We start from the raw sequence: 115,343 nt of genomic DNA on the forward strand, positions 1-115,343 counted from the left end.
GGGTATCAACATATTTGGCGTTGACTTTTAGCACGCTGTTGAGTTCTCAAGGAACGATCGCTTCCTTTGAAACCGTATCACCGGTTTCTCCGGGCTTTCCCTCCGGGCCTTTCGGCCTTTCGTGTTTCCAACCTTACCAGATCCGTTTTCCGTTCCGTTTCCGGTCCGAATTCCGCCTCCGGTGGCCGTTGGAGGGCCTTCCCTTTCGGTGTCTCCGACTTTATCAGAATTCTCTGAGCCGGATTTCCACCCCCGCCTCCGGGATCCTCCGAAGCGGTGTGACTGCTCCGGGTTCCCCCTCTGGCGGAGCCGTAAACGTACTGGAGCGGGGCTCCCCGATGCAAATCGGGGAGCCCCGCCCGGGGTTCAGCGCCTCCTGGAGCTGAGGCCGCGTCAGACCTCGACCACCACGGGGAGGATCATCGGGCGCCGGCGGTAGCTGTCGGACACCCACTTGCCCACGGCTCGGCGCACGAGCTGCTGGATCTGGTGCGGCTCCGCGACGCCGTCGGAAGCCGACTTGGCCAGGGCGTCCTCGATCTTCGGGAGGACCGCGGAGAAGGCACCGTCCTCGATACCGGAGCCTCTGGCCTGGATGTGCGGACCACCCACGATCTTGCCGGTCGTGCTGTCCACGACCACGAAGACCGAGATGATGCCCTCTTCGCCCAGGATCCGGCGGTCCTTGAGCGAGCTTTCGGTGACGTCGCCGACCGAGAGGCCGTCCACGTACACATAGCCCGCCTGCACCTTGCCGGTGATCTTCGCGATCCCGTTGACGAGGTCGACCACCACGCCGTCCTCGGCGATGACACAACGGTTCTTCGGGACGCCGGTCAGGGCGCCCAGTTCGGCGTTGGCGCGCAGATGGCGCCATTCGCCGTGGACCGGCATCAGGTTCTTGGGCTTGCAGATGTTGTAGAAGTACAGCAGCTCACCGGCCGAGGCATGGCCGGAGACGTGCACCTTGGCGTTGCCCTTGTGGACGACGTGCGCGCCCCAGCGGGTGAGTCCGTTGATGACGCGGTAGACCGCGTTCTCGTTGCCCGGGATGAGCGACGACGCCAGGATCACCGTGTCGCCCGGGACGATGCGGATCTGGTGATCGCGGTTGGCCATCCGGGACAGCGCGGCCATCGGCTCGCCCTGGGAGCCGGTGCAGACGAGCACCACCTCGTCGTCCGGGAGGTCGTCGAGGGTCTTCACGTCCACCACGAGACCCGCCGGGACCCGCAGATAGCCGAGGTCGCGGGCGATGCCCATGTTGCGGACCATCGAGCGGCCGACGAAGGCCACCCGGCGCCCGTACTCATGGGCCGCGTCGAGGATCTGCTGGATGCGGTGCACATGGCTGGCGAAGCTCGCCACGATGATGCGCTTCTGGGCGCTCGCGAAGACCTGGCCCAGGACGTTGGAGATCTCCCGCTCCGGCGGGACGAAGCCGGGGACCTCGGCGTTGGTGGAGTCCGACAGCAGCAGGTCGATGCCCTCCTCGCCGAGCTTGGCGAAGGCGGGCAGGTCGGTGAGGCGGCCGTCCAGCGGCAGCTGGTCCATCTTGAAGTCGCCGGTGTGCACGGCGAGACCCGCCGGGGTGCGGATGGCGACCGCGAGGGCGTCCGGGATGGAGTGGTTGACCGCCACGAACTCGCACTCGAAGGGGCCGATCCGCTCGAGGTTCCCCTCCTCCACCTCCAGCGTGTACGGGCGGATCCGGTGCTCCTGGAGCTTCGCCTCGATCAGAGCGAGCGTGAGCTTGGAGCCGATCAGCGGGATGTCCGGCTTCTCGCGGAGCAGGAACGGCACGCCGCCGATGTGGTCCTCGTGCCCATGGGTGAGCACGATGCCGTCGATGTCGTCGAGGCGGTCCCGGATGGACGTGAAGTCCGGCAGGATCAAGTCGACTCCGGGCTGCTCCTCCTCGGGGAAGAGCACCCCGCAGTCGACGATCAGCAGCCGGCCACCGTATTCGAAGACCGTCATGTTGCGGCCGATTTCGCCGAGGCCGCCGAGCGGGGTGACACGCAGGCCACCCTCGGGAAGCTTCGGCGGCGGGCCGAGTTCAGGGTGCGGATGACTCAAAAGACTCTCCTCACCACGCGCGCCACATGCCCCCTGGGGCACATGGCGCGCGTGACATTCGTGCACTTGCTGATGTGTCTGTATGTAGTTGTGAAGTATGAAGGTGCGACTATCGCGTCTTTGACTAGAGCTGTACCCCGCCAGCGGCAAGATCGCGCTTGAGCTGTTCCGTTTCCTCCGGGGACAGCTCGACGAGCGGCAGCCGCAGCGGTCCGGCGGGCAGGCCCTGGAGGGCGAGCGCGGCCTTCGACGTGATGACGCCCTGGGTGCGGAACATCCCGGTGAAGACCGGGAGCAGCTGCTGGTGGATCTCCGTCGCCTTCGCGACGTCGCCCTGGAGGTGGGCTTCGAGCATCGCGCGCAGTTCGGGGCTGACGAGGTGGCCCACCACGGAGACGAAGCCCACGGCGCCGACCGACAGCAGCGGCAGGTTCAGCATGTCGTCGCCGGAGTACCAGGCGAGGCGGCTGCGGGCGATGGCCCAGCTGGCGCGCCCGAGGTCGCCCTTGGCGTCCTTGTTGGCGACGATGCGCGGGTGCTCGGCGAGCCGGACCATGGTCTCGGTGCCGATCGGGACACCACTGCGGCCGGGGATGTCGTAGAGCATGACCGGCAGGCCGGTGGCGTCCGCGATGGCGGTGAAGTGGCGCAGGAGGCCTTCCTGCGGGGGCTTGCTGTAGTACGGGGTGACGGCGAGCAGGCCATCGGCACCCGCCTGCTCCGCCGCGCGGGCTAGCTCCACGCTGTGCCTGGTGTCGTTGGTGCCGGCTCCGGCTACGACGTGGGCGCGGTCGCCGACCGCCTCCACCACGGCTCGTACGAGCTCGGCTTTCTCCGCATCGCTGGTGGTCGGGGACTCGCCGGTGGTGCCGTTGACGATCAGGCCGTCATTGCCGGCGTCCACCAGATGAGTGGCGAGCCGCTGGGCGCCGTCGAGGTCGAGCGCTCCGTCAGCGGTGAATGGCGTGACCATGGCGGTCAGCACCCGCCCGAAAGGGGTCTGCGATGTGGATGTCGGTGCCATGGGCACCACGCTACTCGTAGCGCGCCCCGCAGCGCTCCCTCGGGGCGGCGGAACAGCACCACCGGAGAGGACCCGGCACTGCCTGCTCGGGGGTTCAAGCAGTGCCGGGCCCCTTTGTTCAGCCTAGATGAACTTCTCGAAACGCCGCAATACGGACACTTCGCTCGCGCTACGGAGCCACCCGGCCATTGGCGTTGAACGCGGCGTGGGTGAGCGGCATCAGCCCGGCCCACGCCTCCTCCATCTTCTCCCCCACCATCTCGATCTCCCGCTGCGGGAAGGACGGCACGGCGGCCTGCTCATGCTGGGTGCGCAGGCCCAGGAAGTGCATCAGCGAGCGCGCGTTGCACGTCGCGTACATCGAGGAGTACAGGCCGACCGGGAGCACCGCGCGGGCCACCTCGCGGGCGACCCCGGCGGCCAGCATCTCCTGGTACGCCTCGTACGCGTGGCGGTAGGCGTCCTCCATCGCGCGGCCGGTCAGCGCGTGCTGCTCGGGGGTGCCGTCGACGAACTCGTACTTCCCCGGGCGGCCCTGCTGGACCAGCTTGCGGTCCTCGCCGGGCACGTAGAAGACCGGCTCCAGACGGCGGTAGCGGCCGGACTCCTCGTTGTACGACCAGCCCACGCGGTGCCGCATGAACTCGCGGAAGACGAAGATCGGGGCGCTGATGAAGAAGGTCATCGAGTTGTGCTCGAACGGGCTGCCGTGCCGGTCGCGCATCAGGAAGTTGATCAGTCCCTTGGAGCGCTCCGGGTCCTTCGTCAGCTCGTCGAGGGACTGCTCACCCGCGGTGGACACCCGCGCGGCCCACAGGACGTCGGAGTCGGCGGCGCTGTGCTTCACCAGCTCGACGGTCACATCGCTGCGGAAACTGGCCTTCTCGGTCTCGGCCGGGCGCTCGGCCGGGCTCTCCGCCGGGCGCTCGGCGGGGGTCTCGGCGGGGGTCTCGCTCACCGACGGGTCCTTCCATATCTGCATCGCTCAGGGCGCGCCCAGCTTACGGGCCACCACCGACAGGTCCGCTCCGCCCGGCCCCCGTACGCCCTCGCAGAAAATTTTGACTGAAGTTCGTGAAACAGGGCACCAGGAAGGTCGTTCACACGTCCTACACACTGAAGTGCCCGCGCTCGAGGTTCCAAGGAGAGCCCGCTCATGTTCCGCCGGCGAGAGCCCGTACCGTTCGCCTTCGTCGCCGAAGCCGATCGTTTCCGCAGTAATGTCACCCCGCCTCCCCACCCCAGGGCGTCCCGGTCCGAGATAACCGGCCGGACGCTGATGGGGCTGACGATCGTCGCCGGTTTCGTCGGCGCTCTGATGTTCGGGATGCCCGCGCTCGACAGTCAGTCGCACCCCACTCAGCAGGTGCAGGAGGCATCACACGGGCGCTGAGCTGTGCTGAGATAGCCTCACTCAGCACAGACCAACGGACGTGTTGTGTGAGTGAGGACATCCTGTGCCCCTGCCCTTCCTGACAGCCGAACGCGCACATGACGACGACCGAGCGGGGCCGGAAGCGGCCCCGCTCTCGCATGTCGACGTCACGTATGCCGAGGGCGCCTACGAGGACCCGGAGCGCCGGCGCCGCCCGTACCGGCCGGGTCCCTGGCGGGTCGGCGGGGCGGCGGTGCTGCTCCTGCTGGCCTCCTATCTCCTCTTCTCGGCGCTGATCATCATCCTGGCGGGCTCCGGGTCCACGGCGGGAGTGTGTGTCGCCGCGGCGGCGCTGGCGATCGCCTTCGCGTTCCGGATGGTGGGGGCGGGCGTCCGGGCGAGTGCGCGGGGGCTGCGGCGGACCGGTCTGTTCTCGTCGACGACGCTCGCCTGGCAGGACGTCGCGTCGATACACACGGTCCAGGGGCCGGTGCGCGTGCTGGGCCTTCCGCGCACCGCGCAGGGTCAGGCGGTGCTCGCCGAGCGGACGTCGGGCGGCGCCCCGCTGACCCTGTTCACCAGCCACGACACCGATTTCCTGAAGCGCCCCGAGGCCTTCCGCGCGGCCGTCGACACCCTGGACGGGTGGGCTGACCGGTACCGCCGCTAGCCGCCTGCCGCCGCTAGCCGGAGAGGTCTGCTAGCCGGAGAGGTCCGCGGCCCGGACCGGCTTGCCGTCGTGGAGGGCGATGGCGCGCTGCATCGCCTTGCGGGCGCGGGCGGTGTCGCGGGCGTCGTGGTACGCGACGGCGAGCCGGAACCAGGAGCGCCAGTCCTCCGGTGCCGCCTCCGTCTCGGCTTGCCGCTTGGCGAAGACCGCGTCCGCCGAGTCCCGGTCGATGCGCCCGCTCGGCGTCCGCACCAGCTCGTCGACCGGAAGGCCGCCCTCGGCGTCCAGTTCGCGCGCGAGCCGGTCGGCACTGCGCGCGAACTGGGTGGTCTTCCACAGGAACCAGCCGCCGATGAGCGGCAGCACCAGCACGGCCGCGCCGTAGGCGATGGTCACCGGGGTGCCCTGCCGGATGAGCAGCACCCCACGGTCGCCGACCAGCACGAAGTAGACGACCAGGACGGCCGCGAGGACGAAATATGTGAGTTTTGCGCGCACCGGTGTGCCCTCAGTCCAGATCGAGGAAGTGTTCCAGGCCGAAGGTCAGGCCGGGGGTGGTGACCACGCGCCGCGCGCCGAGCAGGATGCCCGGCATGAAGCTGCTGTGGTGGATCGAGTCATGGCGAATGGTGAGGGTCTCGCCCTCGCCGCCGAGCAGGACCTCCTGGTGGGCGAGGAGTCCGCGCAGCCGTACGGAGTGCACCGGCACCCCGTCCACCGAGGCGCCCCGGGCGCCTTCGAGACCCGTCGCCGTCGCGTCCGGCTGCGGGGCGCGGTCGGCCTCGCGGCGGGCCTCGGCGATCAGCTGGGCGGTGCGGGCCGCGGTGCCCGAGGGGGCGTCCACCTTGTTGGGGTGGTGCAGCTCGATGACCTCGACCGATTCGAAGAAGCGGGCGGCCTGGCGGGCGAAGCGCATGGTCAGCACGGCGCCGATGGAGAAGTTGGGGGCGATGAGCACGCCGGTGCGGGGCGACGCGTCGAGCCAGCCGCGCAGCTGCGCGAGGCGCTCGTCGGTCCAGCCGGTGGTGCCGACGACGCCGTGGATGCCGTGCCGTACGCAGAAGTCGAGGTTGCCCATCACCGAGCCCGGGTCGGTCAGCTCGACCGCGACCTCGGCGCCCGCCTCGACCATGGTCTCCAGCTTGTCGCCCCGGCCGAGGGTGGCGACCAGCTCCATGTCCTCGGCGGCCTCGACAGCCCGTACGGCCTCGGAGCCGATCCGGCCCTTGGCACCCAGGACGGCCACGCGCAGCTTGCTCATCGTTCCACTTCCCTCTTCGTCTCTCCGGCCAGGCGGCCTCTCCGGCTAGGCGACGGCCTCGTCCAGCCGGGCCGCCTGCTTGTCCTTCAGCGGGCCGATGACCGACAGCGAAGGACGCTGCCCCAGTACATCGCGGGCCACCTCGCGCACCTCGTCCGGGGTGACCGACTGGATCCGGGCGAGCATGTCGTCCACCGACATCTGGTCGGCCCAGCACAGCTCGCTCTTGCCGATGCGGTTCATCAGCGCGCCGGTGTCCTCCAGGCCGAGCACCGTGGAGCCGGAGAGCTGGCCGATGGCGCGCCGCAGCTCCTCGTCGGTGAGGCCGTCGCTCGCGACCTGGTCCAGCTCGTCGCGGCAGATCTTGAGAACGTCGTGCACCTGGCTCGGGCGGCAGCCCGCGTAGACGCCGAAGAGGCCGCAGTCGGCGAAGCCGGAGTTGTACGAGTAGACGCTGTAGGCGAGGCCACGCTTCTCCCGGACCTCCTGGAAGAGCCGGGAACTCATGCCGCCGCCGAGCGCCGTGTTGAGCACGCCGAGCGCCCAGCGCCGGTCGTCGGTGCGCGGGATGCCGGGCATGCCGAGGATGACGTGCGCCTGCTCGGTCTTGCGGTTCAGCAGCTCGACCCGGCCCGCGGTGCGGATCGTACGGGAGCCCGCGCGCGGGGCGATCGGGTCCGCGCCTGTGCGAGTGAGGGCGCCCGCCTGCTCGAAGGCGTCGCTCACCTGCCGGACGACCGTGTCGTGGTCGACGTTGCCCGCGGCGGCGACGACCAGGTGGGTGGGGTCGTAGTGCTTCTTGTAGAAGCGGGCGATCTGGTCGCGGCCGAGCCCGTTGACGGTGTCGACGGTGCCCAGGACCGGGCGGCCGAGCGGGGTGTCGCCGAGCATGGTGTGCGAGAACAGATCGTGGACGCAGTCGCCCGGGTCGTCCTCGGTCATCGCGATCTCTTCGAGGATGACACCGCGCTCGGCGTCCACGTCCGCCGTGTCGATCACCGAGCCGGTCAGCATGTCGCAGACGACGTCGATGGCCAGCGGCAGATCGGTGTCGAGCACCCGCGCGTAGTAGCAGGTGTACTCCTTTGCGGTGAACGCGTTCATCTCGCCGCCGACCGCGTCGATGGCGGCCGAGATGTCGAGCGCGCTGCGCCGCCGGGTGCCCTTGAAGAGCAGGTGCTCCAGGTAGTGGGTGGCGCCGTTCAGCGTCGGGGTCTCGTCGCGGGAGCCCACGTGCGCCCAGATGCCGAAGGTGGCGGAGCGCACGGACGGCAGGGTTTCGGTGAGGATGCGCAGGCCGCTCGGGAGCGTGGTCCTGCGGACCGTACCGATGCCCCTCTCGCCCGCGAGAAGCGTTTGGGTACGGGCGACGGCCCGCCCCTCCGAAGAGGTGCGGGCCGTCGTCACGTCGTCGCGGGACGTCACTTGGCGGCTTCGTCCTTCGCCTCGTCGTCCGCGTCGTTCTTGTCGTCTTCACCCTCGATGACCGGGTGCAGCGACAGCTTGCCGCGCTGGTCGATCTCGGCGATCTCGACCTGCACCTTGGAGCCCACCGCGAGCACGTCCTCGACGTTCTCCACGCGCTTGCCACCGGCGAGCTTGCGGATCTGCGAGATGTGCAGCAGCCCGTCCTTGCCCGGGAGCAGGGAGACGAAGGCGCCGAAGGTGGTGGTCTTCACGACCGTGCCCAGGTAGCGCTCGCCGACCTCGGGCATCGTCGGGTTGGCGATGCCGTTGATCGTCGCGCGGGCGGCCTCGGCGGCCGGGCCGTCGGCGGCACCGATGTAGATCGTGCCGTCGTCCTCGATGGTGATCTCGGCGCCGGTGTCCTCCTGGATCTGGTTGATCATCTTGCCCTTCGGGCCGATGACCTCACCGATCTTGTCCACCGGGATCTTGACGGTGATGATCCGCGGGGCGTTCGGGGACATCTCGTCCGGCGTGTCGATGGCTTCCATCATCACGTCGAGGATGTGCAGCCGGGCATCGCGGGCCTGCTTGAGGGCCGCGGCCAGGACGGAGGCCGGGATGCCGTCCAGCTTGGTGTCCAGCTGGAGGGCGGTCACGAACTGCTTGGTGCCGGCGACCTTGAAGTCCATGTCACCGAACGCGTCCTCCGCACCGAGGATGTCGGTGAGGGTGACGTAGTGGGTCTCGCCGTCGATCTCCTGGGAGATCAGGCCCATCGCGATGCCCGCGACCGGGGCCTTCAGCGGCACACCGGCGTTCAGCAGCGACATCGTGGAGGCGCAGACCGAGCCCATGGAGGTCGAGCCGTTGGAGCCGAGCGCCTCGGAGACCTGACGGATGGCGTACGGGAACTCCTCGCGGGTCGGCAGCACGGGCAGCAGCGCCCGCTCGGCCAGCGCGCCGTGGCCGATCTCGCGGCGCTTCGGGGAGCCGACGCGGCCGGTCTCACCGGTGGAGTACGGCGGGAAGTTGTAGTTGTGCATGTAGCGACGGCGCGTCTCGGGCGAGAGCGTGTCGAGCTGCTGCTCCATGCGGAGCATGTTCAGCGTGGTGACGCCCAGGATCTGGGTCTCGCCGCGCTCGAACAGCGCCGAGCCGTGGACCCGCGGGATCGCCTCGACCTCGGCGGCGAGCGTACGGATGTCCGTGACGCCGCGGCCGTCGATGCGCTTCTTCTCCTTGATGACGCGCTCGCGCACCAGGGACTTGGTCAGCGAGCGGTACGCGGCGGAGATCTCCTTCTCGCGTCCCTCGAACTGCGGCAGCAGCTTCTCGGCGGCCAGCGCCTTGACGCGGTCCAGCTCGGTCTCGCGCTCCTGCTTGCCCGCGATGGTGAGCGCCTGGGACAGCTCGTCGCGGACGGCGGCGGTCAGCGCCTCCAGGATGTCGTCCTGGTAGTCCAGGAAGATCGGGAACTCGCCGGTGGGCTTGGCGGCCTTGGCGGCGAGGTCCGACTGGGCCTTGCACAGGACCTTGATGTACGGCTTGGCGGCCTCGAGGCCGGCCGCGACGATCTCCTCGGTCGGCGCCTCGGCGCCGTCCTTGACCAGCTGGATGGTCTGCGTGGTGGCCTCGGCCTCGACCATCATGATCGCGACGTCGCCGTCCTCCAGGACGCGACCGGCGACGACCATGTCGAAGACGGCGTCCTCCAGCTCGCTGTGGGTCGGGAAGGCGACCCACTGGCCCTTGATCAGGGCGACGCGGGTGCCGCCGATCGGGCCGGAGAAGGGCAGGCCCGCGAGCTGGGTGGAGCAGGAGGCGGCGTTGATCGCGACCACGTCGTAGAGGTGGTCGGGGTTGAGCGCCATGATCGTCTCGACGACCTGGATCTCGTTGCGCAGGCCCTTCTTGAAGGACGGGCGCAGCGGGCGGTCGATCAGGCGGCAGGTGAGGATCGCGTCCTCGGAGGGGCGGCCCTCGCGCCGGAAGAACGAGCCGGGGATGCGCCCGGCGGCGTACATGCGCTCCTCGACGTCGACCGTCAGCGGGAAGAAGTCGAGCTGGTCCTTCGGGTTCTTCGAAGCGGTGGTGGCCGACAGCACCATGGTGTCGTCGTCCAGGTAGGCCACGGCGGAGCCGGCGGCCTGACGGGCCAGGCGGCCCGTCTCGAAACGGATGGTGCGGGTGCCGAAGGTCCCGTTGTCGATAACGGCCTCGGCGTAGTGGGTCTCGTTCTCCACCAGGGAAATCTCCTCGTCTGCGTCCCCGTCCGTATGACGGTGGACGGTGGTGGAGCAGCGCCTCCGTGCCGTGCTGTCCGGCGGCCGGGCCGGTCTTCGATCGAAGCCACCGGAATTGCCAGTTCCGGGAGCCACTACCGAGGACCGGCTCCTATGGCGCCGGTGCGGCGGGAATGAGGCGCTCCTCCTCGTGCGTTATGGCGTTGTTGGGACCAGACTACAAAGCTTCGGCCATCATCACGATGGCTGTGTGGTCTGGCGCGTACGGGACGTAGTGGACAAACCGCGCTCCGTACCGGACCGTACGGCGCGGCACGTGGCCCCGCGTACGGCAAAGGGAGCGGCCCCCGACGCGGGAACCGCTCCCTTCACGACGACTTACTTGGCGCCCGCCGCACCGCGACGGATGCCGAGGCGCTCGACCAGCGCGCGGAAGCGCGTGATGTCCTTCTTCGCCAGGTACTGCAGCAGCCGGCGGCGCTGGCCGACCAGCAGCAGCAGACCACGGCGGGAGTGGTGGTCGTGCTTGTGGGTCTTGAGGTGCTCGGTCAGGTCGGAGATGCGACGCGACAGCAGCGCGACCTGGACCTCCGGGGAGCCCGTGTCGCCTTCCTTCGTGGCGAACTCGGTCATGATCTGCTTCTTCGTAGCGGCGTCGAGCGACACGCGTACTCCTTGGTTTCTCAGTTTCAGCCGCCGAGTGCCCCTGGTCTTTGTCTCAGGGGATCTTCCGTGACTCGGAAGGCGGGGTCCGCTGGGCGCTGTCTCCAGGACCTTCGGGAAGGCTCCGGGGGCGCGTACGCAAACGGCCAGCCCACAGAGTACCAGTGTCCGGCCCCGGCGCCGGAGGCAACCGCTACACACTCGCTTACGCACGCGCCTACGCGCTCGCCGCGGCCTCCGCTACGCACTCGTCGCGGCGGCCTCCACGGCGTTCAGCAGCGGGCGGACGACCCGCTTGACGGGCTCCAGGACCGGGTCCGCCGGGCGCCGCCGGTGCCAGTCGGTGACCGCCTGATAGGCGGCGACCACCTCCAGCAGGCGGTCCTCCTCGTACGGGGCGCCGCCGAGGATCGCGCCGGTCGGCATACCGGCCGTGAAGCCGATGGGGAAGCCGATCTCCGGAAGGCCCAGGATGTCGAACGGTACCGGGCTGGTCTGCAGCAGTACGTCGCACTGGTCGAACGGACCGTCGAGCACCGCGCGCAGCAGATGGTGCTTGGCGCGCTGCGCGGTGATCCACTCGTCGCCGGAGATCATCAGCCCCTGGAGCCAGCCCAGCACCGAGACGCCGAACTTCGTCAGGTCCTCGCGCAGCCAGTGCCGGAACGGCTCGGTGCGCTCGCTCAGGCGTGCGGCGTTGAACGCGCTGCCGGTCAGCAGCGACCAGTCGGAGGGGTAACGGATCTCCACGAGGGTGACGCCGGACAGATCCGCCAGGGTGTCCAGGAGCGCCGAGCGCCGGGCGATGCCGTCGGTGAAGCCCGGCGGCACGCCGATCCGGGTGGGTCGGCGGAGCCGTACCTTCCCCTTGGGCGAGATCACGGGGGTGGCGGCGCGCACCAGGTTGGGCAGGCGCGGCAGCCCCTGGGTCCGCGGATCCTCGGCGTCCGGTCCGGCCATGACGGTCAGCATGATCGCCGCGTCCATCGCGTCGCGGGCGATCGGACCGCAGTGGTCGCGGGTGTACGAGAGCGGGATGACGCCGTTCAGGGAGACGCGGCCCAGCGTGGGCTTCAGTCCGGTGAGGTTCTGCCGGTTGGCCGGGTTGACGATGGAACCGCCGGTCTGGGTGCCGATGGAGGACGACGCCATCCGCCCGGCGACCGCGCAGGCCGGTCCGGTGGACGAACCGCCGGGGTCGATGAGCGGGTTGTCGGGGGTCCAGGCGTTGACGGTGGTGATCAGACCGGCGGGCGTGGTGGCGCGGGTGGTGGCCAGCGGTCCCATCTGCCCCTTACCGAGCAGGATGCCGCCCGCCGTCTTGAGCCGGGCGACTGCGGTGGCGTCGGTGACCGGCACGAAGTCTTCGAAGATGAAGGAGTTGGCGCGGGTGGGCACGCCCTTGGTGAAGTAGTTGTCCTTGACGCACAGCGGAACCCCGGCCAGCGGCCCGCGGTCCTTGTGCGACCGGTCGGCGGTATAGGCCGCGAGCAGCGCCTGCTTCCCGGTCACCTCGGCGTACGCCTGGTACGTCTTGTCGTACTTCTCGACGCGGTCCAGATACGCCTGCACGAGGTCCGCGGAGGTGAGCCGCCCAGTGCGGATCAGGACGACGGCCTCGGCGAGCGTGGCCTCCGTGGGATCGTGCCGCGCCGCCTGACGCACCGGCAGGTCGGGGACGGTGAGGGCGGGAGTGGTGGGCGCGGGCTTCTTACGGGACGGAGCTGCGGTCGCCGGTGCGGCGGACGCGGCCAGGGCGCCACCGGCCCCGGCGGCGGCCGAAGCGGCGAGGAACGTCCGGCGGTTGAGGTCCCGGCCCATCAGCGGTCCACCTCCCCGGTCCAGGCGGTGGTGATCGACGGGTACGCGAGCGGTGCGGCCTCCTGCTGCGCGTACGCCGCCCCCAGCGCGCCGCCCACGCCGCCCGTCGGCGGCGTCCAGTCGGCCAGCGCGCCGGGCGTCGTGGCGACGAACTCGCGCAGCGCCACCATGATCACGGCCCGGGTGGGCGTGCCGGTCTCGGGGTCGGCCACGTCCGGGAGCTGGTCGATGTCGACTCCGGCCAGTGCCAGCCGGGCCCGTATGTACGCGTCCAGTGCGTCGCTGTCCAAGGGTGTCTCCGAATGATCGCGTCGAGCGGTTGTCGTGGAACGGCTGTCCTAGAACACCGGCATGGCCGTCAGCTTCTCGTTGTGCAGCAGGAAGACGCGGTTTCCGGATCCCATCAGCCGCCAGTCGCCCGCGCCGCCCTGGGCGTACGGCCAGGCGACGCTTCCTCTCCGGGCGTCCACGGCCACGACACCCCGCTGGCCGAAGTCGTCGATCATCACCCAGACGCTGTTGCCCTGCACCACCGGCGGCGCGAGGGGATGGTCTTCGGACGCGATAACGGTCACCGTCCAGGTGTCCGAACCGTCCGACGCCCGGCGGGCGGTCAGGTCGGTGCCGTCCACGGCGTGGACGACACCGTCGCGCACGGCCGGTGCGTTCCAGCCGAGTTCGCCGGTGGCGGTGCGCGCCCACTTCTCCTTGCCGTCCGCGAGCGAGAGCGCGGCCAGGGTGCGCCCGCCCAGGTAGACCGTGTCGTCGGCGGCGGCCGGGGTGAGGGGGGTGGTGCCCTGCCCGTCGCGACGCCAGACGGGCTCGCCGCTGGAGGTGTCGTGCCCGGTCACCTTGGAGTCGGCGCCGTGGACCACCAGCCGGTCGCCCGCCACCAGCGCGGCGGGGGTGGTCCGGCCTTCCGGGCCCGCCGCCGTCCACAGGGTCGTGCGGGAGGCGAGCGATACGGCGCGGATCTGGCCGTCCCGGGTGGTGAGGTAGACGGCCCGGTCGTCGGCGGCGAGCAGGGCCCGCGCGTTCGCCCGCGCGGCCTTCCACCGTTCCTTGCCGTCCGCTGCGCGCAACGCCCGTACCCCGCCTTCGGTGTCGGCGGCGAGAACGGTGCCTTCCGTGTGTTCGGTGTCGCCGGAGACCGCGAGGGCGCGTCCGGTCAGACCGGTGACCTTCGAGGTCCAGCGCGGCTTTCCGTCGCGTACGCCATAGGCGCTCAGTCGGCCGCCCTTGGCCGGGACGACCACCAGGTCATGGACGGGGAGCGGCGCGGGCACGTCCTCATCGGCGCGGTCCAGGGGGCCGATGTCGACGGGGCCCCACAGGGGCGAGGGCGCGACGCCCTCTTCGTACTTCGCCAGCGGCTTCGCGTCCCACGGATGCGTACCGTCCGCCGCGTCCCCGTCGTCGCGCAGCAGCCACCACGCCCCGGCTCCGCCGCCCGCCGCGAGCACCGTGCCGCCCGCGGCGAGGGCGGTGATCAGCCTGCGCCGGGTGGGGCGGGCGGGCTCGTCGCCGGGCATGGTGGCCATCCGGCGGGCGTCCGCCTCGCGCCGCGCGATGTCCTCCGCGAGCGGCCCGGTCCGCCAGATCCGCCCGGCGCCGCGAGACGGCGCGAACTGCCCGGCGAGCGCGTCGAGGGCGGGCCGGTCCGTGGCTTCTTTGGCGAGGCAGGGTGCGACCAGGGTCCGCAGGCCCTCCGGTACCGCGTCCAGTTCCGGCTCGCCGTGCACCACTTGGTACTGCACGGCGGCCACGTGCCCGCCTTCGTAGACCGGCCGCCCGCCCGCCGCGTACGCCAGGACCACGCCGAGGGAGAACACGTCCCCCGCTGGCCCGGTCCGCCGTCCCAGGACCTGTTCGGGCGCGGCGTAGCCGGGGGTGGCGGGCGACTGTCCGGTGGTGGTGAGGGTGAGTCCGTGCTCGGGGCGGGCGATGCCGAAGTCGATGATCCTGGGGCCGCGCGAGGTGAGCACGATGTTCGACGGCTTGAGGTCGCGGTGCACAAGACCGGCGCCGTGGATCTCCCGCAGTGTCGTCACGAGCGCCGCGCCCAGCGCCCTGACGGCGGGTTCGCCGAGCGCCCCGTACCGCTCGACGGCCTGGTCGAGCGTGGGCCCCACCAGGAACTCCGTGGCGATCCACGGCCGTCCGCCCTCGGTCTGCGCCGCCAGCACCCGCGCCACCCCGGTGCTGCGCACGGCCTGTGCCGCGTACGCCTCGCGCAGGAAGCGGCGGGCCATCTCCGGATCGTGCGCCAGCTCGGGCCGCAGCACCTTGACGGCCGCGGTCCGGCCCTGCGCGTCCCGCCCGAGGTACACCTGCCCCATCCCGCCCGCCCCGAGCACGCCGGTGAGGCGGTACGGGCCGAGGCGGAGGGGATCGCCGGTGCCGAGGGGGTTCATGAAGCTCCTGAACGGGGGTGGGGATGGTCGATGAGCCGGTGTCCCGCCGCTACTCGTCGAGCGGAAGGGCGCATACGGCGGGGCCGCGCACGACGATGAGCCGTTTGGCCTTGGGGAGGGCCGTGATCACCGGGATGACACCGCCCGTGTCACCGAAGGGGCTCTGGAAGGTCCAGGCGACCCGGCGCGTCCGCAGATTGATCGCCGCGATCCACTGGGCGTCGTTCTCCGGCGAGGCGTAGAGGTACCCGCCGTTCACGGTGGAGGTGGCGGAGAAGGAGAGGGGCGTCGCGGTGGACTTGTCCTCCTCCCACAGCAGATGGCCGTTCCGCGCGTCCAGGGCGATGAGGCGGTTGTCGCGCTCCGTCGTATAGACGACGTCGTCCTTGAAGACCGGCGGGCCGTAATGCTGGGCCTGCGGGTCGTAGTGGTCGCCGAACTTCCGGCCCTTGCCGAAGCTCCACGTGGTCTTGCCGTCGGAGAGCCGCAGCGCGAGCAGTTCCCGGCTGCCGAGGAACAGGTGGTCCGAGGCGACGGTATGGGTCGTCCCCAGCTCCGAGTGCTTCTGGGGGACCCGCACCGACCAGCGGGTCGCCCCGGTGCGGGCGTCGATCAGGGAGACCGACTCCCCCTGCGTACGGACGTACGACGACCCCACGGGGGTCGCGACCGGATCGAGATAGGTGTCGGCCGGGGTGGGCATCGGACGCCGCCATCTCCGCTCACCGGTACGGGAGTCGATGGCGATCCGTACCCAGCCCTTGCGGGTCTCCCCTTCCAGGACCAGGGAGCGGCCGACCATGACCACCAGGCGCGTCTGCAGCGGGTCGAGACCGTCCAACTCGGCGAGCGGCGCCCGGAAGCTGCCCGTGGCGGGGTCGACGGGGGCCAGACGAAGCTGGCTGAGGCCACCGTCCAGCGCGAACAGCCGCTCACCGTCCGACAGTACGGTCTTCGCTCCCCCGATCAGCTGACTCTCCGCACGCCGCTTGCCGGTCCGCGCGTCGATGTGGAGCAGCGCGCTGTCCGAGGCCAGGGCCAGGTCGTCCCCGACCGGGAGCGCGACGGCGTCGCCGGTCACCTCCCCCGCCGTGGCCTTCCACGCCATGCGCGGCGCTCCTCCCGGAGTGCTCCGGGAGCGCTTCTCGCGCGCGGTGCCCGCCGTATCGTCATCGGGGGCGAGCAGGCCCCAGGCGCCCGCCGCGCCGCCCGCGGCGAGCACGCCGCCGCCGATGGTGAGGAGCCTGCGACGGGTGACGCGGGGCCGCCTGGACGCGGACGTCAGGGTGGTGAATTGCTCCTCATCCGGTACGGGAAGCCGGGAGGGCTGGATCTCCCATACGGCCGCACTGCGCTGGGCGATGTCGGCGAGCACGGCGTCCGGGAGGTGGTCCACGATGTCGCCGGTCGCGTCGTGGAGGAGCGCTCCGAGGTCCGCCGTGCCCGGGCGTTGCGCCGGGTCCTTGGCGAGGCACCGCTCCAGTGCCGGGCGCAGCTCGTCCGGCACACCGCTCAGGTCCGGCTCCTCGTACCGGACCCGGTAGAGCAGGTCCGCGGGCTGTCCGCTGCCGAAGGGCGGGCGGCCGGTCGCCGCGAAGACCAGCACCCCGGCGAGGGCGAAGATGTCGCCCGCCGGGGTGTGTTCGCCGCCGACTGCCTGCTCGGGCGACATATAGGCGGGCGTTCCGGCCGTCGTGCCCGTACGGGTCAGCCGGTCGTCGCCCGCCGCCCGGGCGATGCCGAAGTCGATGACCTTGGGGCCGCGGGCGGTCAGCAGGATGTTGGACGGCTTCAGGTCGCGGTGTACGACGTCGGACCGGTGCAGCTGGGCGAGCGCGTCGCACAGGGCGGCGCCGAGCGCCCGTACGGCCGGTTCGGGCAGCGCGCCGCAGAGGGCCACCGCGTCGTCGAGCGGCGGGCCGAGGACGTATTCGGTGGCGAGCCAGGGCGTCGGGGCGAGCGGATCGGCGTCGACGACCTGGGCGCCGTACTGTCCACCGATGACGCGGGCCGCGTCGATCTCCAGCCGGAAGCGGGTGCGGAACACCGTCTGCGCGGCGAACTGCCGGTGCATGGTCTTCAGCGCGACCGTACGCCCGCCGGGCGAGCGGCCGAGATACACGGTGCCCATGCCGCCGCTGCCGAGGCGGGCGACGAGGGCGTACGCGCCGAGCTGCCGCGGGTCGTCGTGGGTGAGGGGTTGGGCCATGGGCGAATCAGTCCACCGGCAGTGCGTAGAGGGAACGTCCGTTCATGACCAGGACCATGCCGGGCACACTGCCCGCGAAGCCGTCGAAGCCACCGGCACCCTGGCCACGGCCGACGGGGGCGAAGCGCCAGCGCCTCGATCCGTCGGCAGCGTTCAGCGCCTCGATCTCGGAGGCGTTGACCTGGAGCACGGTCCGGCCCGCGTCACTGATCACGTTATAGCTGTAGGGCATCCCGACGCCCGGCTCGAAGGCGGCTTCGCGCCGCCACCGCGGACGACCGGTGCGGGTGTCGACGGCGTAGGTGACGCTGTGTTCGTCGGTGACGTACAGCATGCGGCCCCGGACGGCGGGCTCGGTGTACAGGTATCCCTTGGCCGTGAACCGCCAGCGCTGTGTGCCGCTGGTGAGGTCGTGGGCGTGCGCGGTTCTGCCGTCACAGGCGATCAGCAGGCCTCCGGGGGCGATACCCCGGTAGGCCTGTGAACTGGTGGGCACAACGCCCTTGTAGGCGCGCGTCCACAGTTTCCGGCCGTCCCGCTGCCGGAGTGCCACGTACGACCAGGTCTTGGTCCAGGACGGGCCGTCGGACGACGCGCCGTTGTTCTCGATGATGAGGGCCCCGTCGCGCAGCACCCCAGGGTGTTGGTCCACACCGCCCGAGCCCGCGTCAGGAAGCGGGGTGCGCCACAGTTCCTCACGCTTCCTGGCGTCGTAGGCGATCACCATCGGCTTCTCGTGGTCCGCGTCCCCTCCCCCGGCCTCCGTCGCCATGAACCAGATGGTGTTGCCGCGGGTAGCCAAGGGGCCCTGGAACGCGGGGCGTTTGCGCCCGTCGTAGGCGCGCTCGGTCCACACGACCTTTCCGGTGCGCAGCGAGATGGCGGCGAACTCGGGCTCGCCGAGTGAGGATTGACTGGCTTTCAGGAAGAGCCCTCCACCGAGCGGCCTGAGCGCCTGCGCGTACCACATGTTCTCGCGGGTCCAGAGCTTCTTGCCGTCGCGCAGCCGCACCGCTGTTATCGCGGACGCGCTCGCGCTGGCGAACAGCATGTATCGCCCGCCCAAGATCACGGGCGGACTCTGCTCCTCGATGTCGATGTCGATATCGCGCCGCCACAGCGGGGCGGGGGCGGCTCCGCGCACGGACAGCGGTGCCGGTCGGGCGGGCCCGTCGTCCGCCGCCGCGCGGAACGTGGCCACCGCACCTGTTCCCACGACGAGTCCGGCCACCCCGGCCAGGCCGCCGAGGGTCAGCGAACGCCGGGACGGTCCGTTGTCGTGGTCACGGCCGACGGGCTCCGTCGCGTCCGGCACCGCCTCCGCCGGGTGCCGGGCGGCCTGTTCGGCGAGGGCTGTCGCGATGGGTTGGGGCAGGCCGCCGCCGAAGCCCGCAGGCGTACGGAGCGCCTGGAGCAGGGCGGCGGGCCGGGGCCGGTGTGCGGGGTCGGGGGACAGGCAGGCGGTGACCACCTCCCGGAGCCCTTCCGGGAGCGCATCGGCCCGGCCCGGTGTCCGGCCCGTCGCGGCGTAGGCCAGCACCGCGCCGAGCGCGTAGACGTCACCGTGGGGCTGCGGCCGCTCGCCCGCCCGCTGCTCCGGCGGCAGGGCGGCGGTGTCCACGCCGCGCAGTCCCGTGCGCTCGATCCGGTCCAGGGCCGCGGCCCGGACCAGCCCGTAGCCGGTCAGCCGGGGGCCGTCGGCGGTGAGCAGCACCGCGCCCGGCGATATCCCGGCGAACACCAGGCCGTTGGCGTGCGCGCCGGCCAGCGTCTCCGCGAGGGCCGCGCCCAGCGCGCGGACGACCGGTTCCGGGAGCGGGCCGCCGTGTGCGGCCAGCGCGGCGGGCAGGGTGAGGGCGGGGAAGCAGTCGTGGGCCACCCAGGGGAGCCGGGCGTCGGCCGGAGCGATATCGGCGACGGGCGCCGCCCACCGCCCGGTCATACGGCGCGAGTTCTCGGCTTCCGCCCGGAACCGCACCCGGTAGGCCGGGTCGTCGGCCAGCGCCGGGTGCGGCAGCGTCAGGACGACGGCGCGGCCCGAGCGGTCGTCGCGCGCGAGGCAGCGGCGCGCGTCCTCGGACGCCCCGTCCCCGTCCCATGGGGCGAGGACGCGGTACGGGCCGATCCGCGCCGTACCGTCGTCATCGGTCGCACCGGCCCAGCCGTCCACGTGCGGCACGTACGGCGGTTCCATAGGTCCTTCCCTAATCCAGCGGCAGCGCGTACACGCTCTTGCGGCCGATCACGACGACCCGGTCATCCGTGACCGCCACCTTGCGGCGCGCCGATTCCGTCCCCTTGCCCGCGTCGTCGCCGGTATCGGCGAAGCGCCACAGCAACGCGCCGTCCTCGGCGTCGAACGCGTCCACTTCCGTATCCCCGGCGGTCAACACCCGGTGTCCCGCCGGGCTGACGACGGTGTCAGGGGTGCGCGGCGCGGAGACGTCCTTCATGACGAATCCGTAGGCGCGCTGCCAGCGGATCCGGCCGGTGGCCGCGTCGATCGCGTGGAGGGCGTAGCCGCCGTCCGCGGCGTACGCGGTCTTCCCGTACACATGAGGCAGGCCGAAGTCGGAGCGATGGCCTTTGCCGTCCTTTCCGAGGGCCTCGATGGACCACAGCCCCTTGCCGCCCCGGGCAGCGTCGAACCCCCGCAGGGTGCTGTCGACGGCGGCGATCAGCGTGCGGTCGGCGTCGGTGGTGACCATCCCTTCTGCGCTCACGCCCGGATAAACCCGTTGCCAGAGTTTCTTTCCGGCGTCTCGGCTGAAGGCCACGGCCTGCTTGGTCTTCGCCCCCTGGCCGCCCCGATTCATCACCACGAGCGCGCCCTTGAGGAGACGCCCGTCGGTGAAACCGTCCGGCAGGGGGCCGCGCCACATCTCGTCGCGTTGGCCGACGTCGTAGGCGACTACGACGCGCCCGCTCCCCTCCCGCGTCGCGGCCGTGAACCACACCGTGGCCCCGTCGACCGCGAGCAGCGTCGCGAAGGATGTGGACGCGCCCCGCCGGAACTCCTTGGACCGCCACTGGATACGACCGGTGCGCGGGTCCAACGCCGCGATGCCGTCCCCCGGCACGAACAGCGCGTCCTCGCCGCCCGCCCAGGGCTGCCCCTTCGGCCGGAGCCCGTCGTGCGTCCAGAGCCGTTTACCGGTCCGCAGATCGATTCCCGCGACGGACCGCTCCCCGGTGATGACCGCGACCGCGTCACGCCAGATGAGCGGCGCGTACGCCGGGGCCGCGCCCTCGATGCCGTGACGCCACACGGGCGTGGGCGGCGCGCCCTCCACACGCCGCCGCGAAGGGCGGGCAGCGGCGAGGCGCTGGGCCGGGGTCGGCGGCGCGGGCCGGTCCGACTCCGTCGCCACCCAGGTGACGCCGCCGCCCAGCGCCAGCCCCGCCGCGCCCCCGGCGGCGCCCACGATCAGAGCGCGCCGGGAGGGGCGGGTGGTCTTCTGGGCGGCAGTGGTCCCGCCGGGGCCCGGGGGCGCTTGCGCGGTCTCGTCCCGCGTCGCGGTGTCGGTCGCGGTCTCGGGCACCGTGGCGGCCTCGGGCACCGCGTCGATCTCCGCCGCCAGTACCGCCGACGACTGCTCGGACAGCGCGATGATCAACCGTCCGGGCAGCCAGCCCGGGCCCAGCAGACCCGCGGCCCGGCTGATCCCGGCGTCCAGGGCGGTCGATCCCGGGCCGCCGCCGCGCGGGGCGGGCGGGCCGCCGGAGGCGCCGTCGACGACCATGGGCAGCGGCCCCGCAGGCGCCCCTGGGGGAGCGCTCGCGGCGGGCAGCGGGGCGCGTACGCCGCGCAGCAGCTCGTCCAGCAGCGTCCGCGCCGTCGGCCGGTCCGCCGGGTCCGGGGCGAGGCACGAGCGGAGCGTGTCCCGCAACTCCTCCGGGAGCGCGTCGGCTTCGGGCCGCGGGAGCCCCGTCACGGCGTACGCCAGCACCGAGCCCAGCGCGAAGACGTCCCCCAGGGGGCGCGGCCGTCCGCCCGTGAGCTGCTCCGGGGGCAGGGCGTCGGCGTCCAGCCCCGGCATCCCGGCCCGCGCGGCACCGTCAGGACCGGCGGCCCGTACCGCGCCGAACCCGGCCAGCCGGGGGCCGTCGCCCGCCAGGAACACCGTGCCCGGCGCGATCCCGGCATGCGTGAACCCCGCCGTGTGCACCTCGTCCAGCGCTTCGGCCAGCGCCGCGCCGACCGCTCGTACGGTACGCACCGGCAGCGGTCCTCCGTACGACTCCAGCGCGGCGGGCAGCGGCAGCATCGGCAGGTACGGGGACGCGCTCCACGGCGGCTCCGTACCGCCGCCGGAAGGCGAGCCGTCGCGCGGGGGCGTACTGCCGACGGAATGGCTGCTGACGCCCGGAGGCGTACCGACGGCCGAGATCTCCACGACGGGGACGGTCCACCGGCTTCGCGAGGCACCGGCCAGCAGCCGCGCGTTCTCCGCCTCCGCCCGGAACCGCTCCCGGTACCCGGCGTCGTCCGCCGACGCCACCGGTGGCGCGCTGATGAGGACCGTACGATCGCCACCGGCACCGCGTGCGATGAAGCACCGCGCCATCGCGGCGGCGTCCCCCGTACCAGGATCCAGCCGCGCGATGAGGTGATACGGACCGATCCGCCGCGGGTCGTCCCGGCTCAGCGGCTCCATGCGCGCCTCCCGCCGCCAGCGGGAATGTGCACCACGTCAGCCACCGCTCAGGCTCCGCCTGCGCGGCTTCCGGGAAGGGCGACGGTGACTCCGCCGTACCGGGTCGTGGCGAACGTACTCACGTGCAAGGCCCCCTCGTCGTACAGCTTTCCGCTCGTGTCATGCGCGCGGCAGTCACCCTACCCGGCGGCTTGCGGCGGCCTCCTTCCGGTATGGACCGACCGTGTTCGATTGCCGCCGTGCGCGCCGGTGGATGAGACTGTCCGTCAAGGGCCGTGCGGGTTTGTTCCCGCGGTAATGCGAAGGGATTCTCCACCGATGGCTGACGCCAAGGAAAAGGCCGAGCTGTACGCCCTCGACATCTCCGGTGTCGAGTGGCTCAGCGCGCCGGGCAGCACCACCGAAGAACGCGTGGAGATCGCCTATCTGCCGAACGGGGCCGTGGCCATGCGCAACTCGGCCGACCCCGAGACGGTGCTGCGCTACACGGAAGCGGAGTGGCGCGCCTTTGTGCTCGGCGCGCGGGACGGGGAATTCGACGTGAACTGAGGAGACGCAGCGCGATGCGTGCCGAGGGGGCGTACACCGGCCGGTGTACGCCCCCTCGGCACGTGCGGCGCCCCCTCGGACGCGGTGACGGGGCGTATCGATAGGCTCACAGGATTCGGGGGACGACGTCACGTGCTATCGACGTGACGTGGAACGAATCTCGCTCTGTCCAGGGAAGCTGAAATAGGGGGACTGACCGCCCGGTGAGCCAGATTGTCGTCAAGCGTCCGCCCCGGGCGCTGCCGCCCGACGTGCCCACGGACGAACTCCGGCTCACCGCGCCGCCGGAGCTATCGCGCGAGGAGCAAGGCGGTCTGCTGACGCAGTTTCTGCCCCTGCTCGGCATGGGCGGGTCGGTGGTCTACTTCTTCAACTCGGGCGCGGGCCCCTTCATGCGCGTCATGGGCTGGATGATGCTGGCGTCGACCCTCGCCACCGTCGCCGCCCAGATCGTGCGCTTCCGGCGCGGCACCGAGGGCCGGACGGCGGGGGCGCGCCGGGACTACCTGACGTACCTCGCGCACACCCGGCGCGGGGTGCGCCGTACCGCCCGTACCCAGCTCGAAGTGCTGCTGTATCTGCACCCCGCGCCCGATCAGCTCTGGGCGATGGTCGCCGACGGCGGCAGGGTGTGGGAACGCAGGCTCGGCGACGAGGACTTCGGCCAGGTCAGGGTCGGCGTCGGCCCGCAGCAGCTGTCGACGCCGCTGGTAGCCCCGGAGACGGCGCCGGTCGACGAGCTGGAGCCGCTCGCGGCGGGTGCGATGCAGTCGTTCCTGATGCGGCACGGGGCGGTGGAGGGGCTGCCGGTGGCGGTGTCGCTGCGCCGCTTCTACCACCTCACGGTGGCCGGGGACGCGGACACCGCGCAGGGCACGGCGCGCGCCCTAGTGGGCCAGCTCGCCACGTTCCACTCCCCGGAGGACCTGGCCGTGGCCGTCCTGGCGGGCGGCCAGGACGCCGTCGCGCGCTGGGACTGGACGAAGTGGCTGCCGCACACCCAGGTCCCCGGCGCGCTGGACGGGGCGGGCACACGGCGGCTGTTCTGCCGGGACGCGGACGAGCTGGAGGCGCTGCTGTCCGGGAACGGTCCGGACGGCGCCGGGGACTCAGATGGTGCGCACGGCCCGGACGGCCCGCTCGCCAGGCGGCCCCGGTTCAACCCCGACGGCCCACCGGTCCTCGGTGCGCGCCATGTGGTCGTCGTCCTGGACGGCGGCACGGTCTCGTCCGACGCGCTGCTGGCGCACGCGGAGGGCATACAGGGCGTCACGGTCATCGAGGTGGTGCCGGGCGAGCTGGACGAGCCGCGCGGCAGCCTGTCGATCGACGTACGCCCCGGACGGCTCCTGCTCCACTCCGCCGCCGGGCTCGTCTACGAGGGCGAGCCGGACACGCTCCCGCTGGAGGCGGCGGAGGCGCTGGCCCGCCAGCTCGCCCCGCTGCGCGTCGGCGCGGGCGACCAGGACGAACCGCTGCTGTCCGAGCTGGACTTCACCGATCTGCTGGACCTCGGCGACGCGGACTCCGTGGACGTCACCCGGACCTGGCGGCCCCGTACGACGGCCGAGCGGCTGCGGGTACCCATCGGAGCCGGGGAGGACGGCGAGCCGGTGATGCTCGACCTCAAGGAGGCCGCGCAGGGTGGCATGGGCCCGCACGGGCTGTGTGTGGGCGCCACCGGTTCGGGCAAGTCGGAGCTGCTGCGCACGCTGGTCCTGGCGCTCACGGTCACCCACTCCTCCGAACACCTCAACCTCGTCCTGGCGGACTTCAAGGGCGGCGCGACCTTCACGGGCATGGCGGAGCTGCCGCACGTCTCGGCGGTCATCACCAATCTCGCGGACGACCTGACGCTCGTGGACCGCATGGAGGACTCCATCCGCGGCGAACTGCGACGCCGCCAGGAGCTGCTGCGCGGCGCGGGCAACTACGCCAACGTCCACGACTACGAGCGCGCGCGGGCCGCGGGCGCCCCGCTGGAGCCGCTGCCCACCCTCCTCCTGATCATCGACGAGTTCAGCGAACTGCTCAGCGCCAAACCGGACTTCATCGAGATGTTTATCCAGATCGGGCGCATCGGCCGCTCGCTCGGGGTCCATCTGCTGCTGTCCTCCCAGCGCCTGGAGGAGGGGCGGCTGCGCGGCCTGGACACGTACCTGTCGTACCGCATCGGCCTGCGCACCTTCTCCGCCACGGAGTCGCGGGCCGCGCTGGGCGTGCCGGACGCCTACCACCTGCCGACGCTGCCCGGCTCCGGCTATCTGAAGTTCGGTACGGACGAGATGACGCGCTTCAAGGCGGCGTACGTCTCCGGTGCGTACCGCACGTACGACCCGGCGGCGGACGGCCGCGACGGCGCGCCCCCGCTCGACCGGCGGCCCGCGCTGTTCACCGCGACGTCCGTTCCGGCCGCGTACGCCTCTCCCGCGCCTTCCCGGGCCGCGGCCCCGCCGGACGCCCCGTCGGACGCCCTGTCGGACACGGTGCTGGACGTCATCGTGCGGCGGTTGGAGGGGCAGGGCCCGGCCGCGCACGAGGTGTGGCAGCCACCGCTCGACGTATCCCCCGCGCTCGACGAACTGCTCCCGCCGCTGGCGACATCCCCGGACCGTGGTCTGCACGCGCCGGACTACGCGCGCCCGGGCGACCTGATCGCCCCGGTCGGGCTGGTCGACAAGCCCTTCGAGCAGCGGCGCGAGGTCCTCTACCGCGACTTCTCGGACGCGGCGGGCAACCTGCTGGTGGTGGGCGGCCCCCAGTCCGGCAAGTCCACCCTGCTGCGTACGCTCATCGCGTCCTTCGCCCTCACCCACACCCCGCGCGAGGCCCAGTTCTACGGCCTGGACTTCGGCGGCGGCGGACTGTCCGCGGTCGCGGGCCTGCCGCACGTGGGCACGGTCGCCTCACGGCTGGACCCGGAGCGGGTACGCCGTACGGTCGCCGAGGTCACCGGTGTGCTGACCGACCGCGAGGAGCTGTTCCGCACGCGCGGCATCGACTCCATCGCCACGTACCGGAAGCGGCGGGCGGTGGGCGAGCTTCCCGAGGAGCGCTGGGGCGACGTCTTCCTGGTCATCGACGGCTGGGGAACCTTCAAGCAGGAGCACGAGGCGCTCGAAGGCCCGGTCATGGACCTCGCGACCCGCGGGCTCGGCTACGGCGTCCACGTCATCCTGACCGCCACCCGCTCCATGGAGGTGCGGGCGGCGCTCAAGGACCAGTTCATGAACCGCCTGGAACTGCGCCTGGGCGACCCCCTGGACTCCGACTTCAACCGCAGGACGGCCGCCAACGTCCCGGTCGGCGCCCCGGGCCGCGGCCAGACCGCGGAAGGCCTCCACTTCCTGTCGGCGCGGCCGCGGCTCGCGGCCGCCGAAGCGGCCGCCGCCGATCCGGCCGCCGCCGGGGAATCGGTCTCTGCCGGAGGAGCGACGTCCGCCGGAGAAGCGGCCGCCGCGACCTCTACCCTGGTCCGAACGGTCAACGCCCACTGGCCCGGCCCCCACGCCCCCGAGGTCCGCATCCTCCCCCGCGATCTCCCCGCCGATCAGCTCCCGAAGCCCCTCGACCACCCGCACCTCGGTGTGCCGATCGGCATCGACGAGGACGGCCTCGCCCCGGTCTTCATCGACTTCGACACCGCCCCGTTCTTCCTGATCTTCGGCGAGAACGAGTCGGGCAAGACCTCCCTGCTGCGCCTCCTGGCCCGGCAGATCAGCGAGCGCTACACCCCCGACGAGGCGAGGATCATCGTCGGCGACTACCGTCGCGCCCTCCTGGAGGCCGTCCCGGAATCCCACCTCCTGGAGTACGCCCCGGCCGCCCCCGCCCTCGAGATGCACATGGACGCGCTGAGCGCCCTGATGCGACACCGGGCCCCCGGGCCCGACGTCACCCCGCGGCAGCTCCGCGCCCGCGACTGGTGGAGCGGGCCGCGGTTCTTCGTCATCATCGACGACTACGAGCTGGTCGCCACGAGCGCCGGAAACCCCCTGGAGCACCTGCTGAGCGCTCTCCCCTTCGCCCGCGACGTCGGCGTCCACCTCATCATCGCCCGCAGCACGGCCGGCGCCTCGCGCACCTCGTACGAGCCCTTCCTGCAGCGCGTCAAGGAACTGGGCGCCCAGGGCGTCATCCTCTCGGGCGACCCCGGCGAAGGCGACCTCCTCGGCAACACCCGCCCCCGCCGCCTCCCCCCGGGCCGCGCCACCCTCATCACCCGCAAGGGCGACACCCCCCTCATCCAACTCGGCTGGCTGCCCTACCAGTTGGGAAACGAGTAGACGTGTCAAGGTGTGTCACGAACTGTCGGTGGGCCAGTCTGAACCAGTCGGCGGAAAACGTCACAGGCCATCAGGTCGGCGGACGGCACAGGGTTGTGCCACACACGCTGAGCGCTCGCACATGGCTCGGCTGACGGCATGAGGGCAGCCCCGCATCCACTGAGCCCCACAACACCTGAGTAGGAGTACTCATACCCAAACAGAGTGTTACACCCATACGCTTGACCACTGACCTTACGCTAACCACATAAGTCGAAATGGGGGGAATTGATTGATGGTCGCCTTTGAGGAAGAATGGGCAAACTTCAAACAACAGGCATCAGCTAACGCCGGCATGAACCTGGCAAGCGCTGACGGGCCTGCGGGATGGAACACGAGCGGGAAAGGCCGCCTCAAGTCCAAGAAGTCTGCCTGGAAAATGGCAGGGAGTTCAGTCGGCTCACTTAAGAGCGACGTCAAGAAGGCACTGGCTAAGCTGGAACTTGAGCAAAAGGGCTTGGAAGCGGGCACTAACACCGGCGGTGGAGTACACAGTGCAGCAGCCGAGCGAGAGCTGTACCGCTCCTGGAAGCGCTACCTGGATGACGTGAGCGGGCGATGCACCACTCTCCAAGACTTGCTCGAGAAGGCCGGTGACTCCTTCTACAAGAATGACGAGGCCATCCGAGGTGCCTTTAGTGGACTGACGGAACGCTACAAGGACACAGACCCCGTCGGCGGCGAGAACCGGGGCCGGTGATTTGACGTGGACTACGCAACCCTCAAATCCCTCAAGCCTTCCGAATTCGAGGACGCCGCTTCCGGATATCTGACGGTCAGCAACATGGCCGGCCAGGCCAAGGATGATATTGAGAACCGCATAGCCGCCAAACTGCAGAGCGCGCTAGAGGGGAATGCCGCAGAGGAGGCCGTGAAACAGCTTCAGAAGCTGGCAGCGAACTTTCAGTACACCCAGGTCGAGTGCGGAGTGGTGAGCACAGGCCTCAACGCCCTCGCCTCCGAACTCCAGGCCGCCAAGAACAAGCTCGACAACGCCATCGAGGACGCGAAGGCCGAAAAGTTCACAGTGGAGGCCGATGGATCCGTGACCTACCCAGCAGCAGGTGACAAGGTCGACGGAAAAACCCCAGATGGCGGCACAGTAACCGGAAGCGCCCACGGAGAAGACTCCAACAAGCCAATCGATCCGGCTGGCGACGCGAGCGATACAGCGGACACGTTGGCACGCCAGGCGAAGAATATTCACCCCAATCCGAATTACGGCAAGGCGGTGGCCTACGCGAACCGCATTGCCCAGGCTGTCTACGAAGCAACAGAAGCCGACAACGAGTGGGCCCCGAAGCTGCGAAGACTGAAAGCCGACGACGATCTCCACGTATCTCGATACGACTGGGTCGATGCCCAGAAAGACGCAAGCGGGGTCCACAAAAGCGCGAAAGGCTATTTGGACGGCATAAAGAGTCCACCCAAGGATGGCACTCCGAAGGAAAACGCCAAGTGGTGGAAAGGCCTCTCCGACCGAGAGCAGGCCGACTACACTGCCATGCACCCCGCCAGACTCGGAAATCTTGACGGAATTCCTTCAGATATTCGCGACGACGCCAACCGAACGGTACTCGCAGAGAAAGTATCCGAATACCGGATTCGACTATCGCAAATCCCTGAGGAACCTACCAAATTCAAAGATCTCGGCCCGAATGCCACAGCCTACACGCAAGAATGGCTTAATTGGCACCACAAGCACGAGGCAGATAAAAATTACTTGCAATCTTCCTTGAACGGAATGGATAAGATCCAGGAACGCATCAACGAAACCGGGCGAGGGGATCTCCCCAGGGCTTATGTTCTAGGCTTTAGCGCGAAAGATGACGGACGGGCTATTATCGCCAACGGAAATCCAGATACGGCCGATCACACTGCAGTGTACGTACCGGGCACCACAGCAAGCCTTAGTAAAGTCGACGGCGACTTGAACCGCATGACTGAACTTTGGCGGGCGGCAGATCCGATGGCAGGCGGAAAAAGCGTCTCGACCATCACCTGGCTCGGCTACGACGCACCGAATAGCATCACAAAGGACGCCCCCTTCAGCCATTACGCAAACGACGGAGCTCCGGCATTCAATAAATTCATCGATGGACTGAACACCACACATTCGGGGTCAGGCAGTCATATCACCGCGATCGGACATTCTTACGGCACCACGCTCATCGGCTCCGCAGCCCGTCAAGGCGATGCAAATGTGGGCGATGTGATATTTGCGGGCAGTCCGGGCGTCCAAGTCGGCCACGCTGATCAGATGGACGTCCCCAAGGGACACGTCTGGAACGAGGGAGCCGACGACGACTTCGTCCCGGCACTCGGGCAGATCGGGCACGGCCATCGCGAGTTCCACGCCGATACAGGCTTCGACTGGACCGTCCCAAATGACAGAAACTTTGGAGCCACCCAGATGGACGTCGACACATCAGGGCATAGTGGCTACTGGGATAGGGATTCCCAAAGTTTGAAGAATCAAGCAAAGGTTGTGACCCAAAATTACGATGCCGTACAGCGCGAAAAGTACTAACCGTGCAACGCAGCCAGTGAACCCAAAATATTTCACGGTGACCCTGATTGCTGTGGCTGCCACACTGACAGGATGTTCCAGCATGAACAGCGGAGATGAATTGGGGTACACCCCAAAAAAGCGCAGCGTCCCCCAAGCGCGAGAACAGGCACGAACCCTTTCAAGTGAGATTTTCGACGTCATTGGCCTCAATGGGGAAACGAGTAAGCCCGGGCCAGGAGTGTCCCAGTGCACAGACAAAGACTCGGATAAGTTTTACAAAATTCACCATCCATGGTCTTTGTCAGGCATACCGATCGAAGACTTGAAAAAGGGGATGACTCGCCTCAAAGAAGACCTCCCCAAGAAAGGATGGAAGGTCGTCAAGTACGGACCCAATAACAGCAAGGCCAAGAATATTGACCTGACGGCAGATTCCAAAAAACAGCCCTTCTCTGTCAATATTGAACTCTTCGACAAGAGCGATAAGCCGGGGGAAGGAAGGAATAATTCATTGATTTACGTAGACCTGGTCTCTGCCTGTTTCCAAGTCCCGGAGGGGGAGAAAATGGACGAGTACTGATGCCGCACGCGGAAGCACTTCAAGCCCACAACCAGGTAAGCGCTCGCTGCCAGCACAGCCCCGATTAACCGGCGATGAGAGCATTCAGGTCGTCCCGGACCGCCCAAACGGGCGGCGAAAGCGCCTCCCGTAGCGAGGGGTACCTGGTCCGTCAGTAGCCTCGTTGGGAGCTGAATCGCGCCGACAGCGCCCGGAATACCTACAGCCGCACGTGCCTCATAGCCCCAGAAGCACATGACGCGCCTTGCTCCGCTTCCGGGCCGTCACGGAATAGGAAGCCACGGCATGGATGCTTCGAGGAGGCGCCATAGCGAGTTGTAGCGAGGCCCACCAAGACAAGCTCGGGTCACGGCTGCCTATACCCGCCGCCGCTGGCGCACAAGCGCATAGCCGCCGCATCCAAGGAGCAGAGCTACGGCAACGCCGACTCCGATGTAAACGAAAGTGGCATTATTGCCGTCATCGCCTGTTGTGGCGGCAGCAGGAGTCTTGTCTCGTGTATCTGTGGTGTCCGAGGACCCGTCAGCCTTCGAGGGCGAAGACGGCGATACGGACGGGCCCTTGCCTGGATGGTATTTAGGGAACAGCGGATTGACGTCCGCCGGCCCCGGGTCTCCCTTTCCGTCGAGCAGGACCTGGGCGGGGCGGATGATGCCATAGCCGATGTACTCGCTGGGGACCTTGCCCTTGGGCTTGCTTGCCGTGTGCATCATCACGCGCAGGACCTGGTTCGCGGTCCACTTGGGGTGGGCGGACCAGATGAGGGCGGCCGAGGCAGAGGTGAGGGCCGTGGCGTGGCTGGTGCCCATTTCCTCACACCGGCCTCTCTTGCCTGGGCAATGTCCAGGAATCTTTTCACCAGGGGCAGCAAGGGCCACCTGTGGGCCATGTGTAGAAAACCTGGAAACAGTGCCGCTCTGATTGACAGAAGCTACTGCGACGGCTCCAGGAAGACTCGATGGGTAGCCCGCAAAATTGTCGGAATCGCCGTCATTTCCCGCTCCGGCAAATATGAGCACATCGTTATTGTTAATTTCATCCAAGCCAGCCTGAAGTCGCTTTACGGCCTCCTCATCCAGGGGGCTATTGATGGTCCTAGAGAGATTGATGATGCGAGCCCCGCGCTTTATGGCATACCGAATCGCCTTAAGGTAATTCGACGTCGAATCACCTACACCCTTTTCGCCCGAGCCGGTCTTCACAGGAAGCACCTTCGCACCGGGCGCCAGCCCCTGAATTCCACCCGAAAGTCCCGTTCCAGCAATAACGGCGGCCATCTCCGTGCCGTGGCCATCCGTATCAACATTCACCCCCTTCGGCTTGTATGAAAAGTCCTTCCCGTCCAGGACTTGACCACGCAGTTCAGGGAGCGTGTTATCAACTCCGGCGTCAAGTACAGCGACGGTGACACCCTCACCTTTGCTGGTCTGCCAGATCTGGTCAGCCTTCATTGCATCGAGGTACCACCCCCGCGAACGCATGTCCTCGGCGGTCGCGGGGGGCGCAAGACTCCCCATGGATGTGATAAAGGCGGCAAGTAGCGTCAGACCACGTGCCGAACGCCGCACGCTTCCATCGGACAAGGCTGACATTCCTGCTCGTTCTCCTGAAACTTCAAGTGCGGGCTATTCAATGACAGGAGGCAACGTATCCCGGCGCCCCGGCTCCCAGGGTTCCTGGGCTTCGAGCCCCTGACCTGATTCATTGTCAGGGCAGCGATGACTGGTACGGGAGGTCACCGTTCTAGGGAAGGCTTGCTCGTCGGCCTGATCGGAGCGGACAAGTCCGGTGCCCCCACGAGTGAATGCAGCTCCTCGTCTGGATGACGGCCGTGGTTCCGCGATGGAGCCCCCTGACTCGGACGCAAATCTCCGTCTCCTGCCTGACTCGCCAGAAGGCATGCTTACCATGCCTGACGTACCAGGAGTTGCGAGGCGTGGCACCGGCCCTCGCGCGGTGGTCCCGCTTTCGTCTCCAATAGCCACAGCACCCTGACGTGCACCCGTGGTACCGGGACTCGACGTACGTGGGCCACTGACCTGCCCTCCCGATTCTGAACCAACCCGCCGCCCAGCAGGACTGCCTTCTGCTGGTGGCCCGGTTGGCCTCGCCGTGAGGTTCCCGCTCCCTCCCATAGGGCCACGGGACATGGGCGTGCTCTCCTCCCCCGCAACCAGCCCACGGGGAAGACGGGGCGAAGAGCCGAGACGGCGTTGCTGGTCCCCCACGACATCACGCTCTGCGGGTCCGCGCGGGGTGAGCGGACGACGTGAAGTCTCGTCTCCAACTCTTGTTCCACGTTCATTCAAAGGGAGACGCGGTGCGCTCCTCCCACCCTCAGGCGTTGCGGTCCGAGGAAACCCTGGTCCAGGCCCGACCGTTGGCGATGGCATCGGGCTAGGGCCGGTCTGTCGAGACTGATCCGCAAGCGGGGTCGGCCCACCGGGCGGCGACTTTGCCTCGGACTTGGGGAGCGTTTCAGTCGAGTTGATGTGGGTCCTCGGCGCCTCGCGGTGGCTTGACTCCATCTCCGCGGGGACGGCCGCCGTTGACACGCCTGCTTGCTCCCGCTGCGAATGACTTATGCCGGTTCCTGGACCTGGCGATGTTGCACCCGCGTCGCCGTCGTCGTACCCCCGGCCCTCCTCCACACCATCGTCACTGAGCGGCAGCACCTTGAACTGCGGTTCTGGCTCCGCCTCCATCGTCTGCTGGGCCGCCCGGTAGGCCGAGGAGAGGCGTTCCAGTTGGTGGCGGGCCTCTTCGGCTTCCTGGGTGGCGGCCTTCTGGGTGGCCGGGTCCTCGTGGGCCGCTCGGGGGTCTCTGGAGGCGGGGAGGGCGGACTTGGTTTCGGAGAGGGTCTGGCCGGCTTGGGCCACGTGTTTGCCGACCGTGGTGGTGAGCTGGCCGAAGCGCATGACTTCGAGGGCGAAGTCGTGGGCCCATTCGCGGAAGGCGTCGCCGCCCTCGCCGGTCCATTCGACGCGGGAGACGTGGTGGCGCAGGTCGGAACCGATGTCGAGGATTTTGGGGCCCGCGTCGCCCAGGGCCGTGCCGGCGGCGGTCAGTTTGTCGGCGTCGGAGGCGGCCAGCATCGCCCGCAGGTTGTCCACCGACAGGCCGTCGAACTCTCCGTTCGCCATGCTTCCCCCTAGCTGAAGTCAGAGTCGGCGGTGCCGGACTTGCCCGTGCCGGTCTTCGGTGTGTCCTTGCCGTGGCCTGTGCCGGGCCGGTCGTCCGCGGTCGGGCCGTAGTACTCGGCGGTGCGCTTCTGGATGGCGCGGAGGCGGGCGGCCTGGTCGGCGTCGACGCTGTCGTAGCCGCGGTCCGAGATCTGGACGGCGATGCCCAGCGCTTCAAGTTGGTCGCCCAGGGTCCTGGAGAACTTCTCCAGGCGGGCGTGCATCTTCTCGTACGCGCCGGCCAGGTCGGCGGCAGCGGTGAACTCCGCGCCGAAGGCGGCGTGCCCGACCGTCTGGTCGCTGATCTTGCCGCGGGCCGCCGGTGATTCCTCGAGGTCCAGCAGGATCTTGTCGATCCTGCTCTTGAAGCTCGCCAGGGTCTCGGCCTCGACCTTGAGGTCCGAGCGTTTGCCGCTGCGGCCGCTTCCGCCGCCTTCTCCGCTTCCCGTGCGTACTCGGCTCGCGCTCGCATCGGTCGCCGAGACCTGTCGCCCCTCGCTCATTGTCATCCCCCCACGGCGTATACGGCGATCGGCACCACCTTAGTCGCGGAGCGTGCAGCTCCCAACTACGTTGTGGTGAGCACCCGGCTGGCGATTTCCGGGCATAGGCCGGCATGCTGGACGCGGTGCTCCGGATTGTTATGCCCCTGCCCAGGCGCCCCTGTGGTACCCCCGGCGCAGGGCCAGCAGGGCGGCGGCCACGCGCGGATCGAATCATTCCGCTGCCATGTGAAGCCACGAAGTGAAGCGAGTCTGAGGGTGGCGGCATGAAGTGTCGCCAGATCTGGTCCGGCGGAGCCGGGCAGGACTCACACCGACCGGTTTTGCTGCTCGGTGTACTGCCTGACCGCGGAGAGCGGGGGCGCCGCCGACAGTCCCGGCAAAGGAGAAGCTCAACCACAAATTGTTGGCCCGCCAGCAACGGCATACAGGTCCGGGAACTCCTGACAGAGGCGACCTGAGGAGATGCCCTTGGCTCAAATGATCACCCGGGAACACGTTGTGCCAGCACTTGTCACGAAGGCGACGTGCACCTGCATCACGAAAGCGCAGTGCCGACCAGTTCTGATCTCCTGCATCTCGCCCGCAGCCCACGTCCGTACGGTGGCTTTCATGCGGCTTCGGTACAGTTTTCGCCTGTACCCCGATCATGCCCAACGCGGCGCGTTGGCGAGGGCATTCGGGTGCGCCCGTGTGGTGTTCAACGATGCCGTGCGCGCCCGCGAGGACGCCAGAGCGGCGGGAGGCCCGTTCCCGAAGGCAGGGGAGCTGTCCGCGCGGCTGATCACTCAGGCCAAGCAGACCGAGGCCCGCTCGTGGCTGGGCGAGGTCTCCGCGGTCGTGCTCCAGCAGTCCCTGCGTGATGCCGAGGCGGCTTACAGGAACTTCTTCGCCTCCCTCAAGGGCGAGCGCAAGGGGCCCAGGCTGGGGGCGCCGAGGTTGAAGTCCCGCAAGGATGCGCGGCAGTCGATCCGGTTCACCGCCAACGCCCGCTGGTCGGTCACCGACAGCGGACGGCTGAGCCTGCCGAAGATCGGGACCGTCAAGGTGAAGTGGTCGCGAACCCTGCCCACTGCTCCCACCTCCGTCACCGTGATCAAGGACGCGGCCGAGAGGTACTTCGCCTCCTTCGTCATCGACACCGACCCGGCTGCCGACGCCGCCCGGATGCCCGAGGGCGACCAGACCGTCGGCATCGACCTGGGGCTGACGCACTTCGCGATCCTCGACGACGGCACGAAGATCAACTCTCCGCAGTTCTTGCGCCGCGCGGAGAAGAAGCTGAAGAAGGCCCAGCGGGAGCTGTCCCGCAAACAGAAGGGATCCAAGAACCGGGAGAAGGCCCGCCTGAAGGTCGCCCGAACGCATGCTCACATCGTCGACGCGCGCCGTGAATTTCACCACCAGCTCTCCACACAGCTGATCCGCGAGAACCAAGCCATCGCAGTGGAGGACCTGGCGGTGAACGCACTGGCACGCACAAGATTGGCCAAGAGTGTGCACGATGCGGGCTGGTCACAGTTCGTGGCCATGCTCGTCTACAAGGCCGACCGGTACGGACGCACCCTGATCAAGATCGGCCGCTTCGTGCCGACCAGTCGGACCTGCTCCTACTGCGGCCACGTGGATGGCCACAAACCTCTCCACATCCGGGAATGGACCTGCCCCGCTTGCGGAGCCCTCCTCGACCGGGACATCAACTCAGCACGCAACGTGAAAAAGGCCGCCGGACTGGCGGTATCAGCCTGTGGAGCGCCGATAAGACCAGAACCCGTCCTGGCACAGCGCAATGAAGCAGGAAGCCGCGGATTCCCTCTCGAAGGCCGTGCCGCGTAGCGGTACGGGCTTCGAGAGAGAAGGCCAGAATCCTCGGGCTTCACCCCAAGGAGCAAGTCACTTGCTGACCAGGCCGCGCGCCGTGGCGTAGACGTCCAGGACGGCCAGTGCGAGCGGCGTGATCGCCAGCAGCATGGCGCCTTCCACCAGGTCGCCGAAGCGCCCCCAGAAGGGCGTCACGCTCTTCTTCGGCACGATCAGCGCGATGGCGATGAGCAGCAGGGAGCCGAAGGCGACGGAGGCGGTCAGCCAGACCGTACGGATGTCGAGCGGGCCGCTGTCGCCGCTGAGCAGCTCCGTTACGGCGCTCGCCGGGGGGTTGAGCGCGAGGCCCAGGACGAGCAGGGCGAGCGAGACGATGCCGGACACCAGGACGCACGCGACCTGCCAGGTGTACCGGAAGAGGCGGGCGCGCAGCAGCATGGCGACACCGGCGGCGAGCGCGAGGACCTGGGCCCAGGCGTTGTCGGAGAAGCCGAGCACCGCGGCGGAGCCGACGACGACCGCCGCGCAGCCGCCGACGAGGCCGAGCAGGAGTTCGTGGCCACGCCTGACCTGGGTCGCGATGCGCTCGCTGTCGATCGGGGTGGAGGCGGCGGTGGAGTTGTCCGGGTCGGCGCCGCCGAAGTCGTTGCGCGCGGAGTCGCGGGGGGCCACATAACCGATGGGCAGACGGGCGGCGCGCGCGGACAGGCCGGGCAGGAAGGCGATGGCGGCGATGGCGACGGCCGCGCAGACAGCCGCGGTGCCCGAGGCGTCGGTCTCGGCGAGGATCTGGCAGAAGGTGGCCACCGTGCCGAAGCCCGAGAGCACGACGGCGGCGACGAAGGGCGCGTCACCGGACGGCATGGCGGCGACCAGCGCGACCGAGACGACCAGTACGGCGACGCAGCCGAGCAGGAATTGCAGCCGCCCGATGCCCTCGCCGCGGTCGAGGGCGAGCACCCCGGATCCGCCGATCATGACGTGCGGGAGTGCGGCGAGGCCGAGGGCGATGGCGGAGCCCCGGTCGTCGTACACCCGGGCCCGTACGCCCGCGTAGACCGCGAGCAGCAGGCCGACGGCACCGGCGATGATGCCGGGCAGGCTGTGCATGTCGTGCCGGAGCGGGTCGGCGAACCAGAGCACGAAGCCCATGAAGACCAGCAGCAGCGCCCCGCCGAAGAGGCCGCTGACGCGCAGGTAGGCGGCGTTCCACAGGGTGCGGTCGCCGGAGACCGCGGAGGCGATGGCGTCGGAGACGTCGTCGCGCACCACGGGCGGGAGGGACTGGGCGAAGGGGCGCATGGACAGCACGTCGCCGTCGAGTACGCGCTGGGCCGCGAGGGAGCGGGCGCCGTCCAGGACAGTGCCGTCGCGGCGTACGAAGTGATAGCCGACCGGTGCGCCGGAGGGCTGTGTCTGGCCGGTCAGTCGGAGTATTTCCGGATACAGGTCGGCAAGGGCGATGTCGTCAGGCAAAGCGACATCTATGCGGCTGTCGGGTGCGACGACCGTCACTCGGCAGAAACCGGTCGCTGTGGTCGAACTCACCTGCGGAACCCTCTCATTCCCCGTGTCTCCGCTTCTTTCGCGGACGCGTTCGCGAACGCGATTGTGGCTGCGCGTGCGGAACGTCACCCTACCCGGCGCCGTTTGTCGTTCGTACACGTAGGATCAGCACATTGCCGGGCAGGCGCCGCCATGACGCGCCCTGAAGCGTGGGTGCCGGCCTCGACCGGCCGTCAATCGTTCAGCCCGCACCGGGGGATAGATAGGCCGATGAGCCACATCATCGTGAAACGCCCGCCTCGGGTGACACCGCCCGAGATGTCCGCGGATGAGCTCCGGCTCGAATCCCCTCCTGAATTGCCTCGCGGCGAGCAGGAGGGGATGGCGATGCAATTGCTGCCGATGCTGGGCATGGGCTCGTCGGTGGTCTTCTTCTTCATGCCGAATTCCGCACCGTTCATGAAGATCATGGGCGTGATGATGCTGCTGTCGACGGTCGCGATGGCCATCGCCCAGCTGATCCGGTACCGGAAGGGGGCGCAGGGCGAGGCCATCGAGGGCCGCCGCGACTACCTCAAGTACCTCACCAAGACCCGGCGCCAGGTGCAGCGCACCGCGCGCAAGCAGCGGGACGCGCAGTTCTATCTGCACCCCTCCCCCGAGCAGCTGTGGTCGCTGGTCGCCGAGGGCAGCCGGCTGTGGGAGCGGCGCATCACCGACGACGACTTCGTACAGGTGCGGATCGGGCTCGGCCCGCAGGAGCTGTGGACACCGCTGGTGGCGCCGGAGACTGCCCCGGTGGAGGAGCTGGAGCCGCTCTCTGCGGGCGCCATGCAGCAGTTCCTGTCGGCCCACCGGACGCTCGAGGGCATGCCGATGGCGGTCAGCCTGCGCGCCTTCTACCACATGACGGTCTCCGGGGAGCCCGGGACGACGCTGGGCACCGCGCGGTCGCTGGTGGCGAGCCTGGCCGCGCTGCACTCGCCGGAGGACCTGGTGATCGCGGTGGTGGCCGCGCCGGGCACCACGGAGGAGTGGGACTGGGTCAAGTGGCTGCCGCATACGCAGGCGCCGGGAACGGTGGACGGAGCCGGTACCAAGCGGCTGTTCGGCGACAGCCTGGCCGAGGTCGAGGAGCTGCTGAAGAGCCATCTGGAGGGCCGCTCGCGGTTCAACCGGGAGGGGCAGCCGCTGCTGGACCAGCCGCATGTGGTGGTCATCCTGGACGGCGGTTTCGTACCGCCCGACTCGCTGCTGGCCGCCCAGGAGGGCCTGCAGGGCGTGACGGTGCTGGAGGTCATCCGCGGTGAACTGGACGAGCTGCGCGGCGGGCTGTCGCTCATCGTGCGGCCGGGTCTGCTGCAGGTCGAGTCGGCGTCGGCGGTGTACGAGGGCGTGCCGGACGCGCTGCCGCTGCCCGCGGCCGAGGCGCTGAGCCGGCAGCTCTCCCCGATGCGGGTGTCCAGCGGCGGAGGCGACGACGAGCCGCTGATGACCAACCTGGAGTTCACCGATCTGCTCGGGCTCGGCGACGCGGCGGCCATCGACACCGCGGTCACCTGGCGGACCCGCTCGACGGCGGAGCGGCTCCGGGTGCCGATCGGGGTCGGCGAGAGCGGCGCCCCGGTCATGCTCGACCTCAAGGAGGCGGCTCAGGAGGGCATGGGCCCGCACGGGCTGTGCGTCGGAGCCACCGGTTCCGGCAAGTCGGAACTGCTGCGGACGCTGGTGCTGGGCCTGGCGGTCACGCATTCGTCCGAGACGCTCAACTTCGTGCTCGCCGACTTCAAGGGCGGCGCGACCTTCTCCGGTATGGCCGAGATGCCGCACGTCGCGGCGGTCATCACCAACCTCGCGGACGATCTGACGCTGGTCGACCGCATGCGCGACTCGATCTCCGGTGAGCTGCAGCGCCGCCAGGAGCTGCTGCGCTCCGCGGGCAACTACGCCAACATGCACGACTACGAGAAGGCACGCGCGGCCGGCAGTCCGCTGGAGCCGCTGGCCTCCCTCGTGCTGGTCATCGACGAGTTCAGCGAGCTGCTGACGGCCAAGCCCGACTTCATCGACATGTTCATCCAGATCGGCCGCATCGGCCGGTCCCTGGGTGTGCACCTGCTGCTGGCCTCGCAGCGGCTGGAGGAGGGCCGGCTGCGCGGTCTGGACACGTATCTGTCGTACCGCGTCGGCCTGCGGACGTTCTCCGCGGCGGAGTCCCGTACGGCCCTGGGCGTGCCGGACGCGTACCACCTGCCGTCCGTGCCCGGTTCGGGCTATCTCAAGTTCGGCACCGAGGAGATGGTCCGCTTCAAGGCGGCGTACGTCTCCGGGGTCTACCGGTCCACGACGACGACCATCGCGGGCAGCGGACCGCTGCCGACCGACCGCCGGCCGGTGCTGTTCACCGCCTCCCCGGTGCCGGTCCGGTTCGCCGAGCCGGACCCGGAATACACGTACGCCCCGGAGGGCGACCGCACCGACGACGCGCTCGCGGACACGGTGCTGGACGTCATCGTGCGCGGTCTGGAGGGACGCGGCCCGGCGGCGCACCAGGTGTGGCTGCCGCCGCTCACCGACGCCTCTCCGCTGGACCAGCTGGTGCCGCAGCTGGCCGTCTCCTCCGAACGCGGGCTGCACGCGAGCGGCTACGCCCGCAGCGGCGGTCTGTGCGTGCCGCTCGGCATGGTCGACAAGCCGATCGAGCAGCGCCGGGAGATCTTGTACCACGACTTCTCGGGCGCGCAGGGCCACATGCTGGTCATCGGCGGTCCGCGCTCCGGAAAGTCGACCCTGCTGCGCACCCTGATGGGTGCCTTCGCCCTCACCCACACGCCACACGAAGTGCAGATCTACGGCCTGGACTTCGGCGGCGGCGGCATGGTCGCCGTGCAGGGGCTGCCGCACGTCGGCGGCGTCGCCTCGCGGCTGGACCCGGAGAAGATCCGCCGGACGATCGCCGAGGTGACCGGCGTGCTGAACCGGCGCGAGGAGTTCTTCCGGGACAACAGCATCGACTCGATCGGCACCTACCGGCAGATGCGCGCCGCCGGGCAGCTGCCGGGCGAGGCCTGGGGCGACATCTTCCTGGTCATCGACGGCTGGCAGTCCTTCAAGACGGACTACGAGATGCTCGAACCGGTCGTCGCCGACATCGCCACCCGCGGCCTCGGTCTCGGTGTGCACCTGGTCGTCTCCGTCACCCGCTACATGGAGATGCGAGCGGCGCTCAAGGACCAGCTGCTCGCCCGGCTGGAGCTGCGGCTCGGCGACCCGATGGACTCCGAGCTGAACCGCAAGATCGCCGCCAATGTGCCGGTGGGCAACCCCGGCCGCGGTCTCACCCCCGACAAGCTGCACTTCCTCAGCAGCCTGCCGCGCATCGACGGAATCACCGGCAGCGCCGAAGACCTGTCGGAGGCGACGTCCGAGTTCGTCAAGGCGTCGGTGGACAACTGGCCGGGCCCGCACGCACCGCAGGTGCGCATGCTGCCCCGGACACTGTCGGTACGGGAGATCCCGGGCGGGCACGAACAGCCGCAGCGGGGCGTCGCGATCGGCATCGACGAGATCAACCTCGCGCCGGTCTTCGTCGACTTCGACAGCGACCCCTTCTTCGCCATCTACGGTGAGACGGAGTCCGGGAAGACGGCGCTGCTGCGCCTGCTCATCAAGCAGATCACCGAGCGGTACACCCCGGAAGAGGCGCTCATCGTCGTCGGCGACTACCGGCGCAGCCTGCTGGAGGTCGCGCCGCAGTCCCATCTGGTCGGCTACGGCACGACGCAGGACGCGTTCGAGAAGTACATCGCCGACATGAGCACCCTCATCGGCCAGCGCATCCCGGGGACGGACGTCACCCCGCAGCAGCTGCGCAACCGCAGCTGGTGGTCGGGGCCGCGGGCCTTCATCGTGGTGGACGACTACGACCTGGTCGCCACGTCGTCCGGGAACCCGATGTCCGAGCTGGTGGACAACCTCCCCTACGCGCGGGACGCGGGCGTCAACATCATCGTCGCGCGGACGACGGCGGGTGCCGGGCGCTCCTCGTACGAGCCGTTCATGCAGCGGTTCAAGGAGCTGGGCGCGCAGGGCATCGTGCTGTCGGGTGCGCCCGGTGAGGGCGAGCTGCTGGGGCAGGTCAAGGCGCGGCCGCTGCCGCCGGGACGGGGCGTGTTCGTCTCGCGGCGCGGCGGGGCGTCGCTGATCCAGACGGCGTGGCTGCCGGAGGCGGACGGCTGAGGTCAATACAGCGGTAGGGGCTCGTCGATGATTCGACGAGCCCCTACCGCTGTGCGCTGGTGGTCAGCGGCTGTCGCGCTGCTGCCGCCGTTTCGTGAACACCTCGCCGATCGCCGGGCACGCCACGACCAGCACGCAGAGGATCACCCCCACCGGCTTGGACGGTACGACCGTCCAGTCGGTGAGGACCGGCATCAGCAGCCACAGCAACGCCAGTACGGCGATGCTCACTCCGGCGATACGAGGTCCGTACACAGGTTTCACCTCAAAAGTGGTCCGGTCAGGCGGTGCCGATGGGCCAGTGGCCGTTCGGGAACGCGCTGTTGTCGCCGGCCTGACCCTTCATCTCGGCGAGGGTCTTGGCCTGGTCGCCGAGCACGGTCACCAGAGCGACCGAGGCGGTGGTGAGAAGCACCCACCCGGCGGTTCCTTCCCCGATGGCGGCGATCGCGGCGGGGATCAGACCGACGCCGGTCGCACCGGCGGCGGCCGCGGCGCCCAGGGCGGGGATGAACTGCACCAGGAAGAGGCCGATGGCTCCGTAGAACGCGAGTCCCGCGGCGGCGGCGACGAGGAGGCTGGAGGCGACCGAGTCGGCGCTGGTGCTCACCTGGCCGGCGGCGGTGGACTGGGTCCAGATGGCCCCCGTATAGGCGTCGGCCCCTTCGCCCTTCCACTCCTTCGGGGCCTGGAGGTTGCCCTTCGCCGTGGTGGAGGAGGCGGTGCTCGCCTTGCCGCGGACACTCGTGCCCTGCCAGTCGAGGGAGTCCAGGAAGAGCATCACGGGCGCTATGACGCCCTTGAGGAATTCACCGATCTTCTCAAGCACCCAGTTGACGAATTCGACGAGCTTGTTCGCCGCGGCGATGACCGGCTTCGCCACCGCATCGGGTATATACCATTTATCCGCGAAGCCGTTGACTCCGTCGACCATCTTGTCCAGCAGCTCACCGGCCTTCTTCAACTTCTCATTGATCTTGTCGATGAGGTCGTCGAATGCCGATTGACTGAATGCCATTGCTCTCCCCGTTCCCCGAGCACCGTTCGGTACTAGTAGGCTTCTTCCACAGACTTCTTGGTGTCGGCTTCGTGGTTGTCGTACGCCTTCGCGTTCTTGACCAAGGCGTCGGCGATGTCCGTCATCCGCGTATCTCCCTCGGCGCAACGGGCCGAGAGGTGATCGATGACGTCCTGATAGGCGCCGACGAATATCTGATACATGCCGTACTCGAGTCGGCTGGGCCGCATACCCTTGATCGTGGTGCCCACGTCGCCGATCGCCTTGGCCTGCTTGTCCCACATACCGGCCTCGGACCGAATGGCGTCCGTGATGACCTTGAGACGGTCCTTCGCCATAGCGCCTCAGTTCCTTTCCGAACCAGTGAGCACAGCGGAGCGTCAGCGCAGCCGCTGCGGGTCGTTGAGTATGGCCAGGAACTCGTTCATGAGGCCCTGTGGGTTCAGGTCCGCGATCTGGGCCGCGGCGGGGCTCTGGACGTCCTCCAGCTTGGCCCGGGCATGGCTCAGCGCCTCGTTGAGCGCCTGGCTCAACCGGATGGACGACTGCTGGGCGGCCCACTGCGGATCCACGTCGCAGGAGACCAGGGAGTGTGCGGTGAGGCCGATGACGACCCGGCGGGCGGCCGCCTCTCCCGTGACCTCGGGGGCCCGGAAGGAGTCCGCGTCCAGCCCGTCCAGGGCGTCGAGCCCGGACAGGGTGTCCTCGACCACGTCCTCCATGGGCCTCGGACGGACCGGGTCCCGGTCCTGCCGGGGTACCACCGGAGGCGCGGCGGACCCGGCTCCCGAGCCGGGGACCTGGAGCATGCCGTCGAGTTCCGCGGCGCGCTCCTCCCAGCCCGACTGCTCGAGGGTGCGCGACCAGCCGTCCATCTGCTCGCTCATGGCGGAGCCGTACGCGTCGACGACGGCCGGGCCGAGGTTCTCGGCAGGCTGCCGACGCTGCCAGTCGGACGCGACCCTGATGGACTCGGGCAGCCGGTCGGGCCCCAGCGTCACGCTGACGGCGCCTTGGGCGTCCTCGCCCGTGGCGTGCTGCGGAACCTTATCCTGCATATCCGTCATGAGCTGCTGGAGTTTCTCCGCATATTGCTGGAACTCCTGCATTCCTCGAAAGATCTCGTCAGTCACGCTTCCCCCTATCTGACCGTTTACGAGGCGTTCGCAGAGCGCGTGGCTCAAACGTGTCGTGCACGCTAGCACGCCTACGGTTCAGGGCCTACCGAAAGCGATCTCAGTGACGGGCAGGTGAACGCGCGCATGACGAATTCAGCCCGTCACCGGACATTTTTGAGGAACAGTCAGAATCGCTGAGCGCCACGGCGGCGGAGGATGACGAAGATCCCACCACCGACGACGACCAGGGCACCCGCCGCCCCCAGGATCCAGGGCATCGCGCTGCCGCCGTCCTTGGTGTCTTCGGCAGCGTTGGAGGCCTCGGCGCCGCCGCCCTTCGGGGCGGTGGAGGGGGCGTCTCCGTCCTTGTCCTTGGACGGGGCGGGGGAATCGGGCTTCTTGGCGTCCACGAGGGGATTGACGTCGGCCGGACCCGGGTCGCCCTTGTTCTCCAGGACGTTGTAGCGCGGGCGGATCGTGCCGTAGCCGAGGTAGCGGCTGGGGACCTTGCCCTCAGCGGGCTTGCCCGCGGTTTCCATCATGACCCGGAGCACCTGGTTTCCGGTCCACTTGGGGTGTTTGGCCCAGATGAGGGCGGCGGCGCCGGAGGTGATGCCTGTCGCTTGGCTGGTGCCCCAGGTTTTGCAATACCCGGATTTCCCGATACAGCTGGTCGGGATGTCCTCACCCGGTGCCGCGAGAGCCACGAAGGAGCCGTGGTTCGAGAACTTGGTCGCCGCCAAAGACTTGTCGATGGCGCTGACTCCGGCCACGCCGTCACTGGCCGCGGGGTAGGTGACGTCGTTCGACGTGTTTCCGTCGTTGCCCGAACCGGCCAGCAACAGTTTGCCGCGTCCGATCGCGTAGTCGACCGCCTTCTGGAGCTGTTCTCTCTCGCCCTTTTCAAGCGAGTAGTCCTGGAAGGCCAGAGACATGTTGATGATCTGGGCATCGCTGTCGGCCGCGTATCGAATGGCCTTGGTGAGGCCCGGAACAGTGGTATTCCCGGACTCCTTGGTCGAGCCGGTCACCGTGAGCGGCAGAATGCGCGCATCGGGGGCGACGCCCTTGACGCCCTGACCACCGGCTCCACTCCCGGCGATGAGTAGCGAGATGGCCGTGCCGTGCCCTTTCGGATCGGTACGAGCGTCAGCACCGGGCTCGACGAAGTTCTTCCCCGGCAGAACCTTCCCTCGAAGCTCCGGCACAGAGGCATCGACACCGCTGTCGAGCATGGCAACGGTCACACCTTTGCCGGAGCTGACCTTCCACATGCTTTCCGCCTGCATGGCGTCCAGGTACCACTGGCGTTCCCGCATGTTCTCCGCCAGCGCGGAGGGCGCCACGAGCCCCATGATGACGAGCAAGGACGCCAGCAGCGCGAGGACTGCCGATGCCCGGCTCCGGACCTGAGTGAGCGTTTCTTTCATCGTGCCTGTACGTCCTGTGCTCGTCATCAGAGGCTTGTGTGGCTGGCCGGTCTTACTCGATCACGGGAGGCACGTTCCGGCGTTCTCCGCCGGTCCATGTCTCCTCGTCCTCGGTCAGGTAGTCGGGGCTCTCTCCACCGTCCCGCTTCTTGGACCGGCGCGGATCGTTCGTCGATGGCACACCGGACACTCCGGCGGCGCCTCGGACGAGACCGCTACCTCCCTGAGTGAACTCCCCGTTGACCCTGAGTTCGCTCGCGGAACGCGCCACCCTGCCCGGGCGGGACGAGGACACCGAGCCACGGGACGGGACGCCCGTGACGGGCCGTCCGCCCACGACACCCTGCCCCGTCGTCGTTGGCATTCCTGTGCGGCCGGTGGCGGTGGTGCGGGCCTGCTCGCCGCCGATGACCGGGCCGCGGGCGGTCCGGGCATCGCCGCTCGCCGGTGTCTGCCGGGGAGGCATACCGCCGACGACGTCCCTGCCGGTGCGCACGGGGTCGGTAGACCGGGGGGTGATGGACTCGAGCCCCTTGCCGCCTCCCAGCCTGGGTCCGCCCGTCCGCCCGACCGGACTCACGGGCGGACCGGACCTGCCCGTCCCCGGGGAAGGGGAGACAGGCGGAGTGACCGGCAGGCCCGTGACCTCGCGGCCGGGGCCCTGCTGGCCGGTGGGCGTGGGCGCGGTGGGAGCCGGTGAGGGATCCGTACGCGGCAGTTCCTTCACACCGTCGATGTTGGTGTGAGTCGCGTCCGGAACGGTGACGTGGCCTCCGCCTCCCGGAGCGTTGGCATGCCCTGGGGAGAACGTCGAGTCCTGAACGGCATGCTGGGCACTCGGCGCCCCGCCCGCTGCCGAGGACACAGTTCCTGCGGAGCCGCCGGAGGAGCCGTACGACTCCTGCCCGCCTTCAATGAAGCTGTCAGGTATGGCCGCATTCGGCAGCGGCTTGAAGACCGGCTCGTCCTTCGCGGAGAGCTCTATGGCCCCCGCCATCGTCCCGTAGCTGCCCGCCAGCCTCAGCAGCTGGTCGCGGGTATCGGGCTCCAGCTCCTTCAGAGACGCGAGGCGTTCCTTCTCCTTGTCCGCGTCCGCATAGCGCACGCCCAAGCCTTCCGGAGGCTTCGGTATCGCCTTCTTGACTTGGGTCAGCGCCTCGCCTGCACGCTCCATGGCCTCACCGACAGAACTGACGTATTTCGCCAGCTTCAGCGCCTGCTTGGCGAAGTCGTCGCCCCACTCACGGAAGGCATCACCACCCTCGCCGTCCCAGGTAACCCTGCCGACACGCCTCTTGAGCTCATCGCCGATCTTGTCCAGCTCAGCCCCCGCGCCCGCGAGAGTGTTGCCCTTACCGATGATCTCTTCTTCGTCCGTACCAGCGAGCAGCTTCAGCATCTCCTCGAAGGACATTCCATCGAAAGCCGTGCTGACTTTGCACACATTCGGGTCAGCCATGCCCTGATCCCCCGTTCCCGATCACATGCCGCCCTTTTCGGCCTGCTTACCGTCGCCGGTCTCCACACCGTCGTCGGGCTTCTCGGCGCCCTTATGACCGTGCTCCTTCTGATACTGCTTGTAGTACTTGCTGGTTCGCGCCTGGATCGCCTTGAGGCGCCGCGCGTGCTCCTGGTCCATCTCCTGGTAGTCGCCGTCGGCCGCGCCCACCGTGATGCCCATCGCCTCCAGCTGCTCACCCAGCGTGCGGGAGAGCAGTTGCAGCTGAGTGTGCGCCTTGTCGTACGCGTCGGCCAGCGTCGTCGCCTGTTCGATTGAGCCGTAGGCGGTAGCGGCCACCTTTTGTTCGCCCAGCTTGCCGTGCGCGGCGGTCGACTTGTCCAGTTCTGTCAGAAGTCTGTCGACGCGCTTCTTGAACTCCTGCAGGGATTCGCTGGGCGCGTCGAGTTTCGGCGACGAAGGAGACTTAGCAGAGCTCCCCCCGTCCGGTGCCGACTCAGCCATGAAACACCTCCTCCGGGTACCGGTACCGAAATGCGGCAGTCGTAGGTGCGGGACACGTGGCCGTGGCCACAATGTCCCGCACCCACGACGCGACCGCGGTGTGTGTGCCGCGTCTCTTAGCCCTGGGCGAAGCGCTGGCCCTGACGGTGGTCATTGGCCTTGTAGCCCTCCGTCGCCTCCAGCAGCTTCTTCGAGATGGTGAGAAGCGTGGTGTGCAGGTGGTCGACGCGCGTGTTCCACTCGTGCTGACGCTCGTTGAACGCACGCTGCGCCTCACCGCTCCACGACTCGGAGACGGTCTTGCACTGCCGCATGATGGTGTCGAGGTCGGTCTTGAGCTTGTCGGCCTCGCTCCTGACCGTGTTCGAGGCTCCTACGACAACTTCGTACGTGATTTCCATCGAGATCTAACTCCTGATGCGAAGCGGATGGGTCGAGAAGGATCAAGAAGCGTGGAAGGAGCCCAGGATGCCGCTCTGGCCACCGGCGCCGCCGCCACCAACGCTGTTGATGTTCTTGAGCTGATCCATCTCTTCCTGGTCGAAGCCGTCCCGGCTCGCCTTCACCAGCTCACGAGTGAAGCTCAGCAGCTGGTTGACCCGGCGGACGTCGTTGTTGACCTCCGTCTGGAGGTTGTTGTACGCGCCGGCCGCGATGCCCTTCCAGTGCCCTTCGATGTTGTCGATAACACCGTTGAGCTTGCCGATCCGCTCGGTCAGCTGGCCCTCCATCCAGTCGATGGCGCTTTCCAGCGTCTTGAAATCATGGCCTTCTACGCGGAGCTTTTCCGCCATGGCACACCTTCCCCCATGAATCGGATGTCACGGGGCGTCCCTTCGACTGCCGCCCCGCGTACATCGGATCGAAGTTGTCAAGGCACCACTCTAGCCACCGTCCCCGTGTGCATGACCATCGCCCGCCGGGTTGTTACAGGGATGGAACGAGTGGAACGGATGGGGAACGTGGGGCTCACGTTTCGCGTCGGCGCCGCCAATCGCGGAGGACGATCGCGCCGCCCGCCGTGATGGCCACGACGACCACGCCCGCGCCCAGGGCGTAGGTGGCCAGGCGCACGCTGCGCTCGTGCGGGGTCTCGCCCAGGATGAGCTTGCCCGGCTCGGGTTTCGGGATGTTCTTGGCCGCGCTGTTGTCGACGGTGGGCCGCTGGATCTTCTGGTCGTCGTCCGTGAGGGCCTTGACCGGGTCGATCACACCCCAGCCGACGTAGCGGTCACGGCCGTTGACCCCGCGCTCGGCGGTCTGCTCGATCTGGGCGACGACTTCCTGCTGCGTCCAGTCCGGGTGCTTGGCGCGCACGAGGGCCGCGACACCGGCCACGTACGGGGCGGCGAAGCTGGTGCCGTTGTCGACGCACTGGCCGCCCTTGGGGACGGTGGAGACCATTTCCACGCCCGGCGCCGCGACCCCGACGAAGTCGCCGCTCTGCGAGAAGTACGCGCGTTCGTTGTTGCGGTCGGAGGCGGCGACGGCGAGGACTCCCGGGTAGGAGGCCGGGTAGGTGCGCTTGGACTTGCCGTCCGCGCCGTCGTTCCCGGCGGAGGCGACCACGACCACGTCCCTCCTGATCGCGTCGGCGACGGCCAGCTGCAGGTCGGTCTGCGAGCGGGCGCCCTTGGTGTCCTGGGAGATGTTGATGACGCGCGCGCCCTCGTCCACCGCCTTGCGGATGGCCCGCGCCATCATCTGCGGCGTGCCCTTGCCCTCGGCGTTGTTCTGCTTGAGCGGGATGATCTTCGCGTCCGGGGCCAGGCCGACGAAACCGGTGCCCGTACGGGGCCGCGCCGCGATGATGCCCGCGACCTTGGTGCCGTGCCCGACCTCGTCGTACGTGGGGCTCTCCGCCCGCTTGCGGTCGGCGCCGGTGACATCCTTCGGCACGGCCAGGTAGTTCGCGCCGCTCGACGCGTCGACCGCCGTCTTCAGCTGGATGTTGGTGTTGTCCACGCCGGTGTCGATGACGGCGACCTTGACCGGCTCGCCGTCCTTGTCCTTGCCCTTGGTCTCCTCCCACAGGCGGTCCATCACCAACCGCTGCAGCGACCAGGGTGTTCCCTTGATCTGCTCCTTCATCGGGAACGTGCACTGACCGTTGCCGTCGAGGGACGTGGCCGCGGCGGCGACGGGCTGCGCCGCGCCCGTCGCCCCGGTGAGGCACGCCAGTACGGTCGCGGACGACAGCGCGGCCGCCCGCCTCAGGTGTCGGTTTCCCATGGTCACGAACCCTGCGGCTGGCGGGCGCTGTTGAGGTCGAGCCGGGGTCCGATCGGCAGGAACTGCGACCAGTTCTGCGGCACCGGCACCGGCTTGGCGTCCGCGTAACCCAGCCGGGTCTGCGCCTCGTTGGCCGCAGGCTGCCCGCCGGTCACGGCCTTCTGCCCGTCGGCGGCGCCGCCGCCGATCTTGGACTTGCCCGCGGTGCTGTCGCTGTTGGACTGCACCTGGTAGCGCAGACCGGTGTCGGTGACGAGGAAGGTCTGACCGGTGTTCGTCGCCTCCCCCTGGTACTGCCGGTAGAGCAGCCCGGTGCCGGGAGTGACGTACGCGCTGGAGCCACCGTCCACGACGGGCGCGGGGTAGTCCGTGCCCGCCCAGGTCTCCAGCGTGGGCGTGCCGTTGCCGCCGACCTTGGTGAGCACGTTGCAGACGGTGTCCCTGGCCGCGGAACCGGCCGTTGCTTCGGCGGAGTTGACCTGGCGCGGGGCCGCGGAGGGCCAGGCGGTGTCGCCCGCGAAGTAGTTCTCGGAGTCGGACACAAAGTCCTGCGCGTTGACCTTCATCGGCTTGCCGAGCTGGTTGAGGCTGGACAGCTGCTCGCTGTTGAGCAGCAGGTTGGCGGCGAAGCCGGAGACCGGCTGCACCTTGCCCCGCAGCACCACGTAGTGCTGGACGCCGCCGCCCGTCTGGGCCTGCAGCACGGTCCCCACGCGGTTGGCGTCATCCGGCAGGGAGTCGACCCCGGCCGAGGCGCCCGGCTGTCCCGGCACGGTGGGGAACTCCACGGGGGCGCCGTCCTTCAGCGTGTCCAGCCAGTCGTCCGTCACCTTCTGCGGCTTGGCGCCCTGCTTGAAGAGGGTCCGCAGCAGCAGGTCGTACTGGGGCGCGGACATGCTCTGCTCGCCCTTCGGACCGCCCAGGAGGTACTTCCTGCCGGACGGGTCCACCAGGTAGCGGCCCTTGCTCCCCTCGACGTACATCGCCTGGCTGCCGCGCAGCCGCTGTGCGCCCTGGACCTTCGACGCCTCGCGGTCGGCGAAGAGGAAGACCGCCTTCTGCGTGGACTTGTCCTGGCCGCCGCCGGGCTGCTCGCAGACCACCCAGCGCTTCTGCTTGGCGGCCTCGTCGCCCGTCGGCATGCGGTCCGGGGCGTACGGAATTCCGATCGTCGGGCCCCGCGGTATGTCCCCGTTGTCGAGCTGCGAGTCCTTCACCCGGACGATCCCCGACTTGCCGGATTCGAGGAGGAGTTTCGCGGAGGCCAGGTTGAGGACGGGGTGCAGCTGCTTCTTTCCGCCCGTCGACAGAATGACATAGCGCGACGTGGATTCATTGCCGACGATGATGTGGGCCGCGGTGTCGTCCCAGCCCTGGGGCGCCGTCGGCTTGATCATCCCCCAGGCCCCGAACCCCGCCAGGATCAGCGCCCCCACGATGACTCCGGGCAGAATGGCGCGCACCGGACGCGGAGCGCCGTCGTCCATGACGGTGGGCGATGGCTGCACAAATGAGGCAACCATTCGTTTCTTCGCAAAGGTGTAGGCGCTGAGCTCATCCCGCCGCGATGCCATGTCTTAGCCCGCTTCTCCCCGTGTTGTTCTTGCGCAGTGTTGTTCTCGCGCACGTGCCTGCGCTTGGTAGCCACAGGGGAGATTACTCACCCGCTCGGCCCAACTGATACCCGCGCCACCCTCACGCGGCCTTTCCGATACCGTAATCACACAATCGACCAGGACGAGACCAGGACAAGGGGCGGCCTCCCTGATGAGCTCTGCCACCCACGCGCGCACCGCCGCACCGCGCCAGCCCTCACGCACTGGGAGCTTCGGCCCCGTACGGCTGCACCAACTCGTGCTGGTGGAGGTGGCCGCAGCGGTCCTCGTCGTCGCCTGGACCGTCGACTCACTGCTGCTCGTGCCCGCCGGGGTGATCGCCCTGGTACTCGTGCTGATCGCGGTGCTGCGGCGCCGGCAGCAGCCGTTCACCGACTGGCTCGTCTCCATCAGCGCGCTGCGGGCCCGCCAGCGGCTCGCCAAGGAGCCCGTCCCGGCCGGTGTCGACCCGTCGCTCGCCCCCGCCGTCGAATGCGATCCCGCGCTGCGGACGTACGCGTACCTCTCCCGGGACCGGCGCGAGATCGGCATGATCGGCGACGGCACGTTCCTCACGGCGATCCTCCAGGTGCAGTCGCACGACACCCCGTTGCGGCCGATGCGGGACAAGCGGCCGCTTCCGCTCGCGCTGCTGCACGACGCGCTGGAGGTGGACGGCATCCGGCTGGAGTCCGTCCAGGTCGTCCAGCACGCTCAGCCCGCGCCCGCGCCGCATCTGCCGGAGCAGGCGGCCGCGGCGCGCAGTTACGCACCGCTCCAGGAGCAGGCCGGGGCACCCGCCGTCCGGCTGACCTGGGTGGCGCTCAAGCTCCACCCCGAACTGTGCCCGGAGGCCATCGAGGCGCGCGGCGGCGGTCTGGAGGGCGCTCAGCGCTGTCTGCTGCGCTCCGTCGACCAGCTGGCCAGCCGCCTCACCGGGGCCGGTTTCACCGCCAGGCCGCTGGCCGAGGGCGAACTGGCGACGGCCGTCGCCACCTCGGCATGCGTCAACCCGAACGCCACGACCCAGGCGGGGCGCGCGAACACACCGGCGCGCCGGACCGCGGAGACCTCGCGCGCCTGGCGCTGTGACGACCGCTGGCACACCACCTACTGGGTGGGCCGGTGGCCGCAGGTGGGCACGGGAGCCGTGCCGCTGCCCCAGCTGGTGGCGCTGCTGACCTCCATGCCCGCCCTCGCGAGCACCTTCAGCCTGACGCTCACCCAGGGCGAGGGCGGCCGGAACACCTCGACGGTCAACGGACATATCCGCGTCACGGGCCGCAATGACACCGATCTGGTCACCGCCCGCAAGGCGCTGGAGCGCGCGGCGCGCGGGGTGCGGGTCGGGCTCGTACGTCTCGATCGCGAGCAGTTGCCCGGCGTGCTCGCCACGCTTCCGCTGGGAGGTACTCGCTGATGGCCATGGCCACTTCCAACCCGACCACCCCTTCCCCCGACGCCCCCGCCGCGCCGGGCGCACCGCGCAGGACGCGCCCCGGCTTCGGGCTCATCGGGCCCCGCCGCGGACGCCAGACGCTCACCGCGGACCAGCTCGACGCGCTCGCCCTGCCGGTCGGTGACGATGGCGTCATCATCGGCGTGGACGGCCAGAACCAGCCCGCCGTGCTCGGCTTCAACCGGCCCGAGCCGTTCGACGTGGTGCTCGTCGGGGGGCTGTGGACCGCGCAGGTGCTGGCCTTCCGGGCGGCGGCCACCGGCGCCCGGGTCGCCATCGAGACCGGACGGCCGCATCTGTGGGCCAACCTGGTGCAGGTCGCGGGCGGCGGGCAGCAGTGCATGACCGTTTTCGACGTGGGCCGGGTCCCGCCCCAGGGGCCCTCGGTGGGCAGCCCGGTGCTGGTCATCCGGGACTGCGGCATGCGCCCCCCGCGCGGCCGGGTCTCCGCCCTGCCGTGGCAGTCGGTGCTGACCCTGCTGCCGTATCTGAGCCCGGTCGCGCCCCGGCTCCTGGAACACGCGGGGCTGGTCGGGATCCAGCGGGTCTCGCCCGACGAGGCGGAGGAGATCGGCAGGATCATGACGCTCCCCCGCCCCGATGTCACGGCGCTGTCAACCCTCCCCGACTGGGTCACCCTGTGGTGCACCCGCGAGGCCCGGCAGGCCGTGACGCTACAGGCGACTGACGCCGAGACGGGACTGCTCGGATCTCCGCGCCGGGTCGACTAGTCCCCGCTTGGGGCGATTCGGGGTGGTTCCGTACTGATCATCTCTCGGTACGGCGAAGACACGTGACCTATCGGACGCTTGCGAGCGGCGGGACGGGCCTGCCGCCCGGGTGCGTCTCGTGATTAGGCTTGGTGTGCGCACGGTGATGAACCTGATCAGGTGTCCCCGGCGCCACAAAAGGGGAAAGCCGAACGGTCGGACGACAGTAGCGATCGGCAACAGATCGGCCTCGCCATGAATTTCAAGGGTGTTCGACCACACCAGGAGGCATTGTGAGCAGCGATCGGGACGAGATCCGCACGGGCGGAACCACACCCGGCGATGATCGGTCCGACGCCGAGACCGAGCACACGGGCGAGTTCACCATCGACTACACGCCACCTGCCTGGTACACGCAGAACGCTTCGCCGTCGGCACCCGCCGCGGGGACCGGGGCGGACACGGGGGCCGGCACCGCGACGCCTCCGCCGCCGCCACCGCCGGTCGGCAACCCGGTGGCCGTACCCGGGCCGCCGGAGGCGGACGGTTACCCGGGGGCGTGGACGCCTCCGCCCGCGGCGCCTCCCGCCGGGCCCGCGCCGGTGGATGCCTCCGTGCACCAGGCCGCGCCGGACGGACCCTCCGAGGACGCGGGCGACGCGGAGCCGGAGGCCCGGCCACGGGACGGCGAGCCTGATGGAACGCCCCCTTTGTCCGGCTTCGCCGTAAATCCGGCCGCTGCGGTGCCGGCTGACGGTGAGCCGGAAGCCGAGCGGGTCGAGCAGCACGCGGCCGACCTTCCCGACGCCGCCGAGGACGACGAGGACGACGACTACGCGCTGGCGCCCGCCGCGCCGCCGCAGGTCGCCGCCGCCGACGCCGAAGCCGCCCCTGATGCCGACGATGCCGCCGACAGTGACGGCGGCCAGGGCGATGGCGCCGTGGCAAGCAATTCCACGGTGCGGTTCTCCACCGCCTCGATGCGGCGCGAGATCGCCGAGCGGAAGGAGGCCGCCGAGGCGGAATCCGGCGACGCCGAAGCCGGAAGCGGCGATGTGCGCAGCGAGGGCACCACGCGCTTCTCCGCCGCGTCGCTGCGCCGGGAGGCCGAGGAGCGCGCCCAGGCGGCGAGCGCCGAGGCCGGGTCGCGGGACGCGGCCGCCGGCTCCCCGGCACCGCCGGAGACGGGCAATGGCTGGACGCCGCCCGCCGCTCCGCAGTCCGGACTGCCGCCGCTGCCGCCGGACTTCCAGCCCGCCGCGCCGGAGTCGGGCGGTACGGGTGGCGGCTCGGCGCCGGTCCCCGAGCAGCGTACGGGCGGGCCCGGCGCGGCCGGTGGTCCGCTGCCGCCGCAGGCCGGCCCCTGGGCGCCGCCGCAGGCGACGGGTCCGCAGGGGCAGCCCGCTCCCGGCCCGGCCGCCGGTGCGCCGGGCCCGCAGCCGCAGCCCCCGGCGCCGAACCAGGCCACCCCGCAGGGTGGTTACCCGCAGGGCGGGCCCGCCGCGCCGGGCCCGCAGGGGCAGCAGGCTCCGCAAGGCCCGCAGGGGCCCCAGGGGCCGCAGAGTGCGCCGCAGGGGCCGCAGGCCCCTCCGCCCCCGCAGGTCCCGCAGGCCCCCCAGGCCCCGCAGTACGGCTATCCGCACCCCGGCGCGCCCGGGCAGCCTCCGGCGCCCACGCAGGACGGATACGGCTATCCGCGTCCCGACGCGGGGCAGCCGTACCCCGGCCCCCAGCAGGGCCAGGGGCCGTACCCGCCGCCCGCGCCGCAGCCCCAGCAGCACCAGCCGCCCCAGCAGCAGCCGCATCCCCAGCAGCAACAGCAGCCGCAGCCGCAGCAGCCCCAGCAGGACGGCTACGGCTACCCGCGTCCCGACGCCGCCGCCGCGGCCGACCCCCGTGCCAGCGGCTGGCCCGTCACCGGGCCCGACCAGCGGCAGCAGCGCCCGAGCGCCGGACAGGGCAACGCGGGCGCCCCGCTCGGGTACACGGCGGCGGTCGAGCTGTCCTCGGACCGGCTCATCCGTGGCAAGCAGAAGCCCAAGAAGAACAACCCCGCCGGTTCGCGGTTCAAGCTCGGCGGCAAGAAGGAAGAGGCCGAGCGGCAGCGCAAGCTGGAGCTGATCCGTACGCCGGTGCTCTCGTGCTACCGGATCGCGGTGATCAGCCTCAAGGGCGGCGTCGGCAAGACCACGACGACCACAGCGCTCGGCTCCACCCTGGCCACCGAGCGCCAGGACAAGGTCATCGCGATCGACGCCAACCCCGACGCGGGCACGCTCGGGCGCCGGGTGCGGCGCGAGACCGGCGCGACCATCCGCGACCTGGTCACCGCGATCCCGTACCTCAACAGCTACATGGACATCCGGCGGTTCACCTCGCAGGCGGCCTCCGGTCTCGAGATCCTCGCCAACGACGTGGACCCGGCGGTCTCGACGACGTTCAACGACGACGACTACCGCCGCGTCATCGACATCCTGGGCAAGCAGTACCCGATCATCCTCACCGACTCGGGCACCGGTCTGCTCTACAGCGCGATGCGCGGGGTGCTCGACCTCGCGGACCAGCTGATCATCATCTCCACGCCCTCCGTGGACGGGGCGAGCAGCGCGAGCACCACGCTCGACTGGCTGTCCGCGCACGGCTACGCCGACCTCGTCCAGCGCTCCATCACGGTCATCTCGGGGGTCCGCGAGACCGGCAAGATGATCAAGGTCGAGGACATCGTGTCGCACTTCGAGACCCGCTGCCGCGGGGTGGTCGTCGTGCCGTTCGACGAGCATCTGTCGGCGGGCGCCGAGGTGGACCTCGACATGATGCGCCCGAAGACCCGCGAGGCGTACTTCAACCTCTCCGCCATGGTCGCCGAGGACTTCTCGCGCGCGCAGCAGGCGCAGGGGCTGTGGACGGCCGGGGAGGGCGTCCAGCCGCCGCAGATGGCCCCGCCGCTGCCCGGCCAGGGCCAGCAGCCCTACCCGGGGGCGTACGCGCCTCAGCAGCCGCAGCAGGGCCAGCAGCCGCCGCCGTACGGGTACGGCTATCCGCAGCACGGACAGCCGCCGCAGCAACCGGGCTACCCCCAGCAGGGCCAGCCCGGTCAGCCCGGACCGCAGCAGGGCTGGCACCCGCCGCAGCAGCCGAACCAGGCCCAGCAGCAGCCCCAGCCCGGCCAGCCCTGGCAGCAGGGACAGCCACAGCAAGGGCAGCAGCCGCCGCCTCCGCCTCAGCAGCAGGGGCAGGGTCAGCCGTGGCAGCACCAGCCGCCGCCCCCGCCGCCCCAGCAGTAGCCGTACAAAAGCCGATCGCCCCGTCGGACCGGATAATCCACCGGTCCGGCGGGGCGATCGCCTTTGTGCGTCTGTGTACGAAGGGGCGTCAGCGGTGGCTGTCGTGCTCCTCCACCAGCTCGCTCGCCCGCTTCACATCGGCCGCCATCCGCTCCAGCAGCGCCTCGATCGAGTCGAACTTCTCCTGGCCGCGCAGGAACGCGAGGAAGTCCACCTCGACATGGAGCCCGTACAGATCCAGACCGACCCGGTCGATCGCGTACGCCTCCACGGTCCGTTCGGTCCCGTCGAACTGCGGGTTGGTGCCGACCGAGATGGCCGCGGGCATCGCCTCGCCCTCGGCCGTCAGCCAGCCCGCGTAGACCCCGTCGGCCGGGATCGCGGTGTGCGGCAGGGTCTCCAGATTGGCCGTGGGGAAGCCCAGTTCGCGGCCGCGCTGGGCGCCGCGGACCACGACGCCCTCGACGCGGTGCGGCCGCCCCAGGACCTCCATGGCACCCGCGACGTCCCCCTCGGCGACCAGCCTGCGCACCAGGGTGGACGAGAACGGCTCGCCGCCGCCCGCCGCGCCGCGCTCGTACAGGTCGATCACCTCGACCTCGTAGTCGTAGGTGGTGCCCAGCTCGCGCAGCGAGTCCACGTTCCCGGCGGCGCGGTGGCCGAACCGGAAGTTGGGGCCCTCCACCACGACCCGCGCGTGGAGCTTGTCGACCAGCACCTTCGCCACGAAGTCCGCGGGGGTGAGCCGCGAGAACTCCTGGGTGAACGGAAGGATCAGCACCGCGTCCACGCCCAGCTCCGCCATCAGCTCCGCACGCCGCTGGTGCGGGGCGAGCAGCGGCGGATGGCTGCCGGGCCGCACGACCTCACTCGGGTGCGGGTCGAAGGTGACCACGACCGCCGGTACGCCCAGCTCCCGCGCGCGGGCCACCGCGCGGCCGATGATCAGCTGATGCCCGCGGTGCACTCCGTCGTAGGAACCGATCGTGACGACGCTGCGCCCCCAGTCCTCGGGGATGTCCTCCAAGCCACGCCAGCGCTGCACTATGCCCGCTCCTCGCCCGAACCTTTGACTGCCGACTTATCGCTTTCGCAGATCTAAGACTGCCATGCCGCCGGTCCCCGCCGTGCACCGGAGGCCGGTCGGCGGGGGACCCACGGAACCCTCATACGAAGACGGCGAGGCTCTTGGCCCGGCCCTTCGACTCCTCCACCAGGGCCAGGAACCGCCCCTCCGGTCCGAAGACCGCCACCGGGCCCGCCGCGCCGCCCTCGCGGGGCGGCAGGGGCGGCATGTCGATCCGTACGCCGTTGCCCAGCAGCCGGGCCTGGTGATCGTCGACGTCCCAGCGCGGGAAGGCGGCGGCCGCGGCCTCGGCGATGGGCATGATCTGGAGGGACTCCTCCAGCTGCTCCAGGGTCCGCGCGGCGTCCAGCCCGTACGGGCCGACCCGGGTGCGGCGCAGCGCCGTCAGATGGCCGCCGGTGCCCAGCCCGGCGCCGAGGTCGCGGGCCAGGGCGCGGATGTACGTACCCGAGGAGCACACGACCGTGACGTCGAGGTCGAGCACCGGGGTGCCGTCCTCGGCCTTCGCCTCGCGGCCCCCGCGCTGGACGAACGACGAGACGGTCACCGGACGGGCCGGGATCTCGAACTCCTCGCCCTCCCGGGCCCGGGTGTAGGACCGCTTGCCGTCGATCTTGATGGCGCTGACCTTGGACGGCACCTGCTGGATGTCCCCGGTCAGCTCGCCGATCCCGGTCCGCACGGCGTCGAGCGCGGTCCCGGCGGCCCCGTCCGAGGAGGTGATCTCCCCCTCGGCGTCGTCGGTGACCGTGGTCTGGCCGAGCCGGATCGTGGCCGTGTACTCCTTCTCGGTCAGCGCCAGATGACCGAGCAGCCGGGTCGCCTTCTCGACACCGATCACGAGCACGCCCGTGGCCATCGGGTCCAGCGTCCCGGCGTGCCCGACCCGGCGCGTACCGGCGAAGCGGCGCATCTTCGCGACGACGTCGTGCGAGGTGAACCCGGCCGGTTTGTCGACGATCACCAGGCCGTCCGGCGCACCGGACGCGGCCCTTCCCTTGCGTGTCATGCGTCCGCGGCGCCCTTGCCGTCGGAAGGAGACTCGTCGGCGTCCGCGGCCTCTGCCGCCTCCGCCTCGTCGTCCTCACCCGGCTTGCGGTACGGATCGGCTTCCCCGGCGTACGTGGCGCCCGAGGACGCCTCCCGGACCTCCTCGTCGGCCGCCTTGGCCTTGGCGAGCAGGTCGTCGATCGTACGGGCGTTGTCCGGCAGCGCGTCCGGGACGAACGTCAGGGTCGGGGTGAACCGCACCCCGGTCTGCCGTCCGACCTCCGACCGCAGCACGCCCTTGGCGCTCTCCAGGGCGGCGGCCGAGGCCGTGCGCTCCTCGTCGTCGCCGTAGACCGTGTAGAAGACGGTCGCTTCCCGGAGATCACCGGTGATCCGGGTGTCGGTGATGGTCACATAGCCGAGCCGCGGGTCCTTGATCCGCCGCTGCAGCGTCTCCGCGACCACGACCCGGATGCGGTCCGCCAGCTTGCGTGCCCGCGCGGTGTCGGTCATGCGTCTTCTTCTCTCTTCTTCGCTTCAGGTCTTCGCTTCGGTCACTCGTCGTCGCCACCGTGGAGCCGCCGTCGTACCGACAGCAGTTCCACCTCCGGCCGCGCCGCGACCAGCCGCTCGCAGCGGTCGAGGACTTCCGCCAGGTGGCCCGTGTCCCCGGAGACCACCGCGAGGCCGATCTCGGCCCTGCGGTAGAGGTCCTGGTCGCCGACCTCCGCCACGCTCACCGCGTACTTGCGGTGCAGCTCGGCGACGATCGGGCGGACGACGGAGCGCTTCTCCTTCAACGACCGTACGTCGCCGAGGAGCAGGTCAAAGGACAACGTCCCTACATACATGCGGTCCGGGTCAAGCCACCCGTGGGGCCTTCGAGGTTCGGGCTTCTCGAACCGTACACGCAAGGGCCGGGGCCGATCGACGGAAATTCTCCGCCGACCGGCCCCGGATGAGAGGCAGCGCGTCAGCCGCGCGGCTTCTCGCGCATCTCGTACGTCGCGATGACGTCGTCGATCTTGATGTCGTTGTAGCTGCCGAGGTTGATACCGCCCTCGAAGCCTTCCCGAATCTCGGTGACGTCGTCCTTGAAGCGGCGCAGGCCCTCGATGTTGAGGCTCTCCGCGATGACCTTGCCGTCGCGGACGAGGCGGGCCTTGGTGTTCCGCTTGACCTCGCCGGAGCGGATGAGAACACCCGCGATGTTGCCCAGCTTGGACGAGCGGAAGACCTCGCGGATCTCCGCCGTGCCCAGCTCGACCTCTTCGTACTCCGGCTTGAGCATGCCCTTGAGGGCCGCCTCGATCTCCTCGATCACCTGGTAGATGACCGAGTAGTAACGGACGTCCACACCCTCGCGCTCGGCCATCTGCGTGGCACGCCCATCGGCGCGCACGTTGAAGCCGATGACGATGGCGTCGGAGCCGGTCGCCAGGTCGATGTCGGTCTCGGTGACCGCACCCACACCGCGGTGCAGGACGCGCAGGTCGACCTCTTCGCCGACGTCGAGCTGGAGCAGCGAGGACTCGAGAGCCTCCACCGAACCGGACGCGTCGCCCTTGATGATGAGGTTGAGCTGCTGGACCTGACCGGCCTTGAGCACCTTGTCCAGGTCTTCCAGGGAGACCCGGCGGGTGCGCTTGGCGAAGGCGGCGTTGCGCTCACGCGCGGCGCGCTTCTCGGCGATCTGACGGGCGGTGCGGTCCTCGTCGACGACGAGGAAGTTGTCGCCCGCGCCCGGCACGTTGGTCAGACCGAGCACCAGGACCGGGGTCGAGGGACCCGCCTCCTGGAGCTGGTTGCCGTTGTCGTCGAGCATCGCCCGGACGCGTCCGTACGCGTCGCCGACGACCATCGTCTCGCCGACCTTCAGGGTGCCGCGCTGGACCAGCACGGTGGCCACGGCGCCACGGCCGCGGTCGAGGTGGGCCTCGATCGCGATGCCCTGCGCGTCCTGCTCCGCGTTGGCGCGCAGGTCGAGCGAGGCGTCCGCGGTGAGGACCACGGCCTCAAGCAGCTGGTCGATGTTCAGACCCTGGCGGGCGGAGATGTCGACGAACATGGTGTCGCCGCCGTACTCCTCGGCCACCAGGCCGTACTCGGTCAGCTGACCGCGCACCTTGGTCGGGTCCGCGCCCTCGACGTCGATCTTGTTGACCGCGACCACGATCGGCACGTCGGCCGCCTTGGCGTGGTTCAGCGCCTCGATCGTCTGGGGCATCACACCGTCGTTGGCCGCCACCACGAGGATCGCGATGTCGGTCGACTTCGCACCACGGGCACGCATGGCGGTGAACGCCTCGTGACCCGGGGTGTCGATGAAGGTGATCCGGCGCTCTTCCTCGTTGACCTCGGTCGAGACCTGGTAGGCACCGATGTGCTGGGTGATGCCACCGGCCTCGCCCGCGACCACGTTGGTCTTGCGGATCGCGTCCAGCAGTCGCGTCTTACCGTGGTCGACGTGACCCATGACGGTCACCACCGGCGGACGCGCGACGAGCATCTCCTCGCCGCCCTCGTTCTCGCCGAACTCGATGTCGAAGGACTCGAGAAGCTCGCGGTCCTCCTCCTCCGGGCTGACGATCTCGACGTTGTAGTTCATCTCGTCGGCGAGGAGCTGCAGCGTCTCGTCGGCGACGGACTGCGTCGCGGTGACCATCTCGCCGAGGTTGAGCATCACGGCGACGAGCGACGCCGGGTTGGCGTTGATCTTCTCCGCGAAGTCGGTGAGCGAGGCACCACGCGACAGCCGGACCGTCTGGCCGTTGCCGCGCGGCAGCATCACGCCGCCGACCGACGGGGCCTGCATGGCCTCGTACTCCTGGCGCCTCTGCCGCTTCGACTTACGGCCACGACGCGCCGGACCGCCGGGACGGCCGAACGCACCCTGCGTGCCACCACGGCCACCGGGACCACCCGGACGGCCGCCGAAGCCCGGACGGCCACCGCCGCCACCGGGACGACCGGCGAAACCGCCGCCGCCACCCGGACGACCGGCACCGCCGCCGCCACCACCGGGACGACCGGCGAAACCGCCGCCGCCACCACCGGGACGACCGCCGCCGCCACCACCGGGACGACCGGCACCGCCGGGACCGCGACCGCCGCCGCCACCGGGGCCCGGACGCGGACCCGCGGCCGGACGCTGGGGCATCATGCCCGGGTTCGGACGGGGACCGCCGGCACCGCCGCCGGGACGGGGACCGCCCGCACCCTGGCCGCCCTGCGGACGGGGCATCGAGCCCGGAGTGGGACGGGGACCGCCGGGACCCTGGCCGCGACCGGCACCGGGACCACCCTGGCCGCCGCCCTGCGGACGCGGACCGGCACCGCCCTGGCCACCGGGGCCCGGACGGGCGCCGCCGCCGGGACGGGGCGCCTGCGGGCGCGCCATGCCGGTGGAGCCGCCGGAGGTGAAGGGGTTGTTACCCGGACGCGGGCCGGACGGACGACCGCCGCCACCGGGACGCGGACCACCGCGCTCCTGACCCGGACGCGGGGCGCCGGAACGGCCGCCCTGGCCACCCTGGCCGCCCTGACCACCCTGGCCCTGGCCACCCTGACCCTGACCGCCCTGGCCACCGGGGCCGGGACGGGCGCCGGGGCGCGGACCGGGCGTGGCGCCCGGCTTGGCCGGGGCACCCGGGCCCGGCTTGGCCGGGGAGGGCTTGGGGCCGGGGGTGGCCGGCGGGGCGGTGAACTCGGGCTGCGCCGGAGCCGCGGGCTGCGCCGGACCCGGCTTGGGGCCGGCCGCCGGCTTGGGGCCGGGCGTCGGGCGCGGGCCCGGAGTGGGTGCCGCGGACGGCGTGCTGCGCGGGCCCTCGGCGGCGGCCGGCTTGGGGCCGGGCGTCGGGGGCTTGGGGGCAGCGGGACGGGCCGCCGACGCCGGACCGGGCGTCGGGGGCTTGGGCGTCGCCTTACGCGGCGCCGAGGGCTTGCCAGGACCACGGCCGGAGCCGTTTCCACCCTGGAAAGCGTCAGTCAACTTGCGGACCACCGGCGCCTCGATCGTCGAGGACGCCGAACGTACGAACTCACCGAGTTCTTGGAGCTTGGCCATGACGACCTTGCTCTCAACGCCGAACTCCTTGGCGAGTTCGTATACCCGGACCTTAGCCACTTCGCTCCTTTTAGGTCCGGGTTACCGCCGGACCGTCGCTACTTCATGGGCGTACTCATCGCGTACTCATCGAGTGCTCATCGCAATCTCGACCTACTTCCGACTCGCGAGGTACCTGACCGCACGGTTGTTCCCGTGCCGTTCTTCCAGCTTCTTACGAGGGTGACTGGTCACCCTGGTGCTCGACGTAACGGCGCAGTGCCGTGGTGTCGAACGCCCCCGGTCCCCTGAAGGCCCGGGGAAAGGCCCGGCGGCGGACCGCCAGGTCGAAACAGACCCGTGTGGGGTGCATATAAGCTCCCCGACCGGGCAGCGTACCGCGCGGATCGGGGGCGCAAACGCCCTCGACCGCCACGATGCGCAGCAGATCGCTCTTGGCCGCCCGCTCCCGGCATCCCACACAGGTTCTCTCAGGGCAGGCACGGGCACGCGTGCGGCCAGACACTGCTTAAGTCTACCTCCCTGCGGCGACCTCACCCCTTGGGGGGAGTGATCGAACCGTCACACGATTTCGGCCGGATCCCGGATGCCCGCGGCTTGAATCAGCCTTGATCGACTCTGCTCAGGCCTGCTCGGCGGGCTGCTCCGCGGACTGATCGGTGTCCGGCCGGATGTCGATCCGCCAGCCCGTGAGCCGGGCCGCGAGCCGGGCGTTCTGCCCTTCCTTGCCGATCGCCAGTGACAGCTGGTAATCGGGCACGGTGACCCGCGCGGACCGGGCCGCCAGGTCCACGACCTCGACCTTGCTCACCCGGGCGGGCGACAGGGCGTTGGCCACCAGCTCGGCGGGATCGTCCGACCAGTCGACGATGTCGATCTTCTCGCCGTGCAGCTCGGCCATCACGCTGCGTACCCGGCCGCCCATCGGGCCGATGCAGGCGCCCTTGGCGTTCAGACCCGAACGGGTGGACCTGACGGCGATCTTGGTGCGGTGACCCGCCTCACGGGCGATCGCCGCGATCTCCACCGAGCCGTCCGCGATCTCCGGGACCTCGAGCGCGAAGAGCTTCTTCACCAAATTGGGATGCGTACGCGAAAGGGTCACGGACGGGCCGCGCACGCCCTTGACCACTCGTACGACGTAGGTACGCAGCCGGGTGCCGTGCGCGTAGTCCTCGCCGGGCACCTGCTCCTGCACCGGCAGGATCGCCTCGAGGCGGCCGATGTCCACCAGGACGTTCTTCGGGTCCTTGCCCTGCTGGACGACGCCCGCGACGACATCGCCCTCGCGCCCCGCGTACTCGCCGAAGGTGATCTCCTCCTCGGCGTCCCGCAGCCGCTGCAGGATGACCTGCTTGGCCGTCATGGCGGCGATCCGGCCGAAGCCGCTGGGGGTGTCGTCGAACTCGCGGGGCTCCTCGCCCTCCGCGAGGTCGTCCGCGTCCTCCTGGGCCCATACCGTCACATGGCCGCTGTCGCGGGCCAGCTCAACGCGGGCCCGGCGGCGGCTTCCCTCGGTGCGGTGGTAAGCGATGAGGAGAGCCGACTCGATCGCCTCGACCAGCAGGTCGAATGAGATCTCCTTCTCCCGCACCAGACCCCGCAGGGCACTCATGTCGATGTCCACGGCTACGCCTCCTCCTTGCTCTCGTCGCCCTCGGGCTTGCGGTTGAACTCGATCTCCACTCGTGCCTTGGAGATCTCCTTGAAGGCCAGCCGCCTGGCGGTGGGCTTGCGCCCCTTCACGCCGGGGACTTCCAGATCCAGCCCCTCGTCATCCACCGAGATGATCCGGGCGATCAGCTCGCCGCCCTCCACCAGCTGCGCCCGCATCAGCCGGCCGGTGGCCCGCTGGTAGTGGCGCTGCTCGGTCAGGGGGCGCTCGGCGCCGGGTGAGGTGACCTCCAGGACGTACGGGGTCTGCCCCATCGCTTCCGCGTCGTCGAGCGTCTGCGAGATCTCGCGGCTCAGCTCCGCACACGTATCCAGCTGCACGCCGTCGTCGGAGTCCACCACGATGCGAAGGACGCGCCGCTTCCCGGCCGGTGTCACCTCGACCTCTTCCAGATCCAGGTCTCGTGCGCTGACGAGCGGTTCCAGCAGTCCGCGCAGCCTTTCGCTCTGGGTCGTGCTCATCCGGGTGACTCCTCGGCCGCGTGTGCTGTTGTGGGAAGGTCGCGTGTCAGCTCAAAGCCTATCTGTTCCGGCAGCGGGCTGACGATTCGGTGGCCGCTGCCCGGCATTCCGGCCTCGCGCGGGTACGCTCGCCTGCTGTGATCACTAACGGCGGCCGGGAGCTGCCGCAGCCCGGAAAGAGGAACGTGCCGATCACGAATCCACCACCGCGCCCCACGCCCCCGTCCCTCCCCGAGGCCGCCCCGCAGGCCGCGGCCCCGCGGCGGCGAAGTCTGCTGCTGGCCGGGGGTTCGGCGGGGGCCGCCGCGCTGCTGGTCGGCTGCTCCGGAGACTCGGACGACGGACCCCGGTCCTCCGGTTCCGCGGCCGCCGCGGCGCTGCGCGCCCGGGGCGTGCGGGATTCGGCCGCGCTCCTCGCGCGCTACGACGCGACCATCGACGCCCATGCCGGGCTCGCGGAGCGGCTGCGTCCGCTGCGGGCGGAGACGGCGGCGCACGTCGCCGCGTTCGGCTCCAAGGACCCCTCCACGTCCGCCTCCGCGACCGCGTCCCGCTCTCCGGCCGCGGGCGGGCGGCGGCTGCCCGCGGTGCCCGGGGACGAGAAGAAGGCCCTCAGCGCCCTCGCCCAGGCCGAGCGGCACACCGCCGACACCCGCACCACGGCGCTCGCCGGCGCGCCGCCCGAACTGGCCCGGCTGCTGGCCTCCGTAGCGGCCTGCGGCGCCGCCCATGTGTACCTCCTGACCCAGGGCGACCCGGACTCATGACGGTCCCCGTCGGTCCCCTCCCGTTCAGCCCTCACCGCGCGGAAGGAGCACCCGGATGAACCGGGCCGCGACGCTCAAGGCCACGCAGGCCGCGCTCGCCGCCGAGCACGCCGCCGTGTACGGATACGGCGTCGTCGGCGGCCGGGTCGGCGACGACCGTCTCGCGGAGGCCCGCGAGGGGTACGCCGCGCACCGTGCCCGCCGCGACGACCTCGTGCGCACCGTGCGCGACATGGGCGGTACGCCGCAGAGCGCGGCGCCCGCGTACGCGCTGCCGTTCGCGGTGCCCGACTCGGCCGCCGCGGTCCGGCTCGCGGCCGAGCTGGAGAACCGGGTGGCCGCCGTCTACGCCGACCTCGTACGGACCTCCGACGGCCCGCTGCGGCGGCAGGCGGCGGGCGCGCTGCGCGAGGCGGCGGTCCGGTCGGTGCGCTGGCGGGGCGGCGGCGTAGCCTTCCCTGGGCTCACCGAACGCGCCGCGCCGGCCGCCCCGTCCGCGTCGGCGAGCGGAGCCGCCGACGGGGTCTGACAGTGATGTGCGTTGGGTGATGGTGACAGGGGGCAGCTCGGGAATGGCAGCGGCAGAAGAGTCCGGTGACATGGCCTCCCTCCAGGTGCCGAAGCGGCTGCTGGACGTGGTGGGCGACGATCCGGCCGAGCCCGTACGGAGCTGGCTGGCCGCCCTGCCGCAGCTGGCCGCGCGGCGGCTGCGGGAGTGGGAGCTGACCCCCGAGCGGGTGGTCACCCCCGGCGGCCGCGGCGGCCTGGTCGTGCTCGTACGGCAGGCGGACGGCGCCCCGGCGGCGCTCAAGCTCCCCGTCCCCGGCCCCGCCGCCACGTCCGAGGCGGCCGCGCTCGCCCACTGGAACGGCTGGGGCGCGGCCCGGCTCCTGCGCACCGGCCAGGAGGACGGCGCGCTGCTGATCGAGCGGCTGCAGTCCGCCGTGTCGCTGCGCTCGCTGCCCGAGGCGAAGGCGCTGCTGGAGGCGGCGGGCACGGTGCGGCGGCTGTGGGTGCCGCCGCCGGACGCGGGATTCGACTCCGTCGACTCGGTCGAGCGGCGCACCGGCGAGGCCGCCGAGGTGCTGCCGATCCTCGCCTCGGGCGGCTGGGCGGCCGACGTACGCCCGCTCGCCGACGAGGCCCTGGAACTGCGGTCCGGGCTGACCGCCGAGCCGCCCGAACGGCTGCTGCTGCACGGCGACTTCCGGCAGGGCAAGGTGCTGGCCGGGGAGCGGACGCCCTGGCTCGCGGTGGGCCCGGCGCCGGTGGTCGGGGAGCGCGCGTACGACCTGGCGCGGCTGGTCCTGGACCGCTGCGAGGACCTGGCCGCGGGCCCCGGCCCGGCTGCGGCCGCCCGCCGCCGGGTCGCCAAGCTGGCGGACTCGCTGGACGTGGACCGGGACCGGCTGCGGGGCTGGGCCCTCTTCCGCGCCGTGGAGACGGGTCTGCGCCACGGGGCGGCGGGTGACCGGCGGCGGGCGGAGCTGCTGCTGGAGTTCGCGGGCTGGCTGTAGCTGTCCCCCACCCCGCCCCTTCCCGAAACAGGGGCTCCGCCCCTGACCCCGAGCGGCCGGGGTGCCCACGGAGGCCCGACGGCCTGCGCCCCGGGCCCCCGCCGTGTTGGTTGCGCCCGGGCCGCGCCGGCACGCGGCCCGGCAGCATGCTCGTCCCGAATGCGCTGAGCCCCGGTCCGCGCTGGATCCGCCCCAGGCACCGCGCCGGGCCCGGGCCTCCGGCCCACCTCGCCCGAACACCGTTCCGGGAGCCCGAGAGCAGCACCGGGCGCCAGGCCCGGCTCGGCTGCCCCTGGCCTGGGCACGGGCTCGGGCCCTCGGCACGAGGTGGCGGCAGCCCCGCACCGGGGCCAGGGCAGAGCCCCCGCCCGGCGGACGCGGACTTCGCTCCGGCCGCGGCGCAGCCCAGCCCGAGGTGGAGCGCCGAGGCCCGCCTCAGGTCAGACCTCCGGCCAGGAGCCAGGTCGGAGGCCCCGGCGGAGCACGTGGCAGCCCGCCTCCGCAAGGCAGGGGCGAAACCCCCGGCGCGGCTGGGACTTCGCCCCGACCGCCCAGCGCGGGGTGGGGCACAGCCCAGCCCGAGGTGGAGCGCCGAGGCCCGCCTCAGGTCAGCCACCCCGGCGGAGCACGTGGCAGCCCGCCTCCGCAAGGCAGGGGCGAAACCCCCGGCGCGGCTGGGACTTCGCTCCGGCCGCCTGGCGCGGAGCGGGGGCGCAGCCCAGTCCGGGGCGGAGGGCCGCGTCCACCTCGGGTCGGACCCGGCCCGGAGACAGGGGGCGATCAGGCCGGATCAGCGGGCGGCCGCTGCCGCAGGGGGCGCCGCGCAGCGGTAGCCGGGGGAGGCGCGGAGCGCGACGGGCGCGGGGCCGCGGTGTGCCGTGCCCGGCGCCGGAAGAGCCCCGGCGGAGCACGAGGCGGCCCGCTTCCGCAGGGCGCGGCGGCGAGGCCCGGGCTGCGGCGCCGGTTCGGGGCGGAGGCAGCGGCCGTCTCCACTGGGCCGGGAGCACAGCCCGAAGCCCCCGGACCGGGTTGGGGCGGGGGCTTCGGGGTGTGGCTGGCGGTGCGGGGCCCGGGGCTTGGCACCGGTTCGGGAAGGGGCGGGGTGGGGAAAGGTCCCGACGGGTCAGGGGGTGAGGCGGGAGATCGCTTCGGCGATCGGGAGTTCCTCGCGGTCGCCGGTGCGGCGGTCCTTCAGTTCCACCACGCCGTCCTTCGCGCCGCGGCCGACGACCAGGATGGTCGGGACGCCGATCAGTTCCGCGTCGGTGAACTTCACGCCCGGGGAGACGCTGGTGCGGTCGTCCACCATGACGCGGACGCCCGCCGTGCCCAGCTTCTCGGCGATGTCCAGGGCCAGCTCGGTCTGGAGGGCCTTGCCCGCGGCGACGATGTGGACGTCGGCCGGGGCCACCTCGCGGGGCCAGCAGAGGCCGGAGTCGTCGAAGGTCTGCTCGGCGAGGGCGGCGACCACGCGGGAGACGCCGATGCCGTACGAGCCCATCGTGACCCGCACCGGCTTGCCGTTCTGGCCGAGCACGTCGAGCTGGAAGGTGTCGGCGTACTTGCGGCCGAGCTGGAAGATGTGGCCGATCTCGATGGCCCGGTCCAGTGCGATGCCCGCGCCGCACTGGGGGCAGGGGTCGCCCGGCTCGACGACGACCACGTCGAGGTAGTCGTCGACCTCGAAGTCGCGGCCGCAGACGACGTTGCGGGCGTGGGTGTCCGGCTTGTTGGCGCCGGTCACCCAGGCGGTGCCGGGGGCGACCCGGGGGTCGGCGATGTAGCGGAAGGACTTGCCCGCCAGGCCCTGCGGGCCGACGTAGCCGCGGACCAGGTCGGGGCGGTCCTCGAAGTCCTCGGCGGTGACCAGCTCGACCACGGCCGGGGCCAGGTGCTCGCCCAGCTTGCCGAGGTCGACCTCGCGGTCGCCCGGGACGCCCACCGCGGTGATCTCGCCGTCGACCTTGACCAGGAGGTTCTTGAGGGTCGCGGAGGCCGGGACGCCCAAGTGCTCGGCGAGGGTCTCGATGGTGGGGGTGTCGGGGGTGTCCAGCTCCTCGACCGGCCCGTGCTCGGCGCCCTCGACGGCCGGGACGGTGGTCGTGACGGCCTCCGTGTTGGCCGCGTAGTCGCAGTTCGGGCAGTCCACGAAGGTGTCCTCACCGGCCGCCGCGGGGGCCAGGAACTCCTCGGAGGCGGAGCCGCCCATCGCGCCGGAGACGGCCGAGACGATGCGGTAGTCGAGGCCCAGGCGCTCGAAGATCCGCTGGTACGCCTCGCGGTGCAGCCGGTAGGACTCGGCCAGGCCCTCGTCGCTGGTGTCGAAGGAGTACGAGTCCTTCATCTGGAACTCGCGGCCGCGCAGCACGCCCGAGCGCGGCCGGGCCTCGTCCCGGTACTTGGTCTGGATCTGGTAGAGCATGACCGGCAGGTCCTTGTAGGACGTGCACTGGTCCTTGACCGTCTGGGTGAAGATCTCCTCGTGGGTGGGGCCGAGGAGGTAGTCGCCGCCCTTGCGGTCCTTGAGCCGGAACAGCAGGTCGCCGTACTCCTCCCAGCGGCCGCTCGCCTCGTACGGCTCCTTGGGCAGCAGCGCGGGCAGCAGCACCTCCTGGGCGCCGATCGCGTCCATCTCCTCGCGGACGATCCGGGAGACGTTGTCCAGGACCCTCTTGCCGACCGGCAGCCAGGTCCAGATGCCCGCGGAGGCGCGGCGGACATAACCGGCCCGGACGAGCAGCTTGTGGCTGGCGGTCTCGGCGTCGGCCGGGTCTTCGCGCAGCGTCTTCAGCATCAAGGTGGACATGCGCTGGACGTGGGCGGCGTTGGCCATGGGGCTTCTCCTGCGTACGAGATGGATGTCAGGAGGTTAGCCGCCCGGGGACGCAACCCGGAAATGCGCTCCGTGAGCGCACGCTAGCGGCGCAGCGGCAGGGGTGCGCCCATCACGGCGTACGGGCTCGGCGCGCTCGGGAAGAGCACCGGGCGGGCCAGGTCCTGGTAGCCCAGCGAACGGTAGAGGCAGCGGGCCGGGCTGTCGGTGTCGATGGCGGAGAGGATCGAGCGCGGCTGCACGGCCCCGTCGGTGATGGCGGTGATCAGGCGGCGGCCGATGCCCCGGTTCTGGTAGCCGGGGTGGACGTGCAGCTCGGTGATGACGAAGGCGTCGTCCAGCCAGTCCTCGTGCCCGGCGGCGCGCAGATAGGGCTGGACGATGGTGGACCACCAGTGGGTGCGGTCGTTGGGCATGCCGTAGACGAAGCCCACGAGCCGCCCCTCCGGGGTGGTCGCGCCGAGGGCGCGGGCGCCGGGGCTGGTGAGGTGGCGCAGCACGATGTGGCGCCGTACGCCGATCTCCTCGTCCGACAGCCCGAAGGCCACGGCCTGTACGGCCAGCGCGTCGTCCACGCGTGCGGCGAGGTCGAGCGGGCCGACGACGACACCTCGGGGGTCCGGGGGGTGTTCCCCGGGCATCTCCAGCATGGGCGGCACCCTACTGTCCGACTCCGGCGATCAGAACAGCACACTCATGAACGCGCCGACCTCCTGGAAGCCGACCCGGCGGTACGCGGCGCGGGCCGCGGTGTTGTAGTCGTTGACGTAGAGACTCGCGACGGGCGCGATCTCGTTGAGCGCGTAGCCCAGCACGGCGGCCATGCCGGTCTCGGAGAGCCCACGGCCGCGGTATTCGGGGGCGACCCAGACGCCCTGGATCTGGCAGGCGTGCGGGGTGGCGGCGCCGATCTCGGCCTTGAAGACGACGCGGCCGTTCTCTATGCGGGCGAAGGAGCGCCCGGCGGCGACGAGTTCGGCGACCCGGGCCTGGTAGAGGAGTCCGCCGTCGCCCGCGAGCGGGGAGACGCCGACCTCCTCGGTGAACATCGCCACGCACGCGGGCATGATCACGTCCATCTCGTCCCTGCGGACCCGGCGCACCCGGGGGTCGGGCGGGACGTCGGCGGACATCGAGGGGGTGACCATGAGCGGCTGGCGGGACCGGACCTCGCGGGCCGGGCCCCAGCTGGGCTCCAGCAGGGACCACAGCTCGGCCGTGGTGTCGGCGGGGCCGACGATCGAGGAGCAGCGCCGCCCGGACCGGCGGGCGCGCTCCGCGAATCCGCGCACGGCCTCGGGGGTGGCGCAGATGGGGACCAGGTTGGCGCCCGCGTAGCAGAGCGACTCGAGCCGTCCGCCGCTGTACCAGCCCCACATCTCGCCGCCCAGCCGCCACGGGTCCAGCCCGGCGACCTGGACGCGGGCGGCGACGAAGGCGTTGGAGACGGGATCGCGGTTGAGCACCGCGAGGGCCGAGTCGAGCTCCTGGGGCTCGAGCACCCTGGTGGTGGACGTCGTCAGCACGTGTCGGATTGCCTCACCGGTTGCGGGCCTGCGGGCCGGAGCGGACGTCGATTCCCCGCACCCTACCCCGCAGGCCCGGCGGACCATCTAGCGCCGTTGTCCGGCGGCCCCGAGGGGGCTTGCTCAGCCGCTGACCGAGACCTCGGGCTCGCCGGAGGCGATGCCGTCCTTCTCCATCTGCTCGGCGATCTTCATGGCCTCGTCGATCAGGGTCTCCACGATCTTCGACTCCGGCACGGTCTTGATGACCTCGCCCTTGACGAAGATCTGCCCCTTGCCGTTGCCGGACGCCACACCGAGGTCGGCGTCGCGCGCCTCGCCCGGGCCGTTGACGACGCAGCCCATCACGGCGACCCGCAGCGGGACCTCCATGCCGTCCAGCCCGGCCGTGACCTCGTCGGCCAGCTTGTAGACGTCCACCTGGGCCCGCCCGCAGGACGGACACGAGACGATCTCCAGCCGCCGCTGGCGCAGGTTCAGCGACTCCAGGATCTGGATGCCGACCTTGACCTCCTCCGCGGGCGGCGCGGACAGGGAGACCCGGATGGTGTCCCCGATGCCCTCGCTCAGCAGCGCGCCGAAGGCCACCGACGACTTGATGGTGCCCTGGAACGCGGGCCCGGCCTCGGTGACGCCGAGGTGCAGCGGGTAGTCGCACTGGGCGGCCAGCTGGCGGTAGGCGTTGACCATGACGACGGGGTCGTTGTGCTTCACCGAGATCTTGATGTCCCGGAAGCCGTGCTCCTCGAACAGTGAGCACTCCCACAGCGCCGACTCCACCAGCGCCTCGGGCGTGGCCTTGCCGTACTTCTCCAGCAGCCGCTTGTCCAGCGATCCCGCGTTGACGCCGATGCGGATCGGCGTGCCCGCGTCCGAGGCCGCCTTCGCGATCTCCTTGACCTTGTCGTCGAACTGCCGGATGTTCCCCGGGTTCACCCGCACGGCCGCGCACCCGGCGTCGATCGCGGCGAACACGTACTTCGGCTGGAAGTGGATGTCCGCGATGACCGGGATCTGCGACTTCCTGGCGATCACCGGAAGCGCCTCGGCGTCGTCCTGCGACGGGCAGGCCACCCGCACGATCTGGCAGCCCGAGGCCGTCAGCTCCGCGATCTGCTGGAGCGTCGCCCCGATGTCCGCGGTCACCGTCGTCGTCATCGACTGCACCGAGATCGGCGCGTCGCCGCCCACGGCGACCGCCCCGACCTGGATCTTCCGGCTGACCCGGCGGTCGGCGAGCTTGGTCGGTACGTCCGGCATTCCGAGTGAGATCGCAGTCATCTGGTTCGTAGCCCCAAGAAGGTGTTTGAGTGGCCCGAGATCGGCGGGCTCCGGATCCGAGATTACGGCACCGGGTGGCGCCCCAGCACACTCCGGGCCCGAAGTCCACCCAAAGGCGAACTTCGGGACAGGTCACATCATCACGAAATTCGTACGGGATTCACTACGTCGGCCACCAGAACGAGCAGCGTGAAGCAGATGAAGATACCGGCGATCACATAGGCGACCGGCATCATCTTGGCCACGTCGAACGGTCCGGGGTCGGGCCGCCGGATGAGCCGCGCGAACCGCCGCCGCAGGGACTCCCACACCGCGCCCGCGACATGGCCGCCGTCCAGCGGCAGCAGCGGCAGCATGTTGAACAGGAACAGCGAGAGGTTGAACCCGGCGACCAGGAAGAGCATCGTCGCGATGCGCTGCGAGGGCGGGATGTCGAGGTTGGCGACCTCGCCGCCGACCCGGGCGGCGCCGACGACGCCCATCGGGGAGTCCGCCTTGCGGGGGGCGTCCCCGAAGGCCGCGTTCCACAGGTCGGGCACCTTGGAGGGCAGCGCGACCAGGGACTGGACGCCGTCCTCGACCATGGTGCCCATGCGGTCCACGGACTGGCCGAAGGACTGCTTCACCACGCCGTTGGCCGGGGTGAAGCCGAGGAATCCGGCGCTCACGTACTGGCCCTCGACATAGCCGCCGTTGCCGTCGGACTTGGCGACCTTGTTGGTGATGAGGTCGGCGTTCAGGGTCTTGCGCGCGCCGTCCCGCTCGACGGTGATCGTCGCGGGTCCGGTGGTCTCGCGGATGTCCTGCTGGAGGTCGCCCCAGTCGGATACGCGGTGGCCGTTGAAGGCGACGATCTTGTCCCGGGGCTGGAGCCCCGCGGCCTTGGCCGGGGAGTCCTTGGCGCCCTTGGGGCACTTGTCGGTCGCGGAGGAGGCCGGGACCACACAGGCGGAGACGGTGCCGACGCTGGTGGTCTGGGTGTTCACGCCGAAGCTCATCATCACGCCGACGAAGATCACGACCGCCATGATCAGGTTCATGAACGGCCCGGCGAACATCACGATCACGCGCTTCCACGGGGCCCGCGTGTAGAACATCCGGGTCTCGTCGCCGGGCTGCAGCTCCTCGTACGCGGCCGACCGGGCGTCCTCGATCATGCCGCGCCACGGCGAGGTGGAGCGCTGGGCGATCTTGCCGTCGTCGCCGGGCGGGAACATCCCGATCATGCGGATGAAGCCGCCGAACGGGATCGCCTTGATGCCGTACTCGGTCTCCCCCCGCTTGCGGGAGAAGATGGTCGGCCCGAAGCCGACCATGTACTGCGGGACCCGGATGCCGAAGAACTTGGCGGTGGAGAGATGGCCCAGCTCGTGCCAGGCGATCGAGATCCCGAGGCCCACGGCGAATACGACTATGCCGAGGACCGTCATCAGTGTCGTCATGCGTGACCCTCCGGGGTCGCCTTCGCCGCGCGGGCGGCCAGTTCACGGGCGCGGGCACGGGCCCACGTCTCGGCTTCGAGGACGTCCGCGACGGTGAGCTGAGTTCCCGCGGAGGGGACGCCGTGCTCGGCTACCACTTCCGCGACCGTATCGACAATTCCGTTGAAGGGCAGCTTCCGGCCGAGGAACGCGTCCACGCACTCCTCGTTCGCCGCGTTGAAGACGGCAGGGGCGGTGCCGCCGAGGCCGCCGACGTGCCGGGCGAGGCCGACCGAGGGGAACGCCTCGGTGTCCAGCGGGAAGAACTCCCAGGTGTGGGCCCTGGTCCAGTCGCAGCCGGGGGCGGCGTCCGGCACCCGCTCGGGCCAGCCGAGACCGAGCGCGATCGCCATCCGCATATCGGGCGGGCTCGCCTGGGCGAGCGTCGACCCATCGGTGAATTCAACCATCGAGTGGATATACGACTGAGGGTGGACGACCACCTCAATCCGCTCGAAGGGAATGTCGAACAGCAGATGGGCCTCGATGACCTCAAGACCCTTGTTGACGAGGGTCGAGGAGTTGATCGTGACGACCGGGCCCATGTCCCAGGTGGGGTGGGCCAGCGCCTGGTCCGGGGTGACCTCGGCCAGCTCCCGCTTCGTACGGCCGCGGAACGGGCCGCCGGACGCGGTCACGACCAGCTTGCGGACCTCCTGGCGGCCGCCGCCCAGCAGGGCCTGGAAGAGGGCGGAGTGCTCGGAGTCGACGGGCACGATCTGGCCCGGCTTGGCGACCGCCTTGACCAGCGGCCCGCCCACGATGAGGGACTCCTTGTTGGCCAGCGCCAGCACCCGGCCCGCCTCCAGGGCGGCCAGGGTGGGCGCGAGGCCGATGGAGCCGGTGATGCCGTTGAGCACGGTGTGGCACTCGGAGCGGGCGACCTCGGTGGCCGCGTCGGGCCCGGCCAGGACCTGCGGGAGCGGCTCGCCCGCGCCGTACCGCGCGGCCAGCGCCGCGCGCACCTCGGGCACCGCGTCCTCGCGGGCGACGGCGACGGTGGCCGCCTTCAGCTGGTGGGCCTGCTCGGCGAGCAGCCCGGCCCGCCCTCCGGCGGCGGACAGGGCGGTCACCCGGAAGCGGTCCGGGTTGCGCAGGATCACATCGATGGCCTGGGTGCCGATCGATCCGGTGGAGCCCAGGATCACGATGTCGCGGGGGCCACCGGGGTCGGCGGGGGCTGCCGGGGGGCGCAGATGCGGGTCAGCCAGGGAATCCGTCATCTGCCCATTGTTGCCCGTACCGCCGCTCGCGGATGACCGGGTCCCGGAGGTCGGGTGCGACCCCTAGCCCGCCGGGGGCGGTCCCTGGCGGGCCAGTTCGACGGGTCATCTGATGGGGCGGTGGACGTTGTCCCTGGTCGACGGGCCGGGGGTGGCGTCGGCGATCCACGGTCCTTCACCGCTGGGGTCGAGGACACCCGCCTCCAGCCACTCGTACGAGCCGGAGAGCACCCCGGAGACCACCTTGCGGTCGAGGTCGTCGGTGTTGGTCCACAGCCGTCCGAAGAGTTCGTCGGCGCGGATCCGGGCCTGTCGGCAGAAGACGTCGGCCAGCTGGTACGCCTCGGTGCCGTGCTCGCCGCGGCTGCGCAGCATCTCGGCGCGTACGCAGGCGGCGCTCATCGCGAACAGCTCCGCGCCGATGTCCACGATCCGGCTGAGGAAGCCCTGTTTGGTCTCCATCCGGCCCTGCCAGCGGGACATGGCGTAGAACGTCGACCGGGCGAGCTTGCGCGCCGAGCGCTCGACGTAGCGCAGATGCGGGGACAGGTCCCGGTGCCCGGGTGGGGCGAACTCGGCGTACGCGCGCGGGAGATGGCCGGGTCCTGTGACCAGGCCCGGCAGCCAGCGGGCGTAGAACCCGCCCGCCTTGGCGGCCGCCCTGCCCTTGTCGGACAGGGTCTTGTCCGGGTCGATGAGGTCGCCCGCCACCGACAGATGGGCGTCGACGGCCTCCCGTGCGATCAGCAGGTGCATGATCTCGGTGGAGCCCTCGAAGATCCGGTTGATGCGCATGTCGCGGAGCATCTGCTCGGCGGGGACGGCCCGTTCGCCGCGGGCGGCGAGCGAGGCCGCGGTCTCGAAGCCGCGGCCGCCGCGGATCTGGACCAGTTCGTCGGCCATCAGCCAGGCCATCTCGCTGCCGTAGAGCTTGGCGAGCGCCGCCTCGATGCGGATGTCGTTGCGATCCTCGTCGGCCATCTGGGAGGCGAGGTCGATGACCGCCTCCAGGGCGAAGGTGGTCGCCGCGATGAACGAGACCTTGGCGCCGACGGCCTCGTGGCGGGCGATCGGCTTGCCCCACTGCTCACGGGCCGCGGACCATTCGCGGGCGATCTTCAGACTCCACTTCCCGGCGCCCGCGCACATCGCGGGCAGCGAGAGCCGTCCGGTGTTGAGCGTGGTCAGCGCGATCTTGAGCCCGGCGCCCTCGGGGCCGATGCGGTTGGCCGCGGGGACACGGACCCGGTGGAGGCGGGTCACCCCGTTCTCGATGCCGCGCAGCCCCATGAACGCGTTGCGGTTCTCGACGGTGACGCCCTCGGCGGCCGTCTCGACGATGAAGGCGCTGATCCCGCCCTTGTGACCGTCGGACTTCGGCACCCGGGCCATCACGACGAGGAGGTCGGCGACCACTCCGTTGGTGGTCCACAGCTTGACGCCGTCGAGGAGGTAGTCGTCCCCGTCGGGGACCGCGGTGGTGGCCAGCCGGGCCGGGTCGGAGCCCACGTCGGGCTCGGTGAGCAGGAACGCCGAGATGTCGGTGCGGGCGCAGCGCGGCAGGAAGCGGTCCTTCTGGTCCTGGGTGCCGAACAGCTTGACCGGCTGCGGCACGCCGATGGACTGGTGGGCGGAGAGCAGCGCGCCGATGGCGGGGCTGACGGATCCGGCCAGCGCGAGGGCCTTGTTGTAGTAGACCTGGGTGAGGCCGATGCCGCCGTACTTGGTGTCGATCTTCATGCCGAGCGCGCCGAGTTCCTTGAGGCCGTTGATGGTCTCGTCGGGGATCTTCGACTCGCGCTCGACGCGGGCGGGGTCGATCCGGGTCTCGCAGAACTCGCGGAGCTTGGCGAGGAACGCCTCGCCGCGGCGGACGTCGTCCGGTGCGGGGGCGGGGTGCGGATGGATCAGATCGAGGCGGAAGCGGCCGAGGAACAGCTCCTTGGCGAAGCTCGGCTTGTGCCATACCTGTTCGCGTGCGGCCTCGGCGACCTGGCGCGCCTCACGCTCGGACACCGGCCTGACGGATGATGCGGTCATCGGTGCTCCCTTGCCGCAAATGACGATCTCGTGACATTACCGGCACGTACCGCTGTTCAGTGTGCCTCCGGTGGGCCGGGTCGGCAAAGCGGTCGGTACGGATTCGTCTGCGTTGAAGTCTCTGTTGAAGCGCTTCGACATCCTCTGGACAGCGCTCCCCCGGAGGCTTACTGTCTGCATCGAAGCGCTTCACTTCCCCCTCCCCGCCGGACGGAGTCCCCCGCATGGTCACTCTCGCCGAGGTCGCCCGCCACGCCGGGGTCTCCGCCAGCACGGTGAGCTACGTCCTCAGCGGCAAGCGCTCGATCTCGGCGCCCACCCGGGAGCGCGTCGAGCGGTCCATCAAGGAGCTGGGCTACCACCCGAACGCCGGGGCCCGCGCCCTCGCCAGCAGCCGTTCCAACATCATCGCGCTGATGGTGCCGCTGCGGACCGATATCTACGTACCGGTGATGATGGAGGTCGCCATCGCGGTCGCCACCACCGCCCGCGCCCACGGGTACGACGTGCTGCTGCTCACCGGCGAGGAGGGCCCCGCGGCGGTGCGCCGGGTCACCGGCAGCGGGCTCGCGGACGCCATGATCCTGATGGACATCGAGCTGGAGGACGAGCGGCTGCCGCTGCTGCACGCGGCCCGCCAGCCCACCGTGCTGATCGGGCTGCCCGCCGACACCATCGGCCTGACCTGCGTCGACCTCGACTTCGCCGCCACCGGCGCACTGTGCGCGGAGCATCTGGCCGCTCTCGGCCACCGGGAGATCGCCGTGATCGGCGAGGCGGCGGCCGTCTACGAGCGGCACACCGGGTTCGCCGAGCGGACCCTGGACGGGCTGCGCGCGTCCGCCCGCGAGCTGGGGCTGCGGCTGCTGCACCGGCCGTGCGAGGGCAGCTACGAGTCCATGGACGGCACCCTGTCCCGGATCTTCGACGAGCGCCCCGGCACCACCGGCTTCATCGTCCAGAACGAGGCCGCCATCGATCCGCTGCTGAGCCTGCTGCGACGGCAGGGGCGAGCGGTCCCCGAGGACGTCTCGGTGGTCGCCATCTGCCCCGACCAGGTGGCCACCAGCGCGTCCGTGCGGCTCACCTCGGTCGCCATCCCCGCGCAGGAGATGGGGCGGCGGGCCGTCGAACTGGTGGTGGCGAAGCTGCAGGGCGACGCCTCCGAGCAGGTGGCGCTGCTGCCGCCGGAGCTGACCGTACGGGCCAGCTCCGGCCCGGCCCCCGCCTGACGCCGCGCCCCGTAACGCCGCGACCCGTACGTACCGACCGTACGACCCCTCACCGCCGCACCCCCGAGGAGCGCATCCGTGAACCCGTCGCCGCCTTCGCCCGCCCCTTCCGCCTCGTCTTCGCTCGCCGAGACCTCCCCCACCGTCGGCACCTTCGCCGAGCGCGGCGGCGCCCTGGAGTGGAGCGGGCGCCAGGAGACCGTACGGCTCGAACCGTGGGGCCCCGACGCGATCCGGGTGCGCGCCCGGCTCGGCGGGCCGGTGCTCGACGGGCTGCCCGGCGCCCTCCAGGACGATCCCCAGCCCTCCGCCGCGACCGTCGAAGTGGCCGACGGGCACGCCTCGCTGACCAACGGCGCGCTCACCGCCGAGATCGCCGCCGACGGCATGATCCGCTTCGTACGGACCGGGGACGGCACGGAGCTGCTGGCCGAGGAGCGCGCCCACTTCTGGTGGCCCGGCCCACGGCTGCGCACCGCCACCGGCAACGGCTACCACCGCCTTGAGCAGCGCTTCCGCGCGTACGAGGGCGAGAAGCTGTACGGGCTGGGGCAGCACCAGCACGGGCTGCTCGACCAGAAGGGCGCCGTGGTCGACCTCGTCCAGCGCAACTCCGAGGTGACCATCCCGGTCCTGACCTCCAGCCGGGGCTACACGCTGCTGTGGAACAACCCGGCGATCGGGCGGGTCGAGCTGGGCGCGACCGGTACCCGCTGGGTCGCCGACAGCGCCCGCCAGATCGACTACTGGATCACCGCAGGGGACCCGGCCACCACCCAGCGCCGCTACACCGCCGTCACCGGCCGCGCCCCCATGCTGCCCGAGTGGGCGGCCGGGTTCTGGCAGTGCAAGCTGCGCTACCGCACTCAGGAGGAGCTGCTGTCCGTCGCCCGCGAGCACCGGCGGCGCGGGCTGCCGATGTCCGTCATCGTGTGCGACTTCTTCCACTGGACGCATCTGGGCGACTGGACGTTCGACCCGGTGGCCTGGCCCGATCCGGCCGCGATGGTGCGGGAGCTGGACGAACTCGGCATCAGGCTGATGGTGTCGGTGTGGCCGTCGGTCTCGCCGCTGAGCGAGAACCACGCCACCATGGAGCAGCGCGGCTTCCTGATCGGCACCGAGTACGGCCCGATCGCGCACGCCGACTGGCCCGACCGGCGGGAGGGCGAGCCGGTCCAGGTCGCCTTCTACGACGCCACCCACCCGCAGGCGCGGGAGTTCGTCTGGTCCCGGGTGCGGCAGAACTATCTGGAGCCGTACGGGATCCGCGCCTTCTGGCTGGACGCCTGCGAGCCCGAGCTGAAGCCCGGCTTCTCCGCGAACCTGCGCTACCACGCGGGGCCGGGCCTTGAGGTCGGCAACCTCTACCCGCGCGAGAACGCCCGCGCGCTGTACGACGGGATGCGGGCGGCGGGCGAGGAGGACGTCGTCACCCTCATCCGCTCGGCCTGGGCGGGCAGCCAGCGCTATGGCGCCGTCCTGTGGTCCGGCGACATCGGCACCGACTTCGCGACCCTGCGCCGCCAGATCGCCGCCGGGCTCAATGTGGCGCTGTCCGGCATCCCGTGGTGGAACACCGACATCGGCGGCTTCCACGGCGGCGACCCGGACGACCCGGCCTACCGCGAGGTGCTGATCCGCTGGTTCCAGTTCGGCGCGCTGTCCCCGGTGATGCGGCTGCACGGCTACCGCGCCCCGGGGCTGCCGCTCGGCCCGAACATGACCGGCGGCCCGAACGAGGTGTGGTCGTACGGCGAGGAGGCCGAAGCGATCCTGGCCGCGTATCTGCGGCTGCGCGAGCGGCTGAAGCCGTATCTGCTGGCGCAGATGCGCACCGCCCACGAGGAGGGCCTGCCGCCGCTGCGCCCGCTGTTCCTGGAGTTCCCCGGTGACCCGGCCGCCTGGGACATCGCCGACTCCTACCTGCTGGGCCCGGACCTGCTGGTCGCCCCGGTCCTGGAGCCGGGCGGGGACGCGCGGACGGCGTACCTCCCGGCGGGCGCGCGCTGGACGGACGCCTGGACGGGCGAGGCGTACGAGGGCGGCCGGACGGTGACCGTCCCCGCTCCCCTGGACCGCATCCCGCTGTTCCTGCGGGACGGCGCCCGGCTCCCGGTGCGGGACTGACCAACCCACCGGAGTGCGTACCGCCGCCGCCATGGGGGGCGGTGGCGGTACGCGGGGCGTCAGCTGGCGCTGACGCCGAAGCTGTTGGTACGGAAGTCCAGGCCACCGGCCGACGAGGTGATCTCGTAGCCGAACTGGACGTCGCCGATGGTCACATCGCCGAACCAGCCCTTGGTGTTCTTGATCCAGTTCACGATGGGCTTGATGTCCACCGTGCCGGAGCTGGAGTTGGAGCTGCGGATGAAGGAGAAGACCTCATTGGCGCCGTTGCTGCCCTTGTAGACGGCCCAGGTGTGGCCGCCGAGGGTGACCGTGCCCTGCGAGGTGCCGAGGGGGCCGACCGCGCCGGTCTTGTTGACCCACAGCATGATCTCGTAGTCGTAGTTGCTGTCCCAGATGTCGTACGAGGTGTTGTACGCGCCCGAGGACGGGACCGTCACGCCGTAGTTGCTGGTGAGGGTCTTGATCGCGCTGACCTTCTTGCCGACGACCTTCTTGGCGTTGGGGTAGGACTTGATGCCACCGGTGTTCGGGTGGTTGGCCCATACACCCCAGTCGCTCGCGGAGTTGGCCCAGATGGACTGGGCGCCCGCGCCGGAGCCCCAGATGTTGTTGTAGAGGGTGTAGCCGCCGGTGGACCAGTTGCCCCACTGGTCGGAGGAGGACCAGGTGGCGGCCTGGGCGGGGGCGGCGGCGAAGCCGACCACGGCGAGGAGCGCCAGTAACGGGGTGAGGAGAAGCGTTCGCACGGCTCTGTGCACGATGCCGTCCTTTCGGTGGGGGGACATTCGAATTCCGCTGGTCAGAGCGGGGCCAGGGCCACGACCGCGAAGCGGTCCAGCCTGACCTGGGTGTCGTACACGCGCCCGGTCAGCAGATCGGTGCGCGCGGACGGGAGGGGGACGACCGCCGGGGAGCGGCCGTGGTTGAGGAGGAAGAGGTACGGGCCGCGCGGTACGGCCTCGACGCCCTCGGGGATGCCGGGCAGCGGCGGCGCGAGCCCGGCCTCGTCGGCGGCGCGGGCCAGCAGGGTGCGCAGGGCGGCGGGTTCGGGGAGGGTGGAGACGTACCAGGCGGTGCCGTCGCCGTAGGCGTTGCGGGTGACGGCGGGCTGCCCGTCCAGCTCGCCGCCCTTGATCCGGGCGACCGGTTCGGCGGTGGCGGGCTCCAGGTCCTCGGACCAGAGGGTGCCGGTGAACGAGCCGAGCCAGGGGCTTTCGGCGGTCAAGGTCACGGTCTCGCCCTCGTCCAGGGGCCACCACTCGTGGACGGTCCGCAGGCCGAGGATGTCGCGCAGCCGCTGGTCGACCCCGCCGGGGCGGACCCGGTCGTCCTCGTCGGCGACGCCGGTGAAGAAGCCGCAGACGAGGGTGCCGCCGCCACGGACGTAACCGGCCAGGTTCTCCAGCGCCTCATCGGTGAGCAGGTACAGATGGGGGACGGCGACCAGGGCGTAGTCGGCGAGGTCCGCGTGCGGATGGGCGAAGTCGGTGGTGAGGTTCCGCTCCCACAGCGCCTGGTGCCAGGCGCGCAGCACCTGGTCGTACTGGACCCGGGAGGAGGGGCGGCCGTCCTGGACGCTCGCCCACCAGGCGTGCCAGTCGTGGAGGAGGGCGGCCCGGGCGGGCACGTCGGAGCCCGCGACGTCGCCCAGCTCGCCCAGGTGGGCGCCGAGTTCGCGCACCTGCCGGAAGGTGCGGCTGTGCTCCCCGGCGTGGGTGACCATGCCGGAGTGGAACTTCTCAGCTCCCTGCCGGGACTGCCGCCACTGGAAGAAGCAGACGCCGTCGGCGCCGCGCGCGACGGCCTGCAGCGACCAGAGCCGCATCAGCCCGTGCGGCTTGGGGTGGTTGACGCCGCGCCAGTTGACCGGGCCCGCGGCCTGTTCCATCAGCATCCACGGCCCGCCCGCCTGGGAGCGGGTCAGGTCGTGGATCATCGCCCCGTACGCGCCGCCGTGCGGGTCCTTGGGGTCGGGGTAGACGTCGACGGAGACGACGTCCTCCTCGGCGGCCCAAGCCCAGCCGTCCTGGCCGATGAACAACGGCATGAAGTTGGTGGTCACCGGGATGTGCGGGGTGCGCGCGGCCAGGGCGTCGCGCTCGGCGGTGAAGCACTCCAGCAGCGCGTCGCTGGTGAAGCGGCGGAAGTCCAGCGCCTGCCCGGGGTTGCCCAGGTACTGGGCCCGGCGCGGCGGAATGATCTCTTCCCAGGAGTCGTAGCGCTGGCTCCAGAAGGCGGTCCCCCAGGCCTCGTTGAGCGCGTCGAGGCGGCCGTACTTGGCGCGTAACCAGCGGCGGAAGTGGGCGGCGGTGGTGTCGCACCAGCAGTGGGTGCCGTACTCATTGCCCACGTGCCACATCCGCAGGGCGGGGTGGTCGCCGTAGCGGTCGGCCAGATCCTCGGTGATCCGCAGCGCGTAGTCGCGGTAGACGGGGGACGAGGCGCAGAACTGGTTGCGCGAGCCGTACCAGACGACCGAGCTGGTCTCGTCGCGCGGCAGGGTCTCGGGGTGGCGGGCGCCCAGCCAGGGCGGCGGGGAGGCGGTCGGGGTGGCCAGGCACACCTCGATGCCGCCCTGGTGGAGCAGGTCCATGACCCGGTCGAGCCAGCCGAAGTCGCGGGCGCCGGGGCGGGGTTCGAGCGTCGCCCAGGAGAAGACGCCGACCGTGACGGTGGTGACGCCCGCCGCGCGCATCAGCCGGACGTCGTCGTGCCAGACGCTCTCGGGCCACTGCTCGGGGTTGTAGTCGGCGCCGTAGAGGATGCGGCCGCGGGTGGCGTCGTTCAGGTCGGGCATACCGGCTCTCCCGGGTCGTGACGGTCTGGTGGAACGGGGCACGCGGCTTGGTCAGCCCTTGACGGCGCCGATGAGCATGCCCTTGGTGAAGTGCTTCTGGACGAACGGGTAGAGGACGGCGACCGGGATCAGCGCGAGCACCATCACGGCCATCTGCACGGCCAGCCCCGGGACCTGCTGGGTGGAGATCATCTGGGCCATGCCCTGCGGCGCCTGCTGCTTGATGACCAGCTGGCGCAGGATCATCTGGAGCGGCCACATCTGCTGGTCGTTGAGGTAGAGCATCGCGTTGAACCACTGGCTCCAGTAGCCGACCGCGTAGAACAGCGAGACCACCGCGATCACCGCCCTGGACAGCGGCATCACGATCTGGAACAGGATCCGCCACTCCCCCGCGCCGTCGATGCGGGCGCTGTCGACCAGCTCGGGCGCGGTGTCCTGGAAGAACGCGCGCAGCACCAGCACGTTGAAGACCGAGATGGCGCTCGGCAGGATCATCGACCAGTAGCTGCCCTCCAGGCCGACCCCGGTGACCAGCAGATAGGTGGGGATCAGACCGGCGTTGAAGAACATGGTGACGAGCAGCAGCATCAGGATCGGGCGGTGGAGGAACGATCCGGAGCGGGAGAGTCCGTAGGCGCACAGCACGGAGACGACGGTGCTGATCGCGGTGCCCACGGCGGTGAGCGCGAGGCTGACGAGCGTCGCGCGGGTCACGGTGCCGCCGCTCAGCAGCTCGGTGTAGGCGCGGAAGGTGATCGTCTTGGGGACGATGACCAGACCGCCCGCGTCGGTGATGGTCTTCTGGTCGGAGAGGCTGGTGACGACCACCACCCACAGCGGGCCGAGGATGGCCAGGCACACCCCGGTGAGGGTGATGCCCTTGAGCCCCTGGCCGACCCTGCTGGGCTCCTCCTCCCACACCGGGCGCTTCTCCCGGCCACGGCGGCGCAGCGGCTGGGCGGAGGGGGTCGCGGCGGGGGCGGCGGGCCGCTCGGTCACGGTCATTTCCGGTAAACCCCCTGCTCGCCGAGCATATGGGCGACTTTGTTGGCCATCAGCACCAGGACGAGGCTGAAGACGCCCTTGATCAGGCCGCCCGCGGCGGCGATCCCGTAGTCGGTGTTGGCGATGCCGACCCACCACACATAGGTGTCGAAGACCTCGGATGCGCCCGGCCCCACCGCGTCGCGCTGCAGCAGGATCTGCTCGAAGCCGACGGTCAGCGCGTCGCCGACGCGCAGCACCAGCAGCAGGGCGATCACCGGGCGCAGCGCGGGCAGCGTGACGTGCCACATCCGGCGCCAGCGGCCCGCGCCGTCCACGGCGGCCGCCTCGTACAGGTCCTGGTTGACGGCGGACAGCGCGGCGAGGAAGACGATCACGCCCCAGCCCGCGTCCTTCCACACCAGCTGGGCGGTGACCAGGTACTTGAAGACGCCGGGGTCGGTCATCAGGTCGAAGCCCTCGTACCCGTGGGAGCGCAGCCGCTGGGCGAGGAGCCCTGCGCCGCCGAGCATCTGCTGGAAGATCGTGATGACCAGCACCCAGGAGAAGAAGTGCGGCAGGTAGAGGATCGACTGCACCAGGCCCCGGAGCCGGTCGCTGAGCACGCTGTTGAGCAGCAGCGCGAGCACGACCGGCACCGGGAAGAACAGCACCAGCTGGATGAAGGTGATGCTGAGGGTGTTGGCGAACGCGTCCCAGAAGCGGCTGTCCTCGAAGAGCAGGGTGAAGTTGTCGAACCCGACCCAGGGGCTGGTCCACAGCCCCTGGGTGAACGGGTCGTAGTCCTTGAACGCGACCGTGGTCCACAGCAGCGGGACGTACGTGAACAGCAGCAGCAGACCGACGGCGGGGGCCGTCATCAGCAGCAGGGCGCGGTCGCGGCGCAGCCGGTGCCACCACCGGGCGCCGCCGGTCCGGTGGGGGTCCCGGTCGCGAAGATTGATCGCCATCAGGCGCCGCTGCCGTTCTCGTCGAGCAGCTTGGCGTACCAGTCGCGGAGCCGGTCGCCGCCGCCGCTGCGCCAGTCGCCGATGGCCCGCTGGGCGTCCTTGATCGACTTGCGGCCGCGGGTGACGTCCTTGGCCAGGTCCTCGAAGGGGGTGTAGAGGGAGGCGTACCGGTTGGGCTCCTGGATCTGCATGCCGTAGAAGAGCGGCTTCTTCGCGAACTTCCCCATGCGCCCCATCCAGCCGCAGTAGTCCTCGACCATCTGCGGGAAGTCCGGATAGGCGACGCTGGCCTGCGGGGAGACGACGAAGCGGTAGGTGTCCTGGACATCGCGCACACCGGTGGCGTTCTTGACCGGGACGCCGTCCTTCATGGTGTGGTGCACGCCCTCGACGCCGTAGTCGATGAGCCGCTGCTCCTTGGTGCCGAAGGGCGCGGCGATGAAGTTGGCGAGGGCGAGGATTTCCTCGATCTGCTCCTTGGAGAGGTTCTTGTTGAGGAAGGACCAGATCGCGGCGGGCGGGTCGAGATAGAGGACCGGGTCGCCGCCGTCGGCGCCGAAATAGTCCATTCCCTGAATGGTGAAGTCCGGGTTGCTCTCGGCCTGTTCGAAGGTGGCGCCGTACCATTTGGCGTCACCGTCGTTGTAGATGAGGGTCTGGCCGGAGGTGAAGCGGGTCAGCGCGTCATTGGCCTTGCCCGCGATGGCATCGGGGTGGACATAGCCCTGGGCGAAGAGCTTGCGGCACCATTCCAGGGCTTCCAGGTAGTTGTCGGTCTCCACCTTGTGGACGAGCTTTCCGTCCTTCTCCACCCAGTAGTACGGCTTTTCTCCGGGGCAGCCGAAGAATCGCTGCGCCGCCCACCACATGTCGTCGCACGCCCATACCTTGCTCTTGGGGCGGGTGATCTCCTTGGCGAGGGCGAGGAACGCGTCCGGGCTCTTCGGGACCTCGTAGCCATGCTTCTTGAAGAGGTCCTCGCGGTAGAACGGGACGACACTGCCGAGCGGCCGGGAAGGCATCGGCAGACCGCGCAGCTTGCCGCCGAAGACGGACATCTGCCAGGCGGCGGTGGGAATGGCGGCCAGGTTAGGGTATTTCTTCACCTTGTCGCCGGAGAGATACGGTCCGAGGTCGGCGAATTTGGCGCTGACCGCGCCATGGATCTTTCCGCCCATCTCCCACAGCGGAATCATCACGACATCGGCGATGTCACCGGAGGCGAGGACCGCGCCGAGCTTTTCGCCGTAGGTGTTGCCGTCCTGCGGCTGAAGTCTGATCTTCGCGCCGAGCGCGTCGTTGACGGCCTTGTAGTAGGCGTTGTCCTTGGGCGGCGGGGTGCCCCACAGCGGCTCGAACATGGTGTAGCCGCCGCCGTGACCGGGCTTGCCCTTCACGGAGGCGACCAGGGCGGCGGCGGAGGGCGCCTTGGTGTAGCCGGGGCTGGAGCCGTTGACGCTCGGAATATCGGGGTCCGCCACCTTCGAGGCCACATAGGTCGGCAGCAGCTTCTTCAGGTCCTTGCCGGAGGTGGTCCCGTTCTTGTTGCCGCTCCCCTCCGTGGAGCACGCGGACAACAGCGGAACGCCTCCCGTCACGGCCGCCGCGGCGATCGCCGTGGAGGCCAGGAAGGTTCTCCGGCTGGGAACGGAAGTAGAGGCCGAAGCCTGGGAGTTCGGCATTGCGTCAACCCTTCGTGGCGAGCCCGCCGTACGACCGATGGTCGAAGCGCTTCGATATTGCGCTGAGATTAAGTCGGGGGGTCAGGTCGCGCAAGGGCCGGGCGGGAAGAGGTCGTTGGCGTTCCGTTGATTCCCGTCTTTCCGTAACCGGGTGGCGGGAAAGGGCCGTTGATCCGCCGAGCCTTGACAGAGCGGGACCCGGGCCCGCAGCATCGAAGCGCTTCGAATCACACTTCCGACCTCCGCGAGGGGACCTGTGAGCGGTTGCGAGCCCGGTGAACCGGCGACCCGTCCGCCCTTCCGCGATCCACGGCTGCCGGTCGGCGCCCGCGTGGACGACCTCCTCGCCCGGCTCACGCCCGACGAGCGGATCGCGATGCTCCACCAGTACGCCCCCGAGGTGGAGCGGCTCGGCCTCGCCGCGTTCCGCACCGGGCAGGAGGCGCTGCACGGCGTCGCCTGGATGGGCCCGGCGACGGTGTTCCCGCAGGCGGTCGGGCTCGGCGCCACCTGGAGCCCGGACCTGGTCCGGCGGATCGGCGAGGCGGTCGGCACCGAGGTACGGGCCATGCGCGCCCGCGACCCCCGGGTCGGGCTCAACGTCTGGGCGCCCACGGTCAACCTGCTGCGCGATCCGCGCTGGGGCCGCAACGAGGAGGGGTACGCCGAGGATCCGTACCTCACCTCCACCCTGGCCGCCGCCTATACCCGAGGGCTGCGCGGCGACCACCCGGACCGCTGGCGCACCGCTCCCGTCCTCAAGCACTGGCTGGCGCACAACAACGAGACCGCCCGGGACACCTCGTCGTCCTCCGTGCGCCCGCGCGTGCTGCACGAGTACGACCTCGCGGCCTTCCGCGGCGCGGTGCGGGCGGGCGCGGTGGCCGGGGTGATGCCCGCGTACAACCTGGTCAACGGGCGGCCCAACCACCTCTCCCCGTATCTGCGGGAGCACTTGCGCACCTGGACCGCCCACGAGCTGGTGGTCTGCTCGGACGCGGGCGCGCCCTCCAACCTGGCCGGGTCCGAGCACTACTTCGACACCCACGAGGAGGGCGTGGCGGCCGCCCTGCTGGCCGGTGTGGACAGCTTCACCGACCACGACCAGGACGCCTCGAAGACGATCACCCGGGTGCGGGGGGCGCTGGAGCGCGGGCTCATCGACGCGTCCGCCGTCGACACGGCGGTGCGGCGGCTGCTGACGATGCGGTGCGCGCTGGGCGAGTTCGACGGTTTCGGCGGCGAGGACGATCGGTACGCCGATCCACGGGGCGCCGGTTTCGACACGCCCGCGCACCGGGCGCTCGCCCTGGAGGCCGCCGAACAGGCCGTCGTCCTGCTCAAGAACGACGGGCTGCTGCCGCTGTCGCCGCCCGCCACCGGAACCGTGGCGGTGGTCGGCCCGCTCGCCGACGAGTGCAAGCTCGACTGGTACAGCGGCAGCCTGCTGCGCCGCAGCTCGCCGCGCGAAGCGCTGGTGGCGCGGCTCGGCGCGGACCGGGTGGTGTTCGCGGAGGGGACGGACACCGTCCGGCTGCGCACCGCGGGGGGCTGGGTGCGGGTGCCGTCCGGTGCCGTAGCGGAGGAGACAGCGCGGGAGGAAGCGCGGGAGGCGGCGCGGGAGGCGGCGCTCAATCCGGCGCATACGGCGGGACGCACCGATCTGCCGCCGCTGGCCATCGGCGACACCTCCACCGACCTGGCCCTCGCTGACTGGGGCGGGGGCGTGCTCACGCTGCGCGCCCCCTCCGGCCGCTATCTGACGGTCGCCGACGACGGCTTCGTACGGGCCGCCGCCGAGCAGCCCGGAGGCTGGGTGGTCCAGGAGACGTTCGCGCTGGAGCGGCACGGGGACGGGCATCTCCTCAGACACGGCGGGACGGGCGGATATGTCTGTGTCGCCGCCGAGGGCCTGAAGGTTGCCGACCGGTCCCGGGCCGAGATCTTCCACCCGGAGGTCGTCGAACGCGGCGAGGACGCCGTCGCGCGGGCCGCCGCCGGGGCCGACGCGGTCATCGTCGTCCTGGGCAACGATCCGCACATCAACGGCCGCGAGACCGAGGACCGCACCACCCTCGCCCTGCCCGCCGCGCAGGACCGGCTGTGGCGCGCGGCCCACGCCGCCAACCCGCGCACCGCGCTGGTGCTGACCAGCAGCTATCCGTACGCCGTCGGGGACGCGGCCGACGCGCTGCCCGCCCTGCTGTGGACCGCCCACGGCGGCCAGGCGGCGGGCACCGGGCTGGCCCGGGTGCTGTGCGGCGACGTCTCACCGGCCGGGCGGCTGCCGCAGACCTGGTACGCGTCCGAGGACGAACTGCCGGACCTGCTGGACTACGACATCATCGGATCCCGCGCCACCTACCTCTACTTCGACGGCGCCCCGCTCTTCCCCTTCGGGCACGGCCTGTCGTACACCCGGTTCGGCTACGACGGCCTGTCGGTGCGGCAGTCGGGAGAGGGGGCGGTGGCCGTCGAGTGCACGGTCACCAACTCCGGTCCGTGCGACGGCGACGAAGTGGTGCAGATCTACGCGAGCGCCCCGGGGGCGCGCGCCCGGCGCCCGCACCGGCGGCTGATCGCCCACCGCCGGGTGGCGCTGCGCCGGGGCGAGATGGTGCGGCTGTTCTTCACCGTGCCGGTGGACGAGGCGCTGGGGTTCTGGGACGTGGCGCACGGCCGCTGGACCGTCGACCCGGGCACGTACGAGATCCACGCGGGCGCCTCCAGCGCGGACGTCCGCCGCACCGCCGCCCTCACTCTCGACGGCCCGCCGCCCGCCCCGCGCCCGGTGCTGCGGCGCGGGCTGGAGGCCGCGGACTACGACGCGGCGGACGGCACCGTGCTCGTCGACCGCACCAAGGTGAGCGGTGACGCGGTGGCCTGCGGCGACGAGGCGGTCGGACGGCTGCTCTTCCGCGCCTGCGACTTCGGCGCGGGCGCGGCGGCGGTCACGGTCGAGGCGGCCGTCCAAGAGGTGGCCGAGGCCGTGGTCGAACTCCACCTCGCCGACGGCACGCCCCTGGCCACCGTCGCCGTCCCGCCGACCGGCGACCGCTACGCGTACACCGCCGTGCGCGCCGCCCTGTCCGCGCCGCCGACCGGTGTGCACGACCTCCACGTCACGCTGCGCGGGGCCGTCAGACTGGCCCGCCTCGACTTCTGAAGGCTGAGGGTCCGGAGAAGCGCGGGGCGGGCCGCTGTGTTGGTTACAGGTCGATCCCGGTGAGGACCATGACCCGCTCGTACGTGTAGTCCTCCATCGCGAACCGCACGCCCTCGCGCCCCACGCCGGACTTCTTCGCGCCCCCGTAGGGCATCTGGTCGGCCCGGTACGACGGCACATCGCCAACGATCACGCCGCCGACCTCCAGCGCGCGGTGCGCGCGGAACGCGGTCTGCACATCGCGGGTGAACACGCCCGTCTGCAGGCCGTACTTGGAGTTGTTGACGGCCGCGTACGCCGCCTCCTCGCCCTCCGCCGACTGGACGGTGAGCACCGGCCCGAAGACCTCCTCGCAGGAGACCGTGACGTCCGCCGGGACGTCCGCGAGCACCGTCGGGGCGTAGCTCGCGCCCTCGCGCTTGCCGCCCGTCAGCAGCTTCGCACCGGCCTGGACCGCCTCGTCCACCCAGGACTCGACGCGCTTGGCGGCGGCCTCGTCGACCAGCGGGCCGACATCGGTCGCGTCATCGGACGGGTCGCCGGTGACCTGCGCCTCGACGGCCGCGACGATCTTCGGCAGCAGCCGCTCGTACACGGACGCGTCCGCGATGACCCGCTGCACGGAGATGCAGGACTGGCCGCCCTGGTAGTTGGAGAACGTGCCGATGCGAGTGGCCGCCCAGTCGAGGTCGGGGTCGGTGGCGTAGTCCGACAGGACCACCGCCGCGCCGTTGCCGCCCAGCTCCAGCGTGCAGTGCTTGTGCGGCACGGACGCCTGGATCGCGTAGCCGACCTTGTCCGAACCGGTGAAGGAGATGACCGGCAGCCGCTCGTCCTGGACCAGTGCGGGCATCTGGTCGTTCGGCACCGGCAGCACGCTCCAGGAGCCCGCCGGAAGCTCCGTCTCGGCGAGCAGCTCGCCGAGGATCAGCGCGGACAGCGGGGTCGCGGGCGCGGGCTTGAGGATGATCGGCGTACCGACGGCGAGCGCCGGGGCGACCTTGTGCGCGCACAGGTTCAGCGGGAAGTTGAACGGCGCGATGCCGAGCACGGTGCCGCGCGGGAAGCGGCGGGTCAGCGCGAGCCGCCCCTCGCCACCGGCGTCGGTGTCCAGCCGCTGGGCCTCCCCGCCGTTGAACCGGCGGGCCTCCTCCGCCGCGATCCGGAAGACGGAGACGGCGCGGCCGACCTCGCCGCGCGCCCACTTCATGGGCTTGCCGTTCTCGCCCGAGATGAGCCGGGCGATCTCCTCGGTGCGCTCGGCGAGCCGTCGCGACACGTGGTCGAGGGCGGCGGCCCGTACGTGCGCGGGCGTCGCGGCGAACTTCCCGCGCACCGCCTCGGCGGCCGCCACGGCCTCCTCGATCTGCGCCTCGGTGGGGACGCTCACCGCGCCGACGCGCCGGCCGTCCCACGGCGACGTGACCTCGAGCGTGCTCTCGCCCGTCGCCTCGCGGCCGGCGAGCCAGAACGCATGGGTGACAGCTTCGTTTGTGTCTGGCACAGCGGATCCCGACCCTTCTGAAGTGGTGGGGTGATGGTGCGGATGTCTCTCTGCTCCCACCGTAGGCGCGCGGGCCGCGCGGCGCGTTTGTCCGGGGCGGCGCAGTCGGTGCCCGTGGCACACCGCAATGGCGTGTGGTCTGTCGGACCTCAGGACTTCAGGACCTCAGGACTTCAGCGTGGGTGTCGCCGGGGCCGTGGCCTTCAGGGCCAGCCAGAGTTCCATGCGGACGTCCGGGTCGTCGAGGGAGCGGCCCAGGATCTCCTCCACGCGGCGCATCCGGTAGCGCAGGGTGTGCCGGTGGACGCCCAGGTCGGCGGCGGCCGCGTCCCACTGCCCGTGCCGGGACAGCCAGGCGCGCAGGGAGGCGACCAGGTCACCGCGGCCCGTCGCGTCATGGTCGTGCAGGGCGCGCAGCATGCCGTCCGCGAAGGCCCGTACGGCGTCGTCGGCGAGCAGCGGCAGCAGCGAACCCGCCGCCACGTGCTCGTGCTCGACCAGCACCCGGCCGCGCCGCCGGGCCACCGACAGGGCCTGCTCGGCCTGCCGGTAGGCGGCCGCGGCCGCGATGGGGCCCGCCGGGGCGGACAGGCCGACGACGAGGTCGCCGCCCGGGGCCGCGGCGGCGCGCTCGCGGGGGCGGGTCGCCGCACCACGGCGGCTCTCGATCGCCTCGGCGTGCTCAGCACAGACGGCGACCGCGGCGCCGCCGTCCGGGGCCAGCACGATCAGCCGCTCGCCGTCGGGCACGACGAGCACCGCCTCGCCGGTGCGGGCCGCGGCGGCCTCCATGGCGTCCACGAGCACCCCGAGGGGGTCGGCGCGGTCCGGGTCGCCCGGCGTGCCGCCGCCTGTTTCCGCGTCCGCCGACGCCTCCGCCGCTGTCTCGTCCGCCGCGTACGCGCCGTGCTGCTGGTGCGAGGTCTGCGTACCGCCGCCCGGCACCGCCTCCGCGACGAGCATCCGGAACGGGGCGTCCAGCAGCCCCCCGTACAGCCGCCCGGCCACCGCCCGCGCATGGTCCGGCTCCCCCGCGAGCAGCATCCGCAGGACGGCGGTGCCCAGCCGCTGTTCGGCCTCCCGCAGGGCCCGGGACCGCTCGGTGGTGAGGGTCAGCAACGCCACGGCCGAGTGGACGGCGTAGCGCTCGGCGGTTCCCAGCGGCGCGCCCGTACCGACCGCGAGGACGCCACGGGTACGGCGCCCCGTACCCAGCGACTGCAGCTCCACCCGGTCCGTCGCCTCGCCGCCCGGCTCCGCGCCGCCCCCGCCGACCACGACGCTCGCCGGGGCGGGCCGGGCGCGCAGCCGCTCGGCGTCGGCCGTATGGCGGGCGGCGCGGCGGGCCGCCCAGTCGGGTGCGGCGGCGACCACGGAGCCGGAGGCGTCGTAGAGCGCCGCCCAGCCGTCGACGTGCGCGGCGAGCCGGGCGACCAGCGCGGCGGGCCCCTCGGCGCCGATCGCGGCCCGGGTCAGCTCCCGCTGCGCCTCGAACCCGGCGGTCACCGCGCGGTACTGGTCGGCGGCTATCGCCGCCGAGACGGCCTTGCTGATGGCGATGAAGGGCGTCCGCCGCGGCACCACGAGCAGCGGCAGCCCCTCCTCCTTGGCCGCGGCCACGAGCGCCCCCGGCACCTCGTCATAGGCGACCCCGACCGCGAACCCCAGCCCCACCACCCCCGCGCCGACCAACCGCCGGACGTAGCGGGCCATCGCGTCCGGGTCGTCGGCGTCCAGCTTCATCGCGGTGATGAGCAGCAGCTCACCGCCCTCCATATAGGGCACGGGGTCGGCCAGCTCGCTGACATGGGCCCAGCGCACCGGCGTCTCCAGCCGGTCCTCTCCCGCGAGGACGGACAGCTTGAGCGCGGTGTGGTGGACGAGTGAGGCGAGCGTGGGAGGCATGGCACCTTCGATGCGGATGCGACGACGAATGCGACTTCACCGCCCCGTATGAACGGCTACTGCCGATTCTGCCTCAATGGACGAATCCGTGGTATCCGCGCCGAGAGCCCCCGCACCCGGCACGCCGGACAGAGCCCCGGCCGGATCGACCGGGCCGACGCTCGGTGCGCGGGGCCCGGGGTGCGGGCCTGGAGTGCGGGCCTGGTGTGCGGGCCCGCCGCCCTGCTCGGGCCGTGCGGGGTCCAGGGGTCGACCCCTGGTTCGGGAAGGGGCGGGGTGGGGAAGAGCCCCCGGCCCCGCCCCGCCGGGCCTATCCGCTCAGCCGCTCAGCCGCGCAGGTCCAGCAGTACCGGGGGGCCGCCCTCGCCTCGTACCGATGTCACCGACAGCACCGCGTGTCCGGCGGGGACCGAGTGCGCCAGCTCCGAGGCGGACCAGCGCTCGCGCTCGACCTTCCGCACCGTCACGGACTGGGTCGTGACCGCCTTCCCCGTCACCACCTTGCGGATGAAGTGCAGGACCTTGGTGAACGGCTCGTCCGAGATGATCTGCCGGTCCGTGACGTCCCGGGTCTCGACCCATTCCGTCCCCCACACCTCCGCGAACCGGGCCCCGTCCCACGTCGTCACCCCGGCGCAGGCCATCCGGCACCCGACCGCCCCCAGCAGCGCGCTGCGCAGCGCCTCGGGGACGTCGTCGAGGGTACGCAGGGTCAGCACCGCGCCCGCGTGGGCGGCGCGGAGGCGCTGGATACCGCGCAGCGCCTCGGGGGTGATGGTGTGCGACGCGTCGTCGAGGACCAGGCACGCGAAGAGCGACCGGTCGGCGCGGCCCGCGGCGCACTCGGAGAACTGCGCGAGCACGAGACGGGCCAGCATGCGGGACGCCTCGGCGTGCCCGCGCTCCGGCAGATCGATGCGGACCCGCAGCGGGTGTTCGAGCGCGCGGAGGGAGAACGGACGGCGGTCACCGGTGGTGTCGAAGAAGTTGGCGAACGCGGGCCGGTCCAGCAGCGCGATCCGGTCCGCCAGCAGCGCGCCCGCGTCCCCGGGCGCCCCGGACTGCCGTACCCGCGCCTCCAGCTCGCGCGCCTGCGCCCGCTCCCCCGCCGCGTCGAGCGCCTCGCGCAGCGCGCCGACCGCCGTCTTCGCGCCGTCCAGCAGCTCCCGCAGCTCCGGCACGGACGGGAAGCGGCCGTGCGCGGCGCGATAGGGGCCGAGCAGCTGGGCCAGCGCTGTGGCTGCCCGTCGGCTGTCGCCCCCGGGCAGCGAGGCGGCCATGTCGCCGATCAGCGCCTCGGCGAGGATGCCCGCGGCCTCGTCGGGGTCCGTGGTGCCGCCGTAGAGGTCGAAGTCGTAGGCGGAATCGGGGCGGCCGATCTTCACGACGACGTCGAACGCCTCGTCGGGCCCCAGGCCCGCCCCCGCCGCCCCCACGGCCACCACCGCGACCCGCCCGGCGAGCGCCTGCAGACACAGCGACTCCACGACGGGCCGCACCAGCCGCCCGGTCTTCCCCGACCCGGGCGGCCCGACGGCGAGCAGCGAGGTCCCGAGCACCTCGGGGTCGAGGGCGAGCCCGGCGCCGCGGTGCTGGTACGGATTGCGCAGATCGTCGACGGCGGTACCGAGGCGGACCTGGTGGGCGAGCAGATCGTGCTCGGCCGTGCGCGCGGGCAGGTCCCGAGCCCCGGAGGGATGGCCGTGCGAGGCGGCGCCGTGGCGCAGCACGGTGTCGGTGAACGATGCGAGGGAGTTCCGTCCGGCCCGGACCGACTGCCAGGCGTGCTCGATGCGGGCGTGGTCGACGTCGTTCATCGCCCCGGCCCGCGCCTCGGCCGCCAGCCGGTCGGCCGCCCCGTGCGCCCCGGCGGCCCGCAGATGCGGCCACTCGACGGGATCGGCCTCGGGCCGACTCGGCTCGGCCGCCGCGTCGGTCTCGTCCCAGGCCCGCCGGAAGACGGGGGTGACGTAGCGGCGCCAGACTTCGCCCCAGTGGCCTACGCGGCCGAAGAGGACGGCGAGGGCGGCGACGCAGACGCCGATATAGATGCGCTGGGCCCACCAGCCCGCGTCCGTGTTTCCCCCGCGCTCGTACCACGAGTCGGGGGTCAGCAAGTACATCGGCCACAGCCAGTAGCCGCCGAGGTATCCGTTCCAGAGCAGTGACCAGACCAGCCACCCGCAGAGGCCGGAGATCAACGCACCACTGATCAGGCGTCGCCCGGGGATCCTTTCCGGATCCTCCGGCGGCTTGGGCCGGTGCCCATACGCCCACACCCCCGGCCCCGCCCCCTCGGCCCGCGGAGTCCGCAGCCATGCGGCGAACGACGGCCGGGCGCCGGATGCCGCAGGCGCGCCCGGCGGGACCGGCGCGCCCGGCGGCATCGGCGGCGGCACCGCAGGGGCCGCTGGAGGCGCCGGGGCCGCCGGGGGCACCCGGGGCGGGGTGGGGGGGTGAGGGGGTGGGGTGGGTCGGGTGTTGCGGGAGTCGTACGTACCCTCGGTGTCCATCTGCTACCCCTTGCCCCCTGACCGGCTGTGCCTCTGCGTTTCGCGCCACCGCGCCACCGCTCAATCTAGTGTTCCCGCCCGGGGAGTTCAGCGACCCCACCGGGGTGGCACCTCATGACGTGCCGAGGTGACGGCCGGGCCGCGGCTATGGCCGCCGCGGACAACGCACCACCCGCACTGCTCCCGAACGGAACATGCCGCTTCCCACGCCGCGCGCCTAGCCTGCGAGTAAAGCCCCTGTCACGCCCCTTTCATCCCGTGGAGTACCTCATGACCGAACTGTCCGGAGGCCCGTCCCTCCCCCAGGAGCGTCGCGTCGTCACCGCGATCCCCGGCCCGAAGTCGCAGGAGCTGCTCGCCCGCAAGACCGCGGCGGTCGCCGGTGGTGTGGGCAGTGTGCTGCCGGTCTTCACCGTGCGCGCGGGCGGCGGGGTGATCGAGGACGTGGACGGCAATTCGCTGATCGACTTCGGCTCCGGCATCGCCGTGACCTCGGTCGGCTCCAGCGCCGAGGCCGTGGTGCGCCGGGCGACGGCGCAGCTGGCGGACTTCACGCACACCTGTTTCATGGTGACGCCGTACGAGGGGTACGTGGAGGTCTGCGAGGAGCTGGCGCGGCTCACGCCGGGCGATCACGCCAAGAAGTCGGCGCTGTTCAACTCCGGTGCGGAGGCCGTCGAGAACGCGGTGAAGATCGCCCGCGCGCACACCAAGCGCCAGGCGGTCGTCGTGTTCGACCACGGCTACCACGGCCGGACGAACCTCACCATGGCGCTCACCGCCAAGAACATGCCGTACAAGCACGGCTTCGGCCCCTTCGCGCCCGAGGTCTACCGCGTGCCGGTCGCCTACCCCTACCGCTGGCTGACGGGCGCGGAGAACTGCGCCGAGGAGGCCGCGGCGCAGGCCATCGACATGATCAGCAAGCAGGTCGGGGCGGAGAACGTGGCCGCGATCATCATCGAGCCGGTCCTCGGCGAGGGCGGCTTCATCGAACCGGCCAAGGGCTTCCTGCCGCGGATCGCCGAGTTCGCGAAGGACAACGGCATCGTCTTCGTCGCGGACGAGATCCAGTCCGGCTTCTGCCGCACCGGCCAGTGGTTCGCGTGCGAGGACGAGGGCATCGTCCCGGACCTGATCACCACCGCCAAGGGCATCGCGGGCGGCCTTCCGCTGGCCGCCGTCACCGGCCGCGCCGAGATCATGGACGCGGCGCACTCCGGCGGCCTCGGCGGCACCTACGGCGGCAACCCGGTGGCGTGCGCGGCGGCGCTGGGCGCGATCGAGACGATGCGCGAGTTGGACCTCAACGCGAAGGCCAAGCGCATCGAGGAGGTCATGAAGGGCCGCCTGTCCGCGCTGCAGGAGAAGCACGACATCATCGGTGACCTCCGCGGCCGCGGCGCGATGATCGCCGTCGAACTGGTGAAGCCGGGCACCAAGGACCCGAACCCGGAGGCGACGGCGGCCGTCGCCAAGGCCTGCCACGCCGCCGGTCTGCTGGTGCTGACCTGCGGTACGTACGGCAACGTGCTGCGCTTCCTGCCGCCGCTGGTGATCGGTGAGGACCTGCTGAACGAGGGGCTGGACGTCCTCGAAAGTGCCTTCGCCGAGCTGTAGAGCCACCGGTGACACGAGCGGTGACTGTGGGTGGATCGTCGAGCCGCGTGAAGAAGATGTGCGGGGCCCATGACAGGTGGGTGATCGGCCTGTCCGACAGCCTCTCGCTGCCGTACGGTCATTCCAGATGAGAGAAACACCCCGCTCGCAGGGGACTGCGGGCGATGCCGAGCCGGTGCTTCCCCAGCTCCGACCCGGCTGTGCCCTCGCGCACACCACTGGAGCCTCCGGCTCCGGATCTCCTCACCGATCGGACGGCCGCCCGCCCCAAACCCCCCGGGGCGTGCGGCACACCGATCGCCACGGCGGCCCCGGAACCACCCCCCCTGTTCCGGGGTCGCCGTCTGTCTTCCTCACGTTCGCGCTCCCCGCCACGCTGCTGGCGGTGTTCGCGCTGTGCGCCTGGCAGGTCGCCGTCCACGGTCCGCTGCGTACGTTCGACGAGCGGCTCGGCCGCGCGATCGCCGGATCGCCCTTCCCCTCCCCCGCCGCGGAGTTCCTCGCCGACCTCGGCGATACGGCGGTGGCGCTCCCGGTCCTCCTCGCCGCGCTCGCCTGCGCGGTGTGGCGGGCCCGGGCGGCGGCACTCCGGTGGTGGCCGGGGCCGCTGGCCGCCGCGCTGGCGATGGCGGCGGTCCCGGCCCTGGTCGCACCGCTCAAGGCGCTGCTCGACCGCCCGGGCCCGCCCGGCCCGCTGGCGGGCGAGACCGGATTCTTCCCGTCCGGCCATGCCGCGACGGCCGCCGTCGCCTATGGCGCGGCGGCCGTGCTGCTGCTCCCCCTCCTGCGCGGGCGGGCCCGGGGGTGGCTCCGGGGGTGGCTGATCGGCGCCGTCGTCCTGCTCAACCTCGCGGTGGGGGTGGGCCTGGTCCGCCGGGCGTACCACTGGCCGCTGGATGTGGTCGGCAGCTGGTGTCTGTGCGGCGTCCTGCTGTGGGTAGTGCTCCGCGTACGCGAACGGAACGGCGGGCCTACGACCTGACAGCGATCGCCTCAGCTGTCGAAGCCCAGCCCCACCCGGTCCATCGCCTTCAGCCACAGATTGCGCCGTCCGCCGTTGGCGTCGGCCCGGCTCATCGACCACTGGGTGAGGCCGATCCCCGCCCAGCGGACCGGTTCCGGCGGAAACGGCAGCGGTTTGCTGCGCACCATCTCCAGCCGGGTCCGCTCGGTGGGCTCACCGGCCAGCAGGTCGAGCATCACGTCCCCGCCGAAGCGGCTCGCGCCGACGCCGAGGCCCGTGTAGCCGAGGGCGTAGGCGACGCGTCCGCCGTGTGCGCTGCCGAAGAACGCGGAGAAGCGGGAACAGGTGTCGATCGCGCCGCCCCAGGCGTGGCTGAACCGCACGCCCTCCAGCTGCGGGAAGCAGCGGAAGAAGTGCCGGGCGAGGGTGCGGTAGGTGGCCGGGTGGTGATCGTATTCGGCGCGCACCCCGCCGCCGTAGCGGTAGACGATGTCGTAACCGCCCCACAGGACGCGGTGGTCGGCGGTGATGCGGAAGTAGTGGAAGTGGTTGGCGGTGTCGCTGAGGCCCTGCCGCCGCTGCCAGCCGATCGCGGCGAGCTGCGCGGCGGTCAGCGGTTCGGTCATCAGGGCGTGGTCGTAGACGGGGACGATGTACGGGCGGACGCGGCGGACCAGGGCCGGGAAGGCGTTGGTGGCCAGGGCGACCTGCCGGGCCCGCACCCGGCCGTACGGGGTGCGCACGAGCATCCCGGACGTGCCGGTTCCAGCCGCTCCGGTTCCAGCCGCTCCGGTCCCGGCGCGGCTCAGCTGCTCGGCCGGGGTGTGCTCGTAGATCCGTACGCCCAGCTCGGCGCAGGCCCGCTTCAGCCCCCAGGCGAGCTTGGCGGGGTGCAGCATGGCCACGCCCCGGCGGTCCCACAGCCCGGCGAGGAAGGTGGGCGAGTCGACCTCGGCGCGCACCGCGTCGCGGTCCAGGTACTGCGGCTCGGCGACGCCGAGCGCGGCGGCCTGGGCGGCGGTCTCGCGCAGTCCGGCGATCTGGTGGGGCCGGGTGGCGACGTCGATCTCGCCGGTGCGCTCGAAGTCGCAGTCGATGGCGTAGCGGGCGACGGCGGCCTCGATGGCGTCCAGGTTGCGGTGGCCGAGCCGTTCCAGTTCGGGCAGTTCACGCGGCCAGCGGGCGGCGCCGTTGCCGAGGCCGTGGGTGAGGGAGGCGGCGCAGAAGCCGCCGTTGCGGCCGGAGGCGGCCCATCCGGCCTCCCGCGCCTCGACCAGGACCACGTCGCGGCCGGGGTCGCGCTCCTTGGCGGTCAGGGCGGTCCACAGCCCGCTGTAGCCGCCGCCGACGACGAGCAGATCGCAGTGCTCGTCACCGACCAGGGCGGGGCGCGGGCGGGGCCGTGCGGGGTCGTCCAGCCAGTACGGGGTGTAGGCGACGTCGGCGAGAGCTTCCATGGCGGTCAGCTCCTTCTGCGGCGGGAACCGGCCAGCTGACCGGCGAGGACGCACAGCACCGCGACGGCGAACATCGCCGTGCCGATCACATTGATCTGGACGGGGGTGCCGCGCTGCGCGGATCCCCACACGAACATGGGGAAGGTCACGGTCGATCCGGCGTTGAAGTTGGTGATGATGAAGTCGTCGAAGGAGAGCGCGAAGGACAGCAGCGCACCGGCGGCGATGCCGGGGGCGGCGATCGGCAGGGTGACGCGCAGGAACGTCTGGGCCGGGGAGGCGTAGAGGTCCTGGGCGGCCTGTTCCAGCCGGGGGTCCATGCTCATCACGCGCGCCTTGACGGCGGTGACGACGAAGCTCAGGCAGAACATGATGTGGGCGATGAGGATCGTCCAGAAGCCGAAGCCGACGCCCATGTTGAGGAAGAGCGTGGCGAGGGAGGCGGCCATGACGACCTCGGGCATCGCCATCGGGAGGAAGATCAGGCTGTTGACCGCGGGGCGGGCCCGGAAGCGGTAGCGGGCCAGCGCGAAGGCGATCATCGTGCCGAGGACGGTCGCGCCGAGCGTGGCCCACACCGCGAGCCGCAGGCTCAGCGCGAGCGAGCCGCACAGGTCGGCGACGCCGCACGGATCGGTCCAGGCGTCGGTGGAGAACCGCTGCCACGCGTAGTTGAAGCGGCCGTTCGGCTTGTTGAACGAGAACACCAGGACGATGACGTTCGGCAGGATCAGATACGCGAGGGTGGCGAGCCCCGCGAGGACCACCAGGTTGCGCCGTATCCAGCGGATGAGGGCCATCAGACGAGATCCTCCGTCCCTGCCTTGCGGATGTAGACGGTGACCATGGCGAGGATCGCCGCCATGAGGAGGAAGGACAGCGCGGCGGCCGTCGGGTAGTCGAGTACCCGCAGGAACTGCGACTGGATGACGTTGCCGATCATTTTCTGGTCGGTGGCGCCCAGCAGCTCGGCGTTGATGTAGTCGCCCGCGGCCGGGATGAAGGTGAGCAGGGTGCCCGCGACGACGCCCGGCATGGACAGCGGGAAGGTGACCTTGCGGAAGACCGTGACGGGGCGGGCGTAGAGGTCGCGGGCGGCCTCGTGCAGCCTGCCGTCGACGCGTTCCAGCGAGGTGTAGAGCGGCAGGATCATGAACGGCAGGAAGTTGTACGTCAGCCCGCACACCACGGCGAGCGGCGTGGCCAGCACCCGCTGCCCCTCGGTGATCCCCAGCCAGCTGGTCACGTCCAGCAGGTGCAGGGAGTTCAGCGCCCCCACCACCGGGCCGCCGTCGGCCAGGATCGTCTTCCAGGCGAGCGTGCGGATCAGGAAGCTGGTGAAGAACGGCGCGATGACCAGGACCATGAGCAGATTGCGCCAGCGGCCCGCCCGGAAGGCGATGAGGTACGCGAGCGGATAGCCGAGCAGCAGGCACAGCACGGTGGCGGTGGCCGCGTACAGCACCGAGCGCAGGAAATGCGGGGCGTATTCGGTGAGCGCGTCCCAGTAGGTCTGTACGTGCCAGGTGACCCGGAACCCCTCTTCGAGGGAGCCGGTCTGGACGGACGTCGACGCCTGGTAGACGAGCGGGGCCACGAAGAAGACCAGCAGCCACAGGATGCCGGGGAGCAGCAGCCAGTAGGGCACCAGCCGCTTGCGTACGGGCGTCTTGCGGGGCGCGGCGCTGGCGGGGGCCGCGTCGCGCGCCTCGGTGGCCGTGGCGCTCACGCCGCCTCCCCGTCGGCAGCGGTGTCGGTGCCCGCGCCGATGCCCTGGGCGGGGTCGAGGCCGAAGGTGTGGGCGGGGTTCCAGTGCAGGACGACCTCGGCGCCGGGGACGAGCCGGGGGTCGCGCTCGATGTTCTGCTCGTAGACGGCCAGCTCGGCGCCGTCCGGGGTGGCCACCACGTACTGCGTGGAGACGCCGAGGAAGCTGGCGTCCGCGATGCGGCCGGTCATCCGGTTGCGGGCCGCGGGGACGGCGTCCGTGTCCTCGGCGGGGGTGAGGGAGATCTTCTCGGGGCGCACCCCGACCAGCACCGTGGCTCCGGTGCGGGCGGGGGCGCGACATCGCCCGGCGGGCAGGGCGAGACGGCCTCCGGCAGCGGTGAGCAGGAGGTCGCCGCCGCTCTTGTCGGTGATCTCGGCCTCGATGAGGTTGGAGGTGCCGAGGAAGTTGGCGACGAAGGTGGTGCCCGGGCTCTCGTACAGCTCGGCCGGGGCGCCCAGCTGCTCGACGCGGCCGCCGTTCATCACCGCGACCGTGTCGGCCATGGTCATGGCCTCCTCCTGGTCGTGGGTGACATGGACGAAGGTGATGCCGACCTCGGTCTGGATGCGCTTGAGTTCGAGCTGCATCTGACGGCGCAGCTTGAGGTCGAGCGCGCCCAGCGGCTCGTCGAGGAGCAGCACCCGGGGGTGGTTGATCAGTGCGCGGGCGAGCGCGACGCGCTGCTGCTGGCCGCCGGAGAGCTGCTGGGGTCTGCGGCGGGCGAAGTCACCGAGCTGGACGAGTTCCAGCATCTCCCCGACCTGCTTCTTCACCGACTTGATGCCCCGGCGGCGCAGCCCGAAGGCGACGTTCTCGTAGATGTCGAGGTGCGGGAAGAGGGCGTAGCTCTGGAAGACGGTGTTGACCGGCCGCCGGTGCGGCGGGAGGGCGGTGACGTCGTCCCCGGCGAGCCGGATGGTGCCGGTGGTGGGCTCCTCCAGTCCGGCGATCATGCGCAGGGTGGTGGTCTTGCCGCAGCCGGAGGCGCCGAGCAGGGCGAAGAAGGAACCGGCGGGTATGCGCAGGTCGAGCGGGTGGACGGCGGTGAAGGACCCGTAGGTCTTGCTGATCCGGTCGAGCCGTACGTCGCCGCCGCTGGTGGTGGGCTGGGTCATGGGGGCTTCCTCGCGTGTCAGGCCGTCAGGCGCCGGTGAGCTTGGCGAACGCGTCCTCGAACGCCGTCTCTTCCTTGCTCGACAGGGAGCGGAAGGCATGGGACTTGGCGGCCATCTCCGCGTCGGGGAGGATCAGCGGGTTGTCCGCCAGCTCCTTGTCGATCTTCGCGAGTTCGGCGCGTACGCCGTCGACCGGGCAGACGTAGTTGATGTAGGCGGCGATCTTCGCGGCGACCTTGGGCTCGTAGTAGTAGTCGATGAGCCGTTCGGCGTTCTTCTTGTGGCGGGCCTTGGCCGGGATGAGGAGGTTGTCGGTGGCGGTCATGTAACCGGCGTCGGGGATGGCGAACTCGATCTCCGGGTTGTCCGCCTGGAGCTGGATCAGGTCACCGGCCCAGGCGACGCAGGCGGCGAGGTCGCCCCGGGTGAGGTCGCCGGTGTAGTCGTTGCCGGTGAAGCGGCGGATCTGGCCCCGGTCGGAGGCCTTCTGGAGGCGGGCGATCGCCGCGCCGAAGTCGTCGGCGGTGACGTCCTCGGGCCGTTTGCCCATGTCGAGCAGGGTCAGCCCGACGGTGTCGCGCATCTCGGTGAGCAGGCCGACCCGGCCCTTCAGCCGAGGGTCGTCCAGCAGCTGGGAGACGGAGGTGACGGCGCGGCCGCCGGTGGCCTTCTTGTTGTACGCGATGACGGCGGGGATGCCGGTCCAGGGGTAGGAGTGGGCGCGACCCGGGTCCCAGTCCGGGTCGCGGAACTCCGCCGCCAGATTCGTATAGGCGTGGGGCAGGTTGGCCGCGTCCAGGGTCTGCACCCAGCCGAGCCGGATCATCCGGGCGGCCAGCCAGTCGGTGACGCAGATGAGGTCGCGGCCGGTGTCCTGGCCCGCGGCGAGCTGCGGCTTGATCTTGCCGAAGAACTCGACGTTGTCGTTGATGTCCTCGGTGTACTTCACCGTGATGCCGGTGCGGCGCCGGAACTCCTCCAGGGTCGGGCGGCGGCCGCCCTTGGTCTCGTCCATGTACTCCGTCCAGTTGGAGAAGGTGACCCTCTTCTCCTCGGCGGAGTGATCGTCCGCGGCGCTGTCGGCGCCGGTCCGCCCGGCGGGCGGGATGCCGCAGCCGCTGAGCGCCCCGAGCCCGCCCGCGGCGAACGCTCCGGCGCCGCCCGCGCGCAGCAGGGCGCGGCGGGACAGCGCCATGCGGCCGCCGGTCATGCTGCGCCGGATCGCGGCGAGTTGGGGCGCGGACAGGCTCTCGGGCTCGTGCCGTGATTCCATACGCGGTGCCTTTCGAGGAAGAGCGGCGTGCCTCCGACCACGATTGAAGGCCGATCCTGACAGAGCACCCTTGCCTCAACAAGGGATTTCGTCGTTGCTTTTTGGTTGCGCAACGGATTCGGTGACGACACCCGGCCGTAACCAGCCCCGCCGCCCGGGCCGCTGTCGGTGGCCGGTGCGAGAATCCCGGACATGGAGATCAACGGGGCGACGGCACCGGCCACGGCGGGCGGCGGACCGCGCTCGGTCAAGGAGCTGGTGGACCGGGCGGCGCGCGGCGAGACCGTCAAGTACGTGTACTTCTGGGGCCATCGGCCGCGGCGCGACGGGGGCGTGGGCTCGGGGTGCTTCAGTCAGTGGTGGCCCGCGCCGTTCGAGGTGGACGGCGTCACCTACCCGACCGCCGAGCACTGGATGATGGCCGGGAAGGCGCGGCTGTTCGGGGATGGGGACGCCGAGCGGCGGGCGCTGGCCGCCTCGCACCCCAAGCAGGCCAAGGACGCGGGCCGTTCGGTGCGCGGCTTCGACGAGGCGCGGTGGCGGGAGCACCGCTTCGCGCTGGTCGTCGAGGGCAGTGTGCACAAGTTCGGGCAGCATCCGCCGCTGCGCGACTATCTGCTCGGGACCAACACCCGGGTGCTGGTGGAGGCCAGCCCGGTGGACCGGATATGGGGCATCGGGCTGGCGGCGGACGACGAACGGGCGGCGGACCCGGCCCGCTGGCGCGGGCTCAATCTGCTGGGCTTCGCGCTGATGGAGGCGCGTCAGCGGCTCATATCGGCGGACGGCACCAGCCGCACGACCGACATCCGCGCGTAGCCCGAGTCGTCGGTGTCATCCGAGCTGTCCCCGTCCGCGGCCGCGACATAGACGAAGATCATCACCACGCCCGCCACCACGGCGGCCGACCCGACGATGAGCCCGGCGAGGGCCACGTTGCCGTTGGTCGCCTCACCCCGGCCCGCCTTGGCGCGGCCGATCGCCCCGAAGATGATCGCGAGGACGCCGAGGATGATGCCCAGCACGACGCTGGCGAAGAAGGCCAGGCCGATGATGCCGAGCACCAGGGCGGCCGTGCCGGTGCCGTTGTTCGGCATCGAGGGACCGCCCGCCTGCCAGCCCTGCGCATAGCCCGCGCCGGGGTAGCCCGCACCGGGGTAAGCGGTGCCGGGATAGGCCGTGCCGGGGTGGCCGGGCTGGGCGGTGCCCGGGTAGCCGGGGTACGCCGCGCCGGGGTAGCCGTAGCCGGGCCCGCCGTACGGGGCCTGGCCCCCGTAGCCCGGCTGACCGTAACCGCCGGTGCCGTACGGCGAACCCTGGTACGCGCTCGGGGTGCCCGGGCCGGTCGGGGCGGGCGGCGGCGGGGGCACCGCGCCCGGCGGGGTCGCGCCGCTCGGCAAGGTCGCGCCGCTCGGCAGGGTCGGGCCGCCCGGCGGGGGTCCCGGCGCGGCGGGCGGCGGCCCGGGGGCGGGAGGCGGGGGCCCCGGCACGCGCGGCGGGGGCGGGACGGCCGGGCCCGTGGGCAGCGAGGTGAGCGTCTGCTGCTCGGCCACCGAGGGCCGGGACGACGGCTTGTCCAACGATGTGCGCGGGGCCGGCGGGGCCGGCGGGGCCCAGGGGTCGTGGTCGCGCGGCTCCGGCTGCCGCGGCTGGTCGTGCTGGTCGGGCTGGTCAGCCATGTATCTCCCCCACAGCGATGTCCGCCCATGCTACGGCCTGGCGCTACCGCCCCGTAGGGCCGCGTCTACGATGACCGGAGCCCGCCGCAAGCGGCCGTCACCCGGAGGTTCTCGTTGACCGATCTCACCGCCTTCATCGCCGGACTGCCCAAGGCGGAGCTGCATGTCCACCACGTCGGTTCGGCGTCCCCGCGCATCGTGGCCGAGCTGGCGGCACGCCACCCGGACTCCAAGGTGCCCACCGACCCGGAGGCGCTGGCCGACTACTTCGTCTTCCGTGACTTCGCGCACTTCATCGACGTCTATCTCTCCGTGGTGGACCTGATCCGCGACGCCGAGGACGTGCGGCTGCTCACCTACGAGATCGCCCGCGACATGGCCCGGCAGAACATCCGCTACGCCGAGCTGACCGTCACCCCCTACAGCTCGACCCGGCGCGGCATTCCGGACGCCGCGTTCACCGAGGCGATCGAGGACGCCCGCAAGGCGGCCGAGGCCGAGTTCGGCACCGTACTGCGCTGGTGCTTCGACATCCCCGGCGAGGCCGGGCTGCAGTCCGCCGAGGAGACCGCCCGCATCGCCTGCGACCTGCGCCCCGAGGGGCTGGTCTCGTTCGGCCTCGGCGGGCCCGAGATCGGCGTGCCGCGCCCGCAGTTCAAGCCGTACTTCGACCGCGCCATCGCCGCCGGGCTGCACAGCGTTCCGCACGCGGGCGAGACCACCGGACCGCAGACCATCTGGGACGCCCTCACCGAGCTGCGCGCCGAGCGGATCGGCCATGGCACCACCGCCGTCCAGGACCCGAAGCTGCTGGCCCATCTCGCGGAGCACCGCATTCCGCTGGAGGTCTGCCCGACCTCCAACATCGCCACCCGCGCGGTCGCCACCCTCGACGAGCACCCCATCAAGCAGCTGGTCGAGGCCGGGGTGTTCGTCACCATCAACAGCGACGACCCGCCGATGTTCGGCACCGACCTCAACACCGAGTACGAGGTCGCCGCCCGGCTGCTCGGCCTGGACGCGGCGGGTGTGGCGGCGCTCGCGAAGAACGCCGTCGAGGCGTCCTTCCTGGACGCGCCGGGCAAGGCGCGGCTGGCCGCGGAGATCGACGCCTACACGGCGGTCATGACCCGATGACGGCGGCGGGCGCGGCCTTCATACCGGTCGGCCACCGCGGCGACCCGTACACCCACCGCGAGAACACCCTGGTCTCGCTCGGCTCGGCGGTGCGCGCCGGGGCGGGCGCGGTGGAGATCGACGTCCGGCTGACCCGGGACGGCGTCCCGGTCCTGCTGCACGACGCCACCCTCAAACGGCTCTGGGGGCACGACCGGCCGCTGTCCGCGCTGACCGCCGACGAGGTGCGGCAGCTGTCCGGCGGGGGCATACCCACGCTGCGCGACGCGCTCGCCGCGACCGGCCCGGCCCGGCTGCTGATCGACCTGCCCGACGCGTCGGCGGCCCTGGCGGCCGTCGCCGAGGTGCGCGAGGCCGGGGCCGCCGACCGGGTGTACTACTGCGGCGAACTGTCCGCGCTGCGCCGGGTGCGCCGCGCGGAACCCGGCGCCGAGATCTCCCTGACCTGGACCACCCTCGCGCCGCCCCGGCCCACCCTGCTGGCCGATCTGCGCCCCCGCTGGCTCAACTACCGCTTCGGCCTGGTCTCCCCCGGCCTGGTCGAACGCGCCCACGCGGACGGCCTGCTGGTCTCCGCCTGGACCGCCGACACCCGCCGCTCGATGGCGCGGCTGCTGCGCGCGGGCGCCGACGCGATCACCACCAACCGCATCGGCACCCTCTGCGCCCTGCTCAGCCGCCGCTGAGCCCGGAGGATCAACCCAGCGACGTCATCACGTGCTTGATGCGGGTGTAGTCCTCGAAGCCGTACGCCGACAGGTCCTTGCCGTAACCGGACTTCTTGAATCCGCCGTGCGGCATCTCGGCGACCAGCGGGATATGGGTGTTGATCCAGACGCAGCCGAAGTCCAGCGCCTTGGACATCCGCATCGCGCGGCTGTGGTCCTTGGTCCACACCGATGAGGCGAGCGCGTACTCCACGCCGTTGGCGTACCGGACCGCCTGGGCCTCGTCGGAGAACGACTGGACGGTGATGACCGGCCCGAAGACCTCGTGCTGGACGATCTCGTCGTCCTGCTGGAGCCCGGAGACCACGGTGGGCGCGTAGAAGAAGCCCTTCTCGCCGACCCGGTGGCCGCCCGCCTCGACCTTGGCGTGCGCGGGCAGCCGCTCGATGAAGCCGCTGACCTGGGCCAGCTGGTTGGCGCTGTTGAGCGGGCCGAACAGCACGTCCTCGTCGTCCGGGGCCCCGGTCTTGGTGTCCGCGGCGGCCTTGGCCAGCGCGGTCACGAACTCGTCGTGGATCGACTCGTGGACGAGCACGCGGGTGGCCGCCGTACAGTCCTGGCCCGCGTTGAAGAAGCCCGCGACCGAGATGTCCTCGACGGCCTTGGCGATGTCGCTGTCCTCGAAGACCACGACCGGCGCCTTGCCGCCCAGCTCCAGGTGGACCCGCTTGAGGTCCTTCGACGCGCTCTCCGCGACCTGCATACCGGCCCGCACCGAGCCGGTGATGGACGCCATGGCGGGCACGTCGTGCTCGACCATCAGCCGCCCGGTGTCCCGGTCGCCGCAGATGACGTTGAAGACGCCCTGCGGATGGCCCAGTTCCGCCAGCACCCCGCCGATGATCTCGGCGAAGAGCACGGTGGAGGCCGGGGTGGTGTCGGAGGGCTTGATGACGACCGTGTTGCCCGCCGCCAGCGCCGGCGCGAACTTCCACACGGCCATCATCATCGGGTAGTTCCACGGCGCGACCTGCGCGCACACCCCGACCGGCTCGCGCCGGATGATCGAGGTCAGCCCCTCCATGTACTCACCGGCAGAGCGGCCCTCCAGCATCCGTGCCGCGCCCGCGAAGAACCGGATCTGGTCGATCATCGGCGGGATCTCCTCGTCCCGCGTGAGCCCGATCGGCTTGCCGGTGTTCTCCGACTCGACCGCGATCAGCTCTTCCGCCCGCGCCTCGAAGGCGTCGGCGATCTTCAGCAGGGCCTTCTGCCGCTCGCCGGGCACCAGGTCGCGCCAGGCCGGGAAGGCGGCCGCGGCCGCGGCCATCGCCGCGTCCACGTCGGCCGCTCCCGACAGCGGCGCCGTGGCGTACACCTCGCCCGTGGCCGGGTTGACCACCTCCGTGGTGCGCCCGTCCGCGGCGTCCCGGAACTCCCCGTCGATGTAGTTGCGCAAACGACGCAGCTCGGTGGTCACGTGCCACCCCTCCTGTCAGCTGTCCGATGGGTGAGACACCCACCCTAGTCTCGGGGACGACGCTTTCAACATACCCGCCACACCAGAACAACGGAATCAGTGAATTAAACTCACCGCGACAACGAAATTCATTGATCGAGGGTTGCCAGACAGTCGAGGCTCGTGCACAGTGAGGGTCGTGGCCACACCTGATAAGAACGGCACGCAGTCGCTCGACTCCGTATCCCTGGCGATCATCGAGCAGCTCCAGGAGGACGGGCGCCGCCCCTACGCCGCCATCGGCAAGGCCGTCGGACTGTCCGAGGCAGCGGTGCGGCAGCGCGTGCAGAAGCTGCTCGACCAGGGCGTGATGCAGATCGTCGCCGTCACCGACCCCCTCACCGTGGGGTTCCGGCGCCAGGCGATGGTCGGGATCCACGTCGACGGCGACCTCGACCCGGTCGCGGACGCGCTGACCGCCATGGAAGAGGTCGAGTACGTGGTCGTCACCGCGGGCTCCTTCGATCTCCTCGTCGAGATCGTCTGCGAGGACGACGACCACCTCCTTGAAACGATCAACAAGCGGATCCGGACGCTGTCCGGCGTGCGCTCCACCGAGAGCTTCGTCTACCTCAAGCTCCGTAAGCAGACCTACACCTGGGGAACGAGATAGCCATGAGCGCGGACCTCTCCAAGACGGCGTACGACCACCTGTGGATGCACTTCACCCGCATGTCGTCGTACGAGAACGCCCCCGTGCCGACGATCGTGCGCGGCGAGGGCACGTACATCTACGACGACAAGGGCAAGCGCTACATCGACGGCCTCGCCGGGCTGTTCGTGGTGCAGGCCGGTCACGGGCGCGCCGAACTCGCGGAGACCGCCTACAAGCAGGCGCAGGAGCTGGCCTTCTTCCCGGTGTGGAGCTACGCCCACCCCAAGGCCGTCGAACTGGCCGAGCGGCTCGCCCAGCACGCGCCCGGCGACCTCAACAAGGTCTTCTTCACCACCGGCGGCGGCGAGGCCGTCGAGACCGCCTGGAAGCTGGCGAAGCAGTACTTCAAGCTCACCGGCAAGCCCACCAAGCACAAGGTCATATCCCGGGCGGTCGCCTACCACGGCACCACCCAGGGCGCCCTGTCGATCACCGGCGTCCCCGGGCTCAAGGCCCCCTTCGAGCCGCTGGTCCCCAGCGCCCACAAGGTGCCCAACACCAACATCTACCGGGCGCCCATCCACGGCGACGACCCGGAGGCGTTCGGCCGCTGGTGCGCCGACCAGATCGAGCAGCAGATCCTCTTCGAGGGCCCGGACACCGTCGCCGCCGTCTTCCTGGAGCCGGTGCAGAACGCGGGCGGCTGCTTCCCGCCGCCGCCCGGGTACTTCCAGCGGGTGCGCGAGATCTGCGACGAGTACGACGTGCTGCTCGTCTCGGACGAGGTCATCTGCGCGTTCGGGCGGCTGGGCACGATGTTCGCGTGCGACAAGTTCGGCTACGTCCCGGACATGATCACCTGCGCGAAGGGCATGACCTCCGGCTACTCCCCGATCGGCGCGTGCGTCATCTCCGACCGGCTCGCCGAGCCCTTCTACCGGGGCGGCAACACCTTCCTCCACGGCTACACCTTCGGCGGCCACCCCGTCTCGGCCGCCGTGGCCCTCAGCAACCTCGACATCTTCGAGCGCGAGGGCCTGAACCAGCATGTGCTGGACACCGAGGGCGCGTTCCGGTCCACCCTGGAGCGGCTGCACGATCTGCCGATCGTCGGCGACGTGCGGGGGAACGGCTTCTTCTACGGCATCGAGCTGGTGAAGGACAAGGCCACGAAGGAGTCGTTCAGCGCGGACGAGACCGAACGCGTCCTCTACGACTTCCTCTCCAAGGCGCTGTACGACAACGGCCTCTACTGCCGCGCCGACGACCGAGGCGACCCGGTCATCCAGCTGGCCCCGCCACTGATCGCGGACCAGGCGCTGTTCGACGAGATCGAGCAGGTGCTGAGGGCCGTGCTCACGGAGGCGTGGACGAAGCTCTGACGCGCGGGCGGGGTGGCTCTTCCCCACCCCGCCCCTTCCCGAACCCAGGGGCTCCGCCCCTGGACCCCGCGGCCGGGGCGCCGCGGACGCAGTACGCGGCCCAGGCCACAGCCGGGACGCGGCGCCCTCGGCGCGAACGGGGTACGCGGCCCACGCTCCGGCCAGCGGTGGCACCCCTCCGGCAACAGGCCGAGGCCGAACGCGAGTTCGGCCTCCACCTCGCCCGGGGCGGTCGGCGAAGCGCCGTCGTCTCCTGCGGGCGACCCGGCACCCCGCCACCAGGCCCCGGCCGCCGGTTCCGCCAGCGGCGCGGTCCCGGTCCACGGGCGGGCGGCACGCGGCGGACCGGCGTCCGCACGCGGGAGACGGCGAACCGGCGCCAGGACGACGCGGCCTCACTGCCACTTGAGGGCGAACCACAGTTCCATGCGTACGTCCGCGTCGCTCAGGTCCGCCTCCAGCAGGGCCGCGGCGCGGGCTATGCGCTGGCGGACCGTGTTGCGGTGGATGTCCAGTGCCACCGCCGTACGGTCCCAACTGCCGTGCAGCGACAGCCACATCCGCAGCGTCTCGCGCAGGGCCGGGGCCCCGTCCAGCGGGGCGAGCCGGGTGCGGCCCAGGGCCTGGGCCTCGGCCGGGTCGACCAGCGAGGCGACGCCGCCCGGCTCCGGGGCGTGCCGTACCACCGGCAGCCGCTCCGCGACCGCGCGGCGCAGCGCGCGGGCCGCGTCGGTGCCGCCGTGCGCCAGCCCGTCGGCGGGCACCGGCGCCCCGGTGCCCAGGGTCCAGCCGGGCTGGGCACGGACCTCGGCGGCGCCGGGCACCAGGGCGCACAGGTCGTCCCCGTCCAGGTCGATCAGGGGCGTACCGAGCCCGGCGGCGAGGGCCGCCACGGCCAGCAGCCCGTCGTCTCCGCCTCCGCCTCGCCCACGGCGGCGCCCGCGTACCACGGTCCACAGGTCCGCGCCGGTCAACAGCGCGGCGACATCGGCGGGTTCGGCGCCCAGCATCAGCCGTACCAGCGCCGTGCGTTCGGCCCCGGCGTCGGCCGTCGCGCGCCCGGTCAGCAGCGCGAGCAGCACCATGGCCACCCCCACCGTGCCCTCGGTCGCGTCGCGCCGGGGCGCGCACACCCCCAGGGCGAGCGGCCGTTCGGGCCCGCCCAGGCCGTACGCGCTCAGGGACGCGCCGTCCGCCGTGCCCGAGGCCGAGGCCGGGCCCGCGCGCAGCCGGGCGGCCAGCGAGGCGAGCGCGGTACGTACCTCCGGGGACGGCCGGGATCCCGCCGCCGCCAGCTCCGCTCCGTCCGGCCCGTACAGCACGGCCCATCCGCCCAGGTGCCGCGCCAGTTGGCGCAGTACGGCCGGGACGGGGTGGGGCCGCGCGGCGGCGGCCGCGAGCGACTGCTGCACCTCGGTGATCCGCCGCAGCTCCTGGTGGCGGCGCTCGGCCATGGCGTCCCATACGGCGCTCGCGACGGCCGTGAAGGTCGTCTCCCGTGGCACCTCCACCAGCGGCAGCCCATGCCGGTCGCACGCCTCGGCCAGCGCCCGCGGCACCTCCTCGTGCACCGGCGCGATGCCGAACCCGAGCGCGGTGGCGCCCGCCTCGACCGTACGGGCCACATAGCGGTCCCAGTACGCGTCGGTCGCCTCCGGACCGTGCACCCCGGCGCTGAGCAGCAGTTCACCGCCCAGCAGATACGGAACGGGATCCTCCATCTCGCTCGTGTGCACCAGGTACACCGGCGCCTCCCCGCGCGGCCCGGCGACCTGTCGCAGCCCCAGACCGGGGTGGTCCAGCAGGACGGCGAGGGGCACGGGCACTGTCGGCGGCATGGCCGTTTCCTCCATCCCGGGAACCACGAGTGGAGGAAACGTACACTTCCCGGCCTCCTCGGCGACACCCTAGGGTCTCGGTCACCGTCCCCCCGCTGAGGAGCCCACCATGAGCGCTGCCGACTACACGGTGATCGTCGTCTATCTCGCGGGCATGCTCGCGCTGGGCTGGTGGGGGATGCGCCGCACCACGTCCACCAGCGACTTCCTGGTCGCGGGCCGCCGCCTCGGCCCCGCCATGTACTCCGGGACGATGGCGGCGATCGTCCTCGGCGGCGCCTCCACCATCGGCGGCGTCGGCCTCGGCTACCAGTACGGGCTCTCGGGCGCCTGGATGGTCCTCACCATCGGCCTCGGTCTGCTCGCGCTGTCCGTCTTCTTCTCCGCGCGCATCGCCCGCCTCAAGGTCTACACGGTCAGCCAGATGCTGGACCTGCGCTACGGCGGCTTCTCCGGGCTGATCTCGGGCATCGTGATGTGGGCGTACACCCTCATGCTCGCGGTCACCTCGACCATCGCGTACGCCACCATCTTCGACGTCATCTTCGGTCTCGACCGGGTCGTGGCGATCGTGCTCGGCGGGGCCATCGTGATCTGTTACTCCACGCTCGGCGGCATGTGGTCGATCACGCTCACCGACATGGTGCAGTTCGTCGTGAAGACCATAGGCGTGCTGCTCCTGCTGCTGCCGATCGCCGTCATCAAGGCGGGCGGCTTCGCCGCGATGAAGGCCGAACTGCCGGACAGCTACTTCTCCCCCATGGGCATCGGCGCGCAGACGGTCTTCACCTATGTGCTCATCTACTCCTTCGGCATGCTCATCGGCCAGGACATCTGGCAGCGCGTCTTCACCGCCCGCGACGACAAGGTCGCCCGCATCGGCGGCACCGCTGCCGGTACGTACTGTCTGGCCTACGCGGTCGCCGGAGCGGTCATCGGTACGGCGACGAAGGTCCTCTACCCCGATCTCGGCTCCCCCGACGACGCGTTCGCGACCATCGTCAAGGACGCCCTGCCGGTCGGGGTCAAGGGCCTGGTCCTGGCCGCCGCCCTGTCGGCGGTGATGTCGACGTCCTCCGGCGCGCTCATCGCCTGCGCCACGGTCGCGAACAACGACATCTGGGCCCGCCTCCGGGGCCGCCCCGCCGCCGCCTCGCACGACGAGGTCGCGGGCAACCGCCTCTTCATCCTCGTCATGGGCGTCACGGTCGTCGGGATCTCCATCGTGCTGAACGACGTCGTCGAGGCGCTGACCGTCGCCTACAACGTGCTGGTCGGCGGGCTGCTGGTACCGATCCTGGGCGGCCTCCTGTGGAAGCGCGGCACGGGTACGGGAGCGCTGGCCTCGGTGACCGTGGGCGGTCTGACGGTGATCGGCCTCATGGTCTGGAAGGGCATCCTCGCCAGCGAGCCCATCTACATCGGCCTGCTGGCCTCGCTCGTGGTGTACGTGACGGTGAGCCTGTCCACCAGGCCGACGGACGCGGCGGTCCTGGACGCCTGGCAGCGCCGCCTGTCCGGCGCCCCGTCCCCGGACCCGGACGCGGAAACACCGGCCCCGGCGAACGCGTAGTCCCCACACCACCACCAGGAAGGGCCACTCCATGGGCACCGCACAGGGCGAGCGCCACGGCGGCGATCTCGTCGTCGAATCCCTCACCGCACTCGGCGCGACCACCGTGTTCGGGCTCCCCGGACAGCACGCGCTCGGCGCCTTCGACGCTCTGCGCCGCTCCGGCCTCGACTACATCGGCCTGCGCGTGGAGAACAACGCGGGGTTCGCGGCGGACGCCTTCGCCCGCGTCACCGGCTCCGTCGCCCCGCTGCTGGTGTCCACCGGGCCCGGCGCGCTCATGACCCTCGCCGCGCTGCAGGAGTCGGCCGCGGCGTCCGCGCCGGTGCTGGGGATCGGCAGCCAGGTGCCCACCCCGGGGCTCGGCGGCGGCCGTAAGGGATATCTGCATGAACTGACCGACCAGAAGGCGTCGTTCCGCGACATCGTCAAGTCCGTCCACACGGTCCGCACGGCCTCGCAGATCCCGTCCGCCATCGCCGCCGCCTGGGCGTCCGTCCTGGAGGCACCGGCGGGCCCGGTGTGGCTGGAGATACCGCAGGACGTCCTGCTCGCCCCCACCTCCGTACCGCCCGTCACCACGCTGACCGCCGCGCCGCGCCCGCTGCCGCCCCGGCCGGAACTGACCGAGCGGGCCGCGCGGCTGCTGGGCGCGGCGGAACGGCCCGTGATCCTCGCCGGGGGCGGGGTCGTCCGCGCGGGGGCGTGCGAGGAACTGCGCGCGCTGGCCGAGCGCCTGGACGCCCCCGTGGCCACCACGTTCGGCGGCAAGGGCGCGTTCCCCTGGGACCATCCCCTCTCCCTCCAGTCCTGGATGGAGGACCGGCACACCACGGATCTGCTGGAGGACGCGGACGTCCTGCTCGTGGTCGGCTCGGGGCTCGGCGAACTCTCGTCCAACTACCACACGTTCCGCCCCCGAGGTCAGCTCGTCCAGATCGAGGCCGACCTCGGCAAGCTGGAATCCAACCACCCGGCCCTCGGCATCCACGCCGATGCTCACCTCGCCCTGACGGCCCTCGCCGCCGCCGTCCCGCCCCGCCCGGAGTCGACCGGCACCAA

87 protein-coding genes (1 of these 87 running past the window's edge) are annotated in these 115,343 nt (G+C 71.0%); 28 read left to right on the forward strand and 59 right to left on the reverse strand.

The genetic code is table 11. The features are described from left to right. Positions 1 to 393: 393 nt before the first annotated feature. From ACWC5C_RS15295 to thyX, 3 genes are all read right to left on the reverse strand, one after another. The gene (locus tag ACWC5C_RS15295) at positions 394 to 2,079 is read right to left on the reverse strand and encodes a ribonuclease J (RefSeq protein ID WP_450875882.1); all 1,686 of its coding nucleotides are present in this window, start codon (positions 2,077 to 2,079) and stop codon (positions 394 to 396) included. Positions 2,080 to 2,203: 124 nt separating this feature from the next. Beyond that, on the reverse strand, positions 2,204 to 3,103 hold the full coding sequence (dapA, locus tag ACWC5C_RS15300; RefSeq protein WP_450875883.1) for a 4-hydroxy-tetrahydrodipicolinate synthase: 900 nt from the start codon (positions 3,101 to 3,103) through the stop codon (positions 2,204 to 2,206). Positions 3,104 to 3,272: 169 nt separating this feature from the next. Continuing rightward, positions 3,273 to 4,061: an FAD-dependent thymidylate synthase gene (thyX, locus tag ACWC5C_RS15305; protein WP_385439596.1), complete on the reverse strand. Its 789-nt coding sequence runs from the start codon at positions 4,059 to 4,061 to the stop codon at positions 3,273 to 3,275. A 198-nt stretch (positions 4,062 to 4,259) separates the two neighbouring features. Here thyX and ACWC5C_RS15310 point away from each other — a divergent pair, with 198 nt between their 5' ends. Next, positions 4,260 to 4,496, forward strand: coding sequence for a hypothetical protein (locus ACWC5C_RS15310; RefSeq protein WP_385439594.1), 237 nt, complete (start codon positions 4,260 to 4,262; stop codon positions 4,494 to 4,496). Positions 4,497 to 4,560: 64 nt separating this feature from the next. Next, the gene (locus ACWC5C_RS15315; RefSeq protein ID WP_450875884.1) at positions 4,561 to 5,148 is read left to right on the forward strand and encodes a hypothetical protein; all 588 of its coding nucleotides are present in this window, start codon (positions 4,561 to 4,563) and stop codon (positions 5,146 to 5,148) included. Positions 5,149 to 5,178: 30 nt separating this feature from the next. Here ACWC5C_RS15315 and ACWC5C_RS15320 read toward each other — a convergent pair whose 3' ends face one another. The 11 genes from ACWC5C_RS15320 to ACWC5C_RS15370 form a co-directional block, all read right to left on the reverse strand. Beyond that, positions 5,179 to 5,646, reverse strand: coding sequence for a hypothetical protein (locus ACWC5C_RS15320; protein WP_450875885.1), 468 nt, complete (start codon positions 5,644 to 5,646; stop codon positions 5,179 to 5,181). Between the two features lie 10 nt (positions 5,647 to 5,656). Further along, entirely contained in the window at positions 5,657 to 6,409 is a 753-nt protein-coding gene (dapB, locus tag ACWC5C_RS15325; protein WP_450875886.1) for a 4-hydroxy-tetrahydrodipicolinate reductase, read from the reverse strand. A gap of 45 nt (positions 6,410 to 6,454) precedes the next feature. Further along, complete coding sequence (locus ACWC5C_RS15330) at positions 6,455 to 7,834, reverse strand: M16 family metallopeptidase (RefSeq protein ID WP_450875887.1); 1,380 nt, start codon at positions 7,832 to 7,834, stop codon at positions 6,455 to 6,457. Next, the gene (locus tag ACWC5C_RS15335; protein ID WP_450875888.1) at positions 7,831 to 10,062 is read right to left on the reverse strand and encodes a polyribonucleotide nucleotidyltransferase; all 2,232 of its coding nucleotides are present in this window, start codon (positions 10,060 to 10,062) and stop codon (positions 7,831 to 7,833) included. Before ACWC5C_RS15335 ends, ACWC5C_RS15330 begins: the two co-directional genes overlap by 4 nt. A gap of 378 nt (positions 10,063 to 10,440) precedes the next feature. Then, positions 10,441 to 10,728 (reverse strand): 30S ribosomal protein S15, encoded by a 288-nt coding sequence (gene rpsO / locus ACWC5C_RS15340; protein WP_009714645.1) that lies wholly within the window; start codon positions 10,726 to 10,728, stop codon positions 10,441 to 10,443. A gap of 237 nt (positions 10,729 to 10,965) precedes the next feature. Further along, positions 10,966 to 12,546 carry an amidase gene (locus tag ACWC5C_RS15345; protein ID WP_450875889.1) on the reverse strand — a complete coding sequence of 527 codons (1,581 nt, stop codon included), beginning with the start codon at positions 12,544 to 12,546 and terminating at the stop codon, positions 10,966 to 10,968. Continuing rightward, entirely contained in the window at positions 12,546 to 12,836 is a 291-nt protein-coding gene (locus ACWC5C_RS15350; protein WP_450875890.1) for a hypothetical protein, read from the reverse strand. The genes ACWC5C_RS15345 and ACWC5C_RS15350 overlap by 1 nt, the downstream gene beginning before the upstream one ends. 48 nt (positions 12,837 to 12,884) lie before the next feature. Further along, a complete protein-coding gene (locus ACWC5C_RS15355; protein ID WP_450875891.1) occupies positions 12,885 to 14,960 on the reverse strand; it encodes a serine/threonine-protein kinase in 2,076 nt (691 codons plus the stop codon). Between the two features lie 49 nt (positions 14,961 to 15,009). After that, positions 15,010 to 17,169 carry a protein kinase domain-containing protein gene (locus tag ACWC5C_RS15360; protein WP_450875892.1) on the reverse strand — a complete coding sequence of 720 codons (2,160 nt, stop codon included), beginning with the start codon at positions 17,167 to 17,169 and terminating at the stop codon, positions 15,010 to 15,012. Between the two features lie 7 nt (positions 17,170 to 17,176). Continuing rightward, the gene (locus tag ACWC5C_RS15365) at positions 17,177 to 19,363 is read right to left on the reverse strand and encodes an outer membrane protein assembly factor BamB family protein (RefSeq protein WP_450875893.1); all 2,187 of its coding nucleotides are present in this window, start codon (positions 19,361 to 19,363) and stop codon (positions 17,177 to 17,179) included. A 10-nt stretch (positions 19,364 to 19,373) separates the two neighbouring features. Next, on the reverse strand, positions 19,374 to 21,827 hold the full coding sequence (locus ACWC5C_RS15370) for an outer membrane protein assembly factor BamB family protein (protein ID WP_450875894.1): 2,454 nt from the start codon (positions 21,825 to 21,827) through the stop codon (positions 19,374 to 19,376). A 318-nt stretch (positions 21,828 to 22,145) separates the two neighbouring features. Here ACWC5C_RS15370 and ACWC5C_RS15375 point away from each other — a divergent pair, with 318 nt between their 5' ends. From ACWC5C_RS15375 to ACWC5C_RS15395, 5 genes are all read left to right on the forward strand, one after another. Continuing rightward, on the forward strand, positions 22,146 to 22,376 hold the full coding sequence (locus ACWC5C_RS15375; RefSeq protein WP_450875895.1) for a DUF397 domain-containing protein: 231 nt from the start codon (positions 22,146 to 22,148) through the stop codon (positions 22,374 to 22,376). A 203-nt stretch (positions 22,377 to 22,579) separates the two neighbouring features. Further along, the gene (eccCa, locus tag ACWC5C_RS15380) at positions 22,580 to 26,662 is read left to right on the forward strand and encodes a type VII secretion protein EccCa (RefSeq protein ID WP_450875896.1); all 4,083 of its coding nucleotides are present in this window, start codon (positions 22,580 to 22,582) and stop codon (positions 26,660 to 26,662) included. Between the two features lie 274 nt (positions 26,663 to 26,936). After that, positions 26,937 to 27,401 carry a hypothetical protein gene (locus ACWC5C_RS15385; RefSeq protein ID WP_450875897.1) on the forward strand — a complete coding sequence of 155 codons (465 nt, stop codon included), beginning with the start codon at positions 26,937 to 26,939 and terminating at the stop codon, positions 27,399 to 27,401. 6 nt (positions 27,402 to 27,407) lie between these two features. Beyond that, positions 27,408 to 29,231 (forward strand): alpha/beta hydrolase, encoded by a 1,824-nt coding sequence (locus ACWC5C_RS15390; RefSeq protein WP_450875898.1) that lies wholly within the window; start codon positions 27,408 to 27,410, stop codon positions 29,229 to 29,231. Between the two features lie 82 nt (positions 29,232 to 29,313). Beyond that, positions 29,314 to 29,793, forward strand: a complete 480-nt coding sequence (locus ACWC5C_RS15395; RefSeq protein WP_450875899.1) for a hypothetical protein — start codon at positions 29,314 to 29,316, stop codon at positions 29,791 to 29,793. A 356-nt stretch (positions 29,794 to 30,149) separates the two neighbouring features. Here ACWC5C_RS15395 and ACWC5C_RS15400 read toward each other — a convergent pair whose 3' ends face one another. Beyond that, positions 30,150 to 31,244 carry a S8 family serine peptidase gene (locus ACWC5C_RS15400; RefSeq protein ID WP_450875900.1) on the reverse strand — a complete coding sequence of 365 codons (1,095 nt, stop codon included), beginning with the start codon at positions 31,242 to 31,244 and terminating at the stop codon, positions 30,150 to 30,152. A 1,299-nt stretch (positions 31,245 to 32,543) separates the two neighbouring features. Here ACWC5C_RS15400 and ACWC5C_RS15405 point away from each other — a divergent pair. Beyond that, positions 32,544 to 32,948: a hypothetical protein gene (locus tag ACWC5C_RS15405; RefSeq protein ID WP_450875901.1), complete on the forward strand. Its 405-nt coding sequence runs from the start codon at positions 32,544 to 32,546 to the stop codon at positions 32,946 to 32,948. Here ACWC5C_RS15405 and ACWC5C_RS15410 read toward each other — a convergent pair. Further along, positions 32,945 to 33,478 carry a hypothetical protein gene (locus ACWC5C_RS15410; protein ID WP_450875902.1) on the reverse strand — a complete coding sequence of 178 codons (534 nt, stop codon included), beginning with the start codon at positions 33,476 to 33,478 and terminating at the stop codon, positions 32,945 to 32,947. The two genes, ACWC5C_RS15405 and ACWC5C_RS15410, sit on opposite strands and share 4 nt — an antisense overlap. A 612-nt stretch (positions 33,479 to 34,090) precedes the next feature. Between ACWC5C_RS15410 and ACWC5C_RS15415 the strand changes: the two genes are divergently transcribed. Continuing rightward, positions 34,091 to 35,314, forward strand: a complete 1,224-nt coding sequence (locus tag ACWC5C_RS15415) for an RNA-guided endonuclease InsQ/TnpB family protein (RefSeq protein ID WP_450875903.1) — start codon at positions 34,091 to 34,093, stop codon at positions 35,312 to 35,314. Positions 35,315 to 35,371: 57 nt separating this feature from the next. On the opposite strand, the gene eccD is transcribed toward ACWC5C_RS15415, so the two are convergent. Then, positions 35,372 to 36,847 (reverse strand): type VII secretion integral membrane protein EccD, encoded by a 1,476-nt coding sequence (gene eccD, locus ACWC5C_RS15420; protein WP_450875904.1) that lies wholly within the window; start codon positions 36,845 to 36,847, stop codon positions 35,372 to 35,374. A 228-nt stretch (positions 36,848 to 37,075) separates the two neighbouring features. On the opposite strand from eccD, the gene eccCa (ACWC5C_RS15425) reads away from it, so the two are divergent. After that, positions 37,076 to 41,044: a type VII secretion protein EccCa gene (eccCa, locus tag ACWC5C_RS15425; RefSeq protein WP_450875905.1), complete on the forward strand. Its 3,969-nt coding sequence runs from the start codon at positions 37,076 to 37,078 to the stop codon at positions 41,042 to 41,044. 63 nt (positions 41,045 to 41,107) lie between these two features. Here eccCa (ACWC5C_RS15425) and ACWC5C_RS15430 read toward each other — a convergent pair whose 3' ends face one another. The 11 genes from ACWC5C_RS15430 to eccB all read right to left on the reverse strand — a co-directional run bounded on the left by ACWC5C_RS15430 (position 41,108) and on the right by eccB (position 50,379). Further along, the gene (locus tag ACWC5C_RS15430; RefSeq protein ID WP_450875906.1) at positions 41,108 to 41,299 is read right to left on the reverse strand and encodes a hypothetical protein; all 192 of its coding nucleotides are present in this window, start codon (positions 41,297 to 41,299) and stop codon (positions 41,108 to 41,110) included. A gap of 25 nt (positions 41,300 to 41,324) precedes the next feature. Beyond that, positions 41,325 to 42,062: a hypothetical protein gene (locus ACWC5C_RS15435; RefSeq protein WP_385439560.1), complete on the reverse strand. Its 738-nt coding sequence runs from the start codon at positions 42,060 to 42,062 to the stop codon at positions 41,325 to 41,327. Between the two features lie 32 nt (positions 42,063 to 42,094). Continuing rightward, the gene (locus ACWC5C_RS15440; protein WP_385439558.1) at positions 42,095 to 42,400 is read right to left on the reverse strand and encodes a type VII secretion target; all 306 of its coding nucleotides are present in this window, start codon (positions 42,398 to 42,400) and stop codon (positions 42,095 to 42,097) included. A gap of 42 nt (positions 42,401 to 42,442) precedes the next feature. Continuing rightward, entirely contained in the window at positions 42,443 to 43,195 is a 753-nt protein-coding gene (locus ACWC5C_RS15445; RefSeq protein ID WP_450875907.1) for a hypothetical protein, read from the reverse strand. A gap of 170 nt (positions 43,196 to 43,365) precedes the next feature. Then, positions 43,366 to 44,610, reverse strand: coding sequence for a type VII secretion-associated serine protease mycosin (gene mycP, locus ACWC5C_RS15450; protein WP_450875908.1), 1,245 nt, complete (start codon positions 44,608 to 44,610; stop codon positions 43,366 to 43,368). 52 nt (positions 44,611 to 44,662) lie between these two features. Further along, positions 44,663 to 46,069: a WXG100 family type VII secretion target gene (locus tag ACWC5C_RS15455; RefSeq protein WP_450875909.1), complete on the reverse strand. Its 1,407-nt coding sequence runs from the start codon at positions 46,067 to 46,069 to the stop codon at positions 44,663 to 44,665. A 21-nt stretch (positions 46,070 to 46,090) separates the two neighbouring features. Further along, positions 46,091 to 46,573: a hypothetical protein gene (locus ACWC5C_RS15460; protein WP_450875910.1), complete on the reverse strand. Its 483-nt coding sequence runs from the start codon at positions 46,571 to 46,573 to the stop codon at positions 46,091 to 46,093. 116 nt (positions 46,574 to 46,689) lie between these two features. Next, positions 46,690 to 46,974: a WXG100 family type VII secretion target gene (locus ACWC5C_RS15465; RefSeq protein ID WP_450875911.1), complete on the reverse strand. Its 285-nt coding sequence runs from the start codon at positions 46,972 to 46,974 to the stop codon at positions 46,690 to 46,692. Positions 46,975 to 47,016: 42 nt separating this feature from the next. Then, complete coding sequence (locus ACWC5C_RS15470; RefSeq protein ID WP_385439545.1) at positions 47,017 to 47,367, reverse strand: WXG100 family type VII secretion target; 351 nt, start codon at positions 47,365 to 47,367, stop codon at positions 47,017 to 47,019. A gap of 175 nt (positions 47,368 to 47,542) precedes the next feature. Next, positions 47,543 to 48,805 (reverse strand): type VII secretion-associated serine protease mycosin, encoded by a 1,263-nt coding sequence (gene mycP, locus ACWC5C_RS15475; RefSeq protein ID WP_450875912.1) that lies wholly within the window; start codon positions 48,803 to 48,805, stop codon positions 47,543 to 47,545. 2 nt (positions 48,806 to 48,807) lie between these two features. Further along, positions 48,808 to 50,379, reverse strand: coding sequence for a type VII secretion protein EccB (eccB, locus tag ACWC5C_RS15480; protein WP_450875913.1), 1,572 nt, complete (start codon positions 50,377 to 50,379; stop codon positions 48,808 to 48,810). A 193-nt stretch (positions 50,380 to 50,572) separates the two neighbouring features. On the opposite strand from eccB, the gene eccE reads away from it, so the two are divergent. The 3 genes from eccE (at position 50,573) to ACWC5C_RS15495 (ending at position 55,853) form a co-directional block, all read left to right on the forward strand. After that, positions 50,573 to 51,820 carry a type VII secretion protein EccE gene (eccE, locus tag ACWC5C_RS15485; protein ID WP_450875914.1) on the forward strand — a complete coding sequence of 416 codons (1,248 nt, stop codon included), beginning with the start codon at positions 50,573 to 50,575 and terminating at the stop codon, positions 51,818 to 51,820. A gap of 5 nt (positions 51,821 to 51,825) precedes the next feature. After that, the gene (locus ACWC5C_RS15490) at positions 51,826 to 52,590 is read left to right on the forward strand and encodes a hypothetical protein (protein WP_450876152.1); all 765 of its coding nucleotides are present in this window, start codon (positions 51,826 to 51,828) and stop codon (positions 52,588 to 52,590) included. Positions 52,591 to 52,862: 272 nt separating this feature from the next. Beyond that, positions 52,863 to 55,853, forward strand: coding sequence for an SCO5717 family growth-regulating ATPase (locus ACWC5C_RS15495; RefSeq protein ID WP_450875915.1), 2,991 nt, complete (start codon positions 52,863 to 52,865; stop codon positions 55,851 to 55,853). Between the two features lie 88 nt (positions 55,854 to 55,941). Here the strand turns inward: ACWC5C_RS15495 and ACWC5C_RS15500 are convergent, their stop codons facing one another. The 8 genes from ACWC5C_RS15500 to rimP form a co-directional block, all read right to left on the reverse strand. Beyond that, the gene (locus ACWC5C_RS15500) at positions 55,942 to 56,898 is read right to left on the reverse strand and encodes a bifunctional riboflavin kinase/FAD synthetase (RefSeq protein ID WP_450875916.1); all 957 of its coding nucleotides are present in this window, start codon (positions 56,896 to 56,898) and stop codon (positions 55,942 to 55,944) included. A gap of 121 nt (positions 56,899 to 57,019) precedes the next feature. Beyond that, a complete protein-coding gene (truB, locus tag ACWC5C_RS15505; RefSeq protein ID WP_450875917.1) occupies positions 57,020 to 57,949 on the reverse strand; it encodes a tRNA pseudouridine(55) synthase TruB in 930 nt (309 codons plus the stop codon). Next, positions 57,946 to 58,443, reverse strand: coding sequence for a 30S ribosome-binding factor RbfA (rbfA, locus tag ACWC5C_RS15510; RefSeq protein ID WP_450875918.1), 498 nt, complete (start codon positions 58,441 to 58,443; stop codon positions 57,946 to 57,948). Before rbfA ends, truB begins: the two co-directional genes overlap by 4 nt. A 41-nt stretch (positions 58,444 to 58,484) precedes the next feature. Continuing rightward, positions 58,485 to 58,781: a DUF503 domain-containing protein gene (locus ACWC5C_RS15515; protein ID WP_385439529.1), complete on the reverse strand. Its 297-nt coding sequence runs from the start codon at positions 58,779 to 58,781 to the stop codon at positions 58,485 to 58,487. 122 nt (positions 58,782 to 58,903) lie between these two features. Continuing rightward, the gene (infB, locus tag ACWC5C_RS15520) at positions 58,904 to 62,056 is read right to left on the reverse strand and encodes a translation initiation factor IF-2 (RefSeq protein ID WP_450875919.1); all 3,153 of its coding nucleotides are present in this window, start codon (positions 62,054 to 62,056) and stop codon (positions 58,904 to 58,906) included. A 154-nt stretch (positions 62,057 to 62,210) separates the two neighbouring features. Continuing rightward, positions 62,211 to 62,501: a YlxR family protein gene (locus ACWC5C_RS15525; RefSeq protein WP_450875920.1), complete on the reverse strand. Its 291-nt coding sequence runs from the start codon at positions 62,499 to 62,501 to the stop codon at positions 62,211 to 62,213. 117 nt (positions 62,502 to 62,618) lie between these two features. Continuing rightward, positions 62,619 to 63,623: a transcription termination factor NusA gene (gene nusA, locus ACWC5C_RS15530; protein WP_450875921.1), complete on the reverse strand. Its 1,005-nt coding sequence runs from the start codon at positions 63,621 to 63,623 to the stop codon at positions 62,619 to 62,621. A gap of 2 nt (positions 63,624 to 63,625) precedes the next feature. Then, positions 63,626 to 64,132, reverse strand: a complete 507-nt coding sequence (rimP, locus tag ACWC5C_RS15535; RefSeq protein ID WP_385439523.1) for a ribosome maturation factor RimP — start codon at positions 64,130 to 64,132, stop codon at positions 63,626 to 63,628. 185 nt (positions 64,133 to 64,317) lie between these two features. Between rimP and ACWC5C_RS15540 the strand changes: the two genes are divergently transcribed. Genes ACWC5C_RS15540 through ACWC5C_RS15550 form a run of 3 tightly spaced genes read left to right on the forward strand, consistent with a single transcriptional unit; the run spans position 64,318 to position 66,416 of the window. Next, a complete protein-coding gene (locus tag ACWC5C_RS15540) occupies positions 64,318 to 64,899 on the forward strand; it encodes a hypothetical protein (protein ID WP_450875922.1) in 582 nt (193 codons plus the stop codon). A gap of 55 nt (positions 64,900 to 64,954) precedes the next feature. Beyond that, positions 64,955 to 65,428: a ferritin-like domain-containing protein gene (locus tag ACWC5C_RS15545; RefSeq protein WP_385439520.1), complete on the forward strand. Its 474-nt coding sequence runs from the start codon at positions 64,955 to 64,957 to the stop codon at positions 65,426 to 65,428. Positions 65,429 to 65,471: 43 nt separating this feature from the next. Beyond that, positions 65,472 to 66,416, forward strand: a complete 945-nt coding sequence (locus ACWC5C_RS15550; RefSeq protein ID WP_450875923.1) for an aminoglycoside phosphotransferase family protein — start codon at positions 65,472 to 65,474, stop codon at positions 66,414 to 66,416. A gap of 1,123 nt (positions 66,417 to 67,539) precedes the next feature. On the opposite strand, the gene ACWC5C_RS15555 is transcribed toward ACWC5C_RS15550, so the two are convergent. The 7 genes from ACWC5C_RS15555 to ACWC5C_RS15585 form a co-directional block, all read right to left on the reverse strand. Then, the gene (locus ACWC5C_RS15555; protein WP_450875924.1) at positions 67,540 to 69,249 is read right to left on the reverse strand and encodes a proline--tRNA ligase; all 1,710 of its coding nucleotides are present in this window, start codon (positions 69,247 to 69,249) and stop codon (positions 67,540 to 67,542) included. Between the two features lie 83 nt (positions 69,250 to 69,332). Next, positions 69,333 to 69,899, reverse strand: coding sequence for a GNAT family N-acetyltransferase (locus ACWC5C_RS15560; protein ID WP_385439516.1), 567 nt, complete (start codon positions 69,897 to 69,899; stop codon positions 69,333 to 69,335). A 30-nt stretch (positions 69,900 to 69,929) separates the two neighbouring features. After that, on the reverse strand, positions 69,930 to 70,775 hold the full coding sequence (locus tag ACWC5C_RS15565; protein WP_450875925.1) for a GNAT family N-acetyltransferase: 846 nt from the start codon (positions 70,773 to 70,775) through the stop codon (positions 69,930 to 69,932). A 123-nt stretch (positions 70,776 to 70,898) separates the two neighbouring features. Further along, positions 70,899 to 72,056 carry a flavodoxin-dependent (E)-4-hydroxy-3-methylbut-2-enyl-diphosphate synthase gene (gene ispG, locus ACWC5C_RS15570; RefSeq protein ID WP_450875926.1) on the reverse strand — a complete coding sequence of 386 codons (1,158 nt, stop codon included), beginning with the start codon at positions 72,054 to 72,056 and terminating at the stop codon, positions 70,899 to 70,901. Positions 72,057 to 72,196: 140 nt separating this feature from the next. Beyond that, the gene (locus tag ACWC5C_RS15575; protein WP_450875927.1) at positions 72,197 to 73,498 is read right to left on the reverse strand and encodes a M50 family metallopeptidase; all 1,302 of its coding nucleotides are present in this window, start codon (positions 73,496 to 73,498) and stop codon (positions 72,197 to 72,199) included. Beyond that, a complete protein-coding gene (dxr, locus tag ACWC5C_RS15580; protein ID WP_450875928.1) occupies positions 73,495 to 74,760 on the reverse strand; it encodes a 1-deoxy-D-xylulose-5-phosphate reductoisomerase in 1,266 nt (421 codons plus the stop codon). Before dxr ends, ACWC5C_RS15575 begins: the two co-directional genes overlap by 4 nt. 105 nt (positions 74,761 to 74,865) lie before the next feature. Next, positions 74,866 to 76,800: an acyl-CoA dehydrogenase family protein gene (locus ACWC5C_RS15585; protein WP_450875929.1), complete on the reverse strand. Its 1,935-nt coding sequence runs from the start codon at positions 76,798 to 76,800 to the stop codon at positions 74,866 to 74,868. A gap of 224 nt (positions 76,801 to 77,024) precedes the next feature. Between ACWC5C_RS15585 and ACWC5C_RS15590 the strand changes: the two genes are divergently transcribed. Continuing rightward, positions 77,025 to 78,032, forward strand: coding sequence for a LacI family DNA-binding transcriptional regulator (locus ACWC5C_RS15590; RefSeq protein ID WP_385439503.1), 1,008 nt, complete (start codon positions 77,025 to 77,027; stop codon positions 78,030 to 78,032). 78 nt (positions 78,033 to 78,110) lie between these two features. Next, positions 78,111 to 80,162, forward strand: coding sequence for a glycoside hydrolase family 31 protein (locus tag ACWC5C_RS15595; RefSeq protein WP_450875930.1), 2,052 nt, complete (start codon positions 78,111 to 78,113; stop codon positions 80,160 to 80,162). A 59-nt stretch (positions 80,163 to 80,221) separates the two neighbouring features. Here ACWC5C_RS15595 and ACWC5C_RS15600 read toward each other — a convergent pair whose 3' ends face one another. From ACWC5C_RS15600 to ACWC5C_RS15620, 5 genes are read right to left on the reverse strand one after another with little or no spacing between them, the layout of a single operon-like run. Then, positions 80,222 to 80,950, reverse strand: a complete 729-nt coding sequence (locus ACWC5C_RS15600) for a glycoside hydrolase family 12 protein (protein WP_450875931.1) — start codon at positions 80,948 to 80,950, stop codon at positions 80,222 to 80,224. Between the two features lie 14 nt (positions 80,951 to 80,964). After that, the gene (locus ACWC5C_RS15605; protein WP_450875932.1) at positions 80,965 to 82,962 is read right to left on the reverse strand and encodes a beta-galactosidase; all 1,998 of its coding nucleotides are present in this window, start codon (positions 82,960 to 82,962) and stop codon (positions 80,965 to 80,967) included. A 51-nt stretch (positions 82,963 to 83,013) separates the two neighbouring features. Continuing rightward, positions 83,014 to 83,970 carry a carbohydrate ABC transporter permease gene (locus ACWC5C_RS15610; RefSeq protein ID WP_450875933.1) on the reverse strand — a complete coding sequence of 319 codons (957 nt, stop codon included), beginning with the start codon at positions 83,968 to 83,970 and terminating at the stop codon, positions 83,014 to 83,016. Continuing rightward, entirely contained in the window at positions 83,967 to 84,920 is a 954-nt protein-coding gene (locus ACWC5C_RS15615) for an ABC transporter permease (protein WP_450875934.1), read from the reverse strand. The genes ACWC5C_RS15610 and ACWC5C_RS15615 overlap by 4 nt, the downstream gene beginning before the upstream one ends. After that, complete coding sequence (locus tag ACWC5C_RS15620; RefSeq protein ID WP_450875935.1) at positions 84,920 to 86,602, reverse strand: extracellular solute-binding protein; 1,683 nt, start codon at positions 86,600 to 86,602, stop codon at positions 84,920 to 84,922. The genes ACWC5C_RS15615 and ACWC5C_RS15620 overlap by 1 nt, the downstream gene beginning before the upstream one ends. A gap of 256 nt (positions 86,603 to 86,858) precedes the next feature. Here ACWC5C_RS15620 and ACWC5C_RS15625 point away from each other — a divergent pair, with 256 nt between their 5' ends. Beyond that, positions 86,859 to 89,768, forward strand: coding sequence for a glycoside hydrolase family 3 C-terminal domain-containing protein (locus tag ACWC5C_RS15625; RefSeq protein WP_450875936.1), 2,910 nt, complete (start codon positions 86,859 to 86,861; stop codon positions 89,766 to 89,768). A 43-nt stretch (positions 89,769 to 89,811) separates the two neighbouring features. Here the strand turns inward: ACWC5C_RS15625 and ACWC5C_RS15630 are convergent, their stop codons facing one another. From ACWC5C_RS15630 to ACWC5C_RS15640, 3 genes are all read right to left on the reverse strand, one after another. Continuing rightward, complete coding sequence (locus tag ACWC5C_RS15630) at positions 89,812 to 91,272, reverse strand: aldehyde dehydrogenase family protein (RefSeq protein ID WP_450875937.1); 1,461 nt, start codon at positions 91,270 to 91,272, stop codon at positions 89,812 to 89,814. Between the two features lie 165 nt (positions 91,273 to 91,437). Further along, complete coding sequence (locus ACWC5C_RS15635; RefSeq protein ID WP_450875938.1) at positions 91,438 to 93,177, reverse strand: PucR family transcriptional regulator; 1,740 nt, start codon at positions 93,175 to 93,177, stop codon at positions 91,438 to 91,440. Between the two features lie 326 nt (positions 93,178 to 93,503). Next, positions 93,504 to 95,690, reverse strand: a complete 2,187-nt coding sequence (locus tag ACWC5C_RS15640; protein ID WP_450875939.1) for an ATP-binding protein — start codon at positions 95,688 to 95,690, stop codon at positions 93,504 to 93,506. Between the two features lie 270 nt (positions 95,691 to 95,960). Between ACWC5C_RS15640 and gabT the strand changes: the two genes are divergently transcribed. Both gabT and ACWC5C_RS15650 read left to right on the forward strand, forming a co-directional pair. Further along, entirely contained in the window at positions 95,961 to 97,310 is a 1,350-nt protein-coding gene (gene gabT / locus ACWC5C_RS15645; RefSeq protein ID WP_450875940.1) for a 4-aminobutyrate--2-oxoglutarate transaminase, read from the forward strand. A gap of 127 nt (positions 97,311 to 97,437) precedes the next feature. Further along, positions 97,438 to 98,292 carry a phosphatase PAP2 family protein gene (locus tag ACWC5C_RS15650; protein WP_450875941.1) on the forward strand — a complete coding sequence of 285 codons (855 nt, stop codon included), beginning with the start codon at positions 97,438 to 97,440 and terminating at the stop codon, positions 98,290 to 98,292. A gap of 11 nt (positions 98,293 to 98,303) precedes the next feature. Here the strand turns inward: ACWC5C_RS15650 and ACWC5C_RS15655 are convergent, their stop codons facing one another. The 5 genes from ACWC5C_RS15655 to ACWC5C_RS15675 are packed head-to-tail and all read right to left on the reverse strand — an operon-like array spanning position 98,304 to position 103,890. After that, the gene (locus ACWC5C_RS15655) at positions 98,304 to 99,731 is read right to left on the reverse strand and encodes an NAD(P)/FAD-dependent oxidoreductase (protein ID WP_450875942.1); all 1,428 of its coding nucleotides are present in this window, start codon (positions 99,729 to 99,731) and stop codon (positions 98,304 to 98,306) included. A 5-nt stretch (positions 99,732 to 99,736) separates the two neighbouring features. Next, a complete protein-coding gene (locus ACWC5C_RS15660; RefSeq protein ID WP_450875943.1) occupies positions 99,737 to 100,531 on the reverse strand; it encodes an ABC transporter permease in 795 nt (264 codons plus the stop codon). Next, positions 100,531 to 101,460 (reverse strand): ABC transporter permease, encoded by a 930-nt coding sequence (locus tag ACWC5C_RS15665; protein ID WP_450875944.1) that lies wholly within the window; start codon positions 101,458 to 101,460, stop codon positions 100,531 to 100,533. The genes ACWC5C_RS15660 and ACWC5C_RS15665 overlap by 1 nt, the downstream gene beginning before the upstream one ends. Beyond that, positions 101,457 to 102,617, reverse strand: a complete 1,161-nt coding sequence (locus ACWC5C_RS15670) for an ABC transporter ATP-binding protein (protein WP_450875945.1) — start codon at positions 102,615 to 102,617, stop codon at positions 101,457 to 101,459. The genes ACWC5C_RS15665 and ACWC5C_RS15670 overlap by 4 nt, the downstream gene beginning before the upstream one ends. Positions 102,618 to 102,642: 25 nt before the next feature. Next, positions 102,643 to 103,890, reverse strand: coding sequence for a polyamine ABC transporter substrate-binding protein (locus ACWC5C_RS15675; RefSeq protein ID WP_450875946.1), 1,248 nt, complete (start codon positions 103,888 to 103,890; stop codon positions 102,643 to 102,645). Between the two features lie 192 nt (positions 103,891 to 104,082). Between ACWC5C_RS15675 and ACWC5C_RS15680 the strand changes: the two genes are divergently transcribed. Next, positions 104,083 to 104,709: an NADAR family protein gene (locus ACWC5C_RS15680; RefSeq protein ID WP_450875947.1), complete on the forward strand. Its 627-nt coding sequence runs from the start codon at positions 104,083 to 104,085 to the stop codon at positions 104,707 to 104,709. Here the strand turns inward: ACWC5C_RS15680 and ACWC5C_RS15685 are convergent. After that, a complete protein-coding gene (locus ACWC5C_RS15685) occupies positions 104,655 to 105,569 on the reverse strand; it encodes a DUF4190 domain-containing protein (protein ID WP_450875948.1) in 915 nt (304 codons plus the stop codon). The genes ACWC5C_RS15680 and ACWC5C_RS15685 overlap by 55 nt on opposite strands. 114 nt (positions 105,570 to 105,683) lie before the next feature. Between ACWC5C_RS15685 and ACWC5C_RS15690 the strand changes: the two genes are divergently transcribed. Both ACWC5C_RS15690 and ACWC5C_RS15695 read left to right on the forward strand, forming a co-directional pair. Next, the gene (locus ACWC5C_RS15690; protein WP_450875949.1) at positions 105,684 to 106,706 is read left to right on the forward strand and encodes an adenosine deaminase; all 1,023 of its coding nucleotides are present in this window, start codon (positions 105,684 to 105,686) and stop codon (positions 106,704 to 106,706) included. Next, a complete protein-coding gene (locus ACWC5C_RS15695) occupies positions 106,703 to 107,392 on the forward strand; it encodes a glycerophosphodiester phosphodiesterase (RefSeq protein ID WP_450875950.1) in 690 nt (229 codons plus the stop codon). The genes ACWC5C_RS15690 and ACWC5C_RS15695 overlap by 4 nt, the downstream gene beginning before the upstream one ends. A gap of 10 nt (positions 107,393 to 107,402) precedes the next feature. On the opposite strand, the gene ACWC5C_RS15700 is transcribed toward ACWC5C_RS15695, so the two are convergent. After that, positions 107,403 to 108,854: a gamma-aminobutyraldehyde dehydrogenase gene (locus tag ACWC5C_RS15700; protein ID WP_450875951.1), complete on the reverse strand. Its 1,452-nt coding sequence runs from the start codon at positions 108,852 to 108,854 to the stop codon at positions 107,403 to 107,405. A 178-nt stretch (positions 108,855 to 109,032) separates the two neighbouring features. Here ACWC5C_RS15700 and ACWC5C_RS15705 point away from each other — a divergent pair, with 178 nt between their 5' ends. Together ACWC5C_RS15705 and ACWC5C_RS15710 are read left to right on the forward strand one after the other, a co-directional pair. After that, a complete protein-coding gene (locus tag ACWC5C_RS15705) occupies positions 109,033 to 109,506 on the forward strand; it encodes an Lrp/AsnC family transcriptional regulator (RefSeq protein ID WP_385439452.1) in 474 nt (157 codons plus the stop codon). 2 nt (positions 109,507 to 109,508) lie between these two features. Beyond that, positions 109,509 to 110,870 (forward strand): aspartate aminotransferase family protein, encoded by a 1,362-nt coding sequence (locus tag ACWC5C_RS15710; protein WP_450875952.1) that lies wholly within the window; start codon positions 109,509 to 109,511, stop codon positions 110,868 to 110,870. 395 nt (positions 110,871 to 111,265) lie between these two features. Here the strand turns inward: ACWC5C_RS15710 and ACWC5C_RS15715 are convergent, their stop codons facing one another. Beyond that, positions 111,266 to 112,708: a PucR family transcriptional regulator gene (locus ACWC5C_RS15715; protein WP_450875953.1), complete on the reverse strand. Its 1,443-nt coding sequence runs from the start codon at positions 112,706 to 112,708 to the stop codon at positions 111,266 to 111,268. 109 nt (positions 112,709 to 112,817) lie between these two features. On the opposite strand from ACWC5C_RS15715, the gene ACWC5C_RS15720 reads away from it, so the two are divergent. Together ACWC5C_RS15720 and ACWC5C_RS15725 are read left to right on the forward strand one after the other, a co-directional pair. Next, positions 112,818 to 114,281, forward strand: coding sequence for a sodium:solute symporter (locus ACWC5C_RS15720; protein ID WP_450875954.1), 1,464 nt, complete (start codon positions 112,818 to 112,820; stop codon positions 114,279 to 114,281). Between the two features lie 31 nt (positions 114,282 to 114,312). Next, on the forward strand, positions 114,313 to 115,343 hold the 5' portion of the coding sequence (locus ACWC5C_RS15725; protein ID WP_450875955.1) for a thiamine pyrophosphate-binding protein. 613 nt of this gene lie beyond the right edge of the window; only the first 1,031 of its 1,644 coding nucleotides appear in the window; the start codon lies at positions 114,313 to 114,315; its stop codon lies beyond the right edge, outside the window.

It is taken from the genome of Streptomyces sp. NPDC001700, assembly GCF_053596435.1.

What these genes read in the sequence shown, in the direction of transcription:
- dapA (WP_450875883.1), bottom strand. Translation starts at nt 3,103, where the DNA reads ATGGCACCGACATCCACATCGCAGACCCCTTTCGGGCGGGTGCTGACC.
- ACWC5C_RS15310 (WP_385439594.1), top strand. Translation starts at nt 4,260, where the DNA reads ATGTTCCGCCGGCGAGAGCCCGTACCGTTCGCCTTCGTCGCCGAAGCC.
- dapB (WP_450875886.1), bottom strand. Translation starts at nt 6,409, where the DNA reads ATGAGCAAGCTGCGCGTGGCCGTCCTGGGTGCCAAGGGCCGGATCGGC.
- ACWC5C_RS15345 (WP_450875889.1), bottom strand. Translation starts at nt 12,546, where the DNA reads ATGGGCCGGGACCTCAACCGCCGGACGTTCCTCGCCGCTTCGGCCGCC.
- ACWC5C_RS15355 (WP_450875891.1), bottom strand. Translation starts at nt 14,960, where the DNA reads ATGAACCCCCTCGGCACCGGCGATCCCCTCCGCCTCGGCCCGTACCGC.
- ACWC5C_RS15360 (WP_450875892.1), bottom strand. Translation starts at nt 17,169, where the DNA reads ATGGCCCAACCCCTCACCCACGACGACCCGCGGCAGCTCGGCGCGTAC.
- ACWC5C_RS15365 (WP_450875893.1), bottom strand. Translation starts at nt 19,363, where the DNA reads ATGGAACCGCCGTACGTGCCGCACGTGGACGGCTGGGCCGGTGCGACC.
- ACWC5C_RS15370 (WP_450875894.1), bottom strand. Translation starts at nt 21,827, where the DNA reads ATGGAGCCGCTGAGCCGGGACGACCCGCGGCGGATCGGTCCGTATCAC.
- ACWC5C_RS15375 (WP_450875895.1), top strand. Translation starts at nt 22,146, where the DNA reads ATGGCTGACGCCAAGGAAAAGGCCGAGCTGTACGCCCTCGACATCTCC.
- ACWC5C_RS15385 (WP_450875897.1), top strand. Translation starts at nt 26,937, where the DNA reads ATGGTCGCCTTTGAGGAAGAATGGGCAAACTTCAAACAACAGGCATCA.
- ACWC5C_RS15395 (WP_450875899.1), top strand. Translation starts at nt 29,314, where the DNA reads ATGAACAGCGGAGATGAATTGGGGTACACCCCAAAAAAGCGCAGCGTC.
- ACWC5C_RS15400 (WP_450875900.1), bottom strand. Translation starts at nt 31,244, where the DNA reads ATGAAGGCTGACCAGATCTGGCAGACCAGCAAAGGTGAGGGTGTCACC.
- ACWC5C_RS15410 (WP_450875902.1), bottom strand. Translation starts at nt 33,478, where the DNA reads ATGAGCGAGGGGCGACAGGTCTCGGCGACCGATGCGAGCGCGAGCCGA.
- ACWC5C_RS15415 (WP_450875903.1), top strand. Translation starts at nt 34,091, where the DNA reads ATGCGGCTTCGGTACAGTTTTCGCCTGTACCCCGATCATGCCCAACGC.
- eccCa (WP_450875905.1), top strand. Translation starts at nt 37,076, where the DNA reads ATGAGCCACATCATCGTGAAACGCCCGCCTCGGGTGACACCGCCCGAG.
- ACWC5C_RS15435 (WP_385439560.1), bottom strand. Translation starts at nt 42,062, where the DNA reads ATGGCATTCAGTCAATCGGCATTCGACGACCTCATCGACAAGATCAAT.
- ACWC5C_RS15440 (WP_385439558.1), bottom strand. Translation starts at nt 42,400, where the DNA reads ATGGCGAAGGACCGTCTCAAGGTCATCACGGACGCCATTCGGTCCGAG.
- mycP (WP_450875908.1), bottom strand. Translation starts at nt 44,610, where the DNA reads ATGAAAGAAACGCTCACTCAGGTCCGGAGCCGGGCATCGGCAGTCCTC.
- ACWC5C_RS15455 (WP_450875909.1), bottom strand. Translation starts at nt 46,069, where the DNA reads ATGGCTGACCCGAATGTGTGCAAAGTCAGCACGGCTTTCGATGGAATG.
- ACWC5C_RS15460 (WP_450875910.1), bottom strand. Translation starts at nt 46,573, where the DNA reads ATGGCTGAGTCGGCACCGGACGGGGGGAGCTCTGCTAAGTCTCCTTCG.
- ACWC5C_RS15465 (WP_450875911.1), bottom strand. Translation starts at nt 46,974, where the DNA reads ATGGAAATCACGTACGAAGTTGTCGTAGGAGCCTCGAACACGGTCAGG.
- ACWC5C_RS15470 (WP_385439545.1), bottom strand. Translation starts at nt 47,367, where the DNA reads ATGGCGGAAAAGCTCCGCGTAGAAGGCCATGATTTCAAGACGCTGGAA.
- mycP (WP_450875912.1), bottom strand. Translation starts at nt 48,805, where the DNA reads ATGGGAAACCGACACCTGAGGCGGGCGGCCGCGCTGTCGTCCGCGACC.
- eccB (WP_450875913.1), bottom strand. Translation starts at nt 50,379, where the DNA reads ATGGCATCGCGGCGGGATGAGCTCAGCGCCTACACCTTTGCGAAGAAA.
- eccE (WP_450875914.1), top strand. Translation starts at nt 50,573, where the DNA reads ATGAGCTCTGCCACCCACGCGCGCACCGCCGCACCGCGCCAGCCCTCA.
- ACWC5C_RS15490 (WP_450876152.1), top strand. Translation starts at nt 51,826, where the DNA reads ATGGCCACTTCCAACCCGACCACCCCTTCCCCCGACGCCCCCGCCGCG.
- truB (WP_450875917.1), bottom strand. Translation starts at nt 57,949, where the DNA reads ATGACACGCAAGGGAAGGGCCGCGTCCGGTGCGCCGGACGGCCTGGTG.
- rbfA (WP_450875918.1), bottom strand. Translation starts at nt 58,443, where the DNA reads ATGACCGACACCGCGCGGGCACGCAAGCTGGCGGACCGCATCCGGGTC.
- ACWC5C_RS15515 (WP_385439529.1), bottom strand. Translation starts at nt 58,781, where the DNA reads ATGTATGTAGGGACGTTGTCCTTTGACCTGCTCCTCGGCGACGTACGG.
- rimP (WP_385439523.1), bottom strand. Translation starts at nt 64,132, where the DNA reads ATGAGCACGACCCAGAGCGAAAGGCTGCGCGGACTGCTGGAACCGCTC.
- ACWC5C_RS15545 (WP_385439520.1), top strand. Translation starts at nt 64,955, where the DNA reads ATGAACCGGGCCGCGACGCTCAAGGCCACGCAGGCCGCGCTCGCCGCC.
- ACWC5C_RS15550 (WP_450875923.1), top strand. Translation starts at nt 65,472, where the DNA reads ATGGCAGCGGCAGAAGAGTCCGGTGACATGGCCTCCCTCCAGGTGCCG.
- ACWC5C_RS15555 (WP_450875924.1), bottom strand. Translation starts at nt 69,249, where the DNA reads ATGGCCAACGCCGCCCACGTCCAGCGCATGTCCACCTTGATGCTGAAG.
- ACWC5C_RS15560 (WP_385439516.1), bottom strand. Translation starts at nt 69,899, where the DNA reads ATGCTGGAGATGCCCGGGGAACACCCCCCGGACCCCCGAGGTGTCGTC.
- ispG (WP_450875926.1), bottom strand. Translation starts at nt 72,056, where the DNA reads ATGACTGCGATCTCACTCGGAATGCCGGACGTACCGACCAAGCTCGCC.
- ACWC5C_RS15575 (WP_450875927.1), bottom strand. Translation starts at nt 73,498, where the DNA reads ATGACGACACTGATGACGGTCCTCGGCATAGTCGTATTCGCCGTGGGC.
- dxr (WP_450875928.1), bottom strand. Translation starts at nt 74,760, where the DNA reads ATGACGGATTCCCTGGCTGACCCGCATCTGCGCCCCCCGGCAGCCCCC.
- ACWC5C_RS15585 (WP_450875929.1), bottom strand. Translation starts at nt 76,800, where the DNA reads ATGACCGCATCATCCGTCAGGCCGGTGTCCGAGCGTGAGGCGCGCCAG.
- ACWC5C_RS15590 (WP_385439503.1), top strand. Translation starts at nt 77,025, where the DNA reads ATGGTCACTCTCGCCGAGGTCGCCCGCCACGCCGGGGTCTCCGCCAGC.
- ACWC5C_RS15600 (WP_450875931.1), bottom strand. Translation starts at nt 80,950, where the DNA reads ATGTCCCCCCACCGAAAGGACGGCATCGTGCACAGAGCCGTGCGAACG.
- ACWC5C_RS15605 (WP_450875932.1), bottom strand. Translation starts at nt 82,962, where the DNA reads ATGCCCGACCTGAACGACGCCACCCGCGGCCGCATCCTCTACGGCGCC.
- ACWC5C_RS15610 (WP_450875933.1), bottom strand. Translation starts at nt 83,970, where the DNA reads ATGACCGTGACCGAGCGGCCCGCCGCCCCCGCCGCGACCCCCTCCGCC.
- ACWC5C_RS15615 (WP_450875934.1), bottom strand. Translation starts at nt 84,920, where the DNA reads ATGGCGATCAATCTTCGCGACCGGGACCCCCACCGGACCGGCGGCGCC.
- ACWC5C_RS15620 (WP_450875935.1), bottom strand. Translation starts at nt 86,602, where the DNA reads ATGCCGAACTCCCAGGCTTCGGCCTCTACTTCCGTTCCCAGCCGGAGA.
- ACWC5C_RS15635 (WP_450875938.1), bottom strand. Translation starts at nt 93,177, where the DNA reads ATGCCTCCCACGCTCGCCTCACTCGTCCACCACACCGCGCTCAAGCTG.
- ACWC5C_RS15640 (WP_450875939.1), bottom strand. Translation starts at nt 95,690, where the DNA reads ATGGACACCGAGGGTACGTACGACTCCCGCAACACCCGACCCACCCCA.
- gabT (WP_450875940.1), top strand. Translation starts at nt 95,961, where the DNA reads ATGACCGAACTGTCCGGAGGCCCGTCCCTCCCCCAGGAGCGTCGCGTC.
- ACWC5C_RS15650 (WP_450875941.1), top strand. Translation starts at nt 97,438, where the DNA reads ATGAGAGAAACACCCCGCTCGCAGGGGACTGCGGGCGATGCCGAGCCG.
- ACWC5C_RS15655 (WP_450875942.1), bottom strand. Translation starts at nt 99,731, where the DNA reads ATGGAAGCTCTCGCCGACGTCGCCTACACCCCGTACTGGCTGGACGAC.
- ACWC5C_RS15660 (WP_450875943.1), bottom strand. Translation starts at nt 100,531, where the DNA reads ATGGCCCTCATCCGCTGGATACGGCGCAACCTGGTGGTCCTCGCGGGG.
- ACWC5C_RS15670 (WP_450875945.1), bottom strand. Translation starts at nt 102,617, where the DNA reads ATGACCCAGCCCACCACCAGCGGCGGCGACGTACGGCTCGACCGGATC.
- ACWC5C_RS15675 (WP_450875946.1), bottom strand. Translation starts at nt 103,890, where the DNA reads ATGGAATCACGGCACGAGCCCGAGAGCCTGTCCGCGCCCCAACTCGCC.
- ACWC5C_RS15680 (WP_450875947.1), top strand. Translation starts at nt 104,083, where the DNA reads ATGGAGATCAACGGGGCGACGGCACCGGCCACGGCGGGCGGCGGACCG.
- ACWC5C_RS15685 (WP_450875948.1), bottom strand. Translation starts at nt 105,569, where the DNA reads ATGGCTGACCAGCCCGACCAGCACGACCAGCCGCGGCAGCCGGAGCCG.
- ACWC5C_RS15695 (WP_450875950.1), top strand. Translation starts at nt 106,703, where the DNA reads ATGACGGCGGCGGGCGCGGCCTTCATACCGGTCGGCCACCGCGGCGAC.
- ACWC5C_RS15710 (WP_450875952.1), top strand. Translation starts at nt 109,509, where the DNA reads ATGAGCGCGGACCTCTCCAAGACGGCGTACGACCACCTGTGGATGCAC.
- ACWC5C_RS15715 (WP_450875953.1), bottom strand. Translation starts at nt 112,708, where the DNA reads ATGCCGCCGACAGTGCCCGTGCCCCTCGCCGTCCTGCTGGACCACCCC.
- ACWC5C_RS15720 (WP_450875954.1), top strand. Translation starts at nt 112,818, where the DNA reads ATGAGCGCTGCCGACTACACGGTGATCGTCGTCTATCTCGCGGGCATG.